Origin of the sequence: Streptomyces sp. NBC_00885 (assembly GCF_045207475.1) — a bacterium.
Taxonomy (GTDB): Bacteria; Actinomycetota; Actinomycetes; order Streptomycetales; family Streptomycetaceae; genus Streptomyces.
Genome location: NZ_CP108796.1, coordinates 8,365,173 through 8,480,515 on the forward strand (window position 1 = coordinate 8,365,173; position 115,343 = coordinate 8,480,515).

Below are 115,343 nucleotides of genomic sequence, written 5' to 3' on the forward strand. Positions count from 1 at the left end.
GATCGGTGTCGCCGGGAGTGAACCAGTCGATCGGCTCGGAAAGCAGTTCAGTCGCACCTTCGAGATCACCGCTGCCGAGCAGCCGGAAGTATTCCTCGACGACGCTTCGTGTGGAGTTTGGCATGCGCCGAAGGTATTCACGTTTCGGCCGGGTGAGACAGACCCTGACAGTGGTAGGAACCTGGGCCATATGAGGGCGCGGGTACTGGCTAGGCCTCCGTCGCGACTCGGATGCTCGTTGCCGAATCAGCCGACAGGAATCGAAAGGCCTCCCATGTCAACTGTCAATAGTGCGGACGGGACAAGGCCGGCTCCGGCCACCGAGCCGACCGCGTCGCCGAACAGCATGACCCGGCGCCAGACGCTGACCCTTGTGCTGCTGCTCGGCGCCCAGTTCACGCTCGCGGTGGACTTCTCGATCATGAACGTCGCGGTTCCGGTCATCGGCCGGGAACTCGACGTCGCCCAGGAAAACCTGCAGTGGATCGCCACGTCCTTCGCCCTCGGCGCGGCTGGCTTCAGCCTCCTCTTCGGCCGTATCGCGGACATGATCGGCGCACGCCGGGTGTTCCTGGCGGGCCTTGCACTCCTCACGGTCGCCTCTCTGCTCGGCGGTCTGGTCGACGCCTCGGGGCCGCTGCTGGCCGCCCGCGTCGCCCAGGGTCTCGCCACTGCGATGGTGACTCCCGCAGGCCTGGCTCTGCTCACCACGTCGTTCCCCGAAGGACCGCTGCGGGAGCGTGCGTTGGGACTCAACGGAGCCATGCTCTCCGCGGGCTTCACCTGTGGCGCCATCGTCGGCGGTCTGCTCACCGACACGCTGAGCTGGCGCTGGGGCTTCTTCATCAATGTGCCGATCGGCCTGCTGCTGATCGTCGTCACTCCCTTGCTCCTCCAGAGCGGCAGCGGACGACGCGGCAGCAAGCTGGACATCCCCGGCGCAATCACCGTGAGCGCCGGTCTGGTCGCCCTCGTCTACGGCATCTCCGCAGCCGGCCAGTACGGCTGGGGTGACACCACCACACTCCTCGCCTTCGGGATCGGTGTGGTGCTGCTCGCGGCCTTCGGCTACATCGAGCTGCACGCCGCCGAACCGCTCGCGCCGCTGCGCGTGTTGAAGCTGCGCAGCGTGACGTGGGGCAACGTCGGCGGCTTTGTGACGTTCATCGGGTTCACCGCCATGATCTTCCTGCTCACGCTGTATCTCCAGGAAGTGCTGGGCTACTCGGCGATGACGACCGGTCTCACCTTCGGTGTGCTGGGTGTCGGCGCCTTTCTCGGCGGCGTCACCGCTCCCCGCTGGATCGGCTTCCTCGGCAGCAGCCAGGCGCTCTTGGTGGCCGGCCTGATCGTCCAGGGAGTCACCGTCGGTGTGCTGTTCTTCGCCGGAGCCGAGCGCGGCTGGCTGGTTCCGGTGCTGGTTCTTGCCTTCCTGAGCAGTTATGGCCATGTGGCCGCCATCGTGGGCTTCATGGTCACGGCGACGTCCGGGCTGCCGAACGAGCAGCAGGGCCTTGCCACCGGTATCACCACGCTCACCCAGCAGGTCAGCATCACCATCGGGATTCCGATCATGAGTGCCATCGCCACGGCGCGGATCCGCTCCCAGGCGGGCGCACCGATCAGGGACGCGACGCTCAGCGGGATCAATGTGGCGATCCTTATGAATGGTCTGCTGATCGTCGCTGTCGCCCTCCTCGTCGGCTTCTTCCTCAAGAAGCGCAGGACAGCCCTGAGCTGACCGGCTACGAGCTGAAGGGCCGGCCGACCGGCCCTTCAGCCGCCGACGTACACCCCCCCCGCCATGAACACCGCTGTCACCCAGGGGAAATGATGCATCGAGAGAAGAACCACGGGTCGCTCACGCACACCGGGACCGACGTTCTGATCATCGGCGCCGGGCCGACCGGCCTCATGCTCGGCTGCGAGCTGCGGCGGCGGGGCATCGACTGTGTCGTCGTCGACCGGGAGACCCGGATCGACCGGCGCACCCGCGCGGTGATGGTGCACGCGGCCGGTCTCGAACAGTTCCAAGCGCTGGACCTGCGCGCGGAGTTGGAGGCGCGGGGCATCGCTCAGCAGCGGATCTCCTTCCACACGTACCGCGGCGCCACATACACCATCGGCTTCGCCGGACTGGACACCGCCTACCCGTACTACCTCAATGTGCCCCAGCCCGAGGTCGAGGCGGTACTCGCCGCCGCGTACCGGGACATGGGCGGCCGGCTGATCCGCGGTCTGCGCTACGAGCGGCACACGGAGGACGCCGACGAGGTCCGTGCCGAGCTGACCGGTGAGGCGGGCACCTACCTCGTGACCGCCCACTATCTGGTGGGCGCCGACGGCGCAAGTTCCACCGTGCGTGAGCGGCTCGGCGTCGAATTCCCCGGTGTCACCTACCCCATGAGCTACCTCCTTGCCGAGGGCACGCCCGCCGTCCCGGTCGACCGCGACGAGTCCGCCATGTACATCGGCCCGGCGGGGGCAGTTTCCCTCCTCCCGCTCCCCGACGGCCTGGTCCGCATAGCGGGCCCCGTCTCCGCCGTACAGTTCGACCGCGATACGACCGTCGAAGTGACAGAGTTCCAGTCGACGGTGGACCGCCTCGGATTCGGCAGCACGCTACGGCTGGCGGAGGCGCGCCGCGTCGCCCACTATCACGTGCACGAGCGGCTCGCCGACCGCTTCCGCACGGGCCGGGCAGTACTCGCGGGGGACGCCGCCCATCTCAACTCTCCGGCGGGCGGCCAGGCCATGAACACCGGCTTCGGCGACGCGGCCGCGCTGGCCTGGCGGCTCGGCCACCTCTTCGATGGCGCGGACCCCGGTCCGGCCGGCCCCGGTCTGCTCGACGACTACGCACGCGAGCGGCGGGCCGTCGCCTCGGATGTCGCCCGCACCACCGGAGTGCTATGGCTCCTCGACGCCATGCGCGACGCGGCGACCCCGGCCTCGCACCAGGCCGTGGAGGACGCGCTCTCGGGACTCGCCGAGGCCTGGAGCCAGTTGTACGTCACCTACCCGGCCGCCGACTCCGATGGCGCAACTGCCCAGGAGCGGCCGCACCGCGACACCTACCGGCTGCGGCCCGGCGCCCGGGTCCCCGGCCACACCCCGGATCCCCACCGCTTCACTCTGCTCCTGCCGCCGGGCAGCGAACCCTCGGCCACCGCCTGGGTGACCGGCATCCCGGAAGGCACGCTCAGCGCCGGACAGACGCCCCGCCAGGCCGCGTTGTTGCCGGTCCCCGCCGCTGTACTCGTACGGCCCGACGGTCATGTCGCGACCGTGCTCACCCCGCCGCCCCGCGGCCGCCCGACAGCAGGCGAACACGCGGAGCGCACAGGGCAGGCGCACCACCACGACGTCACCAAGGGAGTCGCCGTATGACCACGCCCGTTCTCACGATCTCCGGAACCGGCAGCTACCTCCCCGAGACCCGCCTGGATGTCACCGACGCCGCCGAGCGGTACGAGGGCGAGGCCGACCGTATCCTCTCCACCGGGTACCGCACCGTCTGCGCTGAGGACACCCTCTACCCGGCGGACATGGCACTCATCGCGGCCCAGCGCTCACTGTCCGCGGCGGGTGTCAAACCCGAAGACCTCCAGCTTCTGCTCGTGACCGCCATCCACCGGCACGGCCACAAGCGGCTCTGGTCACCCGCCTCCTGGCTGCAGTCCCGACTCGGCTGTCCCCAGGCGCTGCCCCTCACGATCAACCAGGGGTGCAACGCCCAGATGCTGGCACTCGACGTGGCGAGCCGGTTTCTGGCGGGAGGCAGTGGCGGGAGCGCGCTCGTCGTCGCGGCCGACCAGTTCGCCTCCTCGGGCTTCGACCGGTTCATCGCCGACTACGGCATCGTCTACGGCGATGCCGCCGCGGCAGCGGTCCTGACGTCCGGGCTGTCCAGGCCGGGATGGCGGGTCCTGCGCACCCGTACGGTCTCCGATCCCGGCCTCGAAGGACTCCACCGCGACAACGCGCCGGGCCCGGAATACCCCGAACTCCTCGACGCGGAGCACGACGTGCGCAGCGCCAAGCGGAGGTTCCTGAGCGAGAACGGCACGGACCGGCTGCAGCGCTCCACCCGCGCGGCCGTCAACGAGATCGGCCGCGCCCTCCTGCCGGACGGCGACGACCCCCGGCTGAGGCGGGTCGTCTACCCGAACCTGGGGCTGCGCCTGCTCGAGGAGAACTACTTTCCAGAGTTCCCGGGCGGCGAGGCCAAGTCGCTCTGGGACTTCGGGCGGACCGTCGGACACCTGGGAAGCGGCGACCAGATCGCCGGTCTCGACCACCTCGCCGGCGAGGAGTTCGCTGCCGGCGACCGGGTCCTGCTGCTCGGCGCCGGGGCTGGATTCACCTGGACAGGAATGCTCCTCGAACACGACTGAACATCCGGACATGGCCTATCGAACACGAGCGAACTCTCATATCAACGCAGGCGGTCCGCCGCACAGGGCCGACCCACCTCACAAAGGCAGGGCTCTGACCATGACGACCACGACTCTCTCGCTGGACGACCTCACACCAGAGGACGCCGAACTGACCTACACCCGGACGGTCGACCGCGCACTGGTGCACCGGGACTCGCTGGGCGAGGTGTTCCTCACCGATCTGCGGCCGCTCGGCGACACGTGCTACGCGGCGGCCGCTCAACTCCCGCGCTCCCACGCCTACTACGGTGACCATCTGCTGCGCCCCAGCGCCTACGACCCGGTGCTGCTCCTGGAGGCGTGCAGGCAGTCCTGCCTGGCCGGCGCCCATGAGTTCTACGGGGTCCCGGCCGACCACAAGTTCATCCTCACTCATCTGCGTATCCAGCTGACGCGCCCGGAACGCATAGCCGTGGGGACGGCCCCCTGCGCGCTGTCGATGCGGGTGACGGTCGTCGCCCACCGACGGCGAGAGGGCCGTACCACCGGACTGGACTACGAGATCGGCCTGTTCGTCGGGCGGATCGAGATCGGCACCGCCTCCGTAGGCCTGCGGTTCAAGTCACCTTCGGACTACATGGAGCTGCGGCTGAGGAACCGCGGCGGAACGCCGCTGCCGTCATCGGGTACGCACGAGGACACCACGCCGGCCACGGCTGTGGACCCGTACCTCGTCGGCCGGACCAACCCTCGCAACGTGGTGCTCGCCGACGCCGAGACCAAGGACGACACCGCGCGGGCGGTGCTGCGGATACCGGGTGACCACCCGAGCATGTTCGACCACCCCCAGGACCACCTCCCAGGCATGGTGATCGCGGAGGCCGCCCGGCAGATCGCCCTGCTTACCGCGCTGGAGGCCCGCGGCATGTCCCCGTCCAAGACCCTCCCCACAGCCCTGTCCGTGGTCTTCAGCCAGTTCGGTGAGCTGGAGAAGACGACCGTCATCACCTGCCAGGTGGGCGAGGAGCGCCAAGCCCCGGCCGTCGACGAGGACGTGTACTACACGCAGGGCGGCACCGTGGAGCTGGACCCCGCCGCGGCCGAGTCAGCCGGCCGGCTGCCGGTGCGGGTCGTGGCCGACCAGGACGGCGAGACACTGTGCGTCTTCTCCCTCACCCTCAGCCGCGTCGGGCTGCGGTCATGAGGTACCTGAATCCGCCCGTATGGGAGACCTCGGCCGCTTTCTTCGACGTGGACGAGACGCTGATCAACGTCAAGAGCATGTTCAGCTTCCTGGAGTTCTATCTGCGCAAGCGGGGCGAGCCCGAGGCCACCTACGGGCGCCTGTCCGCCGAACTGCGCCACTCGGCAGGGCTGGGAGTGCCCCGCAAGGACATCAACCGCCACTACTACCGCTTCTACGCGGGTCACAGTGCACAGCAGCTGGCCCGGGCCGGCCGCGAGTGGTTCACCGCCGAGCAGGAGAAGGGGGGTCTGTTCATCCCCGAAACGCGGACACGGCTCCAACGCCACCTGCAGCAGGACGAGTTCGTGGTTCTGCTGTCAGGCTCCTTCTTCGCCTGCCTGGAGCCGGTCACCGAACATCTCGGCGCCCATTGGGCCATCGGCACCCGGCCGTTGATCCGCCGGGGCAGGCTCACCGGGGAGGTGCTTACCCCCGTGATCGGATCGGTCAAGGGGCGCGCCGCGCGGGCCACCGCGGCCGTGAGGGGATTCGACCTCGCGGAGTGCAGTGCCTACGGGGACCACTCGAGCGATCTCGAGCTCCTCGCCTCGGTGGGCCGGCCCGTCGTCGTGGGGGAGGACCCCGTGCTCGCGGACCACGCGGCTCGTGCGGGCTGGCAGCGGATCGTCCCCGGCCACACCCCGGCGCTGACCCTGGTTCCGGCAGAAAGCATCCGATGACCGCCCGACACGCAGGAGGCGATATGTACGGCCCGATCGGGATTGTGAGCACAGGGTCCTACCTCCCAGCCACCGTCGTGGGGAATGAGGAGATCGCCCGGGGTGCCGGGGTGACGGACGAATGGATCGTCCGCAAGACGGGAATCCGTCAGCGTCGGCGGGCCGCCCCGGGGGAGGCCACCTCGGACCTGGCGGCCGAGGCGGCCAGGCGGGCGCTGGACCAGGCCGGACTGCGGTCGGCGGACCTGTCGTACATCGTCGTCGCCACCTCGACCCCGGACCAGCCGCAGCCCGCTACGGCCGGGATCGTCCAGAGCCTGCTCGGCGCGCGGAACGCGGCGGGCTTCGACCTCAACTCGGTGTGCAGCGGCTTCATTTACGCACTCACCGTCACCCAGCGGCTGCTCCAGGCAGACGACCGGGCGACATACGGTCTGGTCGTGGGGGCAGACATCTACTCCCGCATCCTCGACTACTCCGACCGCAGAACTGCCGCCCTCTTCGGCGACGGCGCGGGTGCTGCGGTCATCGGGCCGGTCGACCAGGGGCAGGGAGTCATCAGGACCAGCCTGCTCACCCGGGGCGACCAGCACCATCTCATCGGCGTGACGGCGGGCGGCAGCCGGCTCCCCGCCTCCACGGCGACTCTCGCCGGAGGCGATCACTACTTCCAGATGGAAGGGCGGGGGGTGCGTGGCTTCGTGCAGGAGCAACTGCCTGCGGCCGTACAGGACTTGCTCGCCACCGCAGGGGTCACCGGCGAAGCCGTCGACCACTTCGTCCCGCACCAGGCCAACGGGGTGATGCTCGCGGAGGTCTGGCCCGACCTGGGGCTTGGATCAGCCGCACTGCATCTGACGCTGGAGCGGTACGGCAACACCGGTGCCGCCTCCGTCCCCGTCACCCTCGACGAGGCGCATCGGCAGAACCGACTGGCCGTCGGCGACCGCGTCCTGCTGGCTGCCTTCGGTGGCGGCATGTCCGTGGGGGCGTCCCTGGTCGACTGGGCCCCTACCCGGCACGCACAGCACGGGACGGCGCAGTCCCTGGCCGGCCTCATCCCCGCCCCAAGGGGCGCCGTGTGAGGGGCCGCCCGGTCCAGCGCCCGCAGGTGCGCTACCGGACCGGGCGGCCCGACTCAGAAGGGAGAAATGACTGTGTACGAGGGAGCACCCCGCGAGCCGGACGAGAGGGAGAGGGCGGCCGTCATCGCTGCACTCCTTGAAGCGATGCGGCACTGGATGGCCGCCGAGGATCCGGTTCAGGCCGCCCCGCCCGCCGAGGTGAGCCAGCCCGCCGCTTCGGCGACAGTGGCCGCCACTTCCTCGAAGCGCGCCGTCACGGGAGGCAACTCGCCCTCCGGAAAGACGATTTGAGTCACCAGTTCGTCCACACGGCCGGCCACCGGTGCCCAGCGCAGCCAGTCGGCCAAGCCGTCCGCCATCCCCTCACCCACCAGACCCACCGTGTGCCCGTCGCGCAGCACCCGCTGTGTGGGGTCGAACGCTACCGACCGCTCGATCAGCCGGGGCGTCGCACCGGCCCGGCGGAACATCTCGACCACCTGGTCGTAGTGCGCGGGATTCGCCTCCCGCGCGTGCACCACCACCGGGAACTCCGCAACGGCCGCGAGCTCCACACTCCCCGGCGCGTCGGCTCTCAGCGGGTGCCTGGCCGCGAGGAGCACGCCCTGCCGCTCCCGGCGCACCGGGCGCAGCCGTACGCCTGCGACCGGCTCGGGCGTACGCGCGACGCCCGCGTCCGCCTGTCCGTCGAGCACCGCGCGCGCGATATCGGGCGTACGCACCGGCTCGGCGCTCACGTGTACCTCGGGGTGGCGGGCGCGCATGGCCTCGACCAGCTGCGGGACCGTGCCGTAGCCAGTGCTCGTGCTGTAGGCGAGCCGCAGGCGGCCCAACTCACCGCGGCCCGCTCGCCGCGCGGCGTCCCAGACCTCGTCGAGCGCTGCAAGCACGGCGGCTCCACGATCCTGGACCGCCCGTCCGGCATCCGTCAGCTCCACCCTGCGCGTCGTACGCTCCAGCAGCCGCACGCCGAGCTGGGCCTCGAGCTGACGGATCTGCGCGCTCAGGGCGGGCTGCGCGATGTGCAGCCGCTCGGCGGCCCGCGTGAAATTGGATTCCTCGGCAACGGCCAGGAAGTAGCGGAGCAATCTCGCCTCAGGTGTCATCGCCACCAGAATAGGCACGCGGAAGTCGCCGGAATCGGGAACGGCATCGGAATCGGGATTCGGCACATGTATCGCGGATCGGGGTTGGGATTCAGAAGCGTTGCCTATGAGTCGAGAGCACACCGGTCTTTCCCTCCGGCGCTCCCTCGCTCCTAGCGTGAACGTCATGAATCCTGCCCCTCTCCCCGCTGACCCCGTGACCATGCGCGCCTACGTCGGCACGCCCGAAGGCCCGGACCTCCGGCACGTACCGGCGCCAAGACCCGAGCCCGGGGAGGCGCTGGTGCGGGTCGGGGCCTTCTCCGTCAACCGTGGGGAGCTGGGCCTGTTCGCCCGGCGTGAGGAGGGGTGGCGCCCGGGCCAGGACCTCGCCGGAACCGTGGTCCGCGCCGCGGCCGACGGCAGTGGTCCGGCGGCCGGGACCCGCGTGGCGGCGATGGTCGACTTCGGTGGCTGGGCCGAGTACGTGGCGGTCCCAACCACCCGGATCGCGCCCCTGCCGGACACGGTGAAGGTGCTGCAGGCGGCGACGCTGGGCGTGGCCGGGCTGACGGCTCTGCGCGCGCTTCGCCGCGGCGGTGCGCTGTTGGGGCAGCGGGTGCTGATCACCGGCGCGAGCGGCGGCGTCGGGTCGTTCGCCGTCCAGCTCGCGGCGGCAGGGGGTGCCGAGGTCACGGCACTGTCCGGCAGTCACAGGTCGCTGGACGTGGCGGCGCTCGGGGCACGGACGGTCATCGATGAACTCGGCAGTCTGAAAGGGGAGTTCGACTTCATCGTCGAGTCCGTCGGCGGCGAGGTGCTGACGACCGCGCTCAAACTGCTCGCCCCGCTGGGGCACATCGTGCTCCTGGGCACGTCGTCGCGGCTGCCGGCCGCTCTGACGATCTCCTCCTTCGTTCCGCATGTCCGTCAGACGCTCCACCCGTTCTGGGTGTTCGGCTCCGGCGAACCGGTTGGCGGGGATCTCTCCGTACTGCTGCGGCTGATGGCCGCCGGGCAGATGGATCCTGTAGTGGGCTGGACAGGCTCATGGGAGCGGCTCCCGGAAGCGATGGAAGCCCTCCGAGAGCGCCGCGTGGCAGGCAAGGCCGCGTTCACCGTCGACGAAGGTGCGTGACCATGGCTCGGATCGTGATCGCGGCATCGGGCTATCGCGGGTCCACCGGTCTGCTGGTCGCCGGCGTGGCTCGCGAGCGGGGCCACGGCGTCGTCGAACTCACCGATCTCGGGGACGATCCCGCTGTCGGCCGGGCCCTCGACGGCGCGGACGCGATCGTGCTCATCCCGCGGCGCGGCAACGCCTGGCGCCACACGCACCAGGCCGTACGCACTCTGATGGCCGCAGCCACGCCCGTCGGCGAACTGCCGCATCTGGTGCTCCTCAGCTCCTTCGCCGTCGGCCACGGGCCGGCCCACCCCCTCAACCGGATCGACGACGCGCTGCTGCCGGGCCGGGTCGCCGCGGAGGAGGAGCTGCGCGCCGGTGGCCTGCCCTACACGGTCGTGCGGCCCACCTGGTTCACGGACGACCCCCCGGGTTCCCACGCCCTGACCTTCACCCAGCACCCGAGGCCCGACGGCATGGTGGCCCGTGCCGACATCGCCGCCACGCTTGTGGCGGCGGTCGAGATCCCTGCGGCCCGCTCCACCACCTTCGCCCTCTACAACGAGCCCGGGGAGCCGGTCGCGGACTGGGCCGCGGCTTTCGCCCATCTCCGCCCGGACACGGACGACCAGCCGGGCCCCGACCCCGAGGACTTCTCATGACCTCGCTCCCCGAAGCCCAGCACGCCTGGGAGTCGACGTTCCGTACCGATCCCGATGGCCGGCCCCTGGCACCACTGTTCCACCGGTTGTTGATGCTCGACGTCGTGGGTACGCCGACGCCGGACGACGTCGCCCGGCTGGAGGGTGCGCTCCAGAGTCTCGAGGCGGAGTTCCCGTACGGCCCGGACGGACTGCTCACCGCTCTGGCCTGGGGACCCGGCTGGTTCGAGCGGCACACCCCCCTGCGCCGCTCTCCGGTCGGGCGGCCGCTGCCCATGGCCCGTTGGGAGAATCCCGTCCTCGAAGAGATCGATGCCTGTCTTCATCTCGCCGGCGACGACGAGGAGTTGCTGGCAGACATCAGCGGCCGGCTCTTCGGAGCGGGCCCCCTCGACCAGCGCACCCGGTTGCGGCTGCGCGAGGTACGGACCGGATTCGTGGGCCGTGGCCTGCCTGCCCGGCGGCTGCCCGGCGCGGGCCTGCCTCGGAGCGCGCCGCTGATGCTCGGCTTCCACTCGGGTCTGCGCGGCAACCAGGCCGACGAGGACAGCATCACCATCACCGAGGGGCCGCTCGCCGGTGGGACGACGATGCACGTGAGCTATCTGACGCTCGACCTCGACAGCTGGTACGAGCAGGACGCGGACGCCCGCAGCGGCCACATGTTCTCCCCACGCGTCAGCGCCGAAGCCGCCGGGAAACTGGTGGAAGACGCGCGGAGCGACGCCGATGACCTGCCCGCCACGGCCGCGTCTCACGGAGTCGTCGGCCACGCCCAGGCCACCGGACGAGCCCGCCTGAACGGCCGCGCCCGTATCAACCGCAGGGACTTCGCCACCCTCGACCACGGCACACCCGGCACACACTTCGTGTCCCTGCAGCGCACGATGGAGGACTTCCACGCGACCCGCGCGGTGATGAACGCGGCAGACGCACCGTCCCACCACCCCGCGGTCGGAGTCCGGCGTCGCAACGGCATCAACGCTTTCATCGAGGTCCGCAGCCGAGCGACCTTCGCCGTTCCGCCGCGCGGCACGAGGTCATTCCCCTATCTCTCGGCACCGGCTCCAGCCACGCCCTGATACCCGGCAGGATGGCGTCAGCTGCGTCATCGCGACCGCCGCCTCGCGTATCACCCTGACAGCAGTTCTGTCGGGACCCTGCCACCTCCCCTGCCACGTGGTCACGCGTCGCACGACGGCGCACACTGGCCTTGTCCGCGAGGGCACAGCGCCGTGGCGCCCGCCCCGCGGGAGTGCCTGCTGCGAGGCGCAGGGAGGTTCGTCATGGTCGAGGCCTACATCTTGATCCAGACCCGAGCGGGCACGGCACGTGATGTTGCCGCGGCGGTGTCGGCCATCCCCGGCGTGCTGCGAGCCAAGGCGGTGGCCGGCCCGTACGACGTGATCGCACAGGCCGAGGGGGAGACCGTGGATGACCTGGGCCGCCTGGTGATCGCCCGGATCCAGCAGGTCGAAGGCATCTCCCGCACCCTTACCTGCCCGGTGGTCGAGCTCTAGCCAGTCGCGCCTCACCGGCGGGCGACCGCCCGGACGGGCGCAGCGGTGGTCGCGAGGTTCGTCAGGCGGTGCCGCTGGTGAGGACGGAGACCTGGTCGACGAGCATGGGACTGCCGGGGCGGGTCCTCGGGGTGGGTGTGCTCTTCCCGGCGAGAGCGTTGGGGAAGCCGCCGCCGATGGCCAGGTTGAGGAGGATGAAGTGCCCGTGGCCGGTGGCGGCAGTCCAGGTGGCCTCGTCCACCTGTGCCGAGCTGACGGTGTGGAATTGCCTGCCGTCGACGGACCAGCTCAGCCGCTCGGGCTGGGCGGTGCGATCCCAGTCGAGGGTGTACGTGTGGAAGTGGCCGGTGCAGCGTGTACGCGGGCAGCTGGTGGTGGCGGCGATGCCGGTGCTTTCGTTGCACGGGCCGCCGGTGGGGGTGCCGCAGTGCATGACGCCCCAGATGCGGTTGAGGCCGTTCACGTTCTCCACGATGTCGAACTCGCCGGCGGTGGGTGAGGGTGCCTGGCCGGTACGGAAGGGCGCGCCCATGGTCCACAGGGCGGGCCAGTAGCCTTCGGCGGCGGGGCCGGTGACGGCGGGGAGTTGGATGCGGGCCTGGATGCGCAGTCTTCCGCCGGCGGGAGGCTGGAAGTCGCTGCGGCGGGTTTCGATACGTCCGGAGGTCCATCGCCCGGCACGGTCCCGCAGCGGTGTGATCCGCAGGTTGCCATTGCCGTCGCGGCTGAGGTTGGCCGGGTCCGCGGTGTAGGTCTGGACCTCGCCGGTGCCCCACTGGGGTGGACCGCCGGGGTATCCGGTGCCGAGATCGATGATCCACTTGTCGGCGTCGGGCAGACTGCCCGCTGCCCCGTCGAAGTCGTCGGCCAACTCCAGCCGCCACACGCGTGTGGCGGACGCCGGGGCACCTGCGGTCACCGGTGCAAGGCTCACGCAGCAGGCAGCCAGCGCGACGGCCACCGTGCGGCGTGTGCGGCTCCTGAGCAGCGACAGCTTCATCGAGTCCCGCTTCCCGCGCCGTGGTGGCGACCGATCCTTGTTCCGACGTCCATGCTTCCGCACCTTATGTGCGGTGATGCCCGGTTGGTTCGTGGCGCGCCCGGCCAAGGGGAGGTGCAGGCAGCCTGGTCGCCTCCGCACCCCACACGGTCGTTGAACTCGACCTGCACACCGAGGCCACGGGACGCTGCCGGGTCTCGGCTACCAGCTCGACGACGCGGTGTCATCGGCGCACAGAAGCTGTCGCTATTTCAGGTGAAACCCCCTCGCGGTCATACGACTCGGGCAATAGATCCCTCTACCCTCTTATCGCACTTGAGTAGACCACGGAGCTGTCCAGGGAGCTTGTGTCTGCCCTTCTGAGCTCGATCACCTCGGGGGTTCGCATGATGCGGGGAGGGGCCGGTCGGGGTGGTTCGATTCACGCCGCCTCTGGCGGCCGGCTGCAGGTGGCAAGGGTGGGCAAGGCGCTGTGCATCGGGTCTGCGGTCACCGCCGCAGGGGGAGTGGGTGTGACGGCGGCCGCGTCACTGGGGGCAGGCATCGGCGTGCCGGCAGCGCACGCGGTGGCCGCCCTCTCTCTGCTTGCCCGTACCCGGACAGCGCCGGGCAGGGTGCGTCCTCGCATGATGCTCCTCGCTGCTTCGGTGGCAGGGGGTGGTCTTCACCACCTGGTGCTGGGGCAGCTCGCTTCGACTTCAAGAGGCTCTTCTGTTCTCTCTTCTGTGGTTGAGCTGCTGGCAGTTGCAGGGCTCACCGTTTGTCTGGGGCTGGGTGTCGCCGGACTGGTGGTGGCAGCCGCGGACGGCGGCACGACCCTCGTCTGGTTACGGCGGCTCCTGGACGGATGGATGATCGCAGGATCGCTGCTCACGCTGAGCTGGGTGCTGCTCATGCATCGCGGCGAACAAGGCGGTGATGTGTCGGGGTCGCTGTTGGATCTTGCCCGCGTCGTGACGGACATCCTTGTCCTGGGACTTCTGGTCGCCCTGCGCTTCTGCCTGAGACGGGGGGAGCGCACATCGGTCACCGTGTCGACCGTGGCTCTCGTCCTCCTGGCGATGAGCGACATGCTGCGCATCCTCTTGACCGCGCCCGGCGCCTGGTACGGGATGCCACTCGCGCCGACATGCTCGATGACCGGGCTGTTCCTCGTCGCCGCCTCGCCGTGGCTGCCCGGCGGCGCCAGCGTGGTGGGAGTCGACCAGCGGGAGATGCCTGTCGTCGGGGTAGTGGCGGCCTTTGTGCCCGTGGTCGTCTGTGTGCTGGCCATGGCGGCGCACACCCTTGCCGGCGGCCACACCGATGTCGTGATGGTCGTCCTGGCAGGTTCTGTGCTTCTCGGGCTCGGCATCCGACAAGGCGTCACCCACGCCGACCATCTGCGTATCACGCGGGAGGCCGCAGCACGTGAAGCCCATTACCGCACGCTGGTCGACGGGTCGAGCGACGTGATCACCATCGTCGGCCCGGAGGGTCGCCTGCTCTACATCAGTCCTGCCGTCCGCCAGGTTTTCGGATACCGGCCCGAGGATCTCGTAGGCGCCCGCCTGCCGCTGTACGCCCACCCCGACGACCTGGACCAACTGATGCAAGCCGTCGAGAAACTGCGCCAGGAGGCCGAGTCGGGTGCCCGCGGCCCCGGCAGCTACGTGTCCTGTCGGGTTCGGGCCGCCGACGGGCGATGGCGCCAGGTCGAATCGACGATCAGCCACCACCCCGACGGGCTCGTCTTCAACAGCCGTGATGTGACCGAGCGGGCCGCGATGCAGGCAGAGCTTGAGCACCTGGCATTCCACGACGCGCTGACCGGATTGCCCAACCGGGCGTTGTTCGCCGACAGAGTCACGCACGCACTGCGGAAGAGGACCACATCCACGACCCCGCCTGCGCTGCTCCTCTTGGACCTCGACGGTTTCAAGGCGGTCAACGACTCCGCCGGACACGCCGCAGGCGATGCCGTGCTCGTTCAGGCTGCCCGCCGGCTCCAGGCATCAGTACGTGCTGAAGACACGGCCGCCCGTCTGGGCGGTGACGAGTTCGCCGCACTGCTGGAGGGAGAGGCGGGAGCAAGCCAGTTCCGGACCGGGGAAGTTGCGGAACGGATCCTCTCCGCCCTGGCGAAGCCGTACCGCATCGGCAGCACTGATGCCGCGGTCTCGGCTTCCATCGGAATCGCGGTAGCCACTCCCGGGATCACGCCCGACGAACTCCTGCACAACGCCGACCTGGCCATGTACGAGGCCAAAGCTGCCGGAAAGGGCCGCATCCGAATCCACCGCCAAGAGCCGCGCCACATCCACTGCGAGGCCTCGCTTCCCGCCACCACGAGAAGGTAGATGAACACGAGGTCGCGCAGCCGGTTCGTCGAACGCCCCGAGAATATCGAGGCCGCCTGACCGAACAGGCTCCTATGCTGCGGGGATGATCAAGCCGATTGAACTCGTGATATTCGACTGCGACGGGGTGCTGGTCGACAGTGAACGCATCGCGGCACGCGTCCAGGTCACCTTGGGGGCGGAACTGGGCTGGCCGCTCACCGAGGACGAAGTCGTCGACCGGTTCATCGGGCGCTCCAGCGCCTCCATCCGCGAGCAAGTCTCGGCCAGGCTCGGCCACGAGGCGGCCGCAATCTGGTGGGAGCGCTTCGAACAGCTCCACCATGACGCGGTGGATGCCGGGTTGTCCCCCGTCGAGGGATTGCCCGAGGCACTCGACGCCGCCCCGGACTTGTTCCTGTACGCCGCTGAGAAAATGGGAGTCGACCCAGCGGCCTGTGTGGTGGTCGAGGACAGCCGGCCCGGCGTCCAGGCCGCCCGCGCCGCCGGCATGCGGGCCTTCGGCTATGCCGGCGGACTGACCCCGGCCGAGCGGCTGGAAGGCGCCGACACCGTCGTGTTCCACGACATGCGCAAACTGCCCAATCTCATTGCCGAACAGTGACCGCCACCTTCCCACCGGTCCGCAGCCCCACCGCGCTTGTTGTGTTCCAACAGCACTGAGTCCGCCGTCAGTTGGGGAGTCCGGGGTCTCAGGTGCAGTGACCTGAGAGCGACGCCGACCTGCCTCTTGTCCACGCAGGCAAGAGGCAGGCCGGCGTCATGTTCTGGGTCAGTGGGATGCGGCCTCTCGACGATGCATCATCGGCACCGTGGCCAGACCGAGCGGCCGCTCGCTGAACGCCGGCTCGGCCGCGACCTCGAAGAACGTGTTGATGCTCGAGTCGCCCAGGATCGTGTCGACGTACTCCTGGACCGTCGCCACGGAAGGCGACTCCCACAGGCACACCACCTGCGAGGTGTCCGTGCTGGGGTAGAACTGCAGGACCCGGACGCCCTCGGGAGCGCCGTCCCCGGTCTGCAGCCGCTCTCCACGCGGGAAGGCGGTGCTGGGGTCCTGGATCGCATGCTTGGCCACGACGTACATCTCGGCCTCCTTCGCCCGGCGGCCCCCGGGCGGGGCCGGTCATGGCCTTGACGCTACGGAGACGGCTCGGGGTCCGGCATCGCTCGAACGCACCATTCGGTGACCCGACCCGTGGTCAGGACCGACCACGGGCGCGGGCCAGGCCGTGTTCGAAGGCAAACGCGCTCGCCGCAGTCCGCGACCCCACGTCGAGCTTGGTGAAGATGTTCTGGAGGTGCCGGGCCACGGTGTGCTCGCTGATCACGAGCCGCTCGCCGATCTCCTTGTTGCTGAGCCCGCCCGCCAGCAGCCCCAGCACCTCGACCTCCCGCGCAGACAGGCCGTGCCGGTCCCGAGGCGGAGTGCCGAGCGCCTCGACGGCAGCCAGGTCGGGCGCCGCACCCAGTCCGGCAAAGGCCGTCCTCGCCGACTCCAGCTCCAGCGCGGCCGACTCCTCGTCACCGAGAGCCCGGCAGGCCCGGCCCACCAGCACCCTCGCCCGCGCCGCGTGGTACGGCGCCCCGAGGTCGGCCCAGCCCTCGAACGCCCGGCGGGCGCCCCGCAGTGCCGGCTCGACCTCGTCACGGGCGAGGTCGAGCGACGCGCGGGCATGGGCATGGGCGGCGACAAGAGCCTCGGTGCGATGGCGCCTGAGGATCAGCTCGAACTGCTCGCAGGCCGCCCGTGCCGCGTCGAGGTCGCCCAGCGCCAGCATGATCTCGACGTACGCCGGGAGGAGCGCCGCCTGCTGCAGCGCCTCCACCTGTTCGAGCATGCCCCGCCGGATCGCCGCAGCCGCGGCGTCGACCCGGCCCTGGACGAGGTTGAGCAGGGCGAGCCCGGGCAGCGGGTCGCAGCCCAGCTCGCTGGCCGCGCGGTAGCACGCTTCCGCCGCGTCGACGTCCCCGCGGAGGCGGTGGATCTCCCCCTGCCGGTAGTGCGCCTTCCCGGTCGCGATCCGGTTGAGCATCCCGCCGGTGAACCGCTCCGCGGCCACCCCGGCCTCGCGTGCCGCGTCGTCCCAGGCGCCTTCCAGCTGAAGCATCTCCGCGAGGTGCACCAGGCACAGGCCGTTGTGGGCGACCATCTGTGGGCGGTCCGCGCACCAGGCCGCGAGCGCGTCGGTCCACTCGCGCGTGTGCCGGACCTCCTGGGCGTCGTGGCAGAAGTCGATCGTGTTGCAGTAGACGATGCCGCTCACCACCGGGGAGAGCGCCCCGGAGCAGACCACCACGAGGAGCTCACCGGCGAGACCGAGACCCTCCTCCGTCCTGCCCTGCTTGACCAACGCCCGGGCCTGGTCGTCCCTCGCCAGCCACGCGAGGTCCGCGTCACCGAAGCGGTCACCGATGGCCGCCGCCTCGGCGGCGGTGGCGAACCCGTCCTCCCAGTCGCCCCTCCCCATCTGCCGCAGCCAGAGGGGGATCAGCAGGTAGCCGCGCTCCACACAGTCCTCGCCCGACTCGTCGACGAGCCGCCGGCCCAGGTCGAACCAGCCGGCTGCGCGCGCACCCTGCCCGCGGAACAGCAGACTGTGCCCGATCCAGAACGCGGCCCGGGCCGCCGCGGGGGCCCGCCCGGCTTCGAGATGGGCTCGGTGGGCCGCCTCGAGCGCGGCCACGTACTCCTCGTCGCGCCCCAGCATGTACGCCGCGCGGGCGAGCGTCTCGAGGTCAGCGGCGGCCGGCTCCCGCGCGGCACGGGCGAGACTCAGCGCGTCGTACGCCTCGAGCCACGCCTCGCGCTGCGCGCAAGCGCGACCCTGCTCCAGCAGGACGTCGGGATCCGGCACATGTCGATTATCGACCCGCCGACCCGCGCTGTCGCCCGCTCTCCTTCGACCCGGCCGAGGGTCAGGCGGCCGACGGCCCCCGCCTCATCCCGGTCAGGAGAAGGCCAAGGTCCGCACCCGCGGTTACGTCACGTCCGCACACGGGTGAGGAGCCCACAAACCAATGGCGTAGTCGAGTGGTCCTCGGCACGCTGACGTACGAACATCTCCGTCGAAAACTGCGATGAACGTGTGGCCTTTGACGGACCCGCTACTCGACTGGGAGGTCCTGACATGGCCAGTAAGTTCACCGAGCTTGCGATCGACTGTGCCGATCCCCATGGTCTCGCCCGGTTCTGGTGCTCCGTCCTTGACTACGAGGTGCAGGACGAAGACGACGGAGTTGTCACAATTGGCTCCCCAGTGGTGCCTGAAGGCAAGAACCACCTTGGCCCAGTGCCACCGACGTTGACATTCGCGCACGTGCCCGAGGGCAAGACCGTCAAGAACAGGCTCCACATCGACGTCAACCCAACCGACAGGGAGCAGGACGAAGAGGTCGGTCGCCTGCTCGACCTAGGCGCTCGACACGCCGACGTCGGCCAAACGGGAGAAGAGGGCTGGGTCACCCTTGCCGACCCGGAGGGGAACGAGTTCTGCGTTCTCGCGGACCGCCGCCCGTGACCGGAAGCCGCACACCGCGCCGGACCTGCTTCCGGTCACTTATCCACGCGACGACGGCACCGGCGGCGTCCGGAGGTCCGCCGCGGCGCCCTACGGCAGATTGTGCTCGACTCGATGGGGGCCTTACGGCTAGTTGGTTCGAGGATTCGCGCCCTCCGGGTTGGGCGATCCTGCATGGGTTCCGGCCGCTGTCGACAACAGGTGACGGCCCTTGCGTATTGAACTAGCTGTACTGCCCAGGGACGTTGGTCAACCTGGTGATGGGTGGTTTGCCGCTGGTTGCGGTGTGGGGGCGGTGGTGATTGTAGTGATGGAGCCAGGCCGGCAGGGCTTTGCGGCGGGCTGATTCGCTGGAGTAGAAGCGGCCAAGAGCCCAGCCGTCGGCCAGGGTGCGGTGGAAGCGTTCGACCTTGCCATTGGTCTGTGGCCGGTAGGGCCGGGTCTTCTTCGGCGTGATTCCCAGCTCGGTGCAGGCCTGGGTCCAGTGCCGGGAGCGGTAGGCCGAGCCGTTGTCGGTGAGCACCCGCTCGACCCTCACGCCGCGGGCGGCGAACCAGTCGACCGCGCGTCGCAGGACACCGACCGCCGTGGCGGCTTTCTCGTCGTCGCAGATCTCGGCGTAGGCGACCCGGGAATGATCGTCGACGACGGTGTGGACGAACGCGGTGCCCAGCAGCGGTCCGCGGTACTTGTTGCGGGGCCTGTCCGGGGTCGCGGCGCGGTTCCTGCGGCCCTGGACGCGTCCGACGTAGCGCCAGCCGCCGCCGTCGGGAACGTTCCCGAGCTTCTTCACGTCGATGTGGAGCATCGCGCCGGGATGGTCGTGTTCGTAGCGGCGGACCGGCTCGCCGGTGGCGCGGTCGATGTGCGAGAGCCGGTTGATCCGGCACCGGGTCAGGACCGCGTGCACGGTGGAGGCAGGCATGCCGAGCCGTCCGGCGATCTGGACCGGGCCCAGACGCTGCTTCCAGCGCAGGTGCACGATCTTGCGGACCTGCGGCTGCGTGGTTCGGGCAGGACTGCGGTGCGGCCGTGAGGACCGGTCGCCCATGGCCTGGGCACCGGACTCGGCGTAACGGACGGCCCACCGCTTCGCGGTCGGCCAGGACACGTCATAACGCTCGGCCGCACGAGCGACCGGCCACCCGTCATCAACAATCAGACGCGCCAGGCGAAGACGGGCACGAGGAGTCAAAGCAGCGTTAGCGTGAGACACGAAGGCCTCCAGGTTGGCGGAGCGGTTCCTAGACAGCTCCACTCCACAACCGGAGGCCTTCGCCATCTCACAGATTCAGACCGTGTCGTCGCACAAACTCAACCAACCTGCCCGGGCAGTACAACTAGCACATCGCCCCGCAGCTGCGATGTCGGCGGCGTAGGCTCGAAGTTGGGTGCCGGGTCGCGCCTCCCCCGTCGCGATCCGGCACCCGTCCGTCCCGTGCCAGTTCGGTCTCCCGGTGGGTGCGGGCGGCGCCCGCCCGGCTCGTCGATGAGCTGATCGCGCAGAGGGTGCCGGATCGGGTCGTGGCCACCGCCGGGCCATGTTGCGGCTGGTGGACGCCGTGCAGGCCTGGCCCCGGGGGCCGCGAACGTCAGCCCGGCCACCGTGTTGGGAGGCAGCCGAGCGTCACCGCGCCCGGCGCGCGTGCGCGCCGGACCTGCCCCGGCCGGGGCTCGATGTGGCAGCGGGCCGCGATCGCCGACCGGTCCTGCGACGGCTCCACGGGGCACGGCTCGGTGGTCTGGGCTTCAGAGCGCCAACTGCGTTGCGTAAATAGCCAGTTGGGCAGCCATCACTTTCGATCCGGGTGTCAGGTGGGCGGCCCGGACTCCTCGCCGTCGCAGAGGGCAAGGCGAACGCTGGGCCGGGGAGTCCCTTCCGCTGCGTTCCGTAATGGGTCGTGTGCTATCTGTGATCAGTATGGCGTGAACCCGTCTTGAAGCGGCCGGGGGAGTGGCAAAAGACTTGCCCTGCGCCGACGGGGGACTGGCGCTCCGCTGTACTCCGTGGCACATCAGTCAGGTTCGCGATTTGAGGAGACTGCCGAATGCCCGACGCCGGGCCCCGAGGCACCGCACACCCGATCATGCTGACCGACGGCACCACCACTCGGACCCGGGAGGTGACACCCGATGACCTCGGACCGGTCCAGGCTCTCCACCGCCGTTGCTCGCACGGCAGTCGAGCCCTGCGCTACCACGCGGGTAAGCCCGAGCTGTCTCCGGCCGGCTGGCGGCTGCTGTCAGACCCGGAGCGCGGCACTACCTTGGTGACCACCACCGTCGAGCGCCGGGACCGTATCATCGCCATGACCAACGTCATGCGGACCGACCGGCCGGGGGTGGGCGAACTCGCCGTGCTGGTCGAGGATGAGTGGCAGTCCAAGGGGCTGGGCACCGCGCTGGCCGCACACGCGGCGGATGTGGCTCGCCGTGCCGGCCACCACACCCTGACCGCCGCGGTCGCCGCGGTCAATACGCCGATGCTTCACGTCCTGGAGAGTCTGGACGTACCGCCCGTGCGCGTCTCCGGGCCAGTACTTGACGTCCACATTCCGTTGTAGCGGGGCCCTGAGGACTGCGGCGCGGGAACGGTACAGCTCCTGATCACCGACGTTGCGCCGATGGCGCGGTTTTTGGCTGCGGATCAGTAGCTGATCGTCAGCCTGAAGGCACGTGCCCAGGCAGAAGGCCTGCATCTGACGGGGGAGAGGGGCGGATTGCTTCAGCGGTCGGCCAAACGGCTACAGGAGTCCGCCCGGGAGGGCCCCGGCCGGGAAGCGCGGCGGCAACAACGACGACAACTCCCGCACTCGCACCCGCTCCAGGGCGGTGCGAGGGATGCCAGACCGGTGGCGAAAGCCGCACGTGCGCTCTCTGCGCCTGGCCGACCCGGAGGAGACCGGCACCCTCCTGCTCGTCGCCGGCACCCCGCCGGGCGCCCGGCTTCGCGCGGAACTCGGCGGCGGCCCCCTCGGAATAGTCCGAGTGAAATTCCGGCACGATAATCCTACTTTTCCGTCAGTGGGTCCGGTTCCGCGGGGCTGCGGAATGCGCCGGTGGATATGGGCGCGCGTTTGTTGTCATTCAGTGCTCCGAGCGCCGCGAAACCGGTCTGTCGGTGACTGACGGTCACGCCTTACCGTGAATATGGCTCTTAACCGCGGCGAACTCGCAGTCGGTTTTGCCGCAATTCCTTGGGGGTCGGCGGATACGCCATGCCCTTTCATCGAGCTCTGCCGAGATCGATGCGAATGCCCGAGCAGATCCCGGCCGGCGGCCGGCCGCTCACCCGTGGGTCCAGTGCTTCCCGTTCCGGACCCGGCTCAGCCCTGCAGCGGTGTGGTGATTCGCCATGCCCCCTCACACACACGGAGGTGTGACATGAGCGGTCGGACGACGACAGTTGAAGGACACACGGGCTCGAACGCGCGGGATTCCGTGGTTACGGGCATGGGTTTCTGCCTGCCGGGTGAAGGCCGTCCAGTTTTCACCGCGGTGGATGTCTGGGACATTGCCGCGCACGGGCGTTCATGTCTCTTGCGCGATGGTGTCTATCACGGTCCGGTCCACCTTTCGAAGGCAATGTTCGAGGACCGCCTTCCCGGGTTCCCCGGGGTCTTCGCCCGGCACTTCACCTCCGCACATCGATTCGGCCTGGTGTCGCTCGCCGAAGCCTGTGCGGACGCTGGACTGGATCTGTACGCGGGGGATCTGGCCACCGCCGCGATCCTGGCGGGGCGGGGTGGAGTCGACGCCCAGGTCGCCAGCTACCAGGCAGTCATGCGGGCCGACCCCGCAACGATCAGCCCCCTGGAGGCCATGGATCTGTTCATCGGGACCGAGCTGGCGGTCTCCCCTTCCGATGTCGCCCTGGTGCAGGGAGCGGTGACCCGCTCCACGGGCCCGTGCTACACCGTGTCCTGCGGTTGTGCCTCCTCCGCCGTCCAGCTCGGACACGCCCGTCGCATGATCGCCGACGGTGTGGTGGACATGGCGGTGGTGACCGGTGTCGACGTCTTCGACGTCGCTCTGGTCCGCAACGCCCAGCGCTTGTTACGTGTTGCCCAGGAGGCCGACGCGTCCATCCGCTCGGCGGGCAAACCCGCCCTCCTGCCGTCGTTCGACCGCATCATGCGCCCGTACGACAGGCGTGCGGACTGCGTGAACTACGGCGAGGGTTCGGTGACGCTCGTCCTGGAAAGCCGCGAGCGCGCCCATCGGCGCGGAGCCCACGCATACGGGCAGATCCTTGCCCAGGCGACGACGCGGGACGGACTCGCCAATCCGCTGTCGAGCGACGAGAGCGGAACGGGCCTGGTGGCCGCCGTCCGAGCCTGCCTCGGCGAGCGGTGGTCCATCGAGCAGATCCCCTACATTCACGGCGGCAGCGATGGCGACGCGGTCGTCACGGCCTTCGAGGTCAATGCGGTCAGGCAGTTGTACGGACAGGCCGCCGCGCATTTGCTCATGACGTCCCAGGAAGGCTGCTTCGGCCACAACGGTGCCCCGGCCGGTTGCCTCGGCGTGGCACTGACCCTCCTCATGATGGAACACGGCGAGGTCTGCCCCACGGCCAACTGCGAGGAGCCGGCAGAGGGCCTGGTGTTCGATCCCGTACCCGGCGTGCGCACGCGTCCCCTCGATTTCCACCTCGCCCTGAACTTCACGTACCAGATCGGCGGCGTGAAGAGCGCCGTCCTGCTCGGAAGCCTGGACGCCCCCGGGCCGCGGTGAGCGCCGAGCGTGCACGACCACTCCACAGCGCTACATCATTCCGGACCCGTCAACCCGGCGGGAGGGGGAGGTTTCTGATGGTCAAGCAGGAGCACCGTATCAACGGAGGGTACGAGCGTATCGCCGTCGTCGGACTGGGATGCCGGCTTCCCGGCGACGCCGATTCACCGGCCACGCTGTGGCGGCTGCTCGCCGACGGACGGGACGCCGTCGGCGACCCTCCCGCCGGACGGGCGCGGCACGGGACACCGGGCGGTACGTGGGGCGGCTCCGGGCCCGGGAACCCGATGGCCCGGCAGGGCGGCTATCTGCGTGATGTGGCGGGCTTCGACGCCGGATTCTTCGGAGTCTCCGGTCGCGAGGCGGACGTACTCGACCCGCAGCACCGCCTGCTCCTGGAGGTGGCCTGCGAGGCGCTGGAACACGCCGGGCTGCCGCCGGACCGGCTCGCCGGGAGCGCGACAGGGGTATACCTGGGAATCAGCTACAACGATTTCTACGAGGGACTGGCCGGGCAGCCCCTGGAGCTTGACGGCTCGCTCCTGACGAACGGTCACTGCGTCGCCGCGGGGCGCATCTCCTATCTGCTGGGACTGCACGGTCCCTGTGTCGCGCTGGACACGGCGTGCTCCTCCTCGCTCGTGGCACTGCACCTGGCCTGCCGGGCGCTGGCAGCGGGCGAGTGTCATCTCGCCCTCGCCGCGGGGGTCACCCTCATCCTCGGGTCGAGGACGATGAGGTCCTTCGCGCGGATGGGCATGCTCTCGCCGACTGGCCGCTGCCACACCTTCGGCGCCGCGGCAGACGGCTTCGTACGCGGTGAGGGGTGCGGTGCCGTTGTCCTCAAGCGCCTGGCCGACGCCCGGAGGGACGGTGACCGGGTGCTGGCGGTGGTGCGTGGCTCGGCCGTGAACCAGGACGGCACCTCCGACGGACTGGCCGCCCCCTCCGCAGACGCTCAGGAAGCCTTGTTCCGCCAGACCCTGGAGCGTGCCGGCACCGATCCCCGGGACGTGGGGATGATCGAGACGCACGGGACGGGCACCCCGGTCGGCGACCCGATCGAGTTCTCCAGCCTGGCCCGGGTCTACGGCACGGGCCGGGGCCGGTGCGCCCTCGGGTCGGTGAAAACCAACGTGGGCCACCTCGAACCCGCCTCCGGAATCACCGGCCTGATCAAGGCAGTTCTGTGCCTGCAGCACGGACTCGTCCCGCCCAACCTGCACTTCACCGAGTGGAATCGGGCCATCTCCGCGGAAGGAACGCGCTTCTTCGTGCCCACCACGCTGGCGGGGTGGCCCATTGACTCCGACTCCCGGCTCGCGGCGGTCTCGTCCTTCGGGTACTCCGGCACCAACGCCCATGTCGTACTCGAGCAGGCACCGGCCGGTGCTCCCAAACGCCCGCACGTCCGGGGCCGGAAGCAGGGGCCAACGCCCGAGGTCTTCCTCGTACCGGCGGGATCCGCCAGGGCCCTTCCGGCCGCGGCGGAGCGGCTCGCCGACTGGCTCGAGCAGGACGGGGCGAACGTCCCACTGCGCGACGTCGCCCACACACTCGCGCTGAGGCGCTCGGCCGGCCGTGGCCGCCTGGGTGTGGTGGCCTCCTCACGCGGCGACCTGGTTGGCGCCCTGAGGTCCTTCGCCGCCGGAGGGGCTCAACCCGGCGTGGTGTCGGGGGCCGTGGCCGCCGGGGTCTCGCGGCGCCCGGTGTGGGTGTTCTCCGGACAGGGCTCGCAATGGCCCGGCATGGGACGCACCCTGCTGGAGCAGGAACCCGCCTTCGCCAGGGCCCTGACCGAAGCCGACGCGCTGATCACGGCCGAAGCCGGCTTCTCCGTGCTGGACATGGTGTCCCGGGGAGCGCCGGTCACCGGAAGCTCGCGGGTGCAGCCGCTGCTGTTCGCCGTGCAGACCGCGCTCGCCGCCCTCTGGCGGGCGTACGGAATCGAACCGGCCGCCGTCGTGGGGCACTCCATGGGTGAGGTGGCGGCGGCGGTCGTCGCCGGAGCGCTGACCCTCGCCGACGGCGTCAGGGTCGTCTGCCGCCGCTCCTCGCTGATGAACAGGATCGCGGGTGCCGGCGCGATGGCGACCGTGAGTCTGGACCGTGCCGCGGTGGAGCGGGAACTGGACGAGGCAGGGGTGAGCGGAGCGGTCTCAGTGGCTGTGCTGGCCGCGCCCGGCTCCACGGTCGTGTCCGGCGGCACCCGGGATGTTGAACGGCTGGTCGCCTCCTGGAACGACCGGGCCATACCCGCGCATCTCGTCGCAGTGGACGTCGCCTCGCACTCGCCCCAGGTGGACCCGTTGCTTCCCGGTCTGCAGGAGGCTCTGCGGGATCTGACGCCGCGGCAGCCCCGCGACCCGTTCTATTCGACCGTTCTCGACGACCCGCGCCGGACACCCGCCTTCGACGCCGACTACTGGTGCGCGAACCTGCGCAGTCCCGTCCGGTTCGCCTCAGCGATCGCCGCCGCTGCCGGCGACCGGCACCACGTCTACGTCGAGGTCTCCCCGCATCCCGTCGTCATCCGCTCCGTCACCGACAGCCTGCCACGCGTCCTCGACAATCCGGTCGTCCTGCCCACGCTCCGCCGTGATGAGGACGAAGCGACCACCTTCCGCACCCAGCTCGCCGCCCTGCACTGCGCAGGCGTCCCTGTCGACTGGTCGGCGCTCTACGCGGACGGTGAGCTCTGCGACGTACCGTTCCTCACCTTCGACCGGCAGCGCCACTGGGCGGAGCACACCGCTCCCGCACCGGCACCGGTTGAGCCGACGGTCACTGGCCTGCCCGGCACCCAGGCCGAGATCCCGGGGGAACAGGTCCGCCACTGCTGGCGGGCGGACGCGGGCACCGGGGCAGTGCCCTGGCTGGCCGACCACCGGGTGCACGGAGACCCGGTGTTCCCGGGCGCCGGCTACTGCGCCCTCGCCCTCACCGCGGGGTGTGCGGTGTTCGGCGCGCCCCCGCAGGACATCCAGGTGACCGGCCTGCGTTTCCTGGAGCTGCTGCGGCTGACCGCCCACACCGAGGTCGTCACCACGGTCACCGTGACAGCGACCGACCGCGCCGCCTGCGAGATGCATGCCCGCGGTGACGAGGGCAGCTGGGTACTCCTGGCGACCGCCGAACTGCACCACGCCGGAGCGGAGCCACTGCCGCCGGTTCAGGAACTGACGGCGCTGTCGGCCCAGCACCCTGTCGTGCTCGACCCTGCCACGCTCTATGCGGGCATGCGCGCCCGGGGCATCGAACACGGCCCGGCCTTCACCGGCATCACCAGCCTCCGGGTCTCACGCGACGGCGACCGCAGCTGGGCCCGCGTGGCGCTGCCGCAAGCGGCGGCATCCGCGCCGCACGACCTGCGGATCCACCCGGTCCTCATCGACTGCTGCGCCCAGGTGCTCGTGGCGGGGCTCCTGCGGGATCCCGGCCGGGGCCTCGTACTCCCGGTCGGAGTCGGTGCGTTACGCATCCTCGAGGACCCCATGACGGCCGTGTACTGCCTCGGCCGTATCACCCAGGAGCGGGCCGACGGTGTCACGGGAGACCTCCGCCTGCTGGACGAGGCGGGCAGGCCGGTGCTCGCCATCGACGGGCTTGAGCTGATACGCCACGGCGCGCCGGATGTCGCCGGATCAGGGGGAGTGGACGGCTGGTTCCTCGAGCCCCGGTGGCACGGCACCCCGCGAGCGGGGGCTACCGCTGCGCCCTCACCGGGCAGTTGGCTCGTCATCGGGGAGGGGGACGGCTGCGCGCGGGAGCTGGCCGGTCTACTGCACACGGCGGGGGCGGAGACGGTTGTCCTCGACACGCCCGTGGGCGTCCATCCGCCGGCAACGGTCAAGGACGCGCTCGCCGACTGCTTCGCCGGCCGCCGGGCGAACGCCGACGCTGTGGCCGTGCTGTGCGCAGCGCCCGGGCAAGGCACGGAACCGGCCATGGACGGTCTGGGGCGCACCCGGCGGCTCATCGGCACCGTACAGGCGGTACTCGCCGGCTTCCCCAGGCCCCCACGCCTCTTCCTTGTCACCCGTGGTGCCCAGCACGTGCGGCCGGGGGAGACGGCCGACCCTGGCCAGAGCGCCCTGCGGGGAGTGGTACGGGTCCTCGCCTACGAGCACCCGGAGCTGCGCGCCACCCTTGTCGATGCCGACCCGGCCGACCCGGCACTGCACGACGTGGCGGCCGAACTGCTGAACGCGGGGCCGGAGGACGAGATCGCCCTGCGCGGCGGCCGCCGCCACGTCGCGCGGCTGGAATACGCGCCGCTCACCAAGGCCGAACACACCGCGGCCACCACCCGTACCGTCCGCTACGGCGCCGACCGCTTCCGCCTGCGCATCGGCCGCTTCGGAGATCTGGACAGCCTCCAACCGGCCGTCGTCGCCAGGGCGGAGCCGCGCGCCGGGGAGGTGGAGGTGCGGATCGCCGCCGCAGCGGTGAACTTCAGGGACGTGCTCACGGCCATGGGCCTGCTCGGAGACGGCGAGGAGGCGAGGCATCGCATCGGGTTCGAGTGCGCGGGGACGGTCACCGCGGTGGGGGAGGGCGTACGGACCGTCCGCGCCGGCGACCCGGTGCTCGCCGTCGACCTGCGAGGCGGTGCCTTCGGCACGTTCGTCACCGTGCCCGACCACGCCGTCGCGCCCCTGCCGGCCGGGATCGGGCCGGCAGGGGCGGCAGCGCTGCCCGCCGCGTACGTCACCGCCTGGTACGCCCTACGGCACGTGGCCGGGCTCACCGCCGGCGAACGCGTCCTGATCCACTCCGCGAGCGGCGGTACGGGACTGGCCGCCGTCGCGGTCGCCCGGATGCTGGGGGCTCAAGTGCTGGCCACGGCCGGCTCGGCGGAGAAGCGTGCCTATCTGCGCGGCATGGGGATCGAGCACGTCATGGACTCCCGATCCTTGCGCTTCACCGAGGAGACGCGCGCCGCCACGGCGGGCGAAGGCGTCGATGTCGTCCTCAACTCGCTGTCGGGCGCCGCGATCCGGGCCGGTCTCCAAGCCCTGCGGCCCTTCGGCCGTTTCGTCGAGCTCGGGGTGCGCGACATCCTTGCCGACGCGTCCATCGGTCTGGCGCCCTTCCGGAACAACATCACTCTCACCACCGTCGACCTCATCCAACTCCAGCACGACAGGCCCGAAGTGTTCACCGCCGTGCTCCGCGAGGTGCTCGCCGAAATCACCTCCGGCCGGCTGGCACCCCTGCCCCACCGGACCTTCCCTCTGGCCGACGCCACGGAGGCCTTCCGTCTCATGGCCGGTGCGAGCCACATCGGCAAGCTCGTGCTGACCGTTCCGGACCAGGGCGAGACCACCGCGCGTCTTGACGGGGAAGCATCGGCCGTCCGCCCGGGCGGCGCCTACATCGTCACCGGCGGGCTGCGCGGTGTGGGGCTGGAGACAGCCCGCTGGCTCGCCGGGCAGGGCGCGGGCCACGTCGTCGTCAACGGCCGCTCGCCCGGCTCTCCGTCGACCTCACGGACCCTTCAGGAGCTGCGCGCCGACGGCACACGGATCACCGTGGTTCTGGGCGACATCGCCGAGCCGGGCACCGCCGAACGCCTCGTGGCCACCGCCACCGCGGACGGCCTGCGGCTGCGGGGGCTCGTGCATGCCGCCATGGTGCTCGACGATGCCGCGATCACCAACATCTCCGACGACCAGCTCTTGAAGGTCTGGCATCCCAAGGCGATGGGCGCGTGGCGGCTGCATGAAGCCACTGCCGGTCACAGTCCCGACTGGTTCGTCGTGTTCTCCTCCATGGCCTCTTTGCTGGGCAATCCGGGTCAGGGTGCCTACGCCGCGGCGAATTCCTGGCTCGACGGATTCGCCGGCTGGCGTACCGGTCGCGGCATGCCGACGCTGTCCGTCAACTGGGGCGCATGGGGCGAGACCGGAGCCGCCGTGGACTTCGCCGACCGCGGCTACCGGACCATTCCCACCAAGAAGGGACTCCAGGCGCTGAACGCCCTGCTCGTGCACGGGCGCATCCACACCGGCGTGATCCCGGGTGAACCGGAGACGTGGATCCTCCCGGCCGTCCGGAACTCGTCGCTGTTCGGTCTCCTCGCCGACGACCGGCCCACGACCACCGGACCGGAACCGGTCCCCGACATTCGCGGCGAGTTGGGCGCCCTCCCGGCAGGTCTCGCACGGCGTACCGGTCTCGAGGCGTACCTCGCCGGTCATGTACGCGCGGTGCTCCGGCTGGGAGAGGGCACCACCCTCGATCCACAAACGCCCCTGAAGGCCCTCGGGTTCGACTCCCTGCTCTCTCTCGAACTGCGCACCCGCCTCGAAGCAGGCCTCGAAATCAAGATCGCCGCCAACTTCGTCTACCAGCACCCGACGCTGGAGGCCCTGGCCACCGGCTTGGCCGACCACATGGGCCTCGTGCTCGAGGACCACACCGCATCGTGAGCCCGCGACGGGACGCGGAGCCCGCTGCCGGGCCGCGGGAACGGGGCCTGGCAATGCCCCTTCGCCTCCTGCTCCGCTTCGAGTCGTCCCAGGCTGCTGGAGGCAAGAACCATGAACCCGTCGAATCTCGTGCTCCTCCAGGGAGGCCCCGACGACCTTCCCCAGCTCTGGGCAATGCCCCCCGGGGGGTACACAGAACCGGTCAAGATCCTGCGCCACAACGCCTACGAGCACTTCGAGTTCGCGCACGAATACCGGACCTTGCACGGTGAGACGATGGCGGTCTATCGATGGACCTATCGCACGTACATCGCGGAGTGAAGCTTCCCCCTGAGCGGCAACGGACAACGCGGCACCGTTACGGTGCGCCAGACGAGCGCCTGGGCCGAAGCGCCCTGGATCATTAGAGTTCGATCGTATGACCGACCGCGTTCTGGAACTCTTGCGCACCCGCCCTGACCTGGCCGAACTGGCGGCGTTTCCATTCGACTTCGATGTGGGCCGGGCGTACCACGTCGAGGCCGTTCACCTGGCGTCCGGTGCGGAGCTGGAGCCGATCGCCGGCGACGACACAGGCGGCACGTACTTCCTGTGCGGGGGAACAGCCGTGCTCTACGCGTCCTCAGAGGGAGACGCCTCGCTCCTCGCCGACAGTGTCGGCGAGGCGCTCGAGATCCTGGTCCGGCTGCCCGCGGGGTGCGACCACATCTCCGCCGAGCTGGATGAGGAGGAACTGCTCGCCGAAATACGTGCGGCGGATGACGAAGCACGGGAGGAGTTCGCCCCCGAACTGGACGTGTTTCGAGCGGCGTTGATCAGCGGTCTGGGCCTGCCGGACCGGCCGCTGGTCGAACTCGTCTCCATGTCGGAGTCGGCCGCCAGGCGCACCGAGCCGGACTACGTCCTGCTCAACTCCCGCGAGCTCTGCGCGTACCGGCTGGACGAGTCCTTCCGGCAGCCCTTGCGCGACGTCGTCCTCGGCCCGGGACGTGAGGCGCTGCAGCGGATACGTTCAGGCGACGTCGGCGCGCGCGAGGAGGCGGCCGCGGATCTGGTGTTGCGGGCGGGGGTGCTGCGGGCGGCGCAGTACGACCGCCGCGACGGCGACCTGCCGCTGCTGCGTTTCCTTCTGGAGCATGAGAATGCCGCGCCGACCGAGTGGTTCGAGGAGCGGCGGCTGGCCGCGGTGCTGGTGGCATTGCACGGGCACGACGAGGACGTTCCGCTACTTCGTTCGGCCACTGCCGGGCAGGTCACCGACAGCGCCGGAGCCGTGGAGTGGGCCCGCGCCGAGGAGGCGACGCGGCACGGGCGGGATGTGGCCGCGGAGAGCGAGTTCACGTGGATCGAACTGGCCCACCGGCAGGGTCGTGTCGAGCACGCCAGGGTCGCGCTCATCCGCATGCTGGACGACACGGGCCCGGACGCGGACCGGCTCCGGGAGCTGAGCCGCGCGCTGGAGCGCATCGGTGACCACGCGCAGGCGGCCCGCGCCCAGTTCAACCTCCTCTCGCTTCAGGCCACGGCATGGGACCGGGCCTCGGAGGCGTACGTTCTGGCCCGCCTGGAGCGCCGCAAGGGCGACCTCACGGCAGCGTGGCGGGCGCTGGAGCGGGCTCGGGCTGCCGTCGGCGCCGATGGCTCCACGCCGTACAGAGCGGTTGAGCAGTGGCACCGCAGGGGGCTGGGCCGACTGATCACGGAACAGCATTTGGAGTTGGCTCTCGCCGCGGTCGAGGCGGGTGACGCGGAACTCGCGCGTGCGACGATGAAGCACGGCAGGGTCCTGCTGGACACGATCGGCAAGGAGTCGGCGAAGGCGCTCAGCCGACTGTCCACGCGGGCGAAATGGGCGGTGGCTGGGCTTCGCCCGCCCGGCGCCTGACACCTGCGAACCGCCACGGCGATCGTTGCCGGAACGTCCCAGGTCTCGTGCGGAGTGACGGCATGCACTCCATGCCGGCCGGGACTTGGCGGTAGAGACTGTCCGGCGGATCATCTGGGGCCCAGCGCGTGCCTCCAGGCCCGGGGGCCTGGGAGGTTCCGAACCAGCAGCTCATTATTGGTTTGCCGTCGGCGAGCCCGGTCGGATAGGAAGCTTGCATGCTTAGAGGCAGCAAGGTCGGGCTCAGGGCCCGCCACGAGGACGACATCCCGATCCTGCGGACAGAGCTCTACGACGACGTGGTCAACGCCTCGCGGGCCGAAGGCGGTCCGTGGCGGCCGATCACGCCCGGCTCGAAGGACCCACGGCTCGTGGTGGACGACAAGGAGCAAGGGCACGTCCCGTTCTCCGTGGTGGAGTTGGAAGGCGGCACACTGATCGGTGCCGCGACGCTGTGGGGCATCGACAACCACAACCGGTTCGCGCACATCGGCCTTGGACTGCTGCCGTCCTCTCGCGGCAAGGGCTACGGCACCGACGTGGTCGCGGTGCTGTGCCACTACGGTTTTGTCGTACGCGGCTTGCAGCGGCTGCAGATCGAGACGCTGTCGGACAACGCCGCGATGCTGCGCTCAGCCGAGCGCAACGGCTTCGTCCGCGAGGGCGTGCTGCGCTCCTCGGCCTGGGTGATGGGCGAGTTTCTTGACGAGGTGCTGCTCGGGCTCCTCGTCCAGGACTGGAAGCCGGACTCGAAGGGCTAGGGTCCGCCCGTCCTGCGTCAGATCTCCCCGTCCCATGCTCATGCCAACGACGCGAAGCCGCAACGTCACATGATCCGCCGGACGGGCCCCAGCCCTCATGCCCGCAGCGTCCGGCCACAAGGGCATGAACGTCGCCGGTCGCCCAGCAGTTGTCCGCCCATCCAGACCGCTTCGGCCGTGACCTCGAGGCGCGGGGGGAGACTTTCGGCATCTGAGTCGGTGGCCGCTGCGAGGGGCGAAGCGCCGGGTACAGGCTCTCCGCGGGCTCCGGAGTCGCGGGGGCCGATGACGTCCTCATGCGCGTGTGCGACAGGGGCAAGGGTCCTGCCGTACGCCGTCGAGTCGGCGTGACCGAGCCCGGATGTCCAGGTGCGGATCAGTCCAACTCACCCGTAACAGCTTGCGCTGGAGATGCCTGGCGAACCTCGGACACCCCACTGGGCAAGGACCGACGTCGCCGGGCCACGCACGGGACGGCGTCCCTCAGTGCCTTTCAGATCGATTTCGAAGGCCCGCTCGCCCCGCGCCGGGAAATAGTTCAATGCAGTACGGACCAACGTTCAGTTTGCACTCCCGATTGATGAGAATCCGACCGACGGCTCGTCCAATGGTTGATCCCTGACCCGAGCCGGATGGCGGTCCACGCGCGGAGACAGTGAATGTGGTAATGGCGCTAATTCGCCTTCAGTTGGGTTTCGTATCCCGGCATGCTCTGGTGGCCGGACGTTCCTGATGCCTCGTCGGCGGAGTAGGCGCCGGCGTATGGGCAGGAGAGGGAGTGGATGATCGACGACCGCTGAAGGCTGCCATGACATCCGGGCATCGAAGTCCGGGTGGTCCGGATCCATCACGCCAGTGACCTGGCATTTCCCTGCGCACTCGCCTCGTTTGGTGAGCCGTTCCCCGACCGCGCCGCATGGGAGTTGACGCGCGCGGCTGCGTCAGGGGTGATCCGGTAGTCGAGGCCAGGGCGCGGGCATTGGCCGGATGCGCGCCGTCCCGTCCGGGAGGCAATGCGGCCGGCCGCATGACCGAATTCAACGTTCCCAACTCTTAGGGGGGTTGGCCATGAGTAGAGGGCTTTTTCGCACCGCCGCACTTCTGGCAACGTGCGGTTCCATTCTGTGCCTCACGGGTGGGGCTGGTGCGGCCTTCGCCGCACCGACGCCAGGAATGCTCGCTACGACGCTCGTGAACAAGACCGGCACGACCATTACCGTCGTCGCCGGCGTGGGACGGGGGAACACGATCACCGTCTGGCAGACCGGCGCCAGCATCAGGATCAGGGACACCGGAGACACGGTCGCACCGTCTGGCGACTGCACCGCGATCAGCGCGACCGAAGTCGCCTGCCCGGCCGCCGACACCACTGAACTCGTGGTCAACGCAGGCGACCAGGCCGACAATGTCACCTCCTCCCTGGCGAACGTCGGCGTCACGCTGATCGGCGGCCCGGGCGACGACAACCTCTATGGCGGGTCCGCCAACGACACCCTCCAGGGCGACGAGGGCTCCGACTTCCTCTCGGGCGGCGCAGGCAACGACACCCTGACCGGGGGAGCCGAAACGGACAGGATCTTCGGCGGCGGCGGCAACGACTCCATCGAGGGACGCGGCGGCGCCGACATCATCAACGGCAACGCCGGAAACGATGTGATCGACGGTGGCAGCGGCAATGAGCAGATCGTCGCCGGCGCCGGAAACGACTACGCGGACGGCGGGAGCGGTCGGGACACGATCGACGCCGTGGACAACGTCAGCGGCAACGACTACGTCGAGGGGGGCTCTCAAATGGACGACTGCCGGGCCGACCTGGGCGACAACGTCAGCGGTTGCCCGTGATGAGTGTGTGTGAGCAGTACACCAGACCCCGGTATGCGGCAGGACGAAACGAAAGGCGGACACCGATGAAAGCCCGGCGCATCTGCACCATGATGGTGGCAATCGGCGCACTCGTCTTCGCCCCGCAGGTCGGCGCTTCTGCCGCGGCCGGTGCGGTGCCCGGCGGGGGAGTCCTCGCGGGCACCACGGTCGTCGAGGAGGTCGGCGACAGCTTGGTCGTCACGGCCGACGAGGGTGTGTCGAACGACATCACCGTCCGGCGGCGCGGCAACGTTGTCGTGGTCACCGACACAGGGGACACCGTGGCCGCCGTCGCTCCCTGTCAGCTGACGTCGGCACACACAGCCGAGTGCCCGTTGCCCATCACGGCGGTTCGGGTCAACGCCAAGGACGCCGATGACGATGTCACCATCTCCCCGAACCTCGACGCTGCGGGGACAGTAGTCGGTGGCGAAGGCGACGACCGGCTCAACGGCGGTCCCCGGGCGGACCGGCTCGTCGGCGACGACCCGGCCTCCTTCGGCCTGCTGGCGACTCCGGGCAACGACACCATCAACGGCGGCCCGGGCAACGACACCATCTCCGGGCTGGCGGGCAACGACACCATCAACGGCAATGCCGGCAACGACACCCTCAACGGCGACGACGGCAACGACACCCTCAACGGCGACCAGGGCAATGACACGGTCACCGGAGGCAGAGGCAACGACACGCACAACGGCAATGAGGGCAATGACACCCTCAACGCCGTGGACAACCTGATCGCCAACGACAGCCTCGACGGCGGCCTGGGCTTCGACACCTGCATCCGCGATACCGGCGACACGGCAATCAACTGTCCCTGAGCAGTCGCCTGTCGCCCGACGGATCCGCCGGATGACCGAAGGTGTCGGGCCACGCAGCCGCGTGGCCCGACACCGCAGGGAGCCGACGGGGGCCTTTCGCGGGTGCTCACCGGGCAGCCCCGCCGAAGGTCCCATCCGCAGCCGCCCACCCGGACAGACGGCAGCCCCGACCGGATCGATGGTCGGGGCCCGTCCTTGTCCCCCGTCTCGTGCTGCGAGCCACCCCGCGGTCAGCGCCGCAAGAGGAAGTCGAACACCGCCTGACGGCCCGTGTCGTCGGCCGCCCTGGTCTGCACCGAGTGCGCGGCACCTTGCACCACCACGACCCGGGCTCGCGGCGTCAGCTTCTTCTGGTCGTACAGCCATTCCAGCGGCGTCGAGAGATCCCGGTCCCCGCCGAGCAGCAGTACCGGTATGCCGGGGAGCCGGCGGTGCTCCGGCGGCAGCGGCGGGGCCGGCGTGCGCGGCCAGTGCAGACAGCTGAGCATCGAGCCGAGGCCGGTAGCCGTAGTGGCGTCGAAGGGGCCGTAGTCGGCCGGTGTCAGCTCCGCGCCCGCCTTCTCCAGAGCTTCCCGGCGCCCTGCCACCGGCGTGTCCGACCTGCCCCACGGATAGCGCCCGTCCAGGCACAGTGTCGAGGCGTGCAACCCCTGGCTGAGCTCCTCCGCGGTCGCCGCGCTCCCTTGCCGCACCCCCGCGATCAAGCCCCGCAGCGGTCCGGGATCGCCGCCCGCCGCCTTGTGCAGAGCGTCGATCATCGCCGCGTAGTCCGGGTCCACGAACTCCCAGGTGGTCAGCGCGTCCAGGACATCGACGCCGTTGTCGTACGTGTCCACCACCTTGGCCAGATCAGCCGCCGGATCCGAATCGCAGCCGATCGCCTTGCATGCCGCCGTCAACACGCGCGGCGCTGCTCGCATGGCGGCGCGGTCCATCGGGTCGTAGCCGGTCTGCGGCACCACCGAGTCCAGCACCATCCGCGCCACGTGCTGAGGGTGCGTCAGGGCGTACCGCTCAGCGGTGTACGTGCCGTACGAGACGCCGTCGAGCGTCATTTTCCGCACGCCCAGCGCCCGGCGCAGCAGCTCCAAGTCCGCGACCGTGTCGCTCGTGCTGTAGAAGCGGCGGTCCGGGCCGATGGCCGCGGCGCAGTCCGTCACCGCCCGCACGGTGGGCGGTGTGAGATCGGACGACCCCATCTCCTTCTGCAACTGCGGGCATTGCAGCGCGTTGCCGCCGGTGCCACGCTGGTCGATCATGACGAGGCGGTAGTCCTTCAGCAACGGCGTCAGCTTCTTGCTCAGCCGTTCCACGAACGGCACACCCGGCTGCCCCGGACCGCCCGTCAGGAACAGCAGCACCCCCTTCGGGGCCTTCACGTTGTCCGCCATCGCGACCTTCAGGCCCAGCCGGTCCGACACGCCGCCGCTGTGGTCGAGCGGGACGGTCAACGTCGCGCAGGTGTAGCCCTCCAGGCCAGGGCAGGCCGCGGCGCCGGAGAGTCCCCCGCTCTCCCCGGCCGACGCCGCGGCCGCCCGGTCCTGCGCCGTCGACGTGCACGTCCCCGACAACATCAGCACGCTGACGGCAGCCAGAGCGACTGTCGCCAGCGCTCTGGGGCTCCGCACCCCCCGTACCCCCGGTGTTCCCCGCATCCCCTGTGTCCCCGGCATTCCCCGTGTACGTCGCACGCCCGCGCCCCCTCGTCTCCGTCGGCCACCAGACTGCGCAGAGCAGGCTCCTTACGGCGAGCTTCCGTGCCACGATTCGAGCAGGTTCGAAGGGACAGCGGGGGGACCATGATCGAACTCACCGTGGACGCCACCGGGTTGGCTCACTCCCGCTTCGCGGTCTCACCGTTGCACGAGGTCGCCGCGACGCTGCTGCCATGGGGCCTGCGCCCGAGTCCGGATGCTGATCCGTGGGTCACGCGCGCCCGCCGCGCGCTGCGCCGCGCACGGCTGCCGCTGCTGTCGGAGCTGGCCCTGGACGGTGGCGGCTATGTGCCGGATTTCCTCAGTCCGCATCCGTCCGGGCCCTCGCCCACCGTTGAGGAGGAGCTCGAGCGGGTCCGGTCCACTCCGCCCGAGCGCGTCCTGGGCGAGCTTGAGGTGTTGCGCGACGGCCGCCCGTGCAACGGCCTGGCCGGATCCGAGCTGCCCGCAGTGGTGCGGCGGGCCGTGGGGCGGGGCGGCGAGTACGTTGCGCGACAGGCCGCGGACGAACTGCGGCGCTACTGGGGTCTGGCCTTCGCCCCGCACTGGGAGGCCGCGAAAGCCGCCCTCGATGCGGAAGTCGACCGGTGCGCCGGCGTGCTGGCCCGGCGCGGCGCGGCCGGACTCTTCAACTCCCTGCATCCGGGCATCCGTTGGGCTGACGGCACGCTGTGCGTCGACAGCCGGTTCACGATCGAGCTGACCGTACCCCTGGTGGTCGTGGTGCCGTCGCTGGTTGCGCCGGAGCCGGCCGTGGCCGTGGATCCGGTGCGGGCGGGGCGGAGGCCGCCGATGCTGGTCTATCCCGTGCGCGACAAGCCCACGGCGCCGGTGGCACCCTCCGCCGAACTGGCCAGGCTGCTCGGACCCACCCGCGCCGGGCTGCTCGAGGCGCTCGCACGACCGGCTTCCACCGCCCAGCTCGCGGCGCGTCACTTCCTCAGTCCCGCCACGGTTTCGTACCACCTGGGTGTGCTGCACCGGGCGGGTCTCGTCGTCCGCGCCCGGTCCGGACGGGCGGTGCTCTACAGCCGTACCCCGGCGGGTTCCCGTCTGTCGGGGAGCCGGTAGACACGGCAGGCGATGCCGCCGCCCGTCCGAGTTCGCCTGTGTTGCTCGGCGATGGCCGCCAGCTCCGGACCGGGCGCTACGTCACAGCAGCGCCACCAGGACGATCAGCACGAGGACCGCGACGAAGACGGCCACGGTCTTCGCCGAGGGCTTCCACCCGTCCGGGCCCTGCGGAACGGCGCCCGCCGGGGCTCCAGTGCCTCCGGGGACTGTCGACGGCGGATTGAACACATCCTGGCCCGTCGCCGCCGCGCGGGCGCACCACGGGCACGCGCCCAGATGGGAGCCGTAACTGTGACGCGGCCGCTCGGCACAGTTGCGTATCTGCGAGCGTTCGCCGTCCAGCGCCTTGAGCCACTCCTGCGCCGACGGCCGCGCGGGCGGACTCTGCACCCCGGGACCGAACGCGCGTCGCGCCAGCTCGAGCAGCGAGGGCGGCAGCACGGTCGGTTCGATCACGGCCCGCGGCACGACGACCCGGTCCGGCCACACCACGTAGGAGCAGCTGGCGGCGATGTTGTCCTTGACCGTGGCCTCGGAGTCGCTGTCGTGCGGTACGCCGCCGAAGGGATGGTTCCCGGCGGTCAGCAACTGGTAGATGAGCACGGCCAGCGCGAAGTCGTCACTGGACCGGGTGGCGGGACCGCCGGCCTGCCGCTCCGGAGCCGAGTAGTCCGCGGTCTGCATCAGGGACGGGAAGAGCTCGCCAGAGGCCGGATCGTTGAACGCGATCGAGTCGCAGTCGAGGAAGGTGACGAAGCCGTTCTTGTCGACGACGACGTTGTTGCTGGAGAAGTCGCCGATGATCAGGCCCTGGTGATGCATGCGCGCGGTCATGAACGCCAGATTCCAGGCCACCCCGAGCAGGAACTTCCAGTCCGTCTCGGGCGGGAAGAGCCGCAGCCGCTGCGAGCGTGTGAACAGCCCGATCAGCTGCACATGGTCCGGCTCGCCGAACCGCCGCATGGCATACCCCAGGAACTCCCCATGGGACCCGTGGGCCAGTGCGGTGGGCCAGGCAAGTTCCGGCGGCTGGCTGCGGTCCGTGGGGCGGCCGCCCAGCGGGGACACCGTGAGCATGCTTTCCAGCCGCCGCTCCTGCTCCGCGCCCGGCGGTTCCCGGTACAGCTTGACCACGAGATCGGCGCGGCCGAGCACGGGGAAGACGGCCGCCTGGCCACCGCCCTTGAGGGGTTCCTCGGCCAGTACGACGTGTTCCGCGCCCAGATGCACCCGTGGCCCGTTCATGGCCGTACCGCCCTCAGCAGGGTCTTGTCGTCGCCGTTCAGTGCGGTAAGCCGGTCCGAGCGCAACAGCGTGGCCAAGGCCTCGTCATCCTCCTCCGGGACGGGCCCCGGCTGGTCGAGGGAGCGCAGCACCGCCGAGGCGAAGGAGGCGTTCGGAGCCTGCGGACGCCCGCCGGACCAGGACAGCGCCGCCTGCGCCAGCCCGTCCGTGGACAGCAGCACACCGTCGATCCCGTCGTCGCGCACACAGTCGACCTGCGTCCGCTGCTCGGCGTCGGGCGAGGTGAGAAACACCGTCTCGTTGCTGTACTCGCTCACGGTGTCCGGCTGGGGGAGCAAATGGAACTGCGACTCGCCGTCCTCCGTTCCCGCACGCAGGATCACGAAGCCGTCGCCGACGCTGACATGCCCGAGCCAGGACGGCGTGAGCACCACCACGGTGAGCGTCGTGGCGAAGTCGTCAGCCTCACCCCGTGTCTGCCGGAAGAACTCCTCACGTACATCGCGGAAAGCGCCGGCCAGCAGCGCGCGCACCGCCTCCCCGCTCTCGTCGGAACGCCCGGGAGCCCGCCGCCCGAACCGTGCCGTCGCCAGCTGTACGGCAAGCTTCGAGCCCTGATCGGAACGCGGGCGGCTGCCCGCCCCGTCGGCGACCGCCAGGACCTCCACGGGCGCATGGGCCGGGCCCGTGACGACGTGGTGCCAGGCATCCTGGCAGGGGACCCCCTCCCGCCGGTGGCGGTACCCCTCCACGCTCATCCCGTGCAGCCTCCACCCGGCCCGCCCGCCCACGATCCCCGCCCCCGCTCAGGATTCCCAGGCCGGGCGCTGTGTCTTGAACTGGCTGAAGATCTTCTCGAAGACCTCGTCGCCGGCGCCCTTCTGCTCGGCGTTCGCACTGGCCGACATCATCTGCAGCAGTTCCCGGAACGGGAAGCCCTGCAGCCGGGCGTTGAACGTCGGAGCCAGAGCCCGCAGGACGTCCTCGCCCCGCTCGGTGATTCCGCCGACCCCGATCGCGTAGAAGCGGAAATGCCGGGCGTCCTGCTCGGCCCTCAGTACGGGGACCAGCCGCCGCCACGCCTCGGTCTGATGCCCTGTCGCGTCCGTCGGCAGCCCGTCCGTCACCATGCAGATCTGCGGGCGGTAGTACTGCAGTCCGCTCTGCCGCAGCTCGGTCTTGCGCGACGCCACGATCCGCATGGTCAGCTCGAGCGCTTCGGTCATCAGCGTGACCCCGGAGGCCACGAACTGAGGCGAACTGAACATGTGCGCCGGTACGAACGGGCTGGTCGGCGTCCTGGGGTCCAGCAGATGCGGTCCCTTCCAGGCGCCCACACCCTGCCCGCCGAAGGTGACCACGGCGACCTCGACGCTGTAGCTGAGGCTGACGTCGTCGTGCAGCTCCTGAGTCCACCCCCGCAGCGCGTCGTTGAGCATCTGTATGGGCGGGCCGGCCATGGAGCTGGAGATGTCGAGACACAGCACCAGGGGAAGGCGCTGCGCGTTGTTCTCGAACTCGATGTCGGCGTACTCCATCGGAAGCGTCTTGGGCGGCTGGTCACTTCGCATGGCTTCTCCTGGTCTCACGGCTTGCGGACGGGAAGGCCAGCAGCACTCCCGACTCCTGCTCGGCCACGTCGACGAGGCAGCCGAGGGCTGGCGACCGGTCGTCGTCTGCCCATGTCGCCCGGTGCAGGCAGTGGTCGAGCTCGACGTACCCCTGGGGATGGAGTTCCGTGCGCACGACGGCCGATCGCAGCGGACCGGCCGGTACGACGACGGGGCGGCGGGCACGCCGCTGGGGATGTGTGAGCGGCGCCGGGGCGGCGGGGCGGCCACCGGTGGCGCGGACGGGCGGGTGAGAGTTGTACGCCGCTGCCTTGGGCCCCTTGGAGCGCCGGACGGCCCAGGCGAAGACGAGCACCAGCGCGGCCAGCGCCGCGGTGAGCGCGACCAGTACCCAGTTTGGACCCGAGCCCTCGGTCTCCGGTGTGATGACGGCGTAGCGGTCGGCGGCCAGCTTCCCCTTGATGAGTTCGCTGCCCCTGACCGTGCCGGAGGCTGCCTTGTTGCACAGGGCGTCACACGCGTCCGCCTTCTTCAGCGCCGCGACGGCCCCGCTGTCCAGCTGCGTGATGACGCTGTCCGCACCCACGATCCGATGGCCGGCCAGCACGAGGAGCACGGTTCCGCCCGCGCCGCTCTCGCTCTTCGGCGGGAGGGTGACGACCAACTCCCCGCTCTTGAAGCCCTTTTTGTGGCGGACCAGTTGTAAGTCCTTCGCCGCGACGTCGAGACGCAGCGGCTGATGCAGTGTCACGACGACCGTGCGGCCGCCGCCGGCCTTCGCGGCGTCGGACCAGCAGCGCAGCAGGTCCGCCCCGAGGCCGGGGCGGTCGGCCTTGCAAGCCGCCGAGTCCGCCCAGGAAGTAGCGCCGGGAATCGCCGTCGCGATCAGCAGCGCAAGGAATGCGGTGAACAGCGACACGCCCACCCGTTTCCGGCCCATCTTGCCCCCTACGGCCCGGGAATTCACCGTGATTCTACGGTGAACCCACCGCTCTTAAACCGGTATTGGCGTAAATAACTCCCCGCTCTCAGAGCCGGAACACCTGATGGCAGCGGGTGAACATCTGGCGGGCCCGCCCAGCCCAGTCCGCGGCCAGCGCATTGAAGTCCGACTGCGTCATCCTGCAGGTCAGCGGCAAGGAGCAGACGCCCGCAAGGCAGGGCTGCGGCCCTCGGACGTCCCAGACGGACAGCATGGGAAGCAACTGTTCGGTATTCCAGGCGTTCGCCGCGGCAGCGGCCAGCGCCAGCTGTTCGGCCTTGAGGAAACGGCCGTCCGTCATGAAGGCGACGAGCAGTCTGGTCGTCGTCATAAACCTCACTGTCACCACCCGTCCCACCTCTGGAAGATCGAATTCCATGGATACGGATGTGGTGTCCGCGACGGAACGGATATTGCTCGCGGCCGTCCATCCGTCCACCAGTCGCCGCCAGTTGGTGCCCAGCTCCAGTCCGCCGCCCGCTGCCGTCTCAGCCTCCCGCACGGCTCACCGCCTCGACCACCAGGCGGTCGGTCAGCCCGGCGTCCAGTAGCGCCTGAGCATGCAGCAGCAGACAGGACGGAATGGAGGTGCCCGCCGAACCTGCCCGCCGGCCTGCCAGTTCGCCCGTACGGACACGAATGGACTCGGCGACGGACGAGGGCGGCCAACTGGACTGGGTGGGGCTTGGCAGCAGAAGCTCGTCCAGCAGCGCGGCGAGCGCAGGCCGGGGCTCCGGCTTCTTCGCCAGACACCGCCCGATGAGGTCGCGCAGCCCGTCCGGGACCGCGTCCAGCGCGGGCTCCTCGTGTACGACCCGGTACAGCAGCCCCTGACCGCCGCCGAAGGGGCCGTTGCCGGTGGCGGCGAAGGCCAGCACCCCGCCCAGCGAGAACACATCGCTCGCCGGACCGGCAGGCTCCCCGGTCATCTGCTCGGGCGACATGAACGCGGGCGTACCGATCAACATTCCGGGGCGGGTGATCGCACTGGACCCGGCGAACCGCGATATCCCGAAGTCGATCACGCGCGGCCCGTCCTCGGCCAGCAGTACGTTCGACGGCTTCAGGTCCCGGTGCACCAGCCCGGCGGCATGAATCACCTGCAGTGCTTCCACCAGCCCCGCGCCCAGCCGCCGCACTTGCGACTCCTGGAACGGCCCGTGCCGGGTGACCGCCTCCGCCAGGGAAGGACCGGGTACATAGACGGTGGCCAGCCACGGCAGCCGACCATCCGTATCGGCGTCGATCACCGCGGCGGTGAACGCCCCGCTCACCGCCCGCGCGGCGGCCACCTCGCGGGCGAAGCGTCGGCGGAACTCCTGATCGTCCGCAAGCTCCGGCCGTACGACCTTGACGGCCACCGCCCGCCCGCTCGGTGAACGCCCCAGATAGACCCAGCCCATCCCGCCTGAACCTAACCTGCCCACGATCCGATAGGGCCCGACGCACTGCGGATCGCTCACCGGTGTGCGCAACTCGGCCACCCCCGTTCCAACCTTCGGCGGCCTACGCAAACCGCCGTGGACAGGGAGATTGTTCCGCGAAAACCCCGTCGGCGTTCCCTCCACGCGCATATTCGCCGCAGCGTCAGCGATTCCCGCCCGGCAGCCCGTTGACGGCACCGCCGAACAGTCGGGCCCGGACCTGCTGTTCTGCCGTCTCGTCCGGCTCGGGCCGGGACACCGCGGGGATGTCCCGGCCACTGTCGACCGTGGCGCAGCGCCGTCAGGGAGCCGACGGGTTGACCACGCTGATGGTCAAGTCGTCACCGGCGTCGCCGGTGACAGTCACCTTCACACCGTGCCCCGCGACCTTGACGCTGCCCTGGGGGTCGGCGGCGCTGTAGTACGCGTCGGGGTTGCTGTCGTCGAACACCGCGATCCCGGCGGTGGACGGCGCGCACGCGTCCCTGGTCACGACGGTCTGGTGAGCGCCGTTTCCGGAGAGGACCTCCTTGTGCAGACAGGTCGCGTCCGTGGCTTCCAGGCCGAACGTCGCGTCGAACGGCTGCCGTCGGTTGCTCGGGTAGGTGCCGTCGCCGTAGGTGAAGGGCGAGGGACGGGAGTCCACAACCATGGCCTGGCCGCCGCCGGGGTGGGCGCTGACGTTGTTGTCCTCGAAGGACCTGTCGACGTACCAGACCAGCATGCCGTTCTGGAACCTGAAGAACTCCACCCAGTCCGGCGCCGTGACTGGCTTGCTGAACTGGTACGGGCCTTCGGCCAGGAGCTTGTCGCTGCCGACGTACTCGCGGTTCTCCACCAGGTAGTAGCGCGGATAGGTGGCGGTCTCGGTACCCGTCGAGATCTTCCACCGTCCGTTCGCCGTCCACCCGTTGGTTCCCTGCTCGACGTCGTCGGCGACCAGCGTCGTACCGCCCGCCGCGAAGGCGATGTCGTCGAGGAAGGCGCCGGCGAAGTGAACGCCGCCGTCGGTCTGATAGCGGAAGCGGAACAGCGACGGCTTGCCGGAGGCGTCGTAGGAATACCGCAGTGACGTCCACTTGCCGGCGGAGTCGCCGTCGACCGGGGAACCCGTGCGCTCCCACGTCGCGCCGCCGTCGAGCGAGTACTCGGCGAAGAGATAGTCGAAGTTGGCCTCGATGTTGTACCAGGCCTTCGCTGTCACGGTGATGCGCGAGGCCGCCGGGAGCGACCGGGTGACCGACTCGTTCAGCCCGTCGGCCGAACCGGTCCACCAGGCGTGTGTGCCCGATGTCGGCGTCGCGTACACGGTGCTGGTGGTCCTGTCCGGCAGGTCGACCCGTACCGCCTGATCCTTGCCGCGGAGCTGGAGCTGAGCGGGGTTGAGGACGAAGGTCCCGGACGTGCCGGTGGCCACAGTGCTGTGATCGAGCCACCCCAGGAACAGCTTCTCCTCGGCGCCCATCAGACCCGGCCGGGTGCCGATGCCCTCGTTCGCGGCAGCGCCGTGGCCCAGCCAGGAACCGCTGCTCATCAGGGTCCAGAACGCCGTGGAGTTTTCGCCGCCGTCGGTGTCGTAGAAGTCCGGAAGGCCCAGGTCGTGGCCGAACTCGTGGCAGAACACGCCGAGTCCGCCGTTCTCGCCCTCGGTCGTGTAGTCGCCGAGCCAGTACTTCGACTGGCCGACCCGAGCGCCGCCCGCCTTGTTCTGTGCGCTGCCCAGGACAGGGCCGGTCAGTCCGAAGTCGTCACCGTTGACGTACCAGCGGTGGGACCAGATCGCGTCCTCGCCCTGTGCGCCGCCGCCGGCGTCCTCACCCATGCCGGCATGCACCGCCTGGAAGTGGTCGATATAGCCGTCGGCCTCGTCGAAGTTGCCGTCATGATCCCAGTCGTTGCGGTCCCACACATCGAACTGGGCGAGGTAGGCGTCGATCTCCGCCGGACTCTTTCCGGCCGCGATCTGGGCATTCCACCACGCATCGCCTGAATCCTGGATGAAGTCCCATGAACCGCCGGTGTCCTCGCGGGCATTGTCCCCGTACCACGAGGCGTTGTAGGGCACCGTGACCCAGTCGGAGACCGTGTTGGTCACCGAATACCGGCCGTTGGAGAGCCCCTCGTAGTACGTGCGCATCGATTCGCCGGCGCTGTTGAAGAGGTTCTCGTAGTGCGCCTTGCCGAAGTCCGGTGCCCATGCGTTGGAGTTGTCCACCGTCCGGTCCGGCTTCGGTATCTGGTTGTGCAGCGGGCCGGGCAGTGTGCCGTACTTGCCGGAGCTCTGGTCGCCGAACTCGGAGAGGATGGTGAAGATCTTGTCCTGCCGGACCGTCTTCGTCTCAACGAACTTTCCGGGTGCGAGTTCGACGACGCCCCGGGCGTCGGGCGTCGCCTTGCCCTTGGCGACCTTGTCGATCGCCTGTCGGCGCATCTCGGTGCGCTGTTTCGTCAATGGGCCGGGGCGGTTGTCCGCCCTGGACGCCGTCGAGCGCGGCAGGTCCTGCTCCTCCGGTGTGGCGGCGGCGGGCTGGATCCCGGCCCCGAGCAAGGCTGCGAGCGCCGATCCCGCGGCCATGCCAACGACAAGTCTCTTCACTGGCGGTCCCTTCGAAGGGTGCGCGTTGTTCCGTTTCTGCGACACGGATCGACTTGCGAAGTGATCGACGGCGAGTCTCGCACGGAAGATGCGGCTGCGAGGAGGGGTCGTCACCGTAAATTCGCTGCGACTCTCGGTGAGCCGCGCGACGGTCGGTCACAGCTTCCGGAACGGTGGAAACCGGCGATCTCCGATCCGGTCCGCATCGCCGCCGCGCCGACCGCGTGCTGATGGCCACGGACTGGCCCGTACCCGACTTGAGAGTGCCGGACCACCCTGGGGCGCAGTGTTGTTGCATTGCGTGACGGGCACAATGAGCGGGCCGCGCTCCGGCGCTCAACAGGCGGCTTTTCGTTTGCCATTCGGGCGCCGGGTTCCCGCCATCCGCCTGGTTCAAGCGCCGGGGAAACGTTACTTTTTTCCGTGGCTTTGGCTACTTAGGTATTAGCATATGACCCGCGAATTGGGCTGATCGAGTGTCAGCCAAGCGGGCGATGTTCTCAACGAATGCAACCGGGTGGATAGTGAAATAACTCCACCGGGTTTCAGGGCCCTTGGTGGAAGTGGGAATGGAGGCCGCAGGTGACCATTGAAGACTGGCTCAAAACCAATGTAACCACCGACACGAGAGCGCTCGGCTGGTACAGCGGCCCGGAGTGCGAGGACCGCATCGTCCGGGCATATCGCGAGCTGCTGAGCGGCTACGAGATCGACACCTCAAAGATCCTCAAGACCACCTGCCTGGTGGACGGCGAGCACACCGGCGTGGTGCGTGTCCAGGAGAACAACTTCTTCTCGATTTGCGCGCACCACTTCCTGCCGTTCTTCGGGAAGGTCGACATCTCCTACGTCCCCGGTGACCGCATTCTCGGGCTCGGGAAATTCCCTCGCCTGGTTCAGGCGTTCAGCCGGCGCTTCCAGATCCAGGAGTACCTCGTCAAGGAGATCGCTGAAGAGATCATGTCCTCCGGCGGCGCAAAAGCCGTCCGAGTCACCTCCCGTAGTCGCCACCTCTGCATGTGCAGCCGTGGTCCCTCCGACCAGACCGTGATCACCGACACCTCGTATGTGGCGGGCCATCAGGAGTTGCTGGGCAAGTTCGGCCTGGACGACTGATCCGGACTCGCGTGGCGGGAGGTGCTCCAGGGACGACCCTCCCGTCACGCGACACCGGTCCCCCCGGCCCTGGACGACCGCCGTGCGGGACAACACGCAAGCCGGCACAAGGAGAACCCGTGCACCACAGGACGAGAGGCAGCCACCGCCGCGTGCCGGCGTCACCCTGGAAGTACGTTGTGGCGACCTGGCTCGCCGGCGTGGTGGCGGCAGTCGGCCTCGGTGCCGTCTCACCGGCGGGATCCGCCCTGCGCTCATCACTGGGGTTGTCGGCCGGTGAGCTCGCCTGGGCGACATCGAGCATTACCGCCGTGAGCGCCGTCCTCGGCATCCCGGCGGGATGGTGGATCCGCCGCTTCGGCGCCCACCGGGCTCTGTCCTGGGGCCTGTTCGTCATGTCGGCCGCGACCGCGACGAGCGCGGCCGCCGGATCCTGGGGTCTGCTGCTGGGGTCGCGAGTCGCGGAAGGAGTCGGCTACCTGCTGGTGTTCGTGGCGGGTCCGGTCGTTCTCACCCGCATGACACAGGGCGGCATCCGATCGGCAGCGCTCGCGTTGTGGGGGACGTGCGTTCCGATGGGTCTGGCCATCGCCGCGGTCACGGGCGGAGTCTTGGCATCCCAGTGGACGTGGAACCGATGGCTGGCTCTCACAGCGCTCGGTCCGTTGATCATGGCCGGAGTGCTCACCGCCGTCCTGCCTCGGCTGCCGAGGTCGCCCGTGCAGTACCCCCGTCGCGCAGCCGGCACCTGGAACGGGGCGCTGAGGCTCGGCGCGGCGTACGGAAGCCTGTCGCTGGTCGGCGTCGGTGCGGTCATCGTCCTCCCGCTCTTCCTCACCGAGCGCCGAGAGGTAACGCCGACGGTGGCCGGTACCGTGGTGGCACTCGTCTGCCTGGGGAGTGCGGTCGGGGGGCTTGCCGCCAGCTGGCTGCTGCGGCGCGGCTGGGCCCTCTCCTCGCTCGTCCCGCTGGGCGTACTGATGCCGGTAGCCTGCCTGCCCGCCTTCTCGGCCGAATTCCCCCTCGCGGTCAGCGGCGCCGCCGCCACGCTCGTTCTCCTCGTCGACGGACTGCTGATCTCAGCAGTCTTCGCTGCCGTTCCCGCCGCCGTGAGCCGTGCTGAGCATGTCGATGTCGCCAACGGCATCCTCAACCAACTCGGCAGTGTGGGAATGCTGATGGGACCACCGGTCTTCGGCCTGGCCGTCGCTGCCGCGGGATGGGGCGCCGTCGCCGCCGTGACCTTGGTCTTCGGCGGACTCGGCACAGTCCTTCTGCTGACGGGCGCCCGCACGTCCGCGACCGGCACCGCAGAGGGCGTGGCCCGGTCGCTCGACGCACCGGACGGTGTGGACACGGGGGAGGGATCGGAGCCCTTGCGGAAGGCGCCGGACGTAAGGAAGCCCAACCGCAACAGAATCTGACCGAGCCACGGCAGTTGGGGTTTGAAAGGAGGCAGGATGAAAATCGACTTCCTCCCGCTGCGGGACGACACCCACGGCGAGTACTGCCTGTACTGCCACGCCGAAACCGTCGAATGGATCGTCGTGGACGGAAGGAAACGGTGCACCTGCGGTTCGTGCGGTCGCGAGGCCGAAAGAGCCGTCGTCGTCGATCCCCGCATCTCCTGGTGGACCGATTCAGACGGCGAGTACTGGCATGAGAGTGCCGGCGTATTCGTACGAGACCCACGAGGGAGATTTCTCTTCTTCCAGAGAACTGCCTTTCCCTACCGTCTGACCGTACCCGCAGGCCATGTCGAACGCGGAGAGGACCCCCAGCGCGCGGCAGCGCGGGAACTCTGGGAGGAAGTGGGAATCCGCGACGCGCACGGGGAGCTCCGGCTCGTTGCGGACGAACTTCTCAACGGCGACACGTGCAGGAGGGGCTCCGACGCCCATCGTTGGCACGCCTATCTGCTGGACGTCGACGACCACCGGGCGGCCGGAGGGGAATTGACCGTGAACGAGGAGGGTGAGGCGCCCCTCTGGCTCACTCTTGACCAAGCACTCGCCTCCCGGCCGACGTTCGCCGTGGAACACATCATCGACCGGTATTCCGAAAGACTCCAGCGCGCCGTCGGGCCGACCCCCGGGGAGGGGCCGTGAGTCGATGGGCCGGCCAGAGCGGGGGATGTACGCCGCGTGAGCAGTCAGCGGGGGCGGTCCGTGACGTGGTTGCGGACAGCCCCCGCGTCGTGCGAGAGGTGATCACTCAGTGGCAGCTGGTGGTGCCGCTGTCGCTGTAGGTCTTGCCGGCCTCGGGCACGAACTGCCAGTCGTAACTGTTGGAGTGCAGGGTGAACTTGAGCAGCCCGTAGGTGTCGCTGTTGCGGGCTTGGCTGTTGGGCAGGATGGTGCCGAAGCCGTAGTGGCTGGCGCCGCCCATGCCGGCGACGAAGTGCCGGGCGCCGCGGGCGGTGTCGAGCTGGCCGCTCGGGTTCATTTGAGCGAACCGCTCGTACTGGTGGTTGTGGCCTGTGACGATCACGTCGGCGTTGTTGTCGTACAGCGCCTGGACGAGAGGGCCGGTGGAGGTTTCAGGAGCATGGTTGGCGCCCGACGTGAACCGCGGCTTGTGCCAGTAGGCGAGTGTGCACGGCTTGGTGCTGCCGGCCAGGTCTGACCGCAGCCACTGCTCCTGCGCCGAGCCGACGGACATGCTGACCTCGGAGTTCAGCGAGACCACGTGCCAGCTGCCCAGGTCGTAGGAGTAGTAGCCCCGCCCCGACGGTCCGGCGGCAGCGCCGAAGTAGCCGTAGTAGCCGGTGGCGCCTGAGGTGTTGTAGTCGTGGTTGCCCGGCGCCGGCTTGGTGCGCGCCTTGTGACGGCCCCACGTCGGGTCGTAGTACGTGGAGAACTCCGAGGCCGTGCCACTGTCGTAGACGTTGTCGCCGGCGGTGAACACCGTGCCGGGGATGCCGTCCAGCAGGTTGGCGGTCGCGGTGTCGCCGGAGCCGGAGTTGGAGATGTCACCGGCGCCGACCAGGACCGGGTCGCCCGAGGGCGGAGGGGTGGAGGTGGGGCTCGGCGAGGGGCCGGTGCCGGTGGTGATCACCAACTGCGGGGCGTCGGCGCCGCTCTCCCGCGAGTCGTAGTAGGCGCCGTCGGCGTTGGTGGAGGTCGCGCCGATGCTGAAAGTGCCGTTGCCGGTGACGAGCGAGGTCACATCGATCTCGTACCACGTGTCCTTGGCCACTGAGCCGAGGCTGCCCAGCGTCGCGCCGTCGATGGCAGGCTTGTTGTTCCAGGTCGTGCCGGTCTCGGACCACGCGGTGTTGGTCATCGATTTGAACGTGCCGCCGGTGTTGCTGCCGTTGTTTCCGCTGATGGTGCGGATCCGCAGCTTGGCACTGGTCACCGGCTCGGTCAGACCGCTGACGGTGAACTTCAGGAACGTCTGGCGCACCGGAGAGTTGTCGACCACGAACTGGGACGAGGTGCCGTAGTTGGTGGAGGGGGTGCTGCCCTGCACGTAGGTGTCGGCAACGGGGGTGAAGGTGGACGAGGCTGCGGTGGCCGCGGGGGCGGTGGTGAGCAAGGCGGCGATGGCGGCGGTCGTCAGCGCGACTGATCCGCCGGCGATCGCTGCTCTCCGGACGTGGCGGTTGCCCATCTGGTGATCCCATCTGCGGTGAGGGCTGTGGAGGGCGTCAGGGAACCTAGGGACCCACAGGAGCCATCACCACGCGATTGGATGAACGCTGAGCGTGCTGTCGGTGAGGTCTTTTCCCGCCCGCTCAAGTGTTCTGACGGGTTGTGAGCAGGCCACTGGCTGTTCACGTCCCGCATGCCTGTTCGCCGACTGTCCTGGGTGGTTCACGCAATTGCGGGCACCGGACGATGGGCCGTCGTCATCGCGATCGGCCCCACCCGCTCGCCCAGTGCAAGCCGCAGGAGGTGCGCAACCGCGTGTACCTGTCGACAATCGGCTGGTTCAAGGGGGCCGTCGGCACAGAGGGGTCCTGCAAGCTCCGACGGCCCGTGCTCAGCGCCAACGTCTTCGCTCTCGGCACGGTCAGCCTGGTCACCGACATCTCCGCCGAGATGGTCACCGCAGTCCTTCCCCTCTACCTGGTACTCGGCCTGCAGCTGAGCCCGATGGCCTACGGAGTCATCGACGGGACCTATACCGGCGCCACGGCGCTGCTGCGGATCGTCGGCGGCTACGTCGCCGACCGGACACGCAGCCGCAAGGCAGTGGCAGGTATGGGTTACGCGCTCTCGGCCGTGGCCAAGCTCGGTTTGCTCGTGGCAGGCCGGTCGGTCGCCGCGGTCGGCCTGGTGATCGCGGTCGACCGCACGGGTAAGGGACTGCGCACGGCACCCAGGGACGCACTGATCACTCTGTCGACGCCACCGGACGCCCTGGGCCGGGCCTTCGGCGTGCACAGGGCGATGGACAGCCTCGGCGCCTTCCTCGGCCCACTGGTGGCCCTGGCAGTCCTCGCCGCCGCCGGCCAGTCCTTCGACGCGGTCTTCGTCACCAGCTTCTGCATCGCTGTCCTCGGGATCGTGGTGCTGGTGCTATTCGTTCGTGACCGGCGTGATCTGCAACCCGCGGCCAAGCCCTTCTCACCGCGCGGCGCCGCATCTCTGCTGCGGTCCGCGCCGGTCCGCCGCCTCATCCTTGCCGCCTGCCTGCTCGGACTGGCCACCGTCGGCGACGGCTTCGTGTACCTGCTCCTGCAGCGACGCGAAGAGCTGAGCGCAGGCTGGTTTCCGCTGCTCGCAGTCGGCACCAACCTCGCCTATTTGCTGCTTGCCGTTCCCATCGGCGTCCTGGCCGACAAGGTCGGCCGACTGCCGGTGATGCTGGGCGGCTACACCGCGCTGGTGGCCGTCTATCTGTTGCTGTGCGGACCACTGGACGGATGGCCGCTGATCGGCCTGACGCTCGGCCTCTACGGGGTCTTTTTCGCCGCCACCGACGGCGTGCTCATGGCGCTGGCCGGCCCGTTGCTGCCCGAGCGGCTGCGCACCACCGGTATCGCAATCGTCCAGACCGGCCAGGCACTGGCCTACCTCGTCTCCTCGGTCCTGTTCGGGATGGCCTGGCAGGCGTGGGGCCCGGCCACCGCCAGCCGGATGGCCGCCATAGGCGTGGTCGTGGCGATCGCCGCCACCGCCGTGCTGCTTGCTCGCCGACCCACCGCCGTCGCCCAGGAGGTATCCAGTTGAACGCCATGACCCAGCGGACTCGGATCACCATCCTCGTGGCCGCCACGGCGGTGCTCGCCGCCGTCGCCTTCGGCTACATCCATCTGGCTGCCCACCGGACCAGCGCCACCGGCAACAGCGCTGATCCCGTCACCGCCACAGCGGACCGCGCGACGCTGGCTCCCGGCCCACGACTGCTGGTGGTCAGCAACCGCCATCTCGCCACCGTCTCCCGGAAGGACGCGGGCGGACCGCGGACGGTCGCTCCGCTGGAGTGCGTCCGCGTCTACGCCGCGGCAGGCACCGGCGTCTGTATCCGTCCCGACTCCCCGTGGTCCTACCACCTGGTCGTCCTCGACCAGGAGCTCCATGAGAAGCGCGCGGTCCCGGTCCCCGGGCTGCCCAACCGAGCCCGGGTCTCGGCCAGCGGCCGCATGGTGGCGTGGACCACCTTCGTCGGCGGCGACTCCTACAGCGGCGGAGGCTTCTCCACCCGTACCGGCATCCTCGACACCCGCACCGGCGCGCTCGTCACCACATTGGAGAAGTTCGCGGTGACCAGGGGAAACCGGCCCTACCAGGCCGCAGACGTCAACTTCTGGGGCGTCACTTTCACCGCCGACGACAACCGGTTCTACGCCACCATGTCCACGGCCGGCCGCCGATACCTCGTCGAGGGCGACTTCGCCGCCAGAACCGTGCGCACACTCAAGGAGAACGTCGAGTGCCCGTCGTTGTCACCCGACGGCACTCGCATCGCGTTCAAGCAGGCCATCGGCGCCGACCCCACTCGCGGCTGGCGGCTGTCCGTGCTCGAACTGGCTTCGATGCGGGTGACGACGGCGGCCGAGACCCGCAGCATCGACGATCAGGCAGCCTGGCTCGACAACGCCACGCTCGCCTACACGGTCCGTAACAGCAGCGGCGACCCCGACGTGTGGTCCGCGCCTGCCGACGGCTCCGGCGCACCTCAGCTACTGGTACCGGGCGCGGAGTCCCCGGCCGCACTCGGCTGACTTGTATCGGGCGGACAAGCGCAGCCGACGCAGGGTGGTGCGCGTAAACCAGGGCGAATGCGTATTCACATTCCTCGTGTCATAACGTGCTTATCGGTGGCATATGCGTTTTCCTCTTGACCTATCCCTTGATTTTCGGAAGTACGACGGAAGGCATGGTGGTTGGTCATGGGAAGGATTGCGGTCGCACCACTGGTCCTGGCGGCGATGAGCCTGGGCCTGGCATGCGAGCTGTCGCAACCCGCAGCGGCAACCCAGAGGCCAACAAGCGCCGCACCATCATGGGCTGCTGCCGCGCAGACGCCGAACGTGCCCCGGGCGACCGTCCGAGGGGACGTCACGGCCCGGAGGGGCCTGAGCATCCGTGCCCTGCCCACGGCCAACTCCACCAAGCTGGGCGGGTACTCCGCAGGCGCCGGGATCAGCATCTTGTGCGAGGCACGCGGCCAGGACGTGGAAGGAGACGCCACCTGGTACAGACTCGCCAACCGCTCCGGCTGGGTCGCCGCCCGCTACGTCCATGCCACACGCCCCGTACCGCCCTGCGAAAAGCCGGGGCCCACCGGGCACGGGCCGACCGGCCCCACGGGACCCGCAGGGCACGGACCCACGGGACCTACGGGCCCCACCGGACCTACGGGACCCATTGGCCGCACCGGACCTACGGGACCTACGGGAGCTACCGGCCCCACGGGACCCTCCAACACCGCCAACATCACCGCGGTATACGGAGCTCCCAGCACGCTGGGACCTGGACAGACCACTGCTTTGGTCGCCGTCTGCCCGGCCGGTCAAAGAGCCGTCGCCGGCGGCTGGATGGCAGGCGACGAGGTCATCCCCGTGAACAACTACCGCAGCACAAGCTCCAACCCTGACGACAGTTGGACCGTCAACTTCCACAACCTCTCCAGCACGCAGCAATACTCCATCACCGCCATCGCCTACTGCGCGCCATGACCGCACAGGGTGACCGGACATCGTTCGGTGTTACTCCCTGGACCAGCCGCTGGAGGACCGGGCTGAACGCCGTCGACAGCACCTTCGACGGCCGCTGTGTGGTTGCGGATGACGTGTCCATCGAAGGTCATGTCGAACGCTTGCAGGGTCTACTTCCAGCGGCTGGTACGGGCGCGGGGGATGCGGCTCAGATGGCCGGGGCTGCGATGCGGGTATAGGTCAGCCCGTTGCTGACGCCCGCGGCGGTGGCGACCGTTACGGTGACGGCTCCTGCGGCGCCCGCAGGGGGAAGGGCAGTGACCTGGGTGGGGGAGAGCACCGTGAACGTTGCGGGGGTGCCGCCGAACAGGACGCTGGTGGTGGTGGTGAGGTTGGTTCCGGTCAGTGCGATCACGCTGCCGCCACTGGCGGGTCCCTGGCTGGGAGTCAGGCTGGTGAGCGTGGGGGCTGCGAGGTAGAAGTAATCGAGGGCGTTGCTGGTGCCGCCGGGGGTGATGACGGTGACGGCTGCGGCGCCGGCTGCGTGGGCGGGGGTCACGGCGGTGATCTGCGAGGGAGAGTTCACCGTGAACGATGTGGCCGCCGTCGCGTCGAAGCGCACCGCCGTCGCGTTGATGAATCCGCTTCCGGTCAGGATCACCGTGGTACCTCCCGCTACCGTTCCGGAAGAGGGCGCGATGTTTGTCGCCGACGGCGCTGTGGCGTAGAAGAAGTAGGCGACGGGATTGTCGGGGTTGCTGGTGCCGCCGGGGGTGGTGACGGTGACGGCTGCGGCGCCGGCTGCGTGGGCGGGGGTGACGGCGGTGATTTGGGTGGGGGAGTTGACGGTGAATGATGTGGCGGCTGTTGCGTCGAAGCTGACGGCTGTTGTGCCGGTGAGGCTGGTGCCGGTGAGGGTGACTGTGGTGCCGCCTGCGGTGGGGCCTTGGGTGGGGGCGACGCTGGTGATGGAGGGTACGGCCGCGTAGGTGTAGGTCTGGGCGTTGCTGGTGCCGCCGGGGGTGGTGACGGTGACGGCTGCGGCGCCGGCTGCGTGGGCGGGGGCGACGGCGGTGATTTGGGTGGGGGAGTTGACGGTGAATGATGTGGCGGCTGTTGCGTCGAAGCGGACCGCCGTTGCGCCGGTGAGGTTGGTGCCGGTGAGGGTGACTGTGGTGCCGCCGGCGGTGGGGCCTTGGGTGGGGGCCAGGCTTGAGAGCACGGGGGCGGTCACGTAGGTGTAGGTCTGGGCGTTGCTGGTGCCGCCGGGGGTGGTGACGGTGATGGCTGCGGCGCCGGCTGCGTGGGCGGGGGTGACGGCGGTGATTTGGGTGGGGGAGTTGACGGTGAATGATGTGGCGGCTGTTGCGTCGAAGCGCACGGCTGTTGTGCCGGTGAGGTTGGTGCCGGTGAGGGTGACTGTGGTGCCGCCGGCGGTGGGGCCTTGGGTGGGGGCCAGGCTTGAGAGCACGGGGGCGGTCACGTAGGTGTAGGTGACGGTCTGGGTGCTGGTGCCCTGACTGGTGGTGACGGTGACATTGACTGCGCCGGTCCCGGGGGGAGTCACCGCTGTGATCTGTGTGCTGCTGGTGACGATGAAGGAGGCGGCGGCGGTGGTGCCGAACCGGACGGCTGTCGCGCCGGTGAAACCGGTACCGGTCAAAGTGACTGTGGCCCCCCCGGAAGAGGGTCCCTGGCTGGGACTGACAGAGGACAAGGTGGGGGCAGCCATGGTTGTACTCCTTCACGCATCACTGGGGGCAAAGCCGCACGAGGCATAGATGTGCTGGGCGAATGGGACGGTGCTGAAGATGAGTTGGAGCTCGCGGCGGGCAAGCCCAGTACGACGCGGTTGGGCATTTCCGGCCGCTGCCTTCGAGGCGGAAGCGGATCGACACATGCCCGGCTCGTCGTCCCTGCCGTGGCCGGCGATCGAGTCAGGCTGTCTGCGGAGTATGGGTGAGCGCCGAGCACGACCACCCGTTCACCGACCGGTCAGCGTCCACTGTCGTGCCTCCCGCCACCGGCCCTCGGTTGGCGCGAGCCCCACAAGGGCCGGAGGCGAAGCGGCTGCTGGGCGGGGAGCGCCCGGGCGCGAGTGGATGCCTACGCCCGGGCCTCCTTCACTGTCCGGTCCGGTGGTCAATCGGGTGCCGGAAAACGCCGACTCAGATGCCCGGACCGCCTACGTAGGTGAAGCCGCCGACCTCCGTGGCGCTGCCGCCGGTGGTGGTGACGACGACGTCGACTGCGCCTGCGGTGCCGGGCGGGGTGACTACGGACATGGTGGTGCTGTTGACCACGAAGAACGGCGCAGTTACGCCGTCGAAGGTGACCGACTGGGTGGTGGTCAGGTTGGTGCCGGTGATTGTCACTGCGGTGCCGCCGGAGGTCGATCCGGAGTTGGGCGACAGCGTGGTGACCGTGGGCGTGTCCACGTAGGTGTAGGACAGGCCGTTGTTGGTGCCGCCGGCTGTGGTGACGCTCACGCTGACCGCTCCGGGCCCGGACCCGGCTGGGACGGTGACGCTGAGCTGGCTGTCGGAGATCACGGTCGGGGTCGCGGCGTTGGCCCCGAAGTTGACGGCGGAGGCGGTGGACAGCCCGGTTCCGGTGATGGTGATGGTGTTCCCGCCCCCGGTGGGCCCGGAGGTGATGTTCAGCGCGCTCTTGAACGGGGCGCCGATGTAGAAGAAGGACAGCGGGTTGCTGGTGCCGCCCGATGTCGTCACGGTCACGTCGACCACGCCGGCCCCGGACGGGGAGCCGACCGTGACCGACGTGGGGGTGTTGGAGGTGATGGTGGCCAGCTTGCTGCCGAACTTCACGGCAGTGGCGTTGGCGAGGTTGACGCCGGTGATGGTGACGGTGGTGCCGCCACCGGTGGATCCCTGGTTCGGGCTGATGGGCATGGGTGTACCTCCAGAAGATGGCAACGCGTGCGATGGTTGGAGGAGTGTCCTGTCCCAGCGGCCGGGCATCGCCACTCCTCAGCAAGCGATGCACCCGCCCTGGACCTGGCACAGCACGGGGTGGGAGCGCTGTGGTGCGCATGCGCCCGGATCCTCCGCAGCCGATCGACCACATCGACTCGGTCAGGACATGCGCCCGGGCTTGGTCGCCCGCGACTGGGGCGCCCCTGGCTCAGGCCGTCGGGATAGGGGTGGGGGGCAGGGAGAGACCGCTCGAGCGACGACCAACCCTGACCACGCTCGAGCGCGCCGCACCGGTGGCAGGTCCTGTCCTGTGTGATTGCCGCTAGGTCAATCGCACTACGCAGCTTGGGCGAACGACGGACTGGCCATCGTTTGGCCTCGAAGAGGAAGGATGAACCTGCGGTTCCGGTACGCCTATTACCCCAGGTGGGCGAGCCGGCCCACAACCCCCCTGACGCCGCATCACCCGAAGGGCGGAGTCTGTGCACATTCTTTCTTCCCGCCCAGAGGGTTTCACGGCTCGATGACGCAGTTCTGCGACGAATGGCGGGTCGTCCGCGCCGCCGACCTGCGCCGGCGCGCGCGGCTGGTACCTCCAGCGCGGCATCGGCGAACTGCCCGCGGCGCTGCAGGCCCCCTCGCCGCTGACTGACACACCGTCGCCTGAAACGAGATGACGCAGAGGCCCTCGGCGCGCCCTACGGGGCGTCAGCCCGCTGCGCAGCCGAGCGCAGGCGCTTGGCTCGCTTGCCCGTCACCGTCTTGATCGGGATCAGCACCGCCCACCACAGCTTCGCGCCGGTCGGGGAGACGAAGGCGAGCGGCACGGCGACGGCGAAGACCAGCACCGTCGATGCCAGATCGGCCACATCGTTGCGTGCGACGGGATCGGGCAGCGCCACGCTACCCAGCCACGGGCGCTTCCACAGAGCGACCGCCAGCGCGAGTTGTGTGGCGCCCATGGCCGCGACGGCGCCGGAGTAGACGGCCACTGACAGCGATTCGTCCCCGTACTCGGCCAGCAGGGTGGTAGGGAAGGGCATCAGGGCGATCAGCGCCAGGCTCAGCAGCCCGAGCCTGATGACCATCCCGTCCACGTTCCGCGTGTACTGGAAGATCTGGTGGTGACCTCGCCAGAACGCCGCGATGACCAGAAAGCTGAGGGCGTAAGCCCATACGTTGGGCATCACATCCCCCAGCGCGTCCTCGAAAGCGGCGGGGTCCAGCCCGGCGGGCAGCGTGATGTCCAGCGCCAGCAGGGTCATCGCGATGGCGAACACGCCGTCCGACAGCGCGAGGAGTCGGTCCGCGCTCCCCTCGTCGTCCCGCACTCGCTGGTGGTCACTCACAGCCCCTCACCCTAGGGTTGAACGCCCCGGAATACTCGGATTGATCAACCCGAGGGTGGCGCCCCCTTCGGCAACCGGGCATCGGCCTATGACGTCCCAGCGGACATGACGACCACCGGCACACCGTCCTCCTTGTCCAGGCCGACCTGGCCGCACTGCGCACGCGGTGCGGACCCGACCAGCGACTTGGTGGGCTGCCGGGGCCGTCGGGTAGAGCCGTATGGCGCGTGTCTCGCTCACCTCACGAACGCCGATCGGGCCACCTACCTCAGCGCCCTGGTGCCCGGCAGCGACCTTGACCACCGCAGTACCCCCATCTCGCAGAGTCTGCTGCAGCAACTCCTGGACGCGCTCCGGGACCCCACCACCGGACAACCCCGCGTTGGCAACGTCAGGTTCGGCGGGGCGACGTTCTCCGACGGCGCCGGGTTCGACGAGGCGACGTTCTCCGGTGACACCGTGTTCAGCGGGGCGACGTTCTGCGCCGACGCCAGGTTCGGCGAGGCGACTTTCTCGGGCTACGCCGCGTTCAGCGGGGCGGTGTTCTGCGGTGACACCGTGTTCGAGCGGGCAACGTTCTGCGGTGACACCGTGTTCAGCGCGGCGACGTTCTCCGACGGCGCCGACTTCGACGAGGCAACGTTCTCCGGCTACGCCGCATTCGACGAGGTGACGTTCTGCGCCGACGCCAGGTTCAACAGGGCAACGTTTTCCGGCGTCGCCGGCTTTGATGAGGCGACGTTCTCCGCCCGCGCCCGATTCGGCGGGGCGACGTTCTCCGCCCGCGCCGGCTTCGATCGGGCAACGTTCTCCGCCCGCGCCGGGTTCGACGGGGCGACGTTCGAGACGGCTTCGCAGCTGGGCCCTCTCGTCTGCAAGGGAGCCCTCGGCCTGTCCGGAGCACGGTTCGGCAGCCCCGTAACCATTGAGGCAGCAGCAACCCGCCTCGAGTGTCGGCGAACGCGATGGGACTCCACCGCCGCCCTTCGGCTGAGATACGCCACTGTCGACCTCAGCGACGCGGTATTCGAGTATCCGCTGAGTGTCACCGCTCGGACAGCCCCCTTCGCCGATACGGCCGGAACAGCCTTGGCCGAGGGGGATCTGGTCAGCATTGATCCAGGGGTACGTATGGCGTCCCTGCGGGGAGCAGACGCGGCGCATCTGGTGCTCCACAACGTGGACCTCAGCGCCTGTCTGCTGTCCGGCACAGTGCACCTCGACCAGCTGCGGCTGGAAGGGGAATGCCGTCTTGCGCCCGCCCCGTCAGGTCTGCGACGGCATGGGGTGCTTCTTGCGCGGTGGACCGCACGGCAGACGCTGGCCGAGGAGCAGCACTGGCGTGCCGCACGGACACGGTCGGGGTGGGCGGCGGCGCCGGCCGGAGTGGAGGTGGTGGGTCCGGCGGGACTGGCGCCGGTGTACCGGCAGCTGCGGAAGTCCTTCGAGGACAGCAAGAACGAGCCGGATGCCGCCGATTTCTATTACGGCGAGATGGAGATGCGACGCCACGACCACCAACGGCCCGGTGCCGAGCGCGCGCTGCTGGCTTTGTACTGGGCGGTGTCCGGGTACGGTCTGCGGGCGTCGCGCGCGCTGGGCTGGCTGCTCGGTTCCATGGCTGCCACCCTGCTGGTCATGGTGCTGTGGGGGCTTCCGGCGGACGACCCGAAGCCCGCCACCACCGGACGGATGGCCGGGCAGGACATCTCACTGACCACCGACAAGCCCGACCCCGTCAGCCCCACCGGCTCGCTCTCCTCCCGGCTCACCTCCGAACGGTGGGAGAAGTCCCTGCGGATCGTGGTGAACTCAGTCGTCTTCCGCTCCTCAGGCCAGGACCTCACGACCGTCGGCACCTACACCGAGATGGCATCACGGCTGGCCGAGCCCGTACTGCTCGGCCTTGCCGTTCTCGCCGTCCGCGGACGGGTCAAGCGGTAGAGGTCACCCCCAGCGTTTCCTTCGCACCACGACCCGCGCTCCGGCGGCTCGATCAGACGCGATGCGCACCGTGACCTCGCCGCGTGTCACCCTCACGCGCGCCCGGGGTGGCGCAACCACGAGTAATGGGTTCTTTCTGGTTGCAGTGGTCCGTCCCGGTATCGGGTGCCCCACGGACGCGGAGAGGAAGCGAGCCGGCCGCCCATGGTGAGAAAACATCAGGCACTGCGTACTCCGCTTGCCGCGGGCCTGGTGGGCATCATCTTCGCTCTGTTGCTCAGCGCCGCCATCATTCTGGTCCGCCTGACGCTCCCCGACCCGGGTGAGGCGAGCGGCGACTGGTTCTCCAATGCCTCGCGGCGGCGCACGGTGCAGACGGCGCTCGGCCTCATCCCGTTCGCGGGCATCTTCTTCCTGTGGTTCATGGGCGCCGTACGCGCACGTATCGGGGATGCGGAGGACAAGTTCGTCGCCACCGTGTTCCTGGGCAGCGGTCTGCTCTTCGTGGCGACCCTTTTCGGCGCCGCGGCGGCAGCGGGAAGCCTGCTGGCCTCGGCGGGTGTGTCCGGGGACGGCTCCGGGCCGCAACTGCAGTCGTTCGGCCAGCACTTCACCTACGGCCTGCTGACGACGTATTCGATGCGTATGGCAGCGGTGTTCACCCTGTCGACCTCCTCCATCGGGCATCAGCTCGGAGTCCTTCCCCGATGGCTGTCCATCCTGGGCTATCTCGTCGCCCTGACGCTGCTCTTCGTGACGGACAGCATCGCCTGGGCGGAGTTGGTCTTCCCCGCGTGGGCCCTCGTTGTCAGCCTGCACATCCTCGTGGCCGGTCTGCGCCAGCGGTCCGCATCGGCCTCCCCGTCATGACGCGCTGCTCCCGGGCGATGCGGACCCATGACGCTTCTGGCCCGTCTGTGCTCGCGACAACACGACAACACCCGCAAGCTGAGGAACGGAACCACTGGAAGGGCGCACCTTGATGAGGCTTGTCGTCGATCTGAACCGCTGCCAGGGATACGCGCAATGCGCGTTCCTCGCGCCCGACGTCTTCACCATGCACGGCGACGAGGCACTGCTGTACACCCCGCAGGCCGACGCCGAGCAGAGGGACCACATGGCGCGTGCCGTAGCCGCGTGCCCCGTCCAGGCCATCCTCGTGGAGGGCCTGGACGAAACGGCCGGTGCTCCCCCCGCGCATGCCGAGGAGGCATCCCGTGGACGGTGACCGCCAGCTGGAATGGTTGAGGCGCGAGGGACGGATCGTGATCGTCGGCGCCTCACTGGCCGGACTGAGGGCCGCGGAGACGCTGCGGGAAGAGGGCTTCGCCGGTTCCCTCACGCTGATCGGCGACGAGCCGTACGAGCCCTACGACCGGCCGCCCCTGTCCAAGACGGTCCTGCTGGGGAAGGCGGCCGCCGACCGCACCGCGCTTCCCCGGCGCCGGGACCCGGAGGCGCAGTGGCGCCTCGGGGTCGCCGCCACCGGTCTCGACATGGCGGCGAGGCGGGTGCAACTCGCCGACGGCGACGAGGTGCCGTACGACCGGTTGCTGATCGCGACTGGTGTACGGTCCCGTCCGTGGCCGAACGAGAGCGAGGCGGAGCTCGACGGGGTCTTCGTCCTTCGCACTCGCGACGACGCGGCTCGGCTGAACAGCCGGCTCACGCAGGGACCACGCCGGGTGGTCGTGATCGGCGCGGGATTCACCGGCTCGGAGATCGCCTCCGCCTGCCGGGAGCGGGGAATCGCGGTCACCGTCGCGGAACGCGGCGCCGCGCCCCTGGTCGGTGCCCTCGGCGGTGTGATCGGCGATGTGGCCGCACAGATGCAGCGCGAACAAGGCGTGGACCTGCGCTGCGGTGTCATGGTCACCTCGCTGGAGGGTGACTCCGCGGGGCGCGTGCGCTCCGCTCACCTGTCCGACGGCACCGCGGTCGAGGCGGACATCGTGGTCATCTCGCTCGGCTCGACCCGCAATACGGAATGGCTGGCCGGATCCGGACTGGGTGCGGGCCCGCGTGGCATCGCGTGCGACGCGGGATGCCGGGCCTTCGACATCCGGGGCATCGTGACCGACGACGTCTTCGTCGCCGGCGACGTGGCGAGAGCCCCGCACCCGCTGTTCGGGTACCAGTTCCTGTCCCTGGAGCACTGGGGCAACGCTGTCTCGCAGGCCGAGATCGCCGCGCACAACATGGTCAGCGCCGGCGCGGACCGCCGCCCGCACATGTGGGTGCCGGCCTTCTGGTCCTCCCAGTTCGGGGTGAACATCAAGTCGGTCGGGGTGCCGCCCATGGGCGAGGAGATCCTCATCAGCCAGGGTGCACTGGCGGAGCGCAAGTTCACGGGTGTGTACGGACACCAGGGACGCGTCATTGGCGCCGTCACCTTCGACAACTCGCGGTGGCTGCCGTTCTACGAGCGGCTGATCGAGTCGAGCGCGCCGTTCCCGCCGCCGTTCCCGACTCTGGACAGGCGCTCCGACGGGCAGCGCCCGCTCCCGGCCGATTTCCCCGACCCCTCCGTGCCCACCCACGGTCCGACCGTCACCCTCAGCGGCTACTCGCCCGCCGACCGGCGGTTGGTCTTCACCCCCGGCCGATGACGACCGCGAGCCGTCCGACGGCGGCCACTCCCGTACGGGTCCGTCCGGAGCCGGACCGCGCCACCCCCCGAACCGTCTCCGGCAACGTCTCCACGGCCGGCGCCCACGCCCTCAAGGACCTGTCATGACGTCACTTCTGCGGCAGATCACCGACTATTCCAACCGCGCCAACCCCTACCCCCTCTACGCGGAGCTCCGAAAGACGCCGGTCGCCCACGAGGAGGACGGCCCGTACGTCATCAGCACCTACCACGACATCCACAGCCTGCTGCACGATCCGCGGATCAGCTCCGAGGCCCGCAATCTCTCCGCGCCGGTGGCCGACGAGTTGCAGCAGCCGCAGGAGGAGACGACCCTGCCGCCCGGGTTCCTGCGGCTCGACCCCCCTGAGCACGACCGGCTGCGCCGCATGACCAACCGCCCCTTCGGGCCGCCGCACAGCCCCCGCCGCGTCGAGGGCATGCGCGCGGAACTCGGCGAGATCGTCTCCGGTCTCATCGACGGTCTTGCGAACGGAGGCAGCATCGACCTCGTCGACCAGTTCTCCTACCCCTTCCCGGTGACGGTGATCTGCCGACTGCTCGGGGTGCCGCGTGAGGACGAGCCACGCTTCCACAGCTGGGCCGACACCCTCGCCGCCAGCCTGGATCCCGCCCCGAGCGAGGACCACGCCGAACGGGACCGCATCGCGAAGGAGGCCAGGACACAACTGGGCATGTACTTGGCCGGGCTGATCGAGGAGCGGCGCAAGGCGCCGCGTGACGACATGCTCTCCGCGCTGGTCAACGGCGGTGGACCGGACGGAGCCATGTCGACGATGGAGGTGCTCAGCACCGCGGCCCTGCTGCTGATCGCAGGCCATGAGACGACGGTCAACCTGATCACCAACGGGATGCTCACCCTGCTGCGCCACCCCGATGTCCTGCAGCGCCTGCGGGGCGAGCCGCGCCTGGCCGTGCCGATCGTGGAGGAGTTGCTGCGTTACGAACCGCCGGTGCAGTTGCTGCCGCAGCGCACACCGATCGCGGACATCGAGGTCCGCGGTGTCACGATCCCCAAGGGATCGTCGTTGTGGCTGGTTCTGGCGTCGGGCAACCGCGACCCGCAACGCTTCGAGGACCCCGATCGCTTCGACCCGGACCGGAAGGACATCCAGCACCTGGGACTCGGCAGCGGTATCCACAGCTGCTTCGGCGCGCCGTTGGCTCGCCTCGAGGCCCAGATCGCCCTGTCCGAGCTCGCCCGCAGACTCGAAAGTCCCCGCCTGGTTGAAGATCCTCCGCCCTACCGCCAGAACGCCGTGCTGCGGGGCCCCCGCCATCTGAACATCGAGTTCGACAGCCTGCGCGCCTAGTTCTGCGGGACTGCGGAGGGGGCCAGGCTCAACGGTCGGTGAGCAGCCCGGCGTCGTGTGCGAGGACGGCGGCTTGTACTTGGTTGGCGCAGCCGGTGCGGGTGAGGATCCGGCTGATGTGCGCCTTGACCGTACCGGCGCTCAGGTACAGCTGATCGGCGATCTCCGCGTTGGACAGGCCCGTGCCGAGCAGCCGCAGGACATCCCGTTCGGCCGGGGTCAGCTCTTCGGTCCTGCGCAGAGCGGCCTCGGTGTCCCGGCCGGAGCGTACGTGCCGTTCCAGCAGCTGCCGGGTGATCGCGGGTGCCAGGACCGGTTCACCCCTCGCGGCGAGTTGCACGGCGCGGATCAGTTCGGCGGGACCGGTGTCCTTGAGGAGGAAGCCGCTCGCCCCGGCCCGCAGGGCGCGCGTCACGTCCGCTCCCTCGCCGAATGCCGTCAGCATCACAGGCGCGTAGCGTCCGGTTCGGGGCCGTACGGGAGGCCGAGCGCTCGCCACTCCCGGGGGAGGCGGCCCGGCCACGTCCACTCCGCAGCAGCCCGCTTGGTCGCGTGGGCGCCGTGGAGGTGCCGGCCCGGGGATCCCCCGGGAGGGCTCGGCAGCGGTCAGCCGGCGTTGGCCGGCACCTGCGCCTGCTTCGCCGCGGGCACCTTGCCCTCCTCGACGACCCGGGGGCCGTGCTGTCCGCGCAGGCCGAACCAGCTGATCAGCGCGACCAGTGCGAAGGCGAGGGCCCCGATGCCGAAGGTGAGGGTGAACGCGGATTCGGCGGGCAGCGGCGGCACACCTGCCGGCAGGTGCTCGATGGTCTTGGAGGCGAGGATCGTGGTGACGACGGCGCTGCCGATCGCGCTGCCGGTGGAGCGGGAGATCGAGTTGATGCCGTTGGCGATGCCGCTCTGGTGGTGCGGAACGCTCGCCATGATGACGGCGGGCATGGCGGCGTAGCCGAAGCTGACGGCCGCGCCGACGATGAGGCCGGCGCCGATCACCGAGGCGGTGTGGGCGTGGTCGAGGGCCAGCCAGCCGAAGCCGACGGCTCCGAATGCCGCGGCCATGCCGAGCACGTACCGGGGGCCGCGGTGGCGGACCAGCCGGCCGCCGACGGGGGAGGCGAGCAGCGAGACAATCGCGCCGGGCAGCAGGAACTGGACGGACGCGCGCAGGATGGAGGCGTCGAAGCCGAAGCCGGTGATCGCCTTGGGCAACTGCACCAGGTAGGAGACGCCGAGGAAGTTCGCGAACATGCCGAAGCCGACGAGGATGCCGGCCAGGTTGGCCATGAGGACCGGGCGGTGGACGAACATTCCCATGTCGACGAGCGGCTCGCGCACCTTGCGCTCGACGAGCACCCAGACCGCGGTCATGACGGCCGCGCCGGCGAAGCTGCCCAGCGTACGGCCGGAGGTCCAGCCCCACTCGTGGCCCTGGGAGATCGGCAGCAGGAGCAGCAGCAGGGCGATGCCGAGGGTCAGCGCGCCGAGGAAGTCGGTGCGGCCGCCGGTCTTGTGCCGGGTCGCCGGGACCAGGAAGACGACGGCAAGCAGGGCGAGGACCGCGAAGCCGGTCGCCATCCAGAAGGCGTTGCGGTAGTCGGCGTCGTCGCCGGAGGTGAGCAGACCGGTGGCGACGAGTGCGAGCCCGCTGCCGAACGCGAGCGTGCCGCTGACCAGTGCCATGGCGCCGGGCAGCTTCTGCGGCCGGACCTCTTCACGCAGGACGGAAAGAGCCAGAGGGAAGATCGCGGTGGCGGCACCCTGAAGCACCCGGCCCAGGATCAGCAGCGGCAGCGAACTCGCGACCGCGGCGATGACGGAGCCAGCGACCATGACGCCGAGGACGGCCACCAGGGTGGGCTTCTTGCCGTGCTGGTCGCCGAAGCGGCCGAGCAGCGGGGTGAAGACGGCGGCGGACAGCAGGGTGGCGGTGGTCACCCAGCTGACGTTGGCGGTCGAGGTGCCGAGGTCGTTGCGGATCAGTCCGAGGATCGGGACCGGCAGGGTCTGCATCATCGACACGACCATGGCGGCGAGACTCAGGGCGAAGACGATGACCGTCTCGTTCCTCTGCCGGGCGTCAGCGACGGGTGTGGGTGCGGCGGTGCTCATGGGAGGCGGGACCTTCTCAATGCTTCAGATCGCAGATGTTTGATGACATCAAGTACTTCGCAGACGGTAGACCTAAATAGTTAAGGTGGTCAAGTAAACAATTGATAATGTGAAGCATCTTGAGTACGCTCCAACCATGAGCACCACCGCCCCGCACGCCCCCACCAAGCTCCAGCTGCTGGAGCTGCTCGCCGCCATCGGCACCGCCCAGTGGCGCGATTTCGCGGGCGCCGCCGCCCACCACGGCCTCACCTCAACCCAGGCCAAGGTCCTCGCCCAGCTCGACGGCCCGCTGCCCATGCGCGGCCTCGCCGCCCTGCTGGTGTGCGACGCGTCGAACGTCACGGGGATCGTGGACCGCCTGGAAGCCCGCGAGCTCGTCCGACGAGAAGCCGACCCCGCAGACCGCCGCGTGAAGAACGTCGTCGCAACCGACGCGGGCCGCGAGATCATCCGCCGCGTACGCGAGGAGATGCAGGAGACGCACGGCGCCCTCGACGCCCTGGACGAAGCCGAGAGCGCGACGCTCTACGCCCTGCTGGAACGCCTGCGACCGTTGATGGAGCAGAACGTCTGACGGCCGGGCCGCCTGGGCGATCCGCTCTTCGACCTGAGACCGCTACCTCGGAGACGTGAGCCAGGGTTCTGAGAGGTCGTAGTAGCTGACGTCCTGCATGAGGGACATCATCTGCTCGAATTCTTCCCTCATCTCGGCCGGCGGTTCCTTCTGCTCCCCCTCGCGAGCGGCCTTCTCCGAGGTGAAGTAGACCGCCTCGGTGAATCCACCGTCGCCGTGCAGCCCTACGGTGCCGCCGATCAGGTCCGGCCGGAACGCGGCAAGACGTTCGTCGTCGGTCGCGTCGTACATCTCGCGGAAGCGGTCGGGATCGGAGACCCGCCCCTGGATGATCTGGACGAAGCCCGCGTCGTCCGAGCCGCCCCGCAGGTACGACAGGACTTCACGGCAGTTGTGGAACGTGACCTCGCCGGTGAAGAGCTTCGAGGTCTCCGACCACCACGCGCTTTGCTCCGGCCGGTCGCTGTTGCGCTGCGCCGCTTCCGCCGACTCGAAGCGGACCACTCCCACGAATGTGCCGTCACCGGTCACACCCCCTGTGGAGCCGAGCCAGCCGGTGGCGCCCGCAGCAATGTCCGCCTGCCATAGGTCGAGCCGGGCCCGCAGTGCCGCGGCGTCGCTGACGTGACCCTGGATGACCTGGATGAACATGAGCACCCCTCGTACAGATCGCCAAGCCGATGGAGCCACCGGCTCCTGTACCCGACGCTAGGGTGAGCCGCCCGGTCCGGCGAGCCGAGAGGTGAACACCCCCCGGATGTTCTTCCCGTACTGACTCTCGGGGCCCGTAGCCCGACCGTGTGACATGCCCAGCCGAAATACGGCCGCGTGGCGCGCCGGTCCGTCCCGCTCACGACGCAGGGTGCTTTCGTCTGTGCGCAGGCTGGGGACTGCTCATGTGGGCCCGTCCTGGCGGACAGTCCGAGGCTCAACCTCCCCCTCATGCATCGCCCGTCGGCGTTCTTCACGTGGGCGGGCGGGCCGTTCGAATACGCCTAAGGAGAGCTCGTGGCAACTGGAGTCGACGAGAGCCGCGGAACCACATCCGCGCAGCTGCTCAGGGGCCAGAAGGCGCTGGTGACCGGCGCCAACTCGGGCATCGGCCTGGCGACTGCCGTTGCCCTGGGCCGGGCCGGAGCTGACGTGGTGGTGAACTACGTCGTCGGCGCGGACGAGGCCGAGAAGGTCGTGGCGCAGATCAAGGACTTCGGGGTGCGAGCCTACGCCCATCAGGCTGACGTGTCCGACGAGGACCAGGTGATCGCCATGGTCGCCCGGATGGTCGAGGAGTTCGGAACCATCGACATCATGGTGGCCAACGCGGGCCTCCAGCGGGACTCGTCTCTGACGGAGATGACGCTCGCCCAGTGGCAGAAGGTCATTGATGTCAACCTGACCGGCCAGTTCCTCTGTGCTCGGGAGGCCGCCAAGGAGTTCATGCGGCGCGGCGTGGTGGAAGAGGTTTCCCGGTCGGCCGGGAAGATCATCTGCATGAGCTCGGTCCACCAGATCATCCCGTGGTCGGGGCACGTGAACTACGCCTCCTCCAAGGGTGGTGTGGGGATGCTGATGCAGACTCTCGCCCAGGAGCTGGCCCCCCATCGGATCAGGGTGAACGCGGTTGCACCCGGCGCGATCCGCACGCCGATCAATCGCGACGCCTGGTCAACGCCCGAGGCCGAGGCCGAACTCCTGCGGCTTATTCCGTACCGCCGTGTGGGCGACCCGGACGACATCGCCAATGCCGTCGTCGCCGTGTCCTCAGACCTGCTCGACTACGTCGTCGGCACCACGCTCTACGTCGACGGTGGTATGACGCTCTTCCCCGGCTTCGCCACCGGAGGCTGATCTCCGATGCAGGATCATGTGACGCCCCGCCGGGTGGTCATCCTCGGCGGGGGGTTCGCCGGGTTGTTCGCTGCTCGCGCGCTGCGGCGGTCACCGGTCGCGGTGACCCTGGTCGACCGCCGCGCCCACCACCTCTTCCAACCGCTGCTGTACCAGTGCGCCTCCGGAATCCTGTCCGAGGGCCAGATCGCCCAACCGCTCCGCGCGGTCCTGCGACGCCACCACAACGTGAGCTGTTTGCTCGCCGAGGCCACCGACGTGGATGTCGAAGCCCGGCTGGTCCACGCCCGGCGGCCCGACGGCGGAGCTGTCGAGCTGCCCTACGACGATCTGATCGTCGGGGTCGGCATGCGCCAGTCCTACTTCGGGCACGACGAGTTCGCCGCGCACGCCCCCGGCATGAAGACCCTGAACGACGCGCTGGACATCCGCCGGCGGATCTACCAGGCGTTCGAGATGGCCGAAACGGCCACGGACGCCCGGGAGCGGCAGCAGTGGCTCACCTTCGCGCTCGTCGGCGGCGGGCCGACCGGTGTCGAACTCGCAGGCCAGATCAGGGAGATCGCCGGCCATACGCTCGACCGGGAGTTCCAGACGATCGACTCCGCCCAGGCCCGGGTGCTGCTCTTCGAGGGGTCCGACGAGGTGCTGGGAGCGTTCGGCCCTGCACTGGCCCGCCGCGCGGCCCGAACGCTGCAGAGCCTCGGCGTGGAGCTTCACCTGGGCACGATCGTCACCGACGTCGACGCGCACGGCTTGACGGTGAAGGGCCGTGACGGCGCAACGACGCGGTTCGAGGCACGCACCGTGCTGTGGACGGCCGGGGTCGAGGCGCCGCCGATTGCCGCCGCGCTGGCCCGGGCAACCGGTGCCACGCAGGACCGGGCCGGACGCATCGTCGTCGAACCCGATCTCACCGTCCCCGGTCACCCGGAGATCCGCGTCACGGGCGATGTGATGAGCCTTGACCGGCTGCCGGGCCTGGCCGAGGTCGCCATGCAGTCGGGCGCATACGCCGGCCGGGCCGTGCGCCACGCGGTGGAGGGCAGGACGAAGCAGCCGAAGCCCTTCAAGTACTGGGACCTCGGCAGTGCCGCCTACATCTCGCGCGGCCGGGCCGTCCTCAAGGCCGGCCCGCTGCACCTGTCGGGCGCGGTCGGCTGGCTCGCCTGGCTCTTCATCCACATCATCTTCCTCACCGGATACAGAAGCAGGCTGGGAGCGGTGCTCAGCTGGTCCGTCGCCTTCGCCACCAGCTCGCGACGCGAGCGCGCCTTCACCTCGTCCGACGCCGACGCGCCGGTCGGCCGGGCGCCGGGGCCGCAGGCGCCCCCACCGCCTCCCTGACCACGGCACCCGGCCGGTACCTTCCGGCCGACGGCCTTCGCCCCCTGTCGTTCCTCACCCCCCGCGCCCCGCGGGGCAGACCATCGAGGCGCACATGCTCAGTACAGCGGCCATTCTGGCGAACACCCCGCCCCAACTCCTGCCGGCTCGCGAGCTGATGGCTTTCACCCTGGCCTCGCACATCCTGCTGGTCCCGTTCGGGGTGGCGCTGCCGTTCATCACGCTGCTGATGCATCACCGGGCGCTTCGCCGCAACGACCCCGTCGCCCTCAAACTCGCACGGCGCTGGTCTGCGGTGATGGCCATCCAGTTCGCCATCGGCGTCGTAACAGGCACCGTGTTATCTTTCGAGCTCGGCCTGCTGTGGCCCGGCATGATGGGGCGCTGGGGTGACGTCTTCGGACTCGGCTTCGGTGTCGAGGCGTGGGCGTTCTTCCTGGAAGCCGTCCTGATCGCGATCTACCTCTACGGCTGGCGCCGGCTGAAGCCATGGACCCACTTCTGGCTGGCCGTACCGCTGCCGCTGGCTGCCCTGATGGGGGCGTTCGGAATCATCGCCGCCAACTCCTGGATGAACACACCGCAGGGGTTCAATCTCGACGCCCAGGGCAAGCCCGTCGACGTCGACGTGCAGCAGGCGATCTTCACACCGATGTTCGGCCCGGAGTACTGGCACTTCGTGGTCGCGATGCTCCTGACCGCCGGGTATGTGGTCGCCGGGGTGTACGCGGTGGGCTGGCTGCGCGGGCGCCGCGACCGCTACCACCGGCTCGGCTTCACGGTGCCGTTCACCGTTGCGGCTATCCTCACGCCGGTCCAGTTCATGCTCGGCGACTCCGCTGCTCGGGCCGTCTTCCACAAGCAGCCGATCAAGTTCGCCGCCATGGAGATCGTCTGGAAGACCGACACCCATGTGCCGGAGTACCTGTTCGGACGGCTCAACAGCGACGGGACGATCTCCGGTGGACTCAAGATCCCCCAGCTCGACTCGATCCTCGCCGGTTTCAAGCCGAGTACCCAGGTGACCGGGCTGACCTCGGTGGCGGCGTCCGACCGGCCCACCGCCGTCCAGGCCACCATCGCCCACTGGGCTTTTGACATCATGGCCACTGTCGGCAGTGTGCTGATCCTGCTCGCGCTGTGGTATGGCTGGTGCTGGCTACGGCACCGGGACCTTCCTCGCAGCCGCTGGTTCTTCCGCTGCGCCGCCATCGCGGGAGCCGCGTGCCTGGTCACCGTGGAGTGCGGCTGGATCACCACGGAAGTCGGCCGCCAGCCCTGGATCGTCTACAACCACATGAGGGTCTCGGAGGCGGTGACCGCCACCAAGGCCGGATCGCTGTGGGCCATGCTCGGCATCGTCATGGCCGTGTATGTGGTCGTGTTGGGCGCGTTCCTCGCGGTCATCCTGAAGTTGCGTACCCGCTGGCGCATCGCGGACGAGGGCTTGGCGGCCGGGCGAACCGGCCTGCCTCCGGAGTCTGACACCCCGTACGGGCCCAGAAGCGAGCCCGAGCCCGCGGCCGTCGGGACCGCGCCCCGTGGCGGCTCCGACCGCACCTCTGGCGGTGCATCATGATGGCCGATTTCATCGCCTGGGTCTTGGTGGTCGCGATCGCCGCCTACGCCTGTGCCGGGGGTACCGACTACGGCGCGGGATTCTGGGACCTCATGGCCGGAGGTGCGGAGCGCGGCACACGGCCCCGCTGGCTTGTCGATCACGCGATGGCGCCGGTCTGGGAGGTCAACAACGTTTGGTTGATCTTCGTCTTCATCGTCATGTGGACCGGCTTCCCGACGATGTTCCAGGCCGTCTTCGAGGCCATGTGGCTGCCTCTCGCGCTCGCGGCCGTCGGCCTGGTGCTCCGCGGCGCCGGGTTCGCCCTGCGCAAGCCGTCCCGCCGACTGGCCCAACGGCGGATCTACGGTGCGGCGTTCGCCATTTCATCGCTCCTCACGCCCTTCTTCCTCGGGGCGGTGCTCGGCGGCATTGCTGCCGGCCGGGTCGCGGTCGGGACCACCGCGTCCGCGGACGCCTGGAGCAACCCGACCTCGGTCCTCACCGGTCTGCTGACCATCGCCGCCACCGCGTTCCTCGGAGCGGTGTTCCTGTGTGCCGATGCTCGACGGTTCGGTACGGAAGACCTCGTGGGCTACTTCCGTCTGCGGGCGCTGCTCGCTTTCGCCGCCATCGTCGTCCTCGCGCTCATCGCGCTCCCCGTCACTCATGACGACGCCCGGTACGTCTGGGAGGGCCTCACCAGGGGCCTGGGTCTGCTGATGATCGTGCTGGCAGCGGTGTGCGGTCTGGCCACGGTGCTGCTTCTGGTGCGCAGGTCCTACGGCTGGACGCGCTACACCTCGGTGGCGAGCGTGGCCCTCACCGTCGGCGCTTGGGGCTTCGCGCAGCGGCCCTACCTTCTGCCCACCTCACTGACGGTGGCCGAGGCGGCCGGCGCCCCTCATACCCTGCGCTGGCTGGCGATCGTCACGGGCATCGCTATCGTGCTGGTCGGCCCGGCTCTGGTGCTGCTCTACCGGCTCGACACGCAGGGTGAGTTGGAGCCGCTCACCGACGCGGACACGCTGGCGGCCAGAGCGCCCGGCGACCAGCTGTAGCGGATCTGGTCCGGTTCCCTCAGCGACGGAGCCGGTGGCCGGTGGCACTTCCACCTGCCGCCGGCTCCGTCGCTGCGTGCGGACCCCGTCAGCGCAGCCGGGCGGCGATGTGGTCGCCGACTCGCAGGGCGTTGGCGATCGCCGTCAGCGACGGGTTCACCGCGCCGATGCTGGGGAAGAAGCTCGTGTCCACGACGTAGAGGTTGTCGAGGTCGTGGGCCTTGCAGTCCACATCAAGGGCCGAGCTGCGGGGGTCGGTGCCGAACCGGACGGTGCCTGCCTGGTGGGCGGTGGCCCCGATGGGCATGCCCTTGTGGAGGTAGATGCTGTGCGACAGCAGATGGTGCTCGTGCATGCCCAGGTGCCCGAGCATCCCCTGCAGCTTGTGCTGGAGGCGCTTGAGCCCGGCGACGTTGTTCTTCTCGTCGAGGGCCAGATGGATGTCGCCGTTCTTGTCGAGGGTGACGCGGCTCTCGGGCAGCGGGAGGTCCTCCCCGCAGAGCCAGAAGTCGACGGCATGGTGCGCGAGCATCTCGAACGGCATGTCCGGTGAAACCGCGCCGGCCCAGCGCGGCGCCTCGCCGTGGATCTGATCGGCGTCCGATTTGCCCAGCATCTGGATGCCGCCGAGCGGGAAATCCCAGTCGTCGGCCCCCAGGTACCAGTCGTTCAGTGCCAGTGTCTTCTGGAACTTGGTGGGGTTCGGTTCCTTCGACACCGCCATCAGCGCCAGGTTGTTGTGCCGCATGTAGTGGCGTCCCACCACGTCCGAGCTGTTGGCCAGGCCGTCCGGGTGTTTGTCGTTCGCCGAACGGAGCAGCAGGGCAGCGGAGTTGACCGCGCCGCAGGCGACCACGACGATGTCGGCGCTGAATTCCCGCGTCGATTCGTCCTCTAGCTCGGCAACGACACCGGTGACGGTCCGTCCGGTCGGGTCGGTCTGAAGGCGCCGGACATGGGCGCCCGTCACCATGGTGACGTTGTCGTGCTTCAGCGCCGGGTCGACGCAGATCACCTGGGCGTCGGACTTGGCGCCCATCAGGCAGGGGAAGCCGTCCACCCGGTCACAGCGGATGCAGACGCTGTCATGGGTAGCTCTGCCGTTCTCGTCCTGGGTCAGGTTCACGCCGATGGGCAGATGGAAGGGGTGGAGCCCCTTCTTCTCCAGGTCGTCGCTGAGCTGCTGGATACGTGGCTCGTGTTCGACCGGGGGGTGGGGGTACTCGCCGCTGGCCGGGCCCTCGGTCGGATCCTCGCCGTGCCGCCCGTGTACGAGGTAGAGCTGCTCCGCCTGCGTGTAGTACGGCTCCAGGTCCTCGTAGCGAATCGGCCAGGCCGGAGAGACGCCGTCGTGGTGGCGCAGCTCGCCGAAGTCCTCGGGCCGGAGCCGGAAGAGCGCCGCGCCGTAGAACTTGGTGTTGCCCCCGACGTAGTAGTTGACCTCCGGGGGGAACTCATTGCCGTGCTTGTCGTACCAGAACTCGGGGGCGCGGTATTTGCCCTTGACGAAGACGGCGGTGGAGTCCCAGTTGTCCCGCTCGCGGGGCAGGTAGCCGCCGCGCTCCAGGATCAGGATCCGCTTGCCGGTGGGGGCCAGCCGGTGGGCGAGCGTGCCGCCGCCCGCTCCCGTACCGATGATGATGACGTCGTAGTGCTGATCGTCGGCCATGCGGGGTCCCGTTCTACGAGTCGATGGCTGTCCTCGCCGTAGTGCTCGCCCGCAGGACAGGTGGTGTGCGGGTCAAAATGCACCTGCATACGTGGGACATTCAGTGCCGAATCCGAAGCTATCGGGCAGCTCTGGTGCCGGCGACCGGATGAGTGCTGAAGAGGTCCCTGTTCACCCGATCGCCCGTACGGCGCTCGACGCCTGGTCGACGACGCTCTGCGGATCGGCCGCCGCGTCGACGGTCACGCCGCGCTCGTCGGGCCGCAGCGGTTCGAGTGCGGCGTACTGGGAGTCCACCAGCCGGGCGGGCATGAAATGGCCTGTGCGTCCGGCGACCCGTCGTTCGGCGGACGCCCGGTCGAGCGCGAGGTGCAGGAACACGACGCCTTCGCCCGCCCGGCGGAACATGTCCCGGTATTCGTACCTGAGAGCCGAGCAGGCCATCACTCCGCCCCGGCCGGAGGCGGTCGCCTGCCGGATCCACTCGCCGAGGGACAGCAGCCACGGCTCGCGATCCTCGTCGTCGAGCGGCCGGCCGGCGGCCATCTTGGCGCGGTTCGCGGCCGGGTGGAAGTCGTCAGCCTCTACGAAGGGCACCGCGAGCCGGTCCGCGAGCAGCCGGCCCACCGTGGACTTCCCCGAACCCGACACACCCATGACCACCACGACCGGCGGCACCCGAGACGCTGCTCCCACGAAGGTCCTCCCGGCCTCGTCCGTCCGACTCGGCCTGACGGTAGGACAGGGCCCGCCCCCTGAGCTGCCCGACCGGCCGACAGACTCTACATTCAGCCCATGAGCCCCATGGACCGTCCGACCGATCGGAGCGCCGCGAGGTTTCTGCTCCCGTACCCCCCGTCGCAGATCGGGGGCCTGCCCGCGGGACTGCCCGTCGCGGTGTGGGACGGTACCGGCGCTCCGCCCGGCATCGAGAACCTGGCGGCGGTGGAGTTCTTCGTCATTCCGTACACCTTCGCGGATGTGGCCGCGCCGCTGATGCCCCGCCTGCCGCGGCTTCGGGTCGTCCAGTCCCTCTCCGCCGGCGTCGAGGGCCTCCACCAGCACGTCCCCACCGGCGCGGTGCTCTGCAACGCCGGGGGAGTGCACGACGCCAGCACCGCCGAGCTGGCGGTGACGCTCATGCTCGCATCGCTGCGTGGCCTCCCCGGCTTCATCCGGAATCAGGACACGGCCGAGTGGATGGGCGGCTTCCGTCAGGCACTTGCAGACCGCACCGTCCTGCTGGTGGGCTACGGCTCCATCGCCTCCGCGGTCGAGGCCCGGCTCACCCCCTTCGAGTGCGACGTGCTGCGAGTGGCCCGGACCGCCCGAGATGCCCCACGGGGTCCTGTGCACCCCATCACCGAACTGCCCGAACTGCTGCCCCGCGCCGACGTAGTGGTCCTCACTGTCCCGCTCACCCCGCACACCCGCGGCATGGCCGACGCGGACTTCCTCGCCCGGATGCGGGACGGGACGCTGCTGGTGAATGTGTCCCGGGGTCCCGTGGTGGACACCGGCGCGCTGCTCGCCGAGCTCGGCGCCGGACGGCTGAGTGCGGCTCTCGACGTCACCGACCCGGAGCCGCTCCCCGCCGGGCATCCGCTCTGGCACGCCCCCAACACCCTGATCACCCCCCACGTCGGCGGCACCACCTCAGCCTTCCTGCCCCGCGCTCTCCGCCTGGTCCGGGCCCAGTTGCTGCGCTATCTGAAGGGGGAGCCGCTGGAGAACATGGTGCCGCCGCCCGCTCCCTGACGGAGGACCAGCGCCGAGGGTCGGCTTGCCGAGTCCGGGACGGCCTCAGAACACAGCGATCGGGTTGACCGGTGAGCCGGTGGCGTCCGGCAGCCTCAGCGGGGCGATGACGCAGAGGAACGACCAGCGCCCTTCCGCCGCGCAGACTGCCGCAAGGTCCTCGAACTGCAGGTAGTCCAGCAGGTGAAGTCCCATGGCATGGACGGCGAGCACATGCACAGGGAAATCGACGCCCTCGGTGGAGCTCGGCGCGGTGTCATTGTTCCCATCGCCGCCGAGCACCGCGACCCGCCGGTCCGCCAGAAACTGAAGCGCGGAGGGATGGAGCCCGGCGCGCATGTCTGCCGAGTGCCACGCTCCCAGCTCATTGCGGCGGCGACGGTGCCCTACCCGGACGAAGAGGAGATCGCCGTCGGACACCCGGACGTGCTGGGCACTCTCGGCAGCGGTGAGGTCGTCGAGGGTCACGTGATCGCCTGGTTCGAGCCACGGCACACCGCGCAGCCGCGGAATGTCCAGCAGCACGCCGCGTCCGACGATTCCGTCGCGAGCCGCTTCGACGGACAGGGCCGTGGCCCCGGCCGGCGTGACGGTGTTCGCGTCCACGCCACCGTGCAGGGTGCCGTTGTAGATCACGTGACACAGGGCGTCGAGATGGCTGTCGGCGTCCCCGTGAACGTTCATCGTGAAGCGGTCCCTGGCGAACTGGAGCCCGCTCGATTCAATCCCACCCCGTACGGCGCCCGTCATGAGGTGCCCGGTCGGCTCAGGATTGTCGGGCCCCTGCTCCGTCTCGATCTGCGCCGCCATCGTCACCGTGCGGCCCGTCCTCACCTCGGCTGCGGCCGCCACCACATGACGCGGCGTGATGTCGTCCAGGGCACCGCGGTGGGAGGCACGGGCCCTGCGGCGGACTCGAGCGTAGAGTTCGGCGAATTCGCCGGCGCTGAGCCGGGGCAATCCCGCCGGGGTGGCCATGAACCGCGCTCACTTTCCGACCCGGTCGAGCGCCTCGTCCAGGGTGACGGCAGCCATGATCAGCGACAGATGGGTGAACGCCTGGGGGAAGTTGCCCAGTTGCTCCCCGCTCGGACCCACCTCTTCGGCGAAGAGGCCGACGTGGTTGGCGTAGGTCTGCATCTTCTCGAAGGTGTACCGGGCCATGGGAAGCCGTCCGGCTCGGGCCAGGGCGTCCACGTAGAGGAAGGTGCACAGGCTGAAAGTACCCTCCGAGCCGCGCAGGCCGTCCGGTGATGCCGACGGGTCGTAGCGGTAGACGAGACTGTCGGAGACGAGTTTGCGGTCCATCGCGTCGAGCGTTGACAGCCAGGCGGGGTCCCTGGGAGCCAGGAACTTGACCCTCGGCATGACCAGGAGGGAGGCGTCGAGGACGTCGCCGTCGTAGTGCTGGACGAAGGCGCGCTCGCGCTCGCTCCATCCGCGTTGCATCACCTGCTCGAAGACGGCGTCCCTCGCCCTGCGCCATTTGTCCACATCGGCGGGTCTGCGGAAGCGGTCCGCCAGCCGCAGCCCCTGGTCGAAGGCGACCCAGGACATCACCCGGCTGTAGGTGAAGTCCTTCCGGCCCCCGCGGGTCTCCCAGATGCCCTCGTCCGGCCTGTCCCACGTGTCGGCGAACCAGTCCAGCGTCCTGGTCAGCGTCTTCCAACCCTCGTACGTGGCCTGCTGGGCGAGCTCAAGGCCCTGGGACACCGCGTAAAGCGCCTCACCGTAGATGTCGAGCTGGAGCTGGTCCGCCGCACCGTTGCCGATCCGGACCGGGGACGAACCGCGGTAGCCCTCGAAGTGAGCGAGGGTCTCCTCCGGCAGGTCGGGGTTGCCGTCGACCCGGTACATCGTCTGGAGCGGTTCACCGTCCTTGCCCTCGCGCTCGCGCAGACGGGCGACCAGCCAGTGGACGAAGGCGGTGGCTTCCTCGGCGAAGCCGAGGTCCAGCAGGACCCGCACGGACAGAGCGCCGTCGCGTACCCAGGTGAACCGGTAGTCCCAGTTGCGCTCCCCCCCGACCTGCTCGGGCAGCCCCGTGGTGGCCGCGGCAACCAGGGCGCCGGTGGGGGCGTAGGTGAGAAGTTTCAGGGTGATCACCGAGCGGTGCACCAGCTCGGGCCAGCGGCCCCGGTACCGGGACTGGCGCAGCCAGGTGTGCCAGAAGTCGACGACCTCCCAGAACTGTTTGGTCACCCCTTCGACTGTGGGAGGTTCCGGCGTGGCGCCCGGAGCGCACACCGTGAAGACTGCGCCGCCGAACTCTCCCGCGCGCAGAGTCAGCCTGCCGCGTACGTCCTGGCCGTTCCTCTCCAGCGGGAAGGTGCCCTGAAGGTGTGCCTCAATGCCCGGAGCCCGGAACACGGCAGCGTCGTTGTCGAGTTCGAGCTCGTGCTCGGCGCGACCGTAGTCGAAGCGCGGCCGGCAGTCGAGCGCGAAGTCCACGGTCCCCCGCACGACGCGCACCGCCCGGATCAGGGTGTGCCGGTCGCTCGCGACGCCGGTCCGGTCCGGGGGCATGAAGTCGATCACCTCGCCCACGCCGTCGGGCGACATGAAGCGGGTCACCAGGACGGCCGTGTCGGGGTAGTAGAGCTGCTTGGAGGTCCCGTCCGGGTGCTCGGGGGCCAGCTGGAAGTATCCGCCGCGGTCGTGGTCGAGCAGCGCGGCGAAGATGCTGGGGGAGTCGAACCGGGGAGCGGCGAACCAGTCGACGACGCCCTGCGACGAGACGAGGGCAGCGGTCTGCAGGTCGCCCACCAGGCCGTGCTCGGCGATGGGAGGGTAGCGGTCCATGGCCACTCCGGGGGCTCGAGATGCTCCTGAGATCCACCATCGCTCACCCCGGTGGTCCTCGCCATGCCGAGGCGGGGCGACCGCTCGCCCAGGTCCCCGGCTCGCGGGGCGGCACCCCTTACGGCGCAGGGCTCCGGCTGAGGCCATCGCAGGGGGCCCACAGCAGGGCCGTCCGGGCGCCCCCTGGGGGACCAAACCGTGCACCGCCCTCGGTTTGCCGACCGCCCGCCCGGCGGGCGTTACTGGCTAGGGCCTGCCCAGGGCACGTGGGGTCCGGACTCGACGCCCGGGCCGTCGCGCCCCGGTGCGGCCGAGTGGCCCGGCGATGGAGGTTGTGCATGGAGATGATCCACGTCCGACTGGTGAGCCCTCCTGACCTGACGTCCCGTGCGGTTGAGCTGCTGGCCGACGACCGCTACGTGTTCAACCTGGTCGTACTGCGCGAACTGGCGCGCAACCCCGACGGCGACGCGGTCGAGTGCGACATCCTGGCGGGTGCGGCCAACGACGTGTTGCGCGGTCTGCGCGAGCTGGAACTCGACCGCCGCGGATCCATCGTCATCGAACCGGTCGAGATGGCCTTCTCCGACACCGCCGCCAAGGCGGAGCAGAAGCAACTGGGGGCGCTCGCGCATGCGCCGGTCTGGGAGGAGGTCGAGGCGCGCATTCGCGCCGAGGGTACATACCTGCCGAGCTTCTACCTCTATCTGGTCATCGCAGGCGTCATCGGGTCGGTGGGGATCCTCACCAACTCCCAGATCCTTATCGTCGCGGCCATGGTCGTCGGACCGGAGTACGGGGCCATCGCCAGCGTCGCGCTGGGCATCGAGGGTGGCAACGGGACCAGGATCCGTCAGGGCCTCTTCGCCCTTGCTGTGGGATTCCTGACGGCCATCGTGGTGACATTCCTGTTCTCGTTGGCGATCCGGGGACTCGAACTGCAACCCAGGGCATTCGACCTGGGCATCAGACCGGTCTCGAGCCTGATCGACGCCCCCAACGTCTTCTCCGTCGTCGTCGCGGTGCTGGCCGGAATCGTCGGGATCGTGTCGCTGACCCAGGCCAGAACCAGCGCACTGCTCGGCGTCTTCATCTCGGTCACCACCATCCCGGCTGCCGCCGACGTCGGCGTCTCCTGCGCGTTCTCCAGCTGGAGCGAGGCGCGCGGGTCCATGCTCCAGCTGCTGCTCAACATCGTGCTCCTGATCGTGGTGGGTGTGCTGACGCTCAGATTCCAACGTGCTGTCTGGCGGCGCATCGGCCGAGGCAGCGTGCACTCGCGCAGCAGGCGCTCGCGCGGCGGGTGACGCCGCCGTTCCGACCGGGGAAGCAGGCTGCCGTGCGCCGACCGGAAGGATGCGGCGGCCGTGGTGGCAGCCGGGGGGCCGGCCCGTCATCCACCGCCCGTGGCTCCAGTGGGCGAAAGCGCCGAGCGATTCCGCCCGTGGAACGTGTCGCGCTTGACCGGCTCTGCGCGCGGCCGCATGCTCCCGACGGAGGCCAATACCGCAGGTCACCACATCGACCGCGGTTGACAGCGCCCGCCGGGCGGACCAAGGGGGCCACGCGTGCAGGAGAGCCGCACCGGACAGCAACTGACGCTCCGCCACGGCCCCCACACCGCCGTCGTGGTTGAGCTGGGCGCGGCGCTCAGGTCGTACACAGTGGGTGAACGCGCCGTGATCGACGGGTTCGCCGCGCAGGGCCGGATCACCGGCGGCCGCGGCCAGATCCTGGTGCCGTGGCCCAACCGGATCAGGGACGGCCGGTACCGCTGGAACGGGCAGGAGCACCAACTCCCGCTCACCGAGCCGGCCGGCGGCAACGCCCTCCACGGGCTGCTTCGGTGGGTCTCATGGCGTGTCGTGGAGTCGAGCGACAGCCGGGCCGCACTGGCCGTGCAACTGTGGCCGCAGCCGGGCTACCCATTCCACCTCCACGTCCTCGCCGAGTACACCCTCGGGGAGGGAGGACTTGAGGTGGCCGTCACGGCGCGGAACCTCTGCGAGAGCGCCGCACCCTACGGCTTCGGCCAGCATCCCTACGTCATGGCGGGCACTGCGGTCGTCGACGAGGCGGTGCTGACGGTCCCCGCACGGACGAGGCTGCGCACCGACGAGCGTGGCTTGCCGGTGGCCGCCGAGCCGGTCGCCGGGACGGCGTACGACCTGCGTGCACCGCACGCCGTGGGAGCACGCCGACTTGACACCCCTTTCGGCGACCTCGACCGGGACGCGGACGGGCGGGCGGTGGTCCGCCTGGCACACCCGTCGGGTGCCTTCGGTACGGACGTGTGGCTCGGCGAGGGCGCCGACTACGTGCAGCTCTACACGGGCGACACTCTGCCGCCGGGGGAGCGGCGTCGCGCGGTCGCCGTCGAGCCGATGACCTGCCCGCCGGACGCCTTCCGCAGCGGCACCGGGCTCGTCAGCCTCGGCCCCGGCGAGCGGCACACGGTGAGGTGGGGGATCACGCCGTGGGGAGAGTGATCTGACCGGCGCGCGCCCGGTCCGGGGTGATCGCTGTTGCAGCCGGAACGGCGAGGACATAGCCAAGGCCGAGTTCCTCGATCCGTTCATTCAGCACGTGGGCGGGGACATTCTTGATGAACCTGGTGTCACCGATGATCAGCACCTCGTCCGGGCCGAGCTGCCGCCGACATGGTCGCGCACATCGTCACGCACCGCATCGGCGTTCGGATCTTCGTGAAGGTGGTGGGCGGACGTGGCGGCCGGCTGGGAGTGGGACGACATGTTGTTCTCGGGTACCGCCGCCTACTACCAGCGCGGGAGGCTTCCTTACGCCCCCGGGCTGGCGGACGTACTCGCCGAGGTTCTGAAGTTCGATGGGCAAGGGCGCCTCATCGACGTGGGATGCGGACCGGGAACCCTCGCCCTGGGTCTGGCCCACTTGTTCGGCGAGATCGTCGGCGTGGACCCGGACAGGGAGATGATCGCCGAAGCCAAGCGTGAGGCCGTCGAGCGAGGAGTGGCCGAGAAGGCGCAGTGGGTTCAGGCTCGGGCCGAAGATCTTCCCGCAGGACTTGGAACGTTCTCCGTGGCCACATTCGGCCAGTCCTTCCACTGGATGGACCGCGACCTGGTGGCGGCAACCACCAGGGACATGCTTCAAGTTGGCGGGGCCCTGGTGCACATCTCGGACGTGAAGACGGAGACCCGAACCGTCGACGCTCTGCCGTATCCAGCGGTGCCCTGTGCGGCGATCGAGGGGTTGGTCAGGCACTACCTCGGACCGGTCCGACGAGCCGGTCGGGGCGTGCTGCCGCAGGGAACACCCGGCGGCGAGGCCGCGGTGCTCGCCCGGGCGGGATTCTCCGGTCCGCAGCGTCATGTCGTTCCCGGCGGACAGCCGCTGGAACGCACGGTTGACGACGTCGTCGCGGGGGTGTTCTCGATGTCGTTCTCGGCTCCGCACCTGTTTGGCCCGCGCCGCGACGCATTCGAGGCAGACCTGCGTCGGCTGCTGCTGGAGGTCTCCGCGTCGGGCAGGTTCTCCGAACGCCAGCCGAGCACCGAGGTCTTCGTCTGGTGGCGAGACCCCGCTGAACCGGTACCTCTGCCGGTCGCGTGATTCTTCGAAACCGGTGAATTGGGCCAGGAGCAGGTGTGGCAGCAAGTGCGGGCGGCCCACGCTCAGTTGACGGCTCAGCTTCGGGCGTACCGGCCTGGGGTGATGCCCACGACTCGCTTGAAGTGCCGGGTGAAATGGGACTGGTCGTAGAAACCGACCGCGGTCGCTACCTCGCCCGGCGGCTGTCCGTCGAGTAGCAGACGCCGGGCCCGGTCGACGCGGCGGGACATCATGTACTGGTGGGGTGCGATGCCGAAGGCGGCGCTGAAGGCGCGTACGAGATGCGTGGGGTGGGCGTGGACCAGCTGCGCGGCCTCTTCAAGGGCGATGCCTTCAAGCAGTCGCTCGTCGAGGAGGTCACGCAGGCTCTGGGCGATTCCGGGGTCGGGCTCCGCGCTGCCGACGGCTGGCCTGGGGCGCAGGTGTTCGCGCAGTCGCTCGCTGATGAGGGCCAGGCGGCTCTCCGCCTCGAACTCGTCGCCCCGGTTCGCGAGGGCTGTGTGCAGCTGTCCGACGCGTTTGCGCAGGACGGGCTCGGTGACGTCCGGGCCGTCGACCGCCGGACCGATGAAGCTCTGGTCCAGCTGCGTCATGTCGAGGTAGAGCACGCGTTTGTGGAAGCCGTGAGGGGTGGCAGGTGAGCCGTTGTGCGGGACCTGCGGCGGGAGCAGGCTCACGGTGTCGCTCGGGGTGCCGCGCTCGTGGCGGTCCAGGTCGTAGCGGACCGCGCCGTCGTCGACGATCAGCAAAGTCCAGGCGTCGTGGACGTGCATGGGGTACGCGTGCTCGGTGAAGTGAGCATGGAAGACCTCTACGACACCCGCGACCCGCGGGCGCCAAGCGGAGATCTCCTGCCGGGGCATCACGCAAAGAACGTACAAGACGGAGAAGGCGTGCATCGTGGAGTCTCGAAGCATGAGAACCGAGGACGAGACGGAGGCCGGCGCCGGAATGGTGACCGGTGCAAGGTCTGAGAACGTGCCTGTCCGCTTCGACACCAAGATTGCCGTCCTGCTGCGCGACGACCTTGAGTCGTGGCAGCGGCTGAATGTAACCGCCTTCCTGGTCAGCGGGATAGGCACGGTGTCACCCGAGGTGATCGGCGAGCCGTATGCGGACGCCGACAACACCGAGTATCTGCCGATGTTCCGCCAGCCTGTGCTGGTCTGCGAGGCGACGAAGGAGACACTGACCGCCGCGCACGGTCGTGCGCTGTCTCGCTCACTGCCCAGAGCCGTGTTCACTTCAGAGCTGTTCAGAACGGGCAATGACCGGGACAACCGGGCGGCTGTACGGGCCGTGGGCAGGGATCAGCTCGATCTGGTGGGGCTGGCCATTTATGGGCCGCGCAACGCGGTGGACAAGGTCCTCAAGGGCGCGCGAATGCACCCCTGAGCGACTTCACATCAGCCCGGCAACGGGCGGTGAGGGAGCTGACGCGAGCGAGCAGACAGCAGCGAACTCAGGAAACCAGCCCTCGAATGCGGTCGGCCAGCTGCGTGCGATTGATCACTGCTTGAGGTTCGCCGCTTTGAGGGTCAGTAACTATCAGTATCTCGTTCGGAGTACCCCGCTCAGCCAGACCTGCAATCGTCATCGTTCCGGGCACCCTGAACACCTCGGCGGATTCCCCATTACCGACGAAGCTGTCAACCGGAACATTGCGCGCATCGCCCCCAACAGCTTCGGTAGCCTCACGCAACTGCTCAAGGCTGACAGATCTGAAGTCCGTTGCACTTCTCTTTACGAGAGCAATTCCATGGCGCCTCTCCATAAGACCCATGAGTGTGTCGGCGACACTCGTTTGGGGCGTGACCACAAAGGGTGCGTCGGCGCTGGAGAGTAGTTGCTCTACCGGCAGACTGGCTACGTCTTTGTAGGCGACCACGATTTCAGCTCCCCGTCACGTCGGCACATTCACAGCGGGCTGCTTGACAGGGGCACTGGTGGGAGATCCTGCAGGATTCTGCACCTGGTCAGCAAGCCCCAAGATCTTCTCGCTCTCCGCCTGGCGCATAATCTGTCCTATCAGGGTGGGCCACGCGACACCTACGATGAGCGCTTGAAGATAGGCGAACTGTGTGCCGTAAGGAAACTGGAAGATCACGGCCAGCGCAGCTCCCAGCATGACGAACACGCAGATCTTGGAAGGACTCAAGCGTGTTGTCGCCGGCTGCCCCTTGGGGCGGATATCCAACTTCTCGAAGCCCGGGCGTATTCGCGCAGCGGCCTGCTCTCCAAGAAATCCGAGAAAGAGTGCACCAAGGAAAGCACAGCTTCCCACAAAGCCAAAAATAGCCGCCAGGAGCAACTCCCAGTGGAAGTAACCCGCGAGGCTTGACGCTAGCAGCATGTTTACTCCAGTGCTGGCATCGATGGATATCGACGGAAAAGCACCGCAGCGCTGATCACCACGCTAAGCCTCCAGCGGAGTCAGCGCACCCGGGGCCGGTCTTACGGACTGCTCCCCGTGAGTGTTTCCAACCCCTGCCACGCCAGTGTGCAACGCCTTTCCGCGCGGTGCCGAACGGCAGCCCGCCCAGCGGCACTCCGCAGTACCCGACCTTCCGCACCACTGGCCGGCAAGGATCCCCTCGTACACCCCCGGTGCCCCGCATGCCGTCCGCGCCGCCCGGTTCCGCCCGCTCGAAGCGGAGCGCTGCCACTCGCCCGTTCGCCGTCGACAAGAGGTCAATAAATGTCTGTTTAATTATGTTATGGGAGTCCGTGGCCACGGCAGGTGGCGTACCGAGGACATGTGAGCTGGGAGGCTGTCGGAGATGGGCGAACCAACGCGCCGCGATGTGCTCAGGGGGACCGAGGCGCTCGACGGGGTGACGGAGGCGGCGACGCAGACGCAGGACGGCGTGGTCGACGTTGCGGTCATCGGCGCTGGAGTCTCCGGGGCGTACGCCGCCTGGCGGCTGCTCGGCCCGGAAGCCGAGCGCAGCAGCGTGCTGGAGGATCTTCGGCGACGTCGCCGCGGTCCCCTCGTAGTGGGCCTGTTCGAGAGCAGCGAGCGCGTCGGCGGCCGCCTCTTCTCGGTAACGCCGCCCGGTATGCCACATTTGCACGCCGAGCTCGGCGGGATGCGTTACCTGAGCAACCACCCGGTAGTGGCCGACCTCGTGGGCCATCTCGGGTTGCCGTCAACACCCTTCCCGGTCGACGAGCCGAAGAACCTCGCCTATCTGCGCCAACGCCGCTTCGCCCTGCCCCAATTCGCCGATCCGGAGGTCGTGCCTTACGACCTGCCGGCCGCGATCCGGGGCAAAACGCCGGACGAGGCGCTCCTGTCTGTCATCGAGCGCTACATCCCCAACGCCGCCTCCATGGACCACCAGGCCTGGGACAAGGTCAAGGCGACCGTGACGGCCGACGGCCGACAGCTCTACGACGTCGGGTTCTGGAACCTGCTGCTCGACGCGGTTGGGCAAGAGGGGTGGAAGTTCCTCGACGACGGCTTCGGCTACGGCGCGGTGGTGGCCAACGTCAACGGCATCGAGGCTATGGAAGCGTCCGTGGCGGACTTCGTCGGCTCCCCGCCGCCGAACTACCTGATCCTGCGCAACGGCTACCAGACGATGCCCGAGGAGCTCGTCAGGCAGTTCGTGGCCGAGGGCGGGAAGGTCCACCTGCACCACCAGGTGCGACGGATCGACCGGGAGACGGTCGACGGCGAGGAGGTGCTGAGACTTGCCCTCTCCGTTTGGCCCGCGGGCCGGCCGCTCACGGTCCGGGCGCGCCATGTCATTCTGGCGATGCCTCAGCGCTCGATCGAGCTGCTGGACCCGGACTCCTTCCTCTTCAGCAGCGACCAGTTCCTGTCCGACCTCGGCTCGATCATCCCGCGGCCGGCCTCCAAGCTTTTCCTCGGCTACGACCGGCCGTGGTGGGAGGATCTCGGCCTGCGGGCCGGCCGCTCGGTCACCGACCTGCCGCTGCGCCAGGTCTACTACTGGGGTGTCGAGGGGGACCAGGCCGGGGCCGATCCCGCCAACCGCAATGCCCTGCTGCTGGCCTCCTACAACGACATCGACGACGTGGAGTTCTGGAACGAGCTCCTGCCGCAGCCGAACCGCCTTGCCCCGGTTGCGCAGACCCGGCCGCCACGGCCGATGGACGCGGCGGCGCCGGGGAGGCTGGTCGACGAGGCCCAGCGCCAGCTGCGCGAGCTTCACGGCCCCGACGCCCGCATCCCCGATCCGACGGCGGCCTACTTCCAGGATTGGGTGCAGGACCCCTACGGAGCGGCCTACCACTTCTGGCAGGTGGGGGCGAAGAGTTGGGAGGTCATGCCGCGGATGCGCCACCCGCTTCCCGACGCCAACCTGTACGTCTGCGGATCCGCGTGGTCGACCGGGCAGGGCTGGGTCTACGGCGCGCTCACCCAGGCCGAGTTGATGCTGGAGGAGCACTTCGGCCTGGCCCGTCCGACGTGGCTCTCGTCAAGCGTCTACCTCGGCTCGTAAGCCGCCGAGGCAGCAGCCGGTCAGGACATGACCGGTCGTCGCGCAGTCTGGCTCCTGGCCGCAGGCGAGATGCCCGGATCGTGCGCCCCGACGGGAGACCTGCGGTGGGCGCGGTGCGGGCCTCTTCGACGCAGCGTCGGGGGCCCGCCCTCCCTCCACGGCCGGGAGACGGCGAGGGAGCAGCCCGTTCCCAAGAGCGCAGTCCTGTCAAGACGACGAAGGCCATACGCGGGATTGCCCCGGGCGCCCGGAGTAATCGCGCACCTCACCCGTTAAGCATCGCGAGCACCATGGGATCGGAATTCAGAGCCCGCTCCCCCCTTTTTCTCGCGAATGGAGTAGTCCGGCATGCCCCTCGACCTCGCAAACAAATCGCCGATCGGCCCGAAGGACGCCTTTTCCGACCTTCCATCCGACCTCGACAGGTACCTGAGGGACATCCAGGGCAACATCCTCAAGAGTCATGGACGTGACCACAGCCAGCACCTGTTCATCCAGTTCACCGAGCCGGCCGAAGCCCGAAAATGGCTCGGCTCCATGGCAGGCCGTGTGACATCGGCATCGAAGCAGTGGAAGGACTCACTGCAGCGCCGCAAGATCTTCGCCGAAGCGGAGAAGCAGTCGTATCCGGCCGCCTGGCGCGAGGCACAACTCACCGAGCGGGCGAGCGACATTTTCATCAACGTGCTGATCTCGAAGAAGGGGTACGACAAGCTGGGCACACCCGCGGGGCAGATTCCGCAGGACGCGGCATTCCAGCGCGGTGCGCAGAACAAGGAGACGACCAGCAAGCTCGGCGATCCGCCGGTATCGGCACCCGCAGGACACGACCAGTGGGAGGCCGGGTTCCAGCAGGATCTGCACGCCCTCGTCATCGTCGCGGACGACAGCGCGGCCAAGGTCGCGCTGGAGGCCGACCGGATCAGCGACGAGGTCGGCAGGAGCGGCGGAAGAATCGCGCACAGGGAGATCGGCACCGTCCTGCGCTACGGGGAGAACGGCCCGGTCAGGGAGCACTTCGGATTCGTCGACGGGGTGAGCAACCCGCTGTTCTACGCCGCGGACGTCGAGAAGGCGAAACCCGTGGACGGACAGTTCCGATTCGACCCGTCGGCGCCGCTGGGGCTGGTCCTGGTCAAAGACCCGGGTGGCGACAAGGAGACCGGGTACGGCACGTATTTCGTCTACCGCAAGCTCGAACAGAACATCGCCCAGTTCAACCACGACAGGTTCGTCCTGGCCACCGCGATCGCCCAGGCCGACGGCCGTGAAGCGGCCAACGAGGCCGACAAGGACTTGGCCGGCGCCTACATCATGGGGCGTTTCCGTGATGGCGCCCCGGTGATGGAGTTCGCCTCGGAGAGCGGGGTCGGCAAGGACATCCCGAACAACTTCGATTACAAACAGGACCCGAACGGCGACAAGTGCCCGTTCCAGGCGCACACCCGCAAGACCAACCCGCGGGGCGATACTGGCAGTCCGCTTGAACGAGACGCCCGCATCGTCCGCCGGGCCATCAGCTTCGACGTCGCCGGAAAAGTCGGCCTGCTCTTTCTGTGTGCTCAGAGCAGCATCCCGAACCAGTTCGAGTTCATGCAGAAGTCCTGGTGCAACGATCCCAAGTTCCTGCGTCCTGAGGTGAGGCCGAATCCGCCGGGTGCTCTGGATACCGGGCTCGACCCGATCATCGGGCAGGGTGAGGTGACAGAACAGGAATGGCCGCAGAAGCACGGCAACAATGAGCGGATCAAGGCCACTCTCAAGCAGTCGGTCACGATGATGGGCGGCGAGTACTTCTTCATGCCCAGCCTGAGTTTCCTCGAGAAGGCCGGCGCATAGAGCGATGCCCCCGCTCCGCTGCAGCAGCGGCAGCAGGCGAAGCGGGCTCCACTCGAGGTTCCGATTGGAGCCCGGCAGGTCTTGCCATCCAATCGCCGACCACCTCGATGAGGCCTGACCGGAAAGAAGCCTCGGAGCGACCGCGCGGAGGGTCTGCCAATCGGGCGGCTCCCTGGATGGTCCGGCAGTGCTCAGGCTGAAGGTGCGATAGGCGCGAACACTGGTGGCCTCGGACGAGCGGGAGGAGTGACCGTGGACGCCCTTGACGCCAAGGAATCCCGGAAAGGCACATCGGCCGGCACAGGCGACCCGGGCGCCCCCGCCCAGGCAGGGGTCATTGGCATCGGGCTCGCTGCCGTGCTGACCTTCGCACTCGCTCAGGGCTCCTGGGAGTGGTTCGCCGCATATATCGGAGTGACGCTTCTCGCGGTGATCTTCTCCGCCTTTCGCCTGCCGCCGTGGACGCCCGTCCTCCGCTCTGCGTACACGCAGAATCTGGTCGCGTACTCGCTGGTGGTGGGCCTGTGCGTCGCGATCGCTCTGGCCCCGATGCTGCAGCGCTCGGCGTGGCTCTTTCCCATGACACGGACCCGCAGCGACTGCCGGGAGGTGGGCAAGTACGAGAGCCTGCGCGCAGAGGCCGCGCTGGCAAACCTCGCCGGTCGCGACAGTGCCGCCCTGGTTTACGCGCAGCACAGCCAGAGCCATGAGGCCACTGCCGACTGCCTGGCAGCCACCACGACCCGGTGGCTGCCACTGTACGGACTCGGGGCGGCCGTGCTGGCGGGTCTGGGAACCTGGTCCTTCGGCCGTACCCGGGCACTGAGGGAAGCGGACCTGGCCCCCCGAACACCTCGTCGTCAGGCCTGAGTAGCTCCACGTCATCGAGCGGGGCAGCGGCGTTTCGCGAGCTTCTTGTAGCAGGTCAGGGCGGCGGCCAGGCCGAGGAAGGCGAGGAAGTGCGAGCCCTTTCGTTCGTATCGGACGGTGAGGCGGCGGTAGCCGAAGAGGTAGGCGATCGACCGTTCGATCTTCCAGCGGTGCCGACCGAGGCGTTCGCCGGACTCGATGCCGGGCCCGCGCGATGCGCGCGACGAGCCCGCGCTCGCGCAGCCAGGCCAGGTGTTCGCCGGAGAAGTACGCCTTGTCCGCGCGGAGTTTGATGGGGCGGCGCCGCCGTGGTCCCCGGTGGGACCGGACGGCGGGTATGCCGCGGATGAGCGGCTTGAGGGCGAGGCTGTCGTGCATGTTCGCGCCGGACACGGCGACGGCGAGCGGGATGCCCTGGGCATCGGACACCACGTGCAGCCTGCTGCTCTTCTTGCCGCGATCGACCGGGTTCGGCCCGGTCAGCGATCCCCCCTTTTTGGCGTGAACGGAGGCCGCGTCGACGATCGCCGAGGTCCAGTCCACCTCGCCCCGGGCCCCGAGTTCGTCCAGCACCGCCCGGTGCAGCTGACGCCACAGGCCGGCCTCGGTCCATACCGTGAAGCGGCGATGTGCTGTGGCGGGCGATGTGCCGAAGGTCGGCGGCAGATGCCGCCAGGCACAGCCGCTGGTCAGCGCGTACACCACTGCCGTGAACACGGCCCGCTCGTCACACGGAGCGGTGCCACCACCGGGGACGAGCAGCGAACGACGGCAGCAACGGGGCGGCCGGCTCACAGAGTTCATCAGGAACCAGACGCTTCGACAGATCAGCACCCACGACGGGCATCATGCAGCACGAACATCAAGTCACGTGAGACAACCTCTAATCCTTGATTGGTGCGGCCGTCCTGGCGGCCTGCTCGATCTTCGCGCAGTAGGCTGCACGGGCTTCCTCGTCGATCTGCTTCTCGTGTTCGGGGCGCAACCCGGTCCGGCCGTCGAGGCCCTCGCGCAGGATATCGGCGTGCCCGGCATGCCGGTTGGACTCGCCGAGGACATGGACCATGATGGCGAACAGGTTCGTGTTGGGACAAGGCTCCGGCCACCACGGCACGTGGCCGGGGGCGTCGAGGGGAAGCTCGTTGATCGTCGCGTCCGAGTGTTCCCACGTGCGCCGGTAGAACCCGATGATCTGATCGCGGGTCTCGTCCTCGGTCGCCCACAGATCGCTGCCGTTGGAGTCCTGCCACCGGGGCAGCGGTTCCGGGGAAGGGCGGTCGAAGACCTCGCCGAAGTACCTGGCCTCGACGGTGGCCACGTGTTTGACGAGGCCGAGGAGGTTGGTCCCGGTCGCTGTCAAAGGTCGGCGGGCGTCGTATTCGGACAAGCCGTCGAGTTTCCAGAGCAGCGCCTTGCGGTCCCGCCGCAGTCTCCCGTGCAGGTTGTCTTTCGCGAATTCATCGATCATGCGGCATGAGCCTGCCATGGGCTGCTCGTGGTCTCAAGATCCCGTACGTGGTCCGCAACGACTGGCAGAGCCGAGGCCTGGCCATCGCCGCCGCCCTGACTTGCTACAAGAAGCTCGCGAAACTTGCCACGTGAGACAACCTCTAAGGCTGGCGTGGCTGGCGTAAACGAACGCGGCGGCAACGCGGAGTCTCCAATGGCAACGTAGAGGTCACCGATGAGGGGGGCGGGCATCGGTGATCTCCTTCTGTGCCCAGTCGGGCAGCGTCTTGATGTCGGCCTCGCCCCCTGCTGCGTCGGCGCGCCTGGGGCCGGACTGCTGGCCGGCCGGGTCCTGTCCGCCGGTACCGTCGCCGCCCTGCTGTCCGCCGTCGCCTGCCTGCTGGCCGGTACCGGCGGCGCCTTCCGCGGGCCGTCCCGCTGGTCCATCTCGGCGCCGATCCCCAGCAGTTCGTCGCCGGTCGCGTACTGCATCGCCCACGCGAGTTCGTCGTCGGTCACGTCGGAGTCGCCGAGCAACTGCCCGCCGGGGAACAGGCGGGCGAGCAGGTCGCGGTGGGCGGCCTCGGCGGCGATCAGGGCGAGCGTGCCCGGATCGGCTCCACGGGCGCGGGCGGCGACGTCGTGGTCGGACAGGCCGACCAGGGCCGGCATTACGCCGGGCAGGCGTCCGGGCCGGCGTACGCGGCCCGTTCCGGCCCGCCATCAGCCCGTCGGCTGGTCGAAGATCACCGCGGCGCAGACGCTGTACTGCGGCACGTGATCAAGAGCTGAACATCGGCGCTGGAAGGGTACTCTTCCAGCGCCGCCGGCCTCCCTGGAGTGACGGCTCACCCTGAGCCCACGTCATGGGCTCATGAGGAGGTCGGCGGTGACTGGACACAGGATGGAAGGATTCACCAACTGGCCTGGCTGCAGGCAGGGGTTCTTACCGACCCCCCGCGTCCCGGCCTTCCCGCCCGCCCGATCGTCCTGGTGTTGTCCGAGACATTGGCCCGCGTGGGTACGGTGACGTTCACCGACTGCACGCCCTGCTGCCGTTGCAGGCGGCCGCGCGCAACACGGCCTTTCACCAGACCTAGTTGGCGCCCTGGTTCGACCTGCCGGATCCGGATGCCCGGCACGAGGTGGTGCTGACTGTCTCCAGCCGTCCTGGGTGGGGCGCAGTGGTCGAGGATGATGCGGTAGCCGTGTGCGAGGCGGTGCGGGAGATGGGGCAGAGGGCTGTGGAGTCTCCACGTCCGTGGCGCAAAGCGGTCTGCCGGGATTGGACCTTGACCTCGGCCGTGTGGTGCATGCCGAAGGGATGCGCGAGGTATTTCGGTTGGGCTGCCGTACGCGGGAGTGGTCGCCGGACATTGCGGTGGCTGCTGGAGATGGTCGCAGATGGTTTGCGTGGGGTGGGGCGGTTGGCGCCGGTGGTGGTGACGGCCTCGCTGGCATCCTCACCGGCGTAGTCTCCGCCAGCACCGGTGGCAGCCGCGGCAGTGGGCGCGGATAGAGCCGTTGCTGCCCGACCGGACGCCGAGGCGGGGCGGGCGGTGGCGTGATCACCGTCAGGTGATCGACGCCATCGCGGGTCGCAGTGGGTGCACCTGCCCGCCGAGTACGGCTCGTGGAAGGTTGTCTATACCCGGCTGCGAAAGTGGGCGATCAACGGTACCTGGGAGCGGGTGTTCACTGCCCTGCTCACCCGGGCCGATGCCGAGGGCGAGTTGGATTGGGTTGTCGCAGTGGACTCCACGATCGTGCGTGCCCACCAGCATGCAGCCGGGGCCCGCAAAAAAGGGGGCCCCGGCCGGCGAGCCCGCCGACCATGCCGTCGGGCGCTCCCGCGGTGGGCTGACCACCAAGGTTCACTTGGCGGCGGATGGGCGTTGTCGGCCGCTGTGCTTCGTCCTCACGCCTGGCCAGGCCGGTGACGCGCCTGCATTCGAGCACGTCATGGCTGGCCTGCGTGTTCCCAGGGAGGTCGGCCGCCCGCGCACTCGCCCGGTGAGGGTGCTGGCCGACCGCGCCTACTCGTCCCGGGCCATCCGCGAGCACCGCCACCTCGACCAGGCCGGCCTCGGCGCATAGGCCGAGCACCTGGCCGAAGAGGTCAGCGAGGGCCTCCTGGTGGCGGACCCGGAAGCGGGCGATCGTCGCGTGGTCGGGGCCTGGTTTGCGCAGATCGCCTTGAAGGCGACGTTCTCGCGGCAGCGGCGCTCGATCCCGCGCGAGCTTCGCTCGCCGACGCAGTAGGAGCGGCGAGCAGGGTGAGCATCGTCTTCGGCTCGTAGGCAGCCCGGCCGTGCCCGGCGGAGCGATAGGCGCCGTAGAAGGGCTCGAGGTGGAGCTGCTCGATCGCCTCGATCACGAACCAGGCGAGGTGGTCCTCGGGCAGCCAGTCGCGCAGGTCAGGGGGCTACAGGGGTGCAGCAGCGGTTGGTCTCGACCGCATGTGAGGATGTTCTGTGGCATGCCCCGATGGTCCAAAACGGCCTGGACAGCCAAGGTTTGTGCGACAGCCTCCTTGAGAATCAGGTGCCAGAGTTGTCGACGAATCCCACGATATCGAGGTATTCGATTTTAGGCGGGACGCCATAAATCCCCGTCACCTTGTCGACGAGTTCCTCCGTGAAGAAGGCGCGGCCTTTCTCCTCGTCATCCCACACGTAGAAGTTCCTTGCCTGAACGCCGTCTTCGTCGAGCATGAAGCTCTTGAAGCGAAGACCGGCCATGCCTTCGAATGGTCCTCGGAGTTCCCCGGCAATCTTTGCGAGAGTTGAACGATCGATCTTGTCGGTCTGCGTGAAAGTCACGAGCACGCCGATCATCGGGCCTCCTATCAATCGAGTGATGCTAGCGGCGGATCCTAGTACACGCGGGCGGAAATTCTGGTTCGTCAGACCGCGAGTCGGAGGTGCGGCTCGCGGTCGGCGATGCAGGCCAGGAGCGCGTCGAGCTTTTCGTGCGTGAACGCCTGCTCGAGCGGGCGGGCGATTTTGCAATGGAAGGACACCTGCCTTCCCCCGTGCCCCGGCGGCCGGGCAATAGCCCTGCCTCCCCGATAGGGCTTGCTGATCCGGAAGAAGCGGCCGAGGTCCTCGCCGGCCGGGACGAGGATGGCGCACGCTGTGGCGGTCTGGTGGAAGTGAGCGGATCTTCCGGGCGACCCGCCTGAGCCGGCCCGCGCCTCCGTGAGGTAGTGGGGCAGCGATTGCCTGGTCGGCTTGCAGGGCGGCATGCCATGATCACACCTCAAGGGGGGACGAGCCGTGGAAATTTACAGCGACTGGTTGATCGGCTTGACGGCGCTGCTGATCGCTCTCTGTGGAGTGGCTGCACTCGGTTGGGGCTGGCTGCCGTCATGGCGGCGTCGGGCCATTGACCGCCCGCGCCTGTTCGGCTGGGCGCAGCTCACGAATGCTGCCGCGCTTGTCGTCCACCTGGGTGGTGACTTGCTGATCCAGGACCCATACGTTCGCTCCACAGTCACCATGTCCGGCGCGTGGGTACTGGTGCTCGGCTGTCTGTTGAACGTGCAGTCTGTGCGCCCGCCGCGAAACCGCTGGAGCCACACCACATCCCGAGCCGTCATCCATCCTGGAGCCGGCGCCGGACTGTCAGAGAGCACCAGCGCCGAGGTCCAGGTCAGACATGAGAACGGGTTCTGACAACCGATCCAAGATCTACGGCAGTTCGGCCGCCCGCTTCCCGGTCATCCTCCGGGGAAGGACCTCTATCAGACGGAGCACGGTCGTACGGAGGACCGGAGATGTCCCATCAGGCCGATGCGATCACGAGTCGTCACGACTTTCCCTGGTCTGGTCCTTGCCGGACTCCGGTGTTCTGGGAACGCCTGCGTACGGGCTCGGGGCTGAGGCGAGATCGATGGTGTCGGCGCTTCTCAGCCCAGGTTGAGGATCGCGGCTTTGCTGGGTACGCCTTGGGCGTTCAGTGCGAAGAGGAAGTACGTGCCTGGCAGTGCGACGCCCGGGTCGGCCGGCACGGTGACCTCGTATGTCCGCGTGTCTGTCTGACGGGGGGTGAGCGGGACGCGGCGCTGGTCGTTGTCGGTGGAGTGGGTCGCGGCGCCGGCGCGGACCAGCGCGAAGGAGGTGACGGCGGTGTCGGTGGTGATCGTGAGTTTCGTCCCGTTGGCCGCGTGGGCCGGGACGCCGCCGGTGATCTGGGGCCGGGTTTTCTCGGTGCCGTCGGTGTTGAGGAGGTAGGGCGGGGTGAAGATCGCCCCGTCGGGGTGGTTGGTGGCGCAGGCGCCGCACAGGCCGCCGCCGCCGCTGAATATTCGGCCGTCGGGCAGCAGGTTGGCGACGCTGTGGTAGTTGCGCGGCACGGCCATTGCTGCCATGCGGGTGAACCTGCCGGTGGCCGGATCCCAGATCTCCGGGGTCATGGCTGATGTCGCGTCGCTGAAGGGGACCGGGTAGGACTGGCCGCCGAAGACGGCGACCTTGCCGTCCGGCATCACGACGCTGTTGGCGAACGAGCGTGCGTGGGCCAGGTCGCCGGTGCGGGCGCTGACCGGCTTGCCGCCCCCGTTGAGGTCGACGGTGTAGGCGCGCCGGGTGGCTTTGACGTTCTCGTACGCGGTGGCGCCGCCCAGGGTGAGCAGCTTGCCGATGTCGTACGCGACGGCGTTGCCGTTCATCGCGTCCGGGCTGTCGGCGCGGGTGCCGGCTGCGGTGATGCTGCCGTCTCCGGCGGTGGATATCCAGTTGAGCTGCTTGCTGGGACCCAGCTGCAGCACGCGCCCGTTGGAGGTGGCGTGCAGCCACTGATGGTTGTCGGCGCGGTAGGGGCCGCGCGGGTCGGCCGTCATGGTCGTGGTGACGGGGACGCCGCCGAGCTTGCGCCACGTGCCGCTGGCGGAGGACCAGACTTCACCGCCCTTGCCGCCGTTGCCGCCGCTCCAGGATCCGCCGAGTACGAAGGCGTCACCGGTGGACAGCAACGTCATCGCCTGATAGCCGCGTGCGATGTTCATGTCCGCAGTAGAGGTCCACTCGCCGGTCGCCGGGTCGTACACGCTGGCGCGCTGTGCGTTGGAGCCGCCGGTGACCAGGACCCGGCCGTCCTTGAGGACTGCTGTGCCGGGGCAGAACATGTCGTGCCCGGTGTTGTCCACCCGGCGCTGCGTGATGCGGCCGGTGGCCAGGTCCATGATCGCGGTTTGCGTATAGCCGTTGCTGCCGCCGAAGCGGTCGGTGCCGTACGCGGACCACGCGAGCAACTTGTTGCCCGGCAGGACCGCGGTGGCGACAGGGACCAGCGGGAAGCCCATCACCTTGCCCCACATGCCGTGGGCGGCCGGGTCGGCGGGAGCGCTGAGGCGGATCTCGGCCGCCGAGGACCACGGCCCGCGGCCCCCCGCCTCGGTGGTCGCGGTCAGCCGGATGTAGCGGGCGGTGACGGTACGCGTGAACGTGGCCCCTTTCGGGGTGTCGTCGTCCTTCCAGGTTCCGCTCGCCACCGGGGTGCTGAAGGAGGTGCCGTTGGAGCTGGTGGTGACCGTGTATGCGCCGATCCGGCCGTTGGCGCCGGTGCGGCGCGGTTCGTAGGAGAGGGCGGAGACACGGCGGGCTGTTTTCATGTCGATGGTGATGCTGTGCGGCAACGGCGTGGCCGTGGGTGTCCACTTGCTGTGCCACATGGTGGTGGGGTCGCTGTCCAGGGCGCGGGCGGGACTGTGGTCGCCCTTCGCCGTCTCGTGGTCGCTTGCGGTCGCCGTCCAGCCGTCACGGGGCAGGTCGACCACGGCTGCGGTGGTGCCCGGATCGCCGAGCAGGTTGATCTCGGCGGCGCTGGTCCACGGCCCGCGGTTGCCGGCCTCGGTGGTCGCGGTCAGCCGGATGTAGCGGGCGCCTTTGGGCGCGAAGCTCAGGGTCTTGACGGTGTTGTCGTCGGCCAGGGTGCCGGTGGCCACCGCCTCCCCCCACGCGGTTCCCTCCGCGCTGAGGTGGATCGCGTACTCGCCGATCCGGCCATTGATGCCGGTGGCCCGGGGCTGGTACACGAGTGCGGAGACGACCACCGTCTTGTGCATGTCGATGGTGATGGTGTGCGGCAACGGCGTGGCAGTGGGCGTCCATGCGCTGTGCCACATGGTGGTGGGGTCGCCGTCCAAGGCGCGGGCGGGGCTGTGGTCGCCCTTCGCCGTCTCATGATCGCTCGCGGTCGCCGTCCAGCCGTCGCGGGGCAGGGTCGGCGCGGCGGGCTCCATCGCAACGGCGGGAGCAGCCTGGTGATGCGGAGCGGGCGGCGGGACTGTCGGATCCGCCGCCGGCAGCGCGCGCCCCGGCCCGGCGCTCGCGCGGCCGCCGAGGACGAGGAGGGGGACGAGAGCGGCGAGGACAGCGGTCAGGGGCAGCAGTATCAGACCCCGGGATCTGAACCGGGACCATCGGCTCAGACACCACAGCGCAATGCCACGGATCATGACGTCGTCCCCCCACGGACAGGGCGCCGCCTCCCCAGCCACGCCACTAGGGACCTGACCATGGCACCAGGCCCCAGGCTTGTAAAGACTCTTGTCATAGCCGCAGCCACGACGTAACGGGCGCCAAACGGCATACGTTGCGAGCAGATTCAGCCCGTTCCGGGCCGCGGTCCGGCCACCACGACAGTCCGCTACATGAATCGGATCCCGGTGACCACCTGCCGCTGCCGGGGGCGGCGAACCGCTCGCCGCACCCGTGGAGATCCCACGGCCAAGTCCACGCGGGGCCGAGCTGCCGTCGAGTCCGGGGGAGAGCCGTTTGCTACCGGCCGGTAGGCTGCCGGTCGCCAAAGAGAGGGAGGGTTACAAATGCCAAGCCGCTTACCGTCGTTGCGCTCGGTTCCGCTGATAACGCTCATCATGACCGCCGTGTTCATGCTGCCGCCGCTGCTGAGCTCTTCCGCCGCCGCATCCCCGGTCTCGGACGCACCGTCCGGCACCGTACGGCAGGGGCAGGGGCAGGGTTGCGGGGAGTTGCGGCTGGCGGGCCAACTGCCCGCGCCCCCGGCCGGGATGGCTGCCCGGCAGGAGGTCAGTGTCGGCGATGGCTGCAAGCTGGACCTGGGCCCGGTCCGCTTCGTACCCGCCCCGGACGCGCGGCGGCACACGGCGGCGGGCAGCCGGGAGCTGCGCACCTGGTCGGAGATGTACGACTGCTGCGGGATCCTGATGACCGCGTTGTACACCACCACGACCTGGGCAAACGTCGACGGCGGGGTGCGCGAGGTCAACACCACCGCGCGGCACTACTGGAACCGAGAGCCGTGGGACGCAGGCTGGTCCCTCGCGGGCACGAGCCATAGTGTGGATTGCCACGCTGCCTGCCCAAGTGCCCGCGCCGCCGCCCACGCAGCGTTCGGCTACCGCGGGATTTTCGACCTCACGGGTGACTGGTACGCCAACGCCCATGACTCCACTGTGCAGCTGAACGGGGACGGCACGGCCTCCTGCCGACTCGACGTGACCTTGCGGCATACCTTCATCGGCTGGCGCTGGGTGCGTGGCTGCGCTTGACGGCAAGTCTGGGCCTGAAGGACTCCAGTCGTCGAGCGAGAGTCGCGACGATGTGGACGGTGTCGGTCGCATGTCGGTGGCTGTCGGTCCGTTGTAGGCGGCGTGTCGGTGGGGTCTGGAACCTTTCACGAGATCCTGCCGGGTGCCCGTCCGGCAGGCCTGCGACAGCAAGGAACCACCATGACCACTGACGTCACGATCATCGGTGCCGGACTCGGGGGCCTTACGCTCGCCCGCGTCCTGCACATCCACGGCATCCAGGCCACGGTCTACGAGGCGGAGGTCTCTCCAACGGCGCGTGCGCAGGGCGGGATGCTCGACATCCACGAGGACAGCGGACAGCCTGCTTTGCAGGCGGCCGGCCTGATGAACGAGTTCCGTAGCCTCATTCTGGGGGGACGCCAGGCGATACGGGTTCTCGACCGGGACCGGACCGTCCTCTTCGACCATGCCGATGACGGTACGGGTGGCAACCCCGAGGTGCTGCGCGGCGAGCTGCGGCAGATGCTCCTCGACTCGCTCCCGGCCGGCACCGTCCGGTGGGGCCACAAGGCCGGCGGTACCCGTGCCCTCGGTGAGGGCCGCCACGAGGTGACCTTCGCCGACGGCACCACCGTCACCACCGGCAGCCTGCTGGTCGGCGCGGATGGCGCGTGGTCCCGAGTCCGGCCACTGCTTTCCGATGCGGCACCCGAGTACATCGGCATGTCGGGCGTCGAGACCTACCTGTTCGACGCCGACACCCGGCACCCGGCCAGCGCGAAAGCGGTCGGCGGCGGGTCGCTGTTCGCGCTCGCGCCGGGAAAGGGATTCCTGGCTCACCGGGAGGTGGGCGGCACCCTGCACACCCACGTGATGCTCGCCCGGACGCGGGAGTGGTTCGCGAACATAGACTTCGCCGATTCCGCCGCGGCAACCGCAAGGATCGCGGCCGAGTTCGACGGCTGGGCACCGGAACTCACCGCGCTGATCGCGGGCGGTGACACCGCACCGGTCCTGCGGCCCCTCTACGCCCTGCCCATCGCGCACCGGTGGGAGCGGGCGCCGGGGGTGACCCTGCTCGGCGACGCCGCCCACCTCTCGCTCCCCAACGGCGAGGGCGCCAACCTGGCCATGTACGACGGCGCCGAGCTGGGCAAGGCCCTCGCCGCGCACCCCGAGGACGTCGAGGCCGCGCTCACCGAGTACGAGCAGGCCATGTTCCCCCGCAGCGCCGCGGCCGCCACCGAAGGAACCCAGGTCCACGAAATGTTCTACGGAGCAGGCGCACCCCACAGCCTGATCAACATGTTCACCGGCCACGGGCAGACCCCGTGAGACGCCGGCCGAGGGCACCCCGGTAGCTGGCACCGACTGCTCGGGCGCCTCACCTACTGAGGGTTGAGAAAGGGGCACTTACTGCCCCGGCGCACGATCTGCGGCAGCCTCTGCCGTCTACGTGCGCAGGCGGACAGGCTCAGCCACCACACCCCTTTCTGGCTCTATGGGCGCCAGTCCGCCTCCAGGTCATGGGAGTCGGTCTTGGTGAGCTGTGCCAGTCCGGTGCCGTCGGCCCGTACCAGGTAGAGGTGTTCGGGGTCCGCGTCGTCGGTACCGCTTCTGGTGAAGACCAGGCGGCTGCCGTTCGGGGACCACGAGGGGTTCTTGTCGTTGAGGCGTGCCGCGGTGATGCGGTGCAGTCCGGTGCCGTCGGGGCGGACGAGGTAGAGATGGGCGAAGCCCGAGGAGTCCACGCGGCTGAAGGCGATCCGGTTGGTGTGTGACCAGTCGGGCGTCCAGTCGTGGGAGCCGGCCCCGGTGACCGCCGTCTGGGCCAGCGTGGACAGCCGGATCCGCATCACCCTGCTGTGTCCGCTCGCGTCCGCGCGGTTGAACGCCAGGTACTTGCCGTCCGGGGACCACGTCGGGTGGAGGTCGTCCGCCGCGGTGTGGGTGAGCCGGGTGGCGGGGGTGCCGTCGATGTCGGCCACGTAGATCTCGCGCTGCGTGCCGACCGGCTTGGCGTACGCGATCCGCTTGCCGTCCGGGGACCATGCCGGGTCGGATGCGCCCTTGGTGCCGGGGACGGCCTTCAGGTCGCCGCCCGTGGTCTTCATCGTCCAGATGCCGTCGATGGCGCCACCGGATCCATAGCGGACGAAAGCCACCCGCTTGCCGTCCGGGGACCAGCTGGGCATCACATCGCTGACGGTGGAGGTGTGGGTGAGCTTGACGGGCGTGCCGCCACTGGAGGAGATCGCGTAGAGGTCTTCGATGGGCGCTGCCGCGGTGTAGCGGGCGAAGACGATCGCGTGGTCCCCCGCCGCCCCCGCGTCTCCTGCGGCGCCGAAAGTCAGTGGTACGGCCATGGCGAGCGCCGTGGCGGTAACCGCGGCCCGGCGGCGCCGCGTTGTGCCGTTTCCGCGGGTCCTGCCGATTGCCCTTCCGGCGGCTCTGCCGTTGCGGGTGCGGTGTTGTTGGCGCGTCAAGGTGTCCATCCTGATCCCCCCTGCAGCCCGCTGTGGGCCGCTCCGGCCGGTAAACATCCCACCCGGTGGGGTCTGGGGGAAGCGGCGGCACTTGGCGGTACGAGCCCTGTGACACGTTCCGTACATCGCTGTCACATGCGATGCGCTGCGGACGCACCGCGGCCGATGGCGTGGAGAGGGATTTGCGTCCACACATACACGTGTTGCCGCAGGGTGAGTAGAGTCCGGAATCATCACCCCCGCTTTGAGGAGTCATCGTGCCCGAGTCGGACACCACCACGCTGAAGACCCAGTACGCGGCCAGGGTTGCGGCCGACCTGAATCAGAACACGGCCGAACAAGAGCGAATCCAGGCCGAGATCGAGGCTCTGCAGGCCCAACTGGCCTCGCTTGAGCAGGATCACGAACTCCTGGTCGGTATGCGCTCCGCCTTGGGCGGCGAGACAGCCAAACCCGAGACGGTCCCTGCAGCTCGTCGGGCCGTCAAGAAGCCGGGCTCAACCACGGCGAAGACGACCCGCACATCCTCCGCCAAGAAGACAGCAACGAGGAAGACGGCCGCCAACAAGACCCCCGCCACGGGCCTGGCACAGAAGGGACCCACCCTCACCGACCTCGTACATCAGCACCTGAACGGTCAGACTGAGCCGCGCACCGCTGCCGAGATCGCAAAGGCACTCGCTGAAGCGCACCCTGAGCGCAACATCAACGACAACCTCGTGCGCACCACCACCGAAAGGCTGGTCGCCCGAAGCAAGGTTGTCCGGGCCAAGCAGGGCGCCACCGTGTTCTACACGACTGCCAACAGCGCCGAGAACTCCGCAGCGCTCAAGTCCGTCGAGGCAACGGCCTGATCCGCACAGCGGTCCGCAACAGGCCGGTCTCACAGTCTGCCGCGGTCGTCATGTCGTTGGACCCTCAGTTTTGCAGAGTCAACCTCTGGTCTCCGTGTTCCCTTGGCACCGGCCGATCGGGCCCGGGAGGGGCAGGTAGCATGGCTCGCGCTCGTGTGAAGGTCTACAACCTGTCGTCTCGGGCCAGGGATCAGGCTGATCGCGCCGTCGTCAACGCTGACGCGACCCTCACGGCGCACGACGGAAAGGCTTCAGTCGCCGGAGGGGGACCAGCAGCCGTCCACAAGGAGCGCACAGCGGACACTCAGCCCACGCTCAGCTGCCGTGGGGCGTGGCTCACCTTGTCCTGAGACGGTGGTGCCGGGTGCGGCCGGTCGGCGAGGATTCGACGGATGAATCCGAGGCGAAGGTGCGAGGAGTGCGGGGGAGAGCTGCCCGGCAAGGACCGGCGTACGGAAGGTGAGCCGACGCAGGGCGGCCGGCCGGCCCGCTACTGTTGTGCCGCCTGCCGACAGCGAGCCTTCCGCCGCCGCTCGGCACAGGACAGCACGGGCCGCACACAGCCGCCCGCGGCGGCCGGAGCCTCGACACCGGCCACGCCAGTCCGGGGCGGGGAACTGCCGCGCGCACTCGACTCCTTCGTCGGCCGCAGCCGCGAACTGTCCCGGCTGCGCACCCTGGTGAAGTCGGCGCGGCTGCTGACCCTCACGGGCCCCGGCGGTGTCGGCAAGACCCGCCTCGCGCTGGAATTCGCCGGGAGCATGCGCGGCGGCGCCGACGGCCGGGCCCGGTTCGTCGAGCTGGACTCGTTGCACGACGGCACGCAGCTGCCCGAGGCCGTCGCCACCGCCCTCGGCCTGGGCGAACGCGGCGGCCGCAGCGGCGTCGAGATGCTCGCCCACACCCTGCGCGAACGCTCGATGTTGCTGATTCTGGACAACTGCGAGCATCTGGCCGAGCCGTGCGCACAGCTGGCCGCGGCCCTGCTGAGCCGGTGCCCCCGGCTGCGGATCCTCGCCACCAGCCGCGAAGTGCTGCGGGTTGCGGGCGAGGTGGTGTTCCGGGTCGGTGAACTGCCCCTGTCACCGCCCGCCGCCGAGGATGACCCGGCAGCCGTGCTGCAGGCCGACGCCGTACGGCTCTTCGTGGAGCGAGCCGCCGGCCGCGTACCCGGATTCGCGCTGGACGTCGGCAACGCCCATACCGTGGCGGAGATCTGCCGGCGTCTGGACGGGATGCCGCTGGCCATCGAACTGGCGGCCCGCCGCACCGGAGCCCTTGCGCCGAGCGACATCTTGGCGGGCCTGGACGACCAGCTCGCGCTCCTGACGGACGGCAGCAGGACCGGGCCCGGGCGGCATCGTGAACTGGCCGCGGCAATCGACTGGAGCCATCGACTATTAGCCCCGGAGGAGCAGACCCTCTTGCGACGTCTCGCAGTCCTCGTCGGCGGATTCGACGCCGCTGGCGCGGCCGCGGTCTGCGCCGACGGCGAGGTGCCGCAGAGTGATGTGCTGCGCGTGCTGTGCGCCCTGGAAGCCAAGTCCTTGATCGTACGGCTGCCGGGGAGCGAAGACACCGCGAGATTCAGGCAGTTGAGCGCCATCCGCGCGTACGCACTCGACCGGCTCGCCGACTCCGGCGAACTGCACAGGACCTGGCAGCGGGCCCTGGACTGGCTGACCGGTCTGCTGGAGCCCACCGCCGGCCGGCTCTTCGCCGACCAGATCGGCGGAGCACCGGCGAGGGAACGGGAGAACCTGGCGGCGGCAGTCGCCTACGCCACCGACCGCGACGGCAGGCCGCCCCTCGGGCTGGCCCTCGCGCTGGCACGGGTGCGCTTCCAGCAGGAGCAGCTGACTGCCGCCCGCGCCCTGCTGACCCAGGTACTCGCGCAGGACGACGGCTGCGTGCACGGCGGTGCCGCACTGGCGCTCGCCGCACGCGCGGCTTGCCAGCAGCAAGACCCAGCGGCCGCACTGCACTTCGCGGAGCAGGCGGTGGCGATCGAGCGGCGGCGCGACAACCCCACCGCACTCGCCAACGCCCTGGACGCCCGAGCCGCCGCACTGGTGTGCGGCGGCGAGTTCGCCAGGGCAGTCGCCGACTTCGCGGAGTGCCTGGACATCGTCGCCCCACTCGGCAGCCCCCGCGACACCGCGTCGTGCCGCCACCATCTGGCCTGGGCCCTGTTGCACATCGGCAAGGCGGCGGAGGGCGACGAGCTGATGGCGTCCTGCCTGCCGCTGCTGCGCGGACAGTCCCCTTGGGCCCGGTCCGCGGCCGCTCTGCACACCGCAGGTGCGATCCGGCTGGCCCTGGGCGATGCCGTAGCGGCCCAGGGCCTGTTCGCCGAGAGCCTGCGCAAGGTGCCCGGCGAGAGCTTCCACGCGCTGTATCCACTGGAGGGGCTTGCCGTCGTGGCAGCCGAGCGGGGCCAGACGAAGCGGTCACTGCGGCTGTTCGCGGCCGCTGCGCAGGCGCGCAGGCGGCTGGACACCGAGCCGGAGGCCGAGTGGCGACGGCAGGTCGAGTCGGCGACGGCCCGAGCGACGGCGGCGCTGACCCCGGCGGGACGGGACACCGCGGTGGCCCAGGGACGCGGGATGCGCTGGGAGCGGCTGATCGCGTACGCCCTGCCTGGCAACGACGACCGAGCGACGCCGTCCGTCCGTACGCTCAACGGGCAGTCCCCGCTCACCGGGCGGGAGATGACGGTGGCGGCGCTGGTCGCCGAGGGACTGACCAACCCCGAGATCGCCGCTCGTCTGGATCTGTCGGCGAGCACCGTCTCGACCCACCTCAACAACGTACGGGACAAGCTGGGCATGCGCTCCCGTACGCAGATCGCGCTGTGGGTGGCCGGGCGGGAGAAGCGCCGGGCCGACCCCGCGCACGATTCGCGCCGCGGCGAGGTTTCGTAACGCCGCAAGCCGCCGGTCATCCGATCGATCCGCGCGCCCGCCGCAGCGACCAAGCTGACGCGGAACAGGGCATTCCAAGGACCCGACGGCGTGGATCCGGGCCCTCCCCCCACGGAATGCCCTGCCTGGACAGCAATCCGGCAAGGAGACGCGATGCGGCACGACCACGATGCGTACGGCGAACACACGAGTTCGAGGCGGGCGTTCATCAGAACGAGTTCGGCGGGAATGACCGCCGCCCTTGTGGCGACAAGCGCGGCCGGTGCCGCCATGGCGGCACCGGTGAGCCCGGTGCAGGAGGCACGCGCGGCGGGACGCCCGCTCTCCGTCACGCCCGCCTGTGACGGTCACGAGACCCCGGCGGCGACGGAGGGCCCGCTCTTCAAGCCGCAGTCTCCCGAGCGGACGGACTTCATAACCCCCGCAATCGACGGAGTGCGGCTCGATCTGAGCGGCATCGTCTACGACACCACCTGCAAGCCCCTGCCCGGGTCGCTCATCGAGTTCTGGCAATGCGACCAGAACGGCGACTACGACACCGCCGGCTTCTCGCTGCGCGGACACCAGTACACCAACAGCAGAGGCGCGTTCCGGTTGCGCACGATCATCCCCCGGGACTACTGGGGCCGTTGGGGCCAGCGGGCACCCCACATCCACACCCAGGTCCAGGCCCCCGGCGGACCGGTGCTCGTCACCCAGCTGTACTTCCCCGACGACACCCAGGCGTACGGCCGGGACTTCGCCGCGCTCAACGCCGCGGACCGCCTCCTCAATCGGGCCTGCACGATCACGCTCGCGGGCCCGCAGGGCGGCGGATACACCGGCGCCTTCGACTTCGTCATCCAGACCACGGCCAAGTAGCCGACCGCCGATCACTCGAGGATTTCCGTGATGCATACGAGCAAGTCATCCCGGCGCCTGCACCTGGGTCGTTCGCCGCTGGTGGCGGCGCTGGCCGCAGGCGTCATCGCGGCCGGGGGCCTGGTCGCCGCCGGCACGGGCTGGGCCGGACCCGCGCCCGCAGGCAAGGACGTGGCGGCCGCACCGGCGCGCGTCGCCGGACAGTGGCAGGCGGCCAAGGTCCCGGTGGCCAAGGGCGACATCACCGCCGTGGCCGCGCTCAGCGACAAGCAGGCCTGGTCTGTTGGCTACAGGCTGAAGAGCGACACCGAGCTGGAGGCCCTGGCCCTGCACTGGGACGGCACCTCGTGGACGCGGCAGTCGACGCTGCCGGACGGCAGCTTCCCGCAGGCGCTCGCCGTACGGTCGGCCAGCGACATCTGGGCGGTCGGCGCGACGGCGGCCCACTGGGACGGCACCTCTTGGACCAGGCGCAATCTCGACCGTGACCCCGCGGGCCGGTTGACACCCGACGCGGTGGTGACGACGTCCGACGGGAAGGCATGGACGGCCGGTCGCGCGGTGCCGCAGGGCATCAAGAACGGGGTCCCCGCCATCCAGGCGTGGGACGGGACGGCCTGGCGCCGGCAGACCCTGCCCGACGTCGGCAAGGGCGAACTCACCAGCCTCACCGCCGTCGCACCGGACGACATCTGGGCGGCGGGCACGTCGTTCGCCACCGGCGACGCCGCGGAGACGGCCCTGCTGCTGCACTGGGACGGCACGTCCTGGACACGGGCCGTCGCGCCCACCGCTGCCAAGGACGAGCACCGCTGGCTCAGCGGCATCACCGCACTGGGTGTCAACGACGTATGGGCGGTGGGCGGTTCGACGTCCAAGGCAGGCGACCGCCCCTACGCGGTGCACTGGGACGGCAAGAAGTGGACCGACGTCGCGACACCCGAGATCGCCGACGGCCGGCTTCGAGCCGTCGGCAGGGCCGGGGACGGCAGGCTGTGGGGGGTCGGCGGCAAGGGTGCCGTCTCACTCGCCCTGCGCTTCGACACGCAGCAGCGCCGCTGGGAGAAGGCAGCCGACCCGGGTGTGGTGGTGCGGGGCTTCACCACTGTGCCGGGCACCGCAGACCTCTGGACCGTGGGCATCGCCAAGCAGGGCGACCTCATCCCGGCGGTGACACGCTTCACAGGCTGACCGGCACACCGAACCCGGGCCCGGACCGCATGCACGGTCCGGGCCCGGCGCCATGCGGACGGTCATGCGCGCTCAGACCGCGGCGAGTGCCAACGCCTCGGGTTTTCAGAGCCGTTCGCGGCCGACGACCTCCGCCAACTCTCCGGCGGACTCGGAGGTCAGACGGTAGAACCCCTGCAGACTGACGGAGCGCTCGAGACGGCCGTCTACGACGTACTTCAGACCGCGGGTCTGGCCTCGGCGGTTACGCCACGTGAGCCTCGCCAGAAGATCGCCGGGGATCGGCATGTCGAAGCGTACGGGCGTCGCGTCCACGTGCACGGCAGAGGCGCCGCAGCCACCGGCGCCGAGCATCGACCAGTCTCCGTGCCCGGGAAACGCCGGGTCCTGCCACGTCGCGGGGGCGGTGCCGCAGCATTCGCGCCGCTCCATATCGATCACTCGCATCCGGCTCACCACGAACACGACGCACCGGTTGACGTGCAGCGCGTACACCTCGTCCCCAACGCGGGCGCCCGACCAGGCGGGCAGGGAGGAATGGACGCCGCTGAAGGCGACCGGCGGCCGCTCGCCCACGCGGCCCGTTGTGAGCAGGGCGCGGCGGGTGTCATGGGTCCACAAGACGGTGAAGGCATCAGACATGCCGTGATCCTATGAACGAGGACTGACAACCCTGCCTGGCACAACGCTCGTGGAGCCTTTGCTCCGTGATGACGAGGTGGGTGCCCGCCGGAGTTCTGCGCCATGCGGCGCCCTGTCAGTAGCCGGGCGACGGCCTTCACCACTCGGTCCGAGCCGTCGCCCACATGCACGCCCTCGCTCTGGCCGCGTGTTGGTGCGGGGTGGTGGCCGGGCGCGGGGGTGATGCGAGCACCTTCGATGCTTCTCGGTGCGCAGGGGCTGCCGCTCGTCAGGTCATCCGTCAGAGCTGGCCCCGTCGAGCTTGCAGATTGTCGCGGTGGTTTCCACGCCTTCGTCGTGCAGCAGATGGCGCATGCGGCAGATGTCGACGTAGGCGTCCTCGAGGGGATGCATGGCCAGGCGCGAGAGCGCGGTGGCGTACTTGGCCATCGAGCTCTTGCCCGGGATGAATATCGACAGTTCGTCCCGAGCCTCGAAGATCTGAACCTCAGGGCGCCCGATTCTCAGCCGAGTTGCTTGGCCATGACGACCACACCCGGCCCGGTTTGCTCATCTGCAGGGAGCCGAAGTTCGGCTACCGGGCGCAGTCCAGCCTGCTCGATCAGGTCCACGAGTTGTTCCGGCCGCCATTTGTGTGTCGTCCAACGAACGGGTACACCTCCGTAGGCCTCGGTGCGCACCGCGTCTTCGTCGCCGACGTGTGTTGCGGTGATGAAGTGTCCGCCTGGCTTCAGGGCGCGCGCGAACAGGGCGAGAACCTGAGGCAGGACGTCACGGGGGAGATTGAACAGCGACCACCACCCGAGCACGCCGCCGAGGGACGCTTCACCAAGGTCGAGGTCGGTGACAGAGGCGACGCTGAAGCGGCACTGCGGATGAAGGCGGCGCGCGTTCTCGATCATCCGGGGGGAGAGGTCGACCCCGGACACGTCGAGTCCGCGTTCGGCAAGGTAGGCGGTCACCGTTCCGGGTCCGCAGCCGGCGTCGAGGACAGGCCCGAGCTCGCTCACGGTGTCAGCGAAGGCGTCGATTGATGCCTTCAGCCATGGATGGCAACGGATGTCGCCGAATCCCGTCGTCACCACCATGTGGGCGTAGTTGTCGGCCACCCGGTCATAGGACTCACGGACCACGTCAAGATCGGCTGGGCGTTCGATATGGTGGGCGGGCATCAGCCAATGATAGGACTGCGCGACGGCCTACTGGGCGGCTTGACTGCTGGAGCCGATCGGTGGATGGCAGGACCGAGTTCCTCCGGCGGGGCTCAGATTTGTTGGTCGTTGCTGTGGCGGCCGAGTGCGCGGCCGAAGCGTTCGGAGATGGCCGGCATCAAGCTCTCGCCGTCGGCGGGGCGGTCCAGGCCGAACACGTAGCCGGGGAAGTCCAGGTTCTTCTGCACCGCCCAGATCGCGTCGTGGTCCTGTGGCGGAAGGATGCGTACCGGGTCGCCGACGGCGACCCAGCCGATCGGCACCATCGAGTCGGCGGGCAGCACGGTGCGCAGGTGCACGATGCCGTTGATCCGCACCTCGGAGCGGGTCCCGATCCTTGCTCCGTTGAAGACGCGGCTGCCGGTGGCCAGGAAGGCCTCGTCCTCGACGCGGCAGCCGGTCAGGTACGAGGTGGGGCCCACCAGGACCTGCCGTCCCAGAATCAGCGGATCCCGTCGGGTACCGCGCAGGAGCGCGTTCTCCATCACGAGGCTGCCCTCGCCCAGTTCCACAGGCCCGCCCTCGGCGGTGAGCACCGCACCGAACAGGACCCGGCACCCGGCCCCGACCCGAACGTCCCCGCACAGCGTGGCGGTCGGAGCAACGTAGGCCGTGGGGTGGACCGTCGGCGAACTACCCTCATGAGCGATCAGCATGGCCGCCATCATGCCGCGCCCTGGGGCGCTGGGGAGCGCGCCATTCCGCCATGCACAACCCGCGGACGGGCGGAGGCGATCAGGGGAGGGTCGGGGGCGTCCGACTTCGCCCAACTCCGTTGTGATATGCGTCACTTCGGCTGTCGGGTATCTCGGGTGGTCGGGACCGAGGGGTTCGTTTGCCCTGTTCGGGGCGGCTATATGGACTCAAGTTCGACCCTCGAAATTACGTACCGTTCCCGAGTGTGATCACCGAGTGACTTTCTTGCCGGATCGTTGAGTGATCCGGTGTCGTTTTCGACATCGTGGTGCTCAGGGCCAACTGGTCCGTGGCGCGGGTTCATTGACGTGCCGCCCTCGACGACGAGGAACTGCGATGAGTACGGTGCGCGCCGCGCTGCCGCTTGGCTACCAGGGCTTCTGCCTCGGCCACCAGGGGTTCTTCCACGCCTTCGCCGAGATCCACCTCGGCCGCCGCCGCGCGGCCGAGGACGTGGTCCACCAGGTGTTCCTGAAGATCCTGGCCGGCGCCAGTGAGCTGTACGAGGCCATCGCTTGCCTGCCGGCCTCGAACTGCTGCCCGCGCCCGCGCGGATGGTCCCCCTGCGCTGAACCTCCAGTCTTCCAGCAGCGAAAGAGAAACAATGAAGATTGTCATTGCCGGTGGTGGTGTCGGCGGCCTTGCGGCGGCGCTGAGTGTCGCACGGCACGGCAGCCAGGTGGTCGTCCTGGAACGAAGGGACAGCTTCAGCGAATTGGGCGCGGGTATCCAGCTCGGCCCGAACGCCTTCCACGCCCTCGACCGGCTGGGTGTCGGCGAAGCGGTACGTCAACGTGCCGTCTACATCGACGAGTTGAGGTTCATGGACGGCACCACCGGCGAGCGGGTCGCGAGTATGCCGCTCACCGGCGCGTATCGTGCCCGCTTCGGCAATCCGTACACCGTGGTGCACCGCGGCGACCTTTACCAGGCGCTGCTGGAAGCCTGCGTTGCGGAACCGGGCATCGCGCTGAACACCAACTGCTCAGTGACCTGGTACGAGCAAAACACGGAAAGCGTCACGGCCATCACCGACACGGGACGCCGCTTCACCGGAGCGGCCCTCATCGGCGCCGACGGCATCCGCTCCACGGTTCGTCACCAGATCGTCGGCGACGGCGTCCCCTGTGTGTCCGGCCATACGATCTACCGGTCCGTGATCCCGATGGAGCGGGTTCCGGAGGAACTCCGTTGGAATACGGTCACGTTGTGGGCCGGCCCCAAATGGCATTTCGTTCACTATCCCATCGGCAGCGGAAAGTTCCTCAACCTGGCCGCCACTCGGGACGACGGTGCACAGAACGTGGTGGTCGGCAGGCCGGCCGAGACAGCTCACGTGCTGACCGAGTTTCCCGATCTGAGCGACACGGCCCGGCAGTTGCTGGAGTTGGGCACCGACTGGAAGGAATGGGTCCTGTGTGACCGTGACCCCGTCGACCGATGGACGGACGGACGCGTGGCTCTCCTTGGTGACGCGGCGCATCCCATGCTTCAGTACGCGGCTCAGGGCGCCTGCATGGCGCTCGAGGACGCAGTACTCATCGGCCAGTTGCTCTCGGGTCCGGCAGAGGACACCCCGCAACGGCTCGAGAAGTACCAAGCCGAGCGGTACGAGCGAACAGCCAGGACGCAGTGGGTGGCCCGAGCGATGGGCGAACAGCTCTATCACCCTGCCGGGGACGCTGCCATCGCGCGCAACGCAATGCTGTCCTCCTTCACGGTCGACGAGTTGTACGACAAGGTCCAGTGGCTGCACGGAGCTCGCGTCGGCGGGACGGGAGAGCATTGTTGAGCAGGTTGCGCCGGCTGATCGCGGGGGAGTCCCCTGGTCCTGCCCTCCCCATAAGGTCATTCCTGCAGCCTGCTCTCTGAAAGGATCTCTTCAGCATGAACTCCCCGGACGGCACAGGACGTCGCCGACTGCTCGGCTCGGCGCTCGCGCTGGCCACCACCGGGTGGCTGGCATCCTGCACGGCAAACAAATCGGGGCGAGCCGATGGATCCAGGCGCGATGGCCCCAGCAGTGCCAAGGACCCGGTGGCCTACTTGCGCACTTCGTGGTCGACGGATCCTTTCGCCCGCTGCTCCTATTCGTACCTCGCGCCCAGCACCCTGGGCGCGACGGCACGCACCCTGCTGGCCGCGTCAGTGGCCGGCCGGTTGTACTTCGCCGGCGAAGCGACCTCCTCAGAGGCACCCTCCACAGCGCACGGCGCCTTGGAAAGCGGACGCCGCGCAGCCGCCGAAGTCAGCAACGACGCCGAGAGCGGGGAGCACATCGTGGTCATCGGGGCCGGGTTCGCCGGGCTCGGCTGTGCCCGCGCCCTTTCCGATGATGGCTTTCAGGTGACGGTCCTTGAAGGTCGCGACCGGGTAGGCGGTCGTGTTTGGACGCGGCATCTCGCTGGAGCCCCGGCCGAGATGGGTGCCTCGTGGATTCACGGCTCTTCGGGCAATGTGATGACCAAGGTGCTCAAAGAGACCGGCGACCCCAGCTACGCGTTCGACTACGACAATGCCACCGGCGAGGACGAGCACGCGATGGGGGAACTCGCTCGCTATGAGAAGAAGCTGGAAGACGTCGAAGACCCGGACACCGCCACCGTCGCCTCGGTGATGCCACGCCGGCCGTCCGCTGCATTGCGCACCGCGCTGAACATCAACTATCCCCTGGAGTTCGCTGCCGAGCCCCGTCAGCTCTCGGTGACCGCCACCTTCGAGGGTCGCGACCTCAAGGGTCCCGATCTGCTGCTGCCGAGGGGCTACGACCGGCTGCTCGCCCATGTTCGCGGTGACATCCCAGTGCGCACGCAACAGTTCGTCACCGGCGTGCGGCACACCGGGGACGGGGTGACGGTGACCTTGAAGAACGGCGACACCGTGCACGCCGACCGCGCGGTGATCACAGTCCCGATCGGCGTACTCAAGGCCGGGACCATCGACTTCGATCCGGCCCTGCCGAACGCCAAGCAAGAAGCCGTCAGTGCGCTCGGCGCCGGCCTTCTGGACAAACTGTGGCTCGAGTTTCCCAAGCCCTTCTGGGACAAGGACGTCGACATCATCGAATGGTTCGACCCGGACAACCCTGGCCTTTGGTCCTGGTGGGTGAACGGATACAAAGCCTTCGGCAAGCCCGTCCTGCTCGGCTTCAACGGCGGCGACCACGCCCGCAGACTCGCCCGGGCGTCCGACGACGAGGTCGTCGACAGCGCGATGAGAGCGCTGCACCGCATGCACGCCTGACCAGCGGAAGAGCAGCGGTCACGGTCGGAAAGGCGCCGGCTGCAACACAGCGTGCCGGTGGTGCAGGGCGCCGGTGGCGAGACGCCCTGCACTGACCCGAGGCCGCGCTCAGGCCATGACGGTTCGGTTCGCCAGCGCGGCTTTGGCGCCCGGATTCAGCGGCAGCGGCGTGGTGTTGGGAGCGTCGCCGACGCTGATCTCCTTCGCGGCAGGGTTCACCTGCTCCAGATTCGGCTGGTGGTCGAGGAGCACATTGATGATCTTCTTGGCCAGTTCCGGGTCGAAGCCCTTCTTCACCAGCAGCACATTGGGCACGATGACGGTCGGGATGTCGCGGGGCTGCTTGTAGGCGGAGGCCGGTATCGTGCCCCGCCGGTAGACGTCGCCGTACTCCTTGCGCAGTGCCGGCAGTTGCGGGGTGATGTCGAGGAAGCGCACCTTGCCGCCCAGTGTGGTGGTGAGGTCCGTGATTCCCGCGGTGGGCACGCCGCCCGACCAGAACAGGCCGTCGACCGTGCCGTCCTTCATGGCGTCGACGGTCTCGGGCAGTTGCAGGCGCTGTGCCCGTACGTCCTTGTTCATGTCGAGCCCGCCGGCGGCGAGAAGACGCTTGGCAATGACCTCGGTACCGGAGCCGGGCGCTCCGGTGGAGATGCGCTTCCCCTTCATGTCCGCGAGCGACTTGATTCCGGAGTCGGCGCGGACGACCACCTGGGTGTAGTTCGGGTAGAGCCGGGCGAGTGCCTCCACCGGCTGCCGCGCGGTGAAGGAACCGTTGCCGCGGACGGCGTCGCCGGCGGTGTCCAGGAGGGAGAAGCCAATGTCGTAGTCGCCCGTGACGACGCCCTGGATGTTCTGCACGGAGCCGCCGGTGGTGGTCGCGGTGGCGCGGTAGCCCTCGATGTTGTCCGAGATCAGCTTGCCCAGACCGCCACCGAGTTGGTAGTAGACCCCGGTGGTGTTGCCGGTCGCGATCGTGATCCGACCGCCGCCCGCATTCTTGTCAGCCTGGTCGTGCTGCTTTCCGCCGCAGCCGGCGGCAGTGAGGACCAGGGCCGCAACCGCGGCGGCAAGGCCCAGGGCACGAGGACGCATGTTCATGGGGTGGAGCTGCCTTTCATCAGAGGAACTTCAGCAATGGCCGCCTCCGCGGCGCAGCGCCTTCGCGCTGCCTGGCGACGGCGGACCACATGGATGGCGAGCGCGACCGCCGAGAGCGCCGAGCCGGCGATCAGCGAGACGGGCTCGAGGTACAGCAGAAGGAGTGCGGCGACAGCGCAGAGGCCACGTTCGACCGGAGTGCTCGGGCCGAGCATCCACCCGCCGGTGGCGGCCGCCAGTGCGGCGACAGCGAGCGCGGAGACGCAGGTGACCCAGGCGATGTCCCCGAAAGACCCCTGCCCCAGCAGATGCGCGCCGTTGTCGGTGAGCACGAACGCGAACGGGATCAAGAAGGCGGGAAGGGAGTACTTCCAGGTCTCGTTCATCGTCCGGATCGGACTGCCGCCGGTGACGGCCGCGGACGCCGCAGCGGCCAACGCCGTGGGCGGGGTCACCTCGGACAGCACGGCGTAGTAGAAGATGAACATGTACGCCTCGGGGGCGGTGACGCCGAGGGAGGTCATCGCCGGCGCGATGATCACCGCGGAGATGATGAACGACGCGGTCACCGGCACGGCGAGTCCGAGGATCGAGACCGAGACAGCCGCGAAGAGCGCCGTCAGCGAGAGCTTCACGACCGGATCGTCGCCGAGCGCGCCCGCAGCCTCCACGATGATCGACGCGAGGTTCAGGCCGAGCCCGGTCTCAGTGACGACGGCGACGATGATCCCCGCCGCGGCGCACGTGGCGATCACCGGCAGCACCGACCGTACGCCCTGCGCCAGCGCCTGGTACAGCCGTCGTGGGGTCATCCGGTGGGCGGGGTCGAGGAACGACAGTGCGAACTGCACCGCCGTCGCGTAGACCACCGCCTTGAACGGTGGCAGGTCCGCCGCCATGAAGCCGACGATGAGGAAGAGCGACAGGAAGTGGTAACCGAACCTGGCCAGCAGCCGCCATGGCGATCGAGGCTCGCCCTCCACCGGGTCGTTGAGGCTTTTGCGGGCGTCGATCTCGATCGCCATCAGAATGCCGAGGTAGTACAGGAGCGTCGGCACGGTGGCGTAGATGAGCACCGTGACGTAGCTCTCCCGTAGGTACTCCGCGATGACGAAGGCGGCGGCCCCCAGAGTGGGAGGCGACAGGATCGCCCCGATCCCGGCGGCGGCGAGCACGCCCCCGCCCTTCTCCGGCGAGTAACCGGCCCTGCGCAACAACGGCCACGCCACCGAGCCGAGGCTGACCGCCGTTGCGGTGCCGGAACCGGAGACGGTGCCCATCAGCAGGCCTGCAGCCGTTACGGTGCGGCCAGGTGCGCTGCGGGACCCGCGGAACGCGGCGAAGGACACGTCGATGAAGAACCTTCCGGCTCCCGACAGCTCCAGCACGGTTCCGTAGAGCGTGAACAGGACGATGTAACCGGCCGCCACCTTGAGCGGCATCCCGTAGAACCCGTCCGCGCCCATGAAGAGGTTGGCAAGGATCGCGTCCACAT

At 69.2% G+C, this 115,343-nt stretch carries 97 protein-coding genes and 2 pseudogenes (2 of these 99 cut by a window edge); 59 read left to right on the plus strand and 40 right to left on the minus strand.

The genetic code is table 11. The annotated features are described in order from the left end of the window. Positions 1-124 carry the 5' end (the start) of a nuclear transport factor 2 family protein gene (locus OHA61_RS38065; RefSeq protein WP_406306957.1) on the minus strand. It extends 278 nt beyond the left edge of the window, so the window shows 124 of its 402 coding nt (coding positions 1-124); its start codon is at positions 122-124; the stop codon falls past the left edge of the window. A gap of 150 nt (positions 125-274) precedes the next feature. On the opposite strand from OHA61_RS38065, the gene OHA61_RS38070 reads away from it, so the two are divergent. From OHA61_RS38070 to OHA61_RS38095, 6 genes are all read left to right on the plus strand, one after another. Continuing rightward, the gene (locus OHA61_RS38070) at positions 275-1,741 is read left to right on the plus strand and encodes an MFS transporter (RefSeq protein WP_406306958.1); all 1,467 of its coding nucleotides are present in this window, start codon (positions 275-277) and stop codon (positions 1,739-1,741) included. An 89-nt stretch (positions 1,742-1,830) separates the two neighbouring features. Then, entirely contained in the window at positions 1,831-3,390 is a 1,560-nt protein-coding gene (locus OHA61_RS38075; protein ID WP_406306959.1) for an FAD-dependent monooxygenase, read from the plus strand. After that, a complete protein-coding gene (locus tag OHA61_RS38080) occupies positions 3,387-4,397 on the plus strand; it encodes a ketoacyl-ACP synthase III family protein (RefSeq protein WP_406306960.1) in 1,011 nt (336 codons plus the stop codon). The genes OHA61_RS38075 and OHA61_RS38080 overlap by 4 nt, the downstream gene beginning before the upstream one ends. A 100-nt stretch (positions 4,398-4,497) precedes the next feature. After that, positions 4,498-5,583 carry a ScbA/BarX family gamma-butyrolactone biosynthesis protein gene (locus OHA61_RS38085; RefSeq protein WP_406306961.1) on the plus strand — a complete coding sequence of 362 codons (1,086 nt, stop codon included), beginning with the start codon at positions 4,498-4,500 and terminating at the stop codon, positions 5,581-5,583. Further along, positions 5,580-6,305, plus strand: coding sequence for an HAD family hydrolase (locus tag OHA61_RS38090; RefSeq protein ID WP_406306962.1), 726 nt, complete (start codon positions 5,580-5,582; stop codon positions 6,303-6,305). Before OHA61_RS38085 ends, OHA61_RS38090 begins: the two co-directional genes overlap by 4 nt. Before the next feature lie 23 nt (positions 6,306-6,328). Further along, on the plus strand, positions 6,329-7,390 hold the full coding sequence (locus tag OHA61_RS38095) for a 3-oxoacyl-ACP synthase III family protein (protein ID WP_406306963.1): 1,062 nt from the start codon (positions 6,329-6,331) through the stop codon (positions 7,388-7,390). 176 nt (positions 7,391-7,566) lie between these two features. Here OHA61_RS38095 and OHA61_RS38100 read toward each other — a convergent pair whose 3' ends face one another. After that, on the minus strand, positions 7,567-8,496 hold the full coding sequence (locus OHA61_RS38100) for a LysR family transcriptional regulator (RefSeq protein WP_406306964.1): 930 nt from the start codon (positions 8,494-8,496) through the stop codon (positions 7,567-7,569). Positions 8,497-8,662: 166 nt separating this feature from the next. Here OHA61_RS38100 and OHA61_RS38105 point away from each other — a divergent pair, with 166 nt between their 5' ends. The 4 genes from OHA61_RS38105 (at position 8,663) to OHA61_RS38120 (ending at position 11,783) form a co-directional block, all read left to right on the plus strand. Then, complete coding sequence (locus tag OHA61_RS38105) at positions 8,663-9,613, plus strand: zinc-binding dehydrogenase (protein WP_406306965.1); 951 nt, start codon at positions 8,663-8,665, stop codon at positions 9,611-9,613. Between the two features lie 2 nt (positions 9,614-9,615). Beyond that, positions 9,616-10,263 (plus strand): NAD(P)H-binding protein, encoded by a 648-nt coding sequence (locus tag OHA61_RS38110; protein WP_406306966.1) that lies wholly within the window; start codon positions 9,616-9,618, stop codon positions 10,261-10,263. Continuing rightward, positions 10,260-11,345, plus strand: coding sequence for a hypothetical protein (locus OHA61_RS38115; protein WP_406306967.1), 1,086 nt, complete (start codon positions 10,260-10,262; stop codon positions 11,343-11,345). The genes OHA61_RS38110 and OHA61_RS38115 overlap by 4 nt, the downstream gene beginning before the upstream one ends. Before the next feature lie 204 nt (positions 11,346-11,549). Further along, positions 11,550-11,783 carry an Lrp/AsnC family transcriptional regulator gene (locus OHA61_RS38120; protein ID WP_266485718.1) on the plus strand — a complete coding sequence of 78 codons (234 nt, stop codon included), beginning with the start codon at positions 11,550-11,552 and terminating at the stop codon, positions 11,781-11,783. 61 nt (positions 11,784-11,844) lie between these two features. Here the strand turns inward: OHA61_RS38120 and OHA61_RS38125 are convergent, their stop codons facing one another. Then, complete coding sequence (locus OHA61_RS38125) at positions 11,845-12,702, minus strand: glycoside hydrolase family 16 protein (protein ID WP_406306968.1); 858 nt, start codon at positions 12,700-12,702, stop codon at positions 11,845-11,847. A gap of 806 nt (positions 12,703-13,508) precedes the next feature. On the opposite strand from OHA61_RS38125, the gene OHA61_RS38130 reads away from it, so the two are divergent. Both OHA61_RS38130 and OHA61_RS38135 read left to right on the plus strand, forming a co-directional pair. Then, entirely contained in the window at positions 13,509-15,122 is a 1,614-nt protein-coding gene (locus OHA61_RS38130) for a diguanylate cyclase domain-containing protein (protein ID WP_406306969.1), read from the plus strand. A gap of 85 nt (positions 15,123-15,207) precedes the next feature. Then, the gene (locus OHA61_RS38135; protein ID WP_406306970.1) at positions 15,208-15,726 is read left to right on the plus strand and encodes an HAD family hydrolase; all 519 of its coding nucleotides are present in this window, start codon (positions 15,208-15,210) and stop codon (positions 15,724-15,726) included. A gap of 168 nt (positions 15,727-15,894) precedes the next feature. Here the strand turns inward: OHA61_RS38135 and OHA61_RS38140 are convergent, their stop codons facing one another. Next, complete coding sequence (locus tag OHA61_RS38140; protein WP_324973673.1) at positions 15,895-16,209, minus strand: hypothetical protein; 315 nt, start codon at positions 16,207-16,209, stop codon at positions 15,895-15,897. Between the two features lie 115 nt (positions 16,210-16,324). Next, positions 16,325-17,980 (minus strand): LuxR C-terminal-related transcriptional regulator, encoded by a 1,656-nt coding sequence (locus OHA61_RS38145; RefSeq protein ID WP_406306971.1) that lies wholly within the window; start codon positions 17,978-17,980, stop codon positions 16,325-16,327. Between the two features lie 273 nt (positions 17,981-18,253). Between OHA61_RS38145 and OHA61_RS38150 the strand changes: the two genes are divergently transcribed. After that, positions 18,254-18,643, plus strand: coding sequence for a VOC family protein (locus tag OHA61_RS38150; protein ID WP_361913367.1), 390 nt, complete (start codon positions 18,254-18,256; stop codon positions 18,641-18,643). A 223-nt stretch (positions 18,644-18,866) separates the two neighbouring features. On the opposite strand, the gene OHA61_RS38155 is transcribed toward OHA61_RS38150, so the two are convergent. Continuing rightward, entirely contained in the window at positions 18,867-19,859 is a 993-nt protein-coding gene (locus OHA61_RS38155) for an IS481 family transposase (RefSeq protein WP_406305180.1), read from the minus strand. An 832-nt stretch (positions 19,860-20,691) separates the two neighbouring features. Between OHA61_RS38155 and OHA61_RS38160 the strand changes: the two genes are divergently transcribed. The 8 genes from OHA61_RS38160 to OHA61_RS38195 all read left to right on the plus strand — a co-directional run bounded on the left by OHA61_RS38160 (position 20,692) and on the right by OHA61_RS38195 (position 35,147). Continuing rightward, a complete protein-coding gene (locus OHA61_RS38160; protein ID WP_406306972.1) occupies positions 20,692-21,207 on the plus strand; it encodes a GNAT family N-acetyltransferase in 516 nt (171 codons plus the stop codon). 820 nt (positions 21,208-22,027) lie between these two features. Continuing rightward, positions 22,028-23,380: a beta-ketoacyl synthase N-terminal-like domain-containing protein gene (locus OHA61_RS38165; RefSeq protein ID WP_406306973.1), complete on the plus strand. Its 1,353-nt coding sequence runs from the start codon at positions 22,028-22,030 to the stop codon at positions 23,378-23,380. 77 nt (positions 23,381-23,457) lie between these two features. After that, positions 23,458-29,814 carry an SDR family NAD(P)-dependent oxidoreductase gene (locus tag OHA61_RS38170; protein ID WP_406306974.1) on the plus strand — a complete coding sequence of 2,119 codons (6,357 nt, stop codon included), beginning with the start codon at positions 23,458-23,460 and terminating at the stop codon, positions 29,812-29,814. Between the two features lie 111 nt (positions 29,815-29,925). After that, positions 29,926-30,135 carry a DUF5988 family protein gene (locus OHA61_RS38175; RefSeq protein WP_361913351.1) on the plus strand — a complete coding sequence of 70 codons (210 nt, stop codon included), beginning with the start codon at positions 29,926-29,928 and terminating at the stop codon, positions 30,133-30,135. Positions 30,136-30,232: 97 nt separating this feature from the next. Continuing rightward, entirely contained in the window at positions 30,233-31,699 is a 1,467-nt protein-coding gene (locus tag OHA61_RS38180) for a hypothetical protein (protein WP_406306975.1), read from the plus strand. A 218-nt stretch (positions 31,700-31,917) separates the two neighbouring features. Beyond that, positions 31,918-32,460: a GNAT family N-acetyltransferase gene (locus OHA61_RS38185; RefSeq protein WP_406306976.1), complete on the plus strand. Its 543-nt coding sequence runs from the start codon at positions 31,918-31,920 to the stop codon at positions 32,458-32,460. 1,173 nt (positions 32,461-33,633) lie between these two features. Then, positions 33,634-34,302 carry a calcium-binding protein gene (locus OHA61_RS38190; RefSeq protein ID WP_406306977.1) on the plus strand — a complete coding sequence of 223 codons (669 nt, stop codon included), beginning with the start codon at positions 33,634-33,636 and terminating at the stop codon, positions 34,300-34,302. 65 nt (positions 34,303-34,367) lie between these two features. Next, complete coding sequence (locus OHA61_RS38195; protein ID WP_406306978.1) at positions 34,368-35,147, plus strand: calcium-binding protein; 780 nt, start codon at positions 34,368-34,370, stop codon at positions 35,145-35,147. 230 nt (positions 35,148-35,377) lie between these two features. Here the strand turns inward: OHA61_RS38195 and OHA61_RS38200 are convergent, their stop codons facing one another. Further along, on the minus strand, positions 35,378-36,775 hold the full coding sequence (locus OHA61_RS38200; protein WP_406306979.1) for an alpha/beta fold hydrolase: 1,398 nt from the start codon (positions 36,773-36,775) through the stop codon (positions 35,378-35,380). A 171-nt stretch (positions 36,776-36,946) separates the two neighbouring features. Here OHA61_RS38200 and OHA61_RS38205 point away from each other — a divergent pair, with 171 nt between their 5' ends. Continuing rightward, positions 36,947-37,933 (plus strand): ArsR/SmtB family transcription factor, encoded by a 987-nt coding sequence (locus OHA61_RS38205; RefSeq protein ID WP_406306980.1) that lies wholly within the window; start codon positions 36,947-36,949, stop codon positions 37,931-37,933. Between the two features lie 81 nt (positions 37,934-38,014). On the opposite strand, the gene OHA61_RS38210 is transcribed toward OHA61_RS38205, so the two are convergent. From OHA61_RS38210 to OHA61_RS38240, 7 genes are all read right to left on the minus strand, one after another. After that, a complete protein-coding gene (locus OHA61_RS38210; protein ID WP_406306981.1) occupies positions 38,015-39,181 on the minus strand; it encodes a hypothetical protein in 1,167 nt (388 codons plus the stop codon). Then, complete coding sequence (locus OHA61_RS38215; protein ID WP_406306982.1) at positions 39,178-39,939, minus strand: PP2C family serine/threonine-protein phosphatase; 762 nt, start codon at positions 39,937-39,939, stop codon at positions 39,178-39,180. The genes OHA61_RS38210 and OHA61_RS38215 overlap by 4 nt, the downstream gene beginning before the upstream one ends. A 48-nt stretch (positions 39,940-39,987) precedes the next feature. Further along, positions 39,988-40,752, minus strand: coding sequence for a hypothetical protein (locus tag OHA61_RS38220; protein WP_266485792.1), 765 nt, complete (start codon positions 40,750-40,752; stop codon positions 39,988-39,990). Then, entirely contained in the window at positions 40,742-41,692 is a 951-nt protein-coding gene (locus tag OHA61_RS38225; RefSeq protein ID WP_406306983.1) for a hypothetical protein, read from the minus strand. Before OHA61_RS38225 ends, OHA61_RS38220 begins: the two co-directional genes overlap by 11 nt. 88 nt (positions 41,693-41,780) lie before the next feature. Next, positions 41,781-42,236 (minus strand): hypothetical protein, encoded by a 456-nt coding sequence (locus tag OHA61_RS38230; RefSeq protein ID WP_406306984.1) that lies wholly within the window; start codon positions 42,234-42,236, stop codon positions 41,781-41,783. Then, positions 42,223-43,218: a serine/threonine-protein kinase gene (locus OHA61_RS38235; RefSeq protein ID WP_406306985.1), complete on the minus strand. Its 996-nt coding sequence runs from the start codon at positions 43,216-43,218 to the stop codon at positions 42,223-42,225. Before OHA61_RS38235 ends, OHA61_RS38230 begins: the two co-directional genes overlap by 14 nt. Positions 43,219-43,459: 241 nt before the next feature. Beyond that, on the minus strand, positions 43,460-45,733 hold the full coding sequence (locus OHA61_RS38240) for an immune inhibitor A domain-containing protein (protein WP_406306987.1): 2,274 nt from the start codon (positions 45,731-45,733) through the stop codon (positions 43,460-43,462). 603 nt (positions 45,734-46,336) lie between these two features. On the opposite strand from OHA61_RS38240, the gene folE reads away from it, so the two are divergent. The 3 genes from folE to OHA61_RS38255 all read left to right on the plus strand — a co-directional run bounded on the left by folE (position 46,337) and on the right by OHA61_RS38255 (position 48,978). After that, entirely contained in the window at positions 46,337-46,870 is a 534-nt protein-coding gene (gene folE, locus OHA61_RS38245; protein ID WP_324975829.1) for a GTP cyclohydrolase I, read from the plus strand. A gap of 119 nt (positions 46,871-46,989) precedes the next feature. Then, complete coding sequence (locus OHA61_RS38250; protein ID WP_406306988.1) at positions 46,990-48,294, plus strand: CynX/NimT family MFS transporter; 1,305 nt, start codon at positions 46,990-46,992, stop codon at positions 48,292-48,294. A gap of 36 nt (positions 48,295-48,330) precedes the next feature. Continuing rightward, on the plus strand, positions 48,331-48,978 hold the full coding sequence (locus tag OHA61_RS38255) for an NUDIX hydrolase (protein ID WP_406306989.1): 648 nt from the start codon (positions 48,331-48,333) through the stop codon (positions 48,976-48,978). Positions 48,979-49,084: 106 nt separating this feature from the next. On the opposite strand, the gene OHA61_RS38260 is transcribed toward OHA61_RS38255, so the two are convergent. Beyond that, complete coding sequence (locus OHA61_RS38260) at positions 49,085-50,485, minus strand: DNRLRE domain-containing protein (RefSeq protein ID WP_406306990.1); 1,401 nt, start codon at positions 50,483-50,485, stop codon at positions 49,085-49,087. 296 nt (positions 50,486-50,781) lie between these two features. Between OHA61_RS38260 and OHA61_RS38265 the strand changes: the two genes are divergently transcribed. The 3 genes from OHA61_RS38265 (at position 50,782) to OHA61_RS38275 (ending at position 54,002) form a co-directional block, all read left to right on the plus strand. Further along, entirely contained in the window at positions 50,782-52,050 is a 1,269-nt protein-coding gene (locus OHA61_RS38265) for an MFS transporter (protein WP_406306991.1), read from the plus strand. A gap of 5 nt (positions 52,051-52,055) precedes the next feature. Next, entirely contained in the window at positions 52,056-53,045 is a 990-nt protein-coding gene (locus tag OHA61_RS38270; RefSeq protein ID WP_406306992.1) for a TolB family protein, read from the plus strand. Positions 53,046-53,861: 816 nt separating this feature from the next. Beyond that, positions 53,862-54,002 carry a hypothetical protein gene (locus OHA61_RS38275; protein WP_406306993.1) on the plus strand — a complete coding sequence of 47 codons (141 nt, stop codon included), beginning with the start codon at positions 53,862-53,864 and terminating at the stop codon, positions 54,000-54,002. A 187-nt stretch (positions 54,003-54,189) separates the two neighbouring features. On the opposite strand, the gene OHA61_RS38280 is transcribed toward OHA61_RS38275, so the two are convergent. The 3 genes from OHA61_RS38280 to OHA61_RS38290 all read right to left on the minus strand — a co-directional run bounded on the left by OHA61_RS38280 (position 54,190) and on the right by OHA61_RS38290 (position 58,266). Beyond that, complete coding sequence (locus OHA61_RS38280; protein WP_406306994.1) at positions 54,190-55,713, minus strand: IPT/TIG domain-containing protein; 1,524 nt, start codon at positions 55,711-55,713, stop codon at positions 54,190-54,192. A 436-nt stretch (positions 55,714-56,149) separates the two neighbouring features. Next, a complete protein-coding gene (locus OHA61_RS38285; protein ID WP_406306995.1) occupies positions 56,150-56,893 on the minus strand; it encodes an IPT/TIG domain-containing protein in 744 nt (247 codons plus the stop codon). Between the two features lie 722 nt (positions 56,894-57,615). Then, the gene (locus OHA61_RS38290) at positions 57,616-58,266 is read right to left on the minus strand and encodes a TMEM175 family protein (protein ID WP_406306996.1); all 651 of its coding nucleotides are present in this window, start codon (positions 58,264-58,266) and stop codon (positions 57,616-57,618) included. Between the two features lie 132 nt (positions 58,267-58,398). Between OHA61_RS38290 and OHA61_RS38295 the strand changes: the two genes are divergently transcribed. From OHA61_RS38295 to OHA61_RS38320, 6 genes are all read left to right on the plus strand, one after another. Next, the gene (locus OHA61_RS38295; RefSeq protein WP_406306997.1) at positions 58,399-60,210 is read left to right on the plus strand and encodes a pentapeptide repeat-containing protein; all 1,812 of its coding nucleotides are present in this window, start codon (positions 58,399-58,401) and stop codon (positions 60,208-60,210) included. A gap of 204 nt (positions 60,211-60,414) precedes the next feature. Beyond that, positions 60,415-61,080, plus strand: coding sequence for a hypothetical protein (locus OHA61_RS38300; protein ID WP_406306998.1), 666 nt, complete (start codon positions 60,415-60,417; stop codon positions 61,078-61,080). A 112-nt stretch (positions 61,081-61,192) separates the two neighbouring features. Further along, positions 61,193-61,438 (plus strand): ferredoxin, encoded by a 246-nt coding sequence (locus OHA61_RS38305; RefSeq protein ID WP_406306999.1) that lies wholly within the window; start codon positions 61,193-61,195, stop codon positions 61,436-61,438. Further along, positions 61,410-62,819, plus strand: coding sequence for an NAD(P)/FAD-dependent oxidoreductase (locus OHA61_RS38310; RefSeq protein ID WP_406307000.1), 1,410 nt, complete (start codon positions 61,410-61,412; stop codon positions 62,817-62,819). The genes OHA61_RS38305 and OHA61_RS38310 overlap by 29 nt, the downstream gene beginning before the upstream one ends. Further along, complete coding sequence (locus tag OHA61_RS38315) at positions 62,816-62,947, plus strand: hypothetical protein (RefSeq protein ID WP_406307001.1); 132 nt, start codon at positions 62,816-62,818, stop codon at positions 62,945-62,947. The genes OHA61_RS38310 and OHA61_RS38315 overlap by 4 nt, the downstream gene beginning before the upstream one ends. Continuing rightward, positions 62,944-64,173, plus strand: coding sequence for a cytochrome P450 (locus tag OHA61_RS38320; protein WP_406307002.1), 1,230 nt, complete (start codon positions 62,944-62,946; stop codon positions 64,171-64,173). The genes OHA61_RS38315 and OHA61_RS38320 overlap by 4 nt, the downstream gene beginning before the upstream one ends. 28 nt (positions 64,174-64,201) lie before the next feature. Here OHA61_RS38320 and OHA61_RS38325 read toward each other — a convergent pair whose 3' ends face one another. Beyond that, a complete protein-coding gene (locus tag OHA61_RS38325; RefSeq protein ID WP_406307003.1) occupies positions 64,202-64,618 on the minus strand; it encodes a LuxR C-terminal-related transcriptional regulator in 417 nt (138 codons plus the stop codon). Positions 64,619-64,779: 161 nt separating this feature from the next. Next, on the minus strand, positions 64,780-66,282 hold the full coding sequence (locus OHA61_RS38330; RefSeq protein ID WP_406307004.1) for an MFS transporter: 1,503 nt from the start codon (positions 66,280-66,282) through the stop codon (positions 64,780-64,782). Between the two features lie 136 nt (positions 66,283-66,418). Between OHA61_RS38330 and OHA61_RS38335 the strand changes: the two genes are divergently transcribed. Beyond that, on the plus strand, positions 66,419-66,859 hold the full coding sequence (locus OHA61_RS38335; RefSeq protein ID WP_406307005.1) for a MarR family winged helix-turn-helix transcriptional regulator: 441 nt from the start codon (positions 66,419-66,421) through the stop codon (positions 66,857-66,859). Positions 66,860-66,901: 42 nt separating this feature from the next. On the opposite strand, the gene OHA61_RS38340 is transcribed toward OHA61_RS38335, so the two are convergent. Next, complete coding sequence (locus OHA61_RS38340) at positions 66,902-67,510, minus strand: hypothetical protein (protein WP_406307006.1); 609 nt, start codon at positions 67,508-67,510, stop codon at positions 66,902-66,904. 357 nt (positions 67,511-67,867) lie between these two features. On the opposite strand from OHA61_RS38340, the gene OHA61_RS38345 reads away from it, so the two are divergent. From OHA61_RS38345 to OHA61_RS38360, 4 genes are all read left to right on the plus strand, one after another. Then, a complete protein-coding gene (locus OHA61_RS38345; RefSeq protein ID WP_406307007.1) occupies positions 67,868-68,707 on the plus strand; it encodes an SDR family oxidoreductase in 840 nt (279 codons plus the stop codon). 6 nt (positions 68,708-68,713) lie between these two features. Continuing rightward, positions 68,714-70,054: an NAD(P)/FAD-dependent oxidoreductase gene (locus OHA61_RS38350; RefSeq protein ID WP_406307008.1), complete on the plus strand. Its 1,341-nt coding sequence runs from the start codon at positions 68,714-68,716 to the stop codon at positions 70,052-70,054. Positions 70,055-70,148: 94 nt separating this feature from the next. Next, positions 70,149-71,633, plus strand: coding sequence for a cytochrome ubiquinol oxidase subunit I (locus OHA61_RS38355; RefSeq protein ID WP_406307009.1), 1,485 nt, complete (start codon positions 70,149-70,151; stop codon positions 71,631-71,633). Next, positions 71,630-72,673, plus strand: coding sequence for a cytochrome d ubiquinol oxidase subunit II (locus OHA61_RS38360; RefSeq protein WP_406307010.1), 1,044 nt, complete (start codon positions 71,630-71,632; stop codon positions 72,671-72,673). Before OHA61_RS38355 ends, OHA61_RS38360 begins: the two co-directional genes overlap by 4 nt. Before the next feature lie 88 nt (positions 72,674-72,761). Here the strand turns inward: OHA61_RS38360 and OHA61_RS38365 are convergent, their stop codons facing one another. Beyond that, a complete protein-coding gene (locus tag OHA61_RS38365; protein ID WP_406307011.1) occupies positions 72,762-74,342 on the minus strand; it encodes a GMC oxidoreductase in 1,581 nt (526 codons plus the stop codon). 171 nt (positions 74,343-74,513) lie between these two features. Further along, on the minus strand, positions 74,514-74,999 hold the full coding sequence (locus OHA61_RS38370) for a gluconokinase (protein ID WP_406307610.1): 486 nt from the start codon (positions 74,997-74,999) through the stop codon (positions 74,514-74,516). A gap of 138 nt (positions 75,000-75,137) precedes the next feature. On the opposite strand from OHA61_RS38370, the gene OHA61_RS38375 reads away from it, so the two are divergent. Further along, positions 75,138-76,100, plus strand: coding sequence for a 2-hydroxyacid dehydrogenase (locus tag OHA61_RS38375; RefSeq protein ID WP_406307012.1), 963 nt, complete (start codon positions 75,138-75,140; stop codon positions 76,098-76,100). A gap of 45 nt (positions 76,101-76,145) precedes the next feature. On the opposite strand, the gene OHA61_RS38380 is transcribed toward OHA61_RS38375, so the two are convergent. Both OHA61_RS38380 and OHA61_RS38385 read right to left on the minus strand, forming a co-directional pair. Further along, positions 76,146-77,078 carry a cyclase family protein gene (locus OHA61_RS38380; RefSeq protein ID WP_406307013.1) on the minus strand — a complete coding sequence of 311 codons (933 nt, stop codon included), beginning with the start codon at positions 77,076-77,078 and terminating at the stop codon, positions 76,146-76,148. 9 nt (positions 77,079-77,087) lie between these two features. Next, positions 77,088-78,902: a glycoside hydrolase family 15 protein gene (locus OHA61_RS38385; RefSeq protein ID WP_406307014.1), complete on the minus strand. Its 1,815-nt coding sequence runs from the start codon at positions 78,900-78,902 to the stop codon at positions 77,088-77,090. A 338-nt stretch (positions 78,903-79,240) separates the two neighbouring features. On the opposite strand from OHA61_RS38385, the gene OHA61_RS38390 reads away from it, so the two are divergent. From OHA61_RS38390 to OHA61_RS38400, 3 genes are all read left to right on the plus strand, one after another. Then, the gene (locus OHA61_RS38390) at positions 79,241-80,209 is read left to right on the plus strand and encodes a DUF389 domain-containing protein (RefSeq protein WP_406307015.1); all 969 of its coding nucleotides are present in this window, start codon (positions 79,241-79,243) and stop codon (positions 80,207-80,209) included. Positions 80,210-80,470: 261 nt separating this feature from the next. Next, positions 80,471-81,391 (plus strand): aldose 1-epimerase family protein, encoded by a 921-nt coding sequence (locus tag OHA61_RS38395; RefSeq protein ID WP_406307016.1) that lies wholly within the window; start codon positions 80,471-80,473, stop codon positions 81,389-81,391. Positions 81,392-81,653: 262 nt separating this feature from the next. Beyond that, positions 81,654-82,493, plus strand: a complete 840-nt coding sequence (locus OHA61_RS38400; RefSeq protein ID WP_406307017.1) for a class I SAM-dependent methyltransferase — start codon at positions 81,654-81,656, stop codon at positions 82,491-82,493. Positions 82,494-82,567: 74 nt separating this feature from the next. Here the strand turns inward: OHA61_RS38400 and OHA61_RS38405 are convergent, their stop codons facing one another. Further along, entirely contained in the window at positions 82,568-83,356 is a 789-nt protein-coding gene (locus OHA61_RS38405) for an AraC family transcriptional regulator (protein WP_406307611.1), read from the minus strand. A gap of 88 nt (positions 83,357-83,444) precedes the next feature. Between OHA61_RS38405 and OHA61_RS38410 the strand changes: the two genes are divergently transcribed. Next, positions 83,445-83,888, plus strand: a complete 444-nt coding sequence (locus OHA61_RS38410; protein WP_406307612.1) for a DUF2000 family protein — start codon at positions 83,445-83,447, stop codon at positions 83,886-83,888. 67 nt (positions 83,889-83,955) lie between these two features. Here the strand turns inward: OHA61_RS38410 and OHA61_RS38415 are convergent, their stop codons facing one another. Continuing rightward, positions 83,956-84,381, minus strand: coding sequence for a hypothetical protein (locus OHA61_RS38415; protein ID WP_406307018.1), 426 nt, complete (start codon positions 84,379-84,381; stop codon positions 83,956-83,958). A gap of 15 nt (positions 84,382-84,396) precedes the next feature. Continuing rightward, positions 84,397-84,846: a hypothetical protein gene (locus OHA61_RS38420; protein ID WP_406307019.1), complete on the minus strand. Its 450-nt coding sequence runs from the start codon at positions 84,844-84,846 to the stop codon at positions 84,397-84,399. A 427-nt stretch (positions 84,847-85,273) separates the two neighbouring features. Between OHA61_RS38420 and OHA61_RS38425 the strand changes: the two genes are divergently transcribed. The 3 genes from OHA61_RS38425 to OHA61_RS38435 all read left to right on the plus strand — a co-directional run bounded on the left by OHA61_RS38425 (position 85,274) and on the right by OHA61_RS38435 (position 89,674). After that, positions 85,274-86,965: a flavin monoamine oxidase family protein gene (locus tag OHA61_RS38425; protein WP_406307020.1), complete on the plus strand. Its 1,692-nt coding sequence runs from the start codon at positions 85,274-85,276 to the stop codon at positions 86,963-86,965. 348 nt (positions 86,966-87,313) lie between these two features. Further along, the gene (locus tag OHA61_RS38430) at positions 87,314-88,804 is read left to right on the plus strand and encodes a Dyp-type peroxidase (RefSeq protein WP_406307021.1); all 1,491 of its coding nucleotides are present in this window, start codon (positions 87,314-87,316) and stop codon (positions 88,802-88,804) included. Positions 88,805-89,056: 252 nt separating this feature from the next. After that, positions 89,057-89,674, plus strand: coding sequence for a hypothetical protein (locus OHA61_RS38435; RefSeq protein ID WP_406307022.1), 618 nt, complete (start codon positions 89,057-89,059; stop codon positions 89,672-89,674). An 11-nt stretch (positions 89,675-89,685) separates the two neighbouring features. On the opposite strand, the pseudogene OHA61_RS38440 reads toward OHA61_RS38435, so the two are convergent. Continuing rightward, a pseudogene (locus OHA61_RS38440) lies at positions 89,686-90,512 on the minus strand (IS5 family transposase). 45 nt (positions 90,513-90,557) lie between these two features. Beyond that, positions 90,558-91,142, minus strand: coding sequence for a DinB family protein (locus OHA61_RS38445; protein WP_406307023.1), 585 nt, complete (start codon positions 91,140-91,142; stop codon positions 90,558-90,560). Between the two features lie 5 nt (positions 91,143-91,147). Between OHA61_RS38445 and OHA61_RS38450 the strand changes: the two genes are divergently transcribed. From OHA61_RS38450 to OHA61_RS38460, 3 genes and pseudogenes are all read left to right on the plus strand, one after another. Beyond that, complete coding sequence (locus tag OHA61_RS38450) at positions 91,148-91,276, plus strand: hypothetical protein (protein WP_388056073.1); 129 nt, start codon at positions 91,148-91,150, stop codon at positions 91,274-91,276. An 82-nt stretch (positions 91,277-91,358) separates the two neighbouring features. Further along, entirely contained in the window at positions 91,359-91,904 is a 546-nt protein-coding gene (locus tag OHA61_RS38455) for a hypothetical protein (protein WP_406307024.1), read from the plus strand. A gap of 734 nt (positions 91,905-92,638) precedes the next feature. After that, positions 92,639-93,217, plus strand: a pseudogene (locus OHA61_RS38460) (IS5 family transposase); the annotation flags it as partial. Between the two features lie 446 nt (positions 93,218-93,663). Here OHA61_RS38460 and OHA61_RS38465 read toward each other — a convergent pair. Further along, entirely contained in the window at positions 93,664-93,960 is a 297-nt protein-coding gene (locus OHA61_RS38465) for a hypothetical protein (RefSeq protein WP_406307025.1), read from the minus strand. 441 nt (positions 93,961-94,401) lie between these two features. Here OHA61_RS38465 and OHA61_RS38470 point away from each other — a divergent pair, with 441 nt between their 5' ends. After that, entirely contained in the window at positions 94,402-94,800 is a 399-nt protein-coding gene (locus OHA61_RS38470; RefSeq protein ID WP_406307026.1) for a hypothetical protein, read from the plus strand. A 233-nt stretch (positions 94,801-95,033) separates the two neighbouring features. Here the strand turns inward: OHA61_RS38470 and OHA61_RS38475 are convergent, their stop codons facing one another. Then, positions 95,034-97,583: a discoidin domain-containing protein gene (locus OHA61_RS38475; RefSeq protein WP_406307027.1), complete on the minus strand. Its 2,550-nt coding sequence runs from the start codon at positions 97,581-97,583 to the stop codon at positions 95,034-95,036. A 420-nt stretch (positions 97,584-98,003) separates the two neighbouring features. On the opposite strand from OHA61_RS38475, the gene OHA61_RS38480 reads away from it, so the two are divergent. Together OHA61_RS38480 and OHA61_RS38485 are read left to right on the plus strand one after the other, a co-directional pair. Next, positions 98,004-98,657, plus strand: a complete 654-nt coding sequence (locus tag OHA61_RS38480) for a hypothetical protein (protein WP_406307028.1) — start codon at positions 98,004-98,006, stop codon at positions 98,655-98,657. Positions 98,658-98,837: 180 nt separating this feature from the next. Next, a complete protein-coding gene (locus OHA61_RS38485; protein WP_406307029.1) occupies positions 98,838-99,974 on the plus strand; it encodes an FAD-dependent oxidoreductase in 1,137 nt (378 codons plus the stop codon). Between the two features lie 164 nt (positions 99,975-100,138). Here the strand turns inward: OHA61_RS38485 and OHA61_RS38490 are convergent, their stop codons facing one another. Next, the gene (locus OHA61_RS38490) at positions 100,139-101,005 is read right to left on the minus strand and encodes a hypothetical protein (RefSeq protein WP_406307030.1); all 867 of its coding nucleotides are present in this window, start codon (positions 101,003-101,005) and stop codon (positions 100,139-100,141) included. Between the two features lie 377 nt (positions 101,006-101,382). On the opposite strand from OHA61_RS38490, the gene OHA61_RS38495 reads away from it, so the two are divergent. From OHA61_RS38495 to OHA61_RS38510, 4 genes are all read left to right on the plus strand, one after another. Beyond that, a complete protein-coding gene (locus tag OHA61_RS38495) occupies positions 101,383-101,979 on the plus strand; it encodes a hypothetical protein (RefSeq protein WP_406307031.1) in 597 nt (198 codons plus the stop codon). Positions 101,980-102,371: 392 nt separating this feature from the next. Then, positions 102,372-104,903: an ATP-binding protein gene (locus OHA61_RS38500; protein ID WP_406307032.1), complete on the plus strand. Its 2,532-nt coding sequence runs from the start codon at positions 102,372-102,374 to the stop codon at positions 104,901-104,903. A 228-nt stretch (positions 104,904-105,131) separates the two neighbouring features. Then, entirely contained in the window at positions 105,132-105,764 is a 633-nt protein-coding gene (locus OHA61_RS38505) for a dioxygenase (RefSeq protein WP_406307033.1), read from the plus strand. A gap of 30 nt (positions 105,765-105,794) precedes the next feature. Beyond that, positions 105,795-106,955 carry a hypothetical protein gene (locus OHA61_RS38510; RefSeq protein WP_406307034.1) on the plus strand — a complete coding sequence of 387 codons (1,161 nt, stop codon included), beginning with the start codon at positions 105,795-105,797 and terminating at the stop codon, positions 106,953-106,955. A 105-nt stretch (positions 106,956-107,060) separates the two neighbouring features. Here the strand turns inward: OHA61_RS38510 and OHA61_RS38515 are convergent, their stop codons facing one another. The 5 genes from OHA61_RS38515 to OHA61_RS38535 all read right to left on the minus strand — a co-directional run bounded on the left by OHA61_RS38515 (position 107,061) and on the right by OHA61_RS38535 (position 110,122). Further along, positions 107,061-107,597, minus strand: a complete 537-nt coding sequence (locus OHA61_RS38515) for a hypothetical protein (RefSeq protein ID WP_406307035.1) — start codon at positions 107,595-107,597, stop codon at positions 107,061-107,063. 273 nt (positions 107,598-107,870) lie between these two features. Further along, complete coding sequence (locus OHA61_RS38520; protein ID WP_406307036.1) at positions 107,871-108,026, minus strand: hypothetical protein; 156 nt, start codon at positions 108,024-108,026, stop codon at positions 107,871-107,873. Between the two features lie 74 nt (positions 108,027-108,100). Next, positions 108,101-108,769: a class I SAM-dependent DNA methyltransferase gene (locus tag OHA61_RS38525; RefSeq protein WP_406307037.1), complete on the minus strand. Its 669-nt coding sequence runs from the start codon at positions 108,767-108,769 to the stop codon at positions 108,101-108,103. Between the two features lie 92 nt (positions 108,770-108,861). Beyond that, positions 108,862-109,464, minus strand: coding sequence for a gamma carbonic anhydrase family protein (locus OHA61_RS38530; RefSeq protein WP_406307038.1), 603 nt, complete (start codon positions 109,462-109,464; stop codon positions 108,862-108,864). Between the two features lie 340 nt (positions 109,465-109,804). Continuing rightward, on the minus strand, positions 109,805-110,122 hold the full coding sequence (locus OHA61_RS38535) for a hypothetical protein (RefSeq protein WP_406307039.1): 318 nt from the start codon (positions 110,120-110,122) through the stop codon (positions 109,805-109,807). Between OHA61_RS38535 and OHA61_RS38540 the strand changes: the two genes are divergently transcribed. Next, the gene (locus tag OHA61_RS38540; RefSeq protein WP_406307040.1) at positions 110,109-111,296 is read left to right on the plus strand and encodes a 3-hydroxybenzoate 6-monooxygenase; all 1,188 of its coding nucleotides are present in this window, start codon (positions 110,109-110,111) and stop codon (positions 111,294-111,296) included. The genes OHA61_RS38535 and OHA61_RS38540 overlap by 14 nt on opposite strands. Before the next feature lie 95 nt (positions 111,297-111,391). After that, positions 111,392-112,747: an FAD-dependent oxidoreductase gene (locus OHA61_RS38545; protein ID WP_406307041.1), complete on the plus strand. Its 1,356-nt coding sequence runs from the start codon at positions 111,392-111,394 to the stop codon at positions 112,745-112,747. A 108-nt stretch (positions 112,748-112,855) separates the two neighbouring features. On the opposite strand, the gene OHA61_RS38550 is transcribed toward OHA61_RS38545, so the two are convergent. Beyond that, positions 112,856-113,848: a TAXI family TRAP transporter solute-binding subunit gene (locus OHA61_RS38550; protein WP_406307042.1), complete on the minus strand. Its 993-nt coding sequence runs from the start codon at positions 113,846-113,848 to the stop codon at positions 112,856-112,858. Next, positions 113,845-115,343, minus strand: partial view of a TRAP transporter permease gene (locus OHA61_RS38555; RefSeq protein ID WP_406307043.1) — the 3' portion only. 595 nt of this gene lie beyond the right edge of the window; the window shows 1,499 of its 2,094 coding nt (coding positions 596-2,094); its start codon lies off the right edge, out of view; the stop codon is at positions 113,845-113,847. Before OHA61_RS38555 ends, OHA61_RS38550 begins: the two co-directional genes overlap by 4 nt.

Excerpts from the sequence above, each read along its gene's own strand:
- OHA61_RS38270 (WP_406306992.1), top strand. The coding sequence starts at position 52,056 with ATGACCCAGCGGACTCGGATCACCATCCTCGTGGCCGCCACGGCGGTG.
- OHA61_RS38545 (WP_406307041.1), top strand. The coding sequence starts at position 111,392 with ATGAACTCCCCGGACGGCACAGGACGTCGCCGACTGCTCGGCTCGGCG.
- OHA61_RS38400 (WP_406307017.1), top strand. The coding sequence starts at position 81,654 with ATGTTGTTCTCGGGTACCGCCGCCTACTACCAGCGCGGGAGGCTTCCT.
- OHA61_RS38390 (WP_406307015.1), top strand. The coding sequence starts at position 79,241 with ATGGAGATGATCCACGTCCGACTGGTGAGCCCTCCTGACCTGACGTCC.
- OHA61_RS38195 (WP_406306978.1), top strand. The coding sequence starts at position 34,368 with ATGAAAGCCCGGCGCATCTGCACCATGATGGTGGCAATCGGCGCACTC.
- OHA61_RS38170 (WP_406306974.1), top strand. The coding sequence starts at position 23,458 with ATGGTCAAGCAGGAGCACCGTATCAACGGAGGGTACGAGCGTATCGCC.
- OHA61_RS38215 (WP_406306982.1), bottom strand. The coding sequence starts at position 39,939 with ATGAGCGTGGAGGGGTACCGCCACCGGCGGGAGGGGGTCCCCTGCCAG.
- OHA61_RS38205 (WP_406306980.1), top strand. The coding sequence starts at position 36,947 with ATGATCGAACTCACCGTGGACGCCACCGGGTTGGCTCACTCCCGCTTC.
- OHA61_RS38110 (WP_406306966.1), top strand. The coding sequence starts at position 9,616 with ATGGCTCGGATCGTGATCGCGGCATCGGGCTATCGCGGGTCCACCGGT.
- OHA61_RS38185 (WP_406306976.1), top strand. The coding sequence starts at position 31,918 with ATGCTTAGAGGCAGCAAGGTCGGGCTCAGGGCCCGCCACGAGGACGAC.
- OHA61_RS38530 (WP_406307038.1), bottom strand. The coding sequence starts at position 109,464 with ATGCTGATCGCTCATGAGGGTAGTTCGCCGACGGTCCACCCCACGGCC.
- OHA61_RS38315 (WP_406307001.1), top strand. The coding sequence starts at position 62,816 with ATGACGACCGCGAGCCGTCCGACGGCGGCCACTCCCGTACGGGTCCGT.
- OHA61_RS38330 (WP_406307004.1), bottom strand. The coding sequence starts at position 66,282 with ATGAGCACCGCCGCACCCACACCCGTCGCTGACGCCCGGCAGAGGAAC.
- OHA61_RS38085 (WP_406306961.1), top strand. The coding sequence starts at position 4,498 with ATGACGACCACGACTCTCTCGCTGGACGACCTCACACCAGAGGACGCC.
- OHA61_RS38225 (WP_406306983.1), bottom strand. The coding sequence starts at position 41,692 with ATGGGCCGGAAACGGGTGGGCGTGTCGCTGTTCACCGCATTCCTTGCG.
- OHA61_RS38325 (WP_406307003.1), bottom strand. The coding sequence starts at position 64,618 with ATGCTGACGGCATTCGGCGAGGGAGCGGACGTGACGCGCGCCCTGCGG.
- OHA61_RS38075 (WP_406306959.1), top strand. The coding sequence starts at position 1,831 with ATGATGCATCGAGAGAAGAACCACGGGTCGCTCACGCACACCGGGACC.
- OHA61_RS38180 (WP_406306975.1), top strand. The coding sequence starts at position 30,233 with ATGACCGACCGCGTTCTGGAACTCTTGCGCACCCGCCCTGACCTGGCC.
- OHA61_RS38540 (WP_406307040.1), top strand. The coding sequence starts at position 110,109 with ATGAAGATTGTCATTGCCGGTGGTGGTGTCGGCGGCCTTGCGGCGGCG.
- OHA61_RS38550 (WP_406307042.1), bottom strand. The coding sequence starts at position 113,848 with ATGAACATGCGTCCTCGTGCCCTGGGCCTTGCCGCCGCGGTTGCGGCC.
- OHA61_RS38405 (WP_406307611.1), bottom strand. The coding sequence starts at position 83,356 with ATGCCCCGGCAGGAGATCTCCGCTTGGCGCCCGCGGGTCGCGGGTGTC.
- OHA61_RS38160 (WP_406306972.1), top strand. The coding sequence starts at position 20,692 with ATGCCCGACGCCGGGCCCCGAGGCACCGCACACCCGATCATGCTGACC.
- OHA61_RS38340 (WP_406307006.1), bottom strand. The coding sequence starts at position 67,510 with ATGTTCATCCAGGTCATCCAGGGTCACGTCAGCGACGCCGCGGCACTG.
- OHA61_RS38335 (WP_406307005.1), top strand. The coding sequence starts at position 66,419 with ATGAGCACCACCGCCCCGCACGCCCCCACCAAGCTCCAGCTGCTGGAG.
- OHA61_RS38510 (WP_406307034.1), top strand. The coding sequence starts at position 105,795 with ATGCATACGAGCAAGTCATCCCGGCGCCTGCACCTGGGTCGTTCGCCG.
- OHA61_RS38095 (WP_406306963.1), top strand. The coding sequence starts at position 6,329 with ATGTACGGCCCGATCGGGATTGTGAGCACAGGGTCCTACCTCCCAGCC.
- OHA61_RS38150 (WP_361913367.1), top strand. The coding sequence starts at position 18,254 with ATGGCCAGTAAGTTCACCGAGCTTGCGATCGACTGTGCCGATCCCCAT.
- OHA61_RS38455 (WP_406307024.1), top strand. The coding sequence starts at position 91,359 with ATGAGGGGGGCGGGCATCGGTGATCTCCTTCTGTGCCCAGTCGGGCAG.
- OHA61_RS38425 (WP_406307020.1), top strand. The coding sequence starts at position 85,274 with ATGGGCGAACCAACGCGCCGCGATGTGCTCAGGGGGACCGAGGCGCTC.
- OHA61_RS38380 (WP_406307013.1), bottom strand. The coding sequence starts at position 77,078 with ATGGCCACCCCGGCGGGATTGCCCCGGCTCAGCGCCGGCGAATTCGCC.
- OHA61_RS38310 (WP_406307000.1), top strand. The coding sequence starts at position 61,410 with ATGCCGAGGAGGCATCCCGTGGACGGTGACCGCCAGCTGGAATGGTTG.
- OHA61_RS38500 (WP_406307032.1), top strand. The coding sequence starts at position 102,372 with ATGAATCCGAGGCGAAGGTGCGAGGAGTGCGGGGGAGAGCTGCCCGGC.
- OHA61_RS38135 (WP_406306970.1), top strand. The coding sequence starts at position 15,208 with ATGATCAAGCCGATTGAACTCGTGATATTCGACTGCGACGGGGTGCTG.
- OHA61_RS38210 (WP_406306981.1), bottom strand. The coding sequence starts at position 39,181 with ATGAACGGGCCACGGGTGCATCTGGGCGCGGAACACGTCGTACTGGCC.
- OHA61_RS38445 (WP_406307023.1), bottom strand. The coding sequence starts at position 91,142 with ATGATCGATGAATTCGCGAAAGACAACCTGCACGGGAGACTGCGGCGG.
- OHA61_RS38320 (WP_406307002.1), top strand. The coding sequence starts at position 62,944 with ATGACGTCACTTCTGCGGCAGATCACCGACTATTCCAACCGCGCCAAC.
- OHA61_RS38490 (WP_406307030.1), bottom strand. The coding sequence starts at position 101,005 with ATGGCCGTACCACTGACTTTCGGCGCCGCAGGAGACGCGGGGGCGGCG.
- OHA61_RS38300 (WP_406306998.1), top strand. The coding sequence starts at position 60,415 with ATGGTGAGAAAACATCAGGCACTGCGTACTCCGCTTGCCGCGGGCCTG.
- OHA61_RS38120 (WP_266485718.1), top strand. The coding sequence starts at position 11,550 with ATGGTCGAGGCCTACATCTTGATCCAGACCCGAGCGGGCACGGCACGT.
- OHA61_RS38465 (WP_406307025.1), bottom strand. The coding sequence starts at position 93,960 with ATGATCGGCGTGCTCGTGACTTTCACGCAGACCGACAAGATCGATCGT.
- OHA61_RS38175 (WP_361913351.1), top strand. The coding sequence starts at position 29,926 with ATGAACCCGTCGAATCTCGTGCTCCTCCAGGGAGGCCCCGACGACCTT.
- OHA61_RS38090 (WP_406306962.1), top strand. The coding sequence starts at position 5,580 with ATGAGGTACCTGAATCCGCCCGTATGGGAGACCTCGGCCGCTTTCTTC.
- OHA61_RS38285 (WP_406306995.1), bottom strand. The coding sequence starts at position 56,893 with ATGCCCATCAGCCCGAACCAGGGATCCACCGGTGGCGGCACCACCGTC.
- OHA61_RS38280 (WP_406306994.1), bottom strand. The coding sequence starts at position 55,713 with ATGGCTGCCCCCACCTTGTCCTCTGTCAGTCCCAGCCAGGGACCCTCT.
- OHA61_RS38360 (WP_406307010.1), top strand. The coding sequence starts at position 71,630 with ATGATGGCCGATTTCATCGCCTGGGTCTTGGTGGTCGCGATCGCCGCC.
- OHA61_RS38255 (WP_406306989.1), top strand. The coding sequence starts at position 48,331 with ATGAAAATCGACTTCCTCCCGCTGCGGGACGACACCCACGGCGAGTAC.
- OHA61_RS38375 (WP_406307012.1), top strand. The coding sequence starts at position 75,138 with ATGAGCCCCATGGACCGTCCGACCGATCGGAGCGCCGCGAGGTTTCTG.
- OHA61_RS38100 (WP_406306964.1), bottom strand. The coding sequence starts at position 8,496 with ATGACACCTGAGGCGAGATTGCTCCGCTACTTCCTGGCCGTTGCCGAG.
- OHA61_RS38485 (WP_406307029.1), top strand. The coding sequence starts at position 98,838 with ATGACCACTGACGTCACGATCATCGGTGCCGGACTCGGGGGCCTTACG.
- OHA61_RS38275 (WP_406306993.1), top strand. The coding sequence starts at position 53,862 with ATGGCAGGCGACGAGGTCATCCCCGTGAACAACTACCGCAGCACAAGC.
- OHA61_RS38385 (WP_406307014.1), bottom strand. The coding sequence starts at position 78,902 with ATGGACCGCTACCCTCCCATCGCCGAGCACGGCCTGGTGGGCGACCTG.
- OHA61_RS38420 (WP_406307019.1), bottom strand. The coding sequence starts at position 84,846 with ATGCTGCTAGCGTCAAGCCTCGCGGGTTACTTCCACTGGGAGTTGCTC.
- OHA61_RS38350 (WP_406307008.1), top strand. The coding sequence starts at position 68,714 with ATGCAGGATCATGTGACGCCCCGCCGGGTGGTCATCCTCGGCGGGGGG.
- OHA61_RS38190 (WP_406306977.1), top strand. The coding sequence starts at position 33,634 with ATGCTCGCTACGACGCTCGTGAACAAGACCGGCACGACCATTACCGTC.
- OHA61_RS38515 (WP_406307035.1), bottom strand. The coding sequence starts at position 107,597 with ATGTCTGATGCCTTCACCGTCTTGTGGACCCATGACACCCGCCGCGCC.
- OHA61_RS38505 (WP_406307033.1), top strand. The coding sequence starts at position 105,132 with ATGACCGCCGCCCTTGTGGCGACAAGCGCGGCCGGTGCCGCCATGGCG.
- OHA61_RS38140 (WP_324973673.1), bottom strand. The coding sequence starts at position 16,209 with ATGTACGTCGTGGCCAAGCATGCGATCCAGGACCCCAGCACCGCCTTC.
- OHA61_RS38450 (WP_388056073.1), top strand. The coding sequence starts at position 91,148 with ATGAGCCTGCCATGGGCTGCTCGTGGTCTCAAGATCCCGTACGTGGTC.
- OHA61_RS38165 (WP_406306973.1), top strand. The coding sequence starts at position 22,028 with ATGAGCGGTCGGACGACGACAGTTGAAGGACACACGGGCTCGAACGCG.
- OHA61_RS38240 (WP_406306987.1), bottom strand. The coding sequence starts at position 45,733 with ATGGCCGCGGGATCGGCGCTCGCAGCCTTGCTCGGGGCCGGGATCCAG.
- OHA61_RS38260 (WP_406306990.1), bottom strand. The coding sequence starts at position 50,485 with ATGGGCAACCGCCACGTCCGGAGAGCAGCGATCGCCGGCGGATCAGTC.
- OHA61_RS38355 (WP_406307009.1), top strand. The coding sequence starts at position 70,149 with ATGCTCAGTACAGCGGCCATTCTGGCGAACACCCCGCCCCAACTCCTG.
- OHA61_RS38305 (WP_406306999.1), top strand. The coding sequence starts at position 61,193 with ATGAGGCTTGTCGTCGATCTGAACCGCTGCCAGGGATACGCGCAATGC.
- OHA61_RS38080 (WP_406306960.1), top strand. The coding sequence starts at position 3,387 with ATGACCACGCCCGTTCTCACGATCTCCGGAACCGGCAGCTACCTCCCC.
- OHA61_RS38365 (WP_406307011.1), bottom strand. The coding sequence starts at position 74,342 with ATGGCCGACGATCAGCACTACGACGTCATCATCATCGGTACGGGAGCG.
- OHA61_RS38410 (WP_406307612.1), top strand. The coding sequence starts at position 83,445 with ATGGTGACCGGTGCAAGGTCTGAGAACGTGCCTGTCCGCTTCGACACC.
- OHA61_RS38480 (WP_406307028.1), top strand. The coding sequence starts at position 98,004 with ATGACCGCCGTGTTCATGCTGCCGCCGCTGCTGAGCTCTTCCGCCGCC.
- OHA61_RS38370 (WP_406307610.1), bottom strand. The coding sequence starts at position 74,999 with ATGGGTGTGTCGGGTTCGGGGAAGTCCACGGTGGGCCGGCTGCTCGCG.
- OHA61_RS38430 (WP_406307021.1), top strand. The coding sequence starts at position 87,314 with ATGCCCCTCGACCTCGCAAACAAATCGCCGATCGGCCCGAAGGACGCC.
- OHA61_RS38520 (WP_406307036.1), bottom strand. The coding sequence starts at position 108,026 with ATGGCCAAGTACGCCACCGCGCTCTCGCGCCTGGCCATGCATCCCCTC.
- OHA61_RS38475 (WP_406307027.1), bottom strand. The coding sequence starts at position 97,583 with ATGATCCGTGGCATTGCGCTGTGGTGTCTGAGCCGATGGTCCCGGTTC.
- OHA61_RS38525 (WP_406307037.1), bottom strand. The coding sequence starts at position 108,769 with ATGCCCGCCCACCATATCGAACGCCCAGCCGATCTTGACGTGGTCCGT.
- OHA61_RS38535 (WP_406307039.1), bottom strand. The coding sequence starts at position 110,122 with ATGACAATCTTCATTGTTTCTCTTTCGCTGCTGGAAGACTGGAGGTTC.
- OHA61_RS38105 (WP_406306965.1), top strand. The coding sequence starts at position 8,663 with ATGAATCCTGCCCCTCTCCCCGCTGACCCCGTGACCATGCGCGCCTAC.
- OHA61_RS38115 (WP_406306967.1), top strand. The coding sequence starts at position 10,260 with ATGACCTCGCTCCCCGAAGCCCAGCACGCCTGGGAGTCGACGTTCCGT.
- OHA61_RS38070 (WP_406306958.1), top strand. The coding sequence starts at position 275 with ATGTCAACTGTCAATAGTGCGGACGGGACAAGGCCGGCTCCGGCCACC.
- OHA61_RS38220 (WP_266485792.1), bottom strand. The coding sequence starts at position 40,752 with ATGCGAAGTGACCAGCCGCCCAAGACGCTTCCGATGGAGTACGCCGAC.